Below are 111,430 nucleotides of genomic sequence, written 5' to 3' on the forward strand. Positions count from 1 at the left end.
CAGCATGGGGACGAGCGCCATGCCCATGGTCACATAGCCGATCCGCGACGCGGCCTCGGCCTGCCCCACCATGTCGCGCACGACCGCGCGGGAAAGCACGATGCCGGCGACGGCCACGCCCTGCACCATGCGCAGCACGAGAAAGGTCCAAGCCGTGGTCGTCCAGAGGATGCCGAGCGTGGCCGCCACGAACACCGCCAGCGCCCCCAGCATCACGGGCCTCCGACCGAACCGGTCCGCCGCGGCCCCGAGCAGGATCTGCAGGACGGCCGTTGTCGCCAGGTAGCCCGAGACGGCCAGCTGCATCACCGCGTAATCCGTGCCCAGATCGGCTGCCATCCGGTCGAGGGAGGGCAGGAAGATCGACACGTTGAGGGCCCCGAGCCCCGACACGGAGATCAGCGTCGCGATGTGGGGGGGCGTCGCGCGGTCCAGAAAGCGCGGCGCGGGGCCGGCGGTCATGTCACGTCCACTTGTGAAAGACGAAGAAGGCTCCCAGAGCGATGAGGCCGAAGCCGAGCAGATGGTTCCAGGCCAGCGGCTCGCGCAGGTAGAGGACCGAGAAGATCCCGAACACCGAGAGCGAGATCACCTCCTGGATGGTCTTGAGTTCGGCGGCCGAGAAATGCCCGTGCCCCCAGCGATTGGCCGGCACCTGCAGCGCGTATTCCGGCAGCGCGATCAGCCAGGAGATGCCGATGACGGCCAGGATGGGAGCGGCCTTGTAGTTGAGGTGCCCGTACCAGGCGAAGGTCATGAAGACGTTCGACAGGATCAGCAGACCGATGGTGACGGCCGGGACGGGCAGGGCAGCAAGCACGGCGGGCATGGAGTGGCTCCGGTCGGAGGATGCCCCGCTCTTGGCTTGCCGCCGCGACCGGTGCAAGCGTCCTCGGGTCGCTCTTGGCATGAGGACGCCGTTGCGCTTTCGTGCGGCGGAGGGACGGGGAGGGCACATGGACATCCTGGCCGAACTGGAACGGCGTCGCGCGGCGGCCCGCGCCGGAGGCGGGGCCGCGCGGGTCGCGGCGCAGCACGCGCGCGGCAAGCTCACGGCACGCGAACGCATCGAGCTGCTGCTCGACGAGGGCTCCTTCGAGGAGTTCGACATGTTCGTGACCCACCGGGCGACTGAGTTCGGGATGGACCGGGATCGCCCCGCCGGGGATGGGGTGGTGACGGGCTGGGGAACGGTCAACGGACGGCTCGTGTACGTGTTCAGCCAGGATTTCACGGTCTTCGGGGGATCGCTGTCCGAGACGCATGCGCAGAAGATCTGCAAGATCATGGACATGGCCATGCGGAACGGCGCGCCCGTGATCGGGATGAACGATTCGGGCGGCGCGCGCATCCAGGAAGGGGTGGCAAGCCTCGCGGGCTATGCGGAGGTCTTCCAGCGCAACGTGCTCGCCTCCGGCGTGATCCCCCAGATCAGCCTGGTGATGGGCCCCTGCGCGGGCGGTGCCGTGTACTCGCCCGCGATGACGGACTTCATCCTGATGGTGAAGGAGACGTCCTACATGTTCGTGACAGGACCCGAGGTGGTCCGCACCGTCACCAACGAGGTCGTCACCGCCGAGGAACTGGGCGGTGCGCTGACCCATACGCGGCGGTCCTCGGTTGCCGATGCCGCCTTCGAGAACGATGTGGAGGCGATCGCCGAGGCACGCCGCCTGATCGACTTCCTTCCCCTGTCCAACCGGTCGGGCGTGCCCGAGCGGCCCTTCTTCGACGATCCCGGGCGCCTGGAGCCGTCGCTCGACACGCTGATCCCCGAGAGCACGAACACGCCCTACGACATGAAGGAGCTGATCCTGAAGGTCGCGGACGAAGGCGACTTCTTCGAGATCCAGGCCGAGTTCGCGCGCAACATCGTCACGGGCTTCATCCGCATCGAGGGCCGGACGGTGGGCGTGGTCGCCAACCAGCCGATGGTCCTCGCGGGGTGCCTCGACATCGACGCCAGCCGCAAGGCCGCGCGGTTCGTCCGGTTCTGCGACGCGTTCGAGATCCCGATCCTGACACTGGTGGACGTGCCGGGTTTCCTGCCGGGGACGGCGCAGGAATATGGCGGGATCATCAAGCACGGCGCCAAGCTGCTGTTCGCCTATGGCGAGGCGACGGTTCCCAAGGTGACGGTCATCACCCGCAAGGCCTATGGCGGGGCCTACGACGTCATGGCGTCCAAGCATCTGCGAGGCGATGTCAACTATGCCTGGCCTACGGCCGAGATCGCGGTCATGGGCGCCAAGGGAGCGGTCGAGATCCTCTACCGGGCCGAGCGGGGCGACGGTGACGCGCTCGCCGCCCGGACGAGGGACTACGAGGCGCGGTTCGCCAATCCGTTCGTGGCAGCCGAACGCGGGTTCATCGACGAGGTGATCCAGCCGCGGTCCACCCGGCGCCGGGTGGCGCGCGCCCTTGCCATGCTGCGTGGCAAACGCCTCGAGAATCCATGGAAGAAGCATGACAACATCCCGCTCTAGAACCGGTCCGGTCTTGGGGCTGGCGCTGCTGGCGGCCGTTCCGGCCTTTGCGCAGGAGATCCGGCTGCCCTCGGGTCATGCCGCGCGCCTGTTTGATGTGGTCCTCGAAGCCGGCGTTCTGGGCACGAGGGCTCCGCTCGTGGGTTCGGCGGCCGAGGACGAGGCGTCCGACCCTGCCGACTGGGGAACGGGGCCGCTCGACGAGGCGGAAGGAGAGACCGTTCCACCGACCGGCGGTGTCGCGCGTTTCCGGCTGGTGGTGACGGATCTGGGACAACCCGGTGCGGAATGGGGCGACGTGGCCGGGGACTTCCTCTGGCTCTGCGAGTCGGTGGCCCTGCCGGCGCTGGCCGCCAACGGTTGGCAGGCGACGGAGGTCGTCGTGGCGCTCTCCGATCGGGAGGTGCCGTTCGGAACGATGGACCCGGAGGCGATCCAGTTCTTCGAGGGCTTCCAGATCGAGGGCGGCGTCTGCGTGCCGCAGGCGTTCTGATGCGCAAGCACCGGGGCTTTCCCGGCCGCCTGCCGGGGACGGATTTCCAGTTCACCATCCGCCACGCCAACAAGAAGGGCGCCACCCGCCTCGTGGCGCGCGAGCGCTATGCGGACCGTCGGCCGATCGATCGCGCGGCGGACCAGGCGTTCCTGGCAGCCCTGTGGGAGCATTTCGGCGACGAACCCTTCGAGCGGGGCAACCTGGATGCGGGTCGCCTGTCGTGGCTTTTCGGGCGCGAGGTCGTTCCGGCGGAAGATCCCTTCGACCCCGAAAGCTACGAGGCGCTGCTGCGGATCGACACGAACCGGGCACGAGCGAGCTTTCCGGACCTGTTCGAGGATCGGGACACTCCGTGATACAACCTGAGCGGGTATTTGCCGAAATTCTGATCGCCTTCAGGTTTTCCTTGCCGGGACCCGTCGGCGGCCTCCATGATGGTGCTGCGCCGGAGCGGTCCAGCACCCGCTCTTGCGTGTCTCGTCATCACCGTGACCCTTCCCCGAGGGGGCGGCGCGGCCGCAAGGCCGGGCCGCCCCTGGCCTGCGAGAAGGCGGGTGACCACCCCCGGGGAGCGGCCGGACTGTGGCCCGGCGTCAGGAGATCGGCGACTTTCCGGGCCCGGAGGGAAACCGCGCCTTGCGCCGGCGGGTTGGGGATGGCATGCCTGTCCCCATCTGGGGCAGACCAATCTTTCGGAGAACTCGCATGTCCAACATCCTTCGCGCCATGGGCGCTCTCGGTTTTGCGGTTACCTTGGCGGCCTGCGGCGAAACGCCTGTCGAGCGGGCCACCACCGGCGCCCTGGCCGGCGGCGCTGCCGCGGCCGTCACCGGCGAAAGCGTTCTCAACGGCGCGCTCATCGGCGGAGCCATCGGCGGCATCGCGCCGTGCGTGGCCAACCCGAACGCGGCCGGCTGCTTCTGAGTCGCGCGCCCGCGGGCGCCGTCCGGACGGGCCGCCGGAGCCGAGCGCTCCGGCGGCCCTTTTGCTGTCACCCCCGAGGCCATGTTCTCCAAGATCCTGATCGCCAACCGCGGCGAGATCGCCTGCCGCGTCATCAAGACCTGCCGCCGTCTCGGCATCCGCACGGTTGCCGTGTTCTCGGACGCCGACAGCCGCGCGCTCCACGTCCGGATGGCCGACGAGGCCGTGCCCATCGGTCCCGCTCCTGCGGCCGACAGCTACATCCATATCGGGCGCGTGATGGAGGCGGTGCGCCGCAGCGGGGCCGAGGCCGTGCATCCCGGCTACGGATTCCTGTCGGAGAATCCCCGTTTCGCCGCTGCCCTGGCCGCAGAGGGTGTCGTCTTCATCGGCCCGCCCGCCTCCGCCGTGGAGGCCATGGGAGACAAGATCGCCTCGAAGCGGATCGCCGCCGAGGCCGGCGTGAACACGGTTCCCGGCCATCCGGGCCTGATCGCCGACGCGGAGGAGGCCGTCCGCATCGCGCGGGAAATCGGCTATCCCGTGATGCTCAAGGCGAGCGCGGGCGGCGGCGGCAAGGGCATGCGGATCGCCTGGACCGACGCGGAGGCGCGGGAAGGGTTTGTCGCCTCCCGCAACGAGGCCGCGGCGTCCTTCGGCGACGACCGGATCTTTGTCGAGAAGTTCGTCGACCAGCCGCGCCACATCGAGATCCAGATCCTGGCAGACCGGCACGGCCATGTCGTGCATCTGCACGAACGCGAATGCTCGATCCAGCGACGCAACCAGAAGGTCATCGAGGAAGCCCCCTCGCCCTTTCTCGATCCCGGCACGCGGGCTGCGATGGGCGAGCAGGCCTGCGCACTGGCCCGCGCGGTCGGCTATGAAAGCGCGGGCACGGTCGAGTTCATCGTGGACGGCGCGCGCAACTTCTACTTCCTCGAGATGAATACCCGCCTGCAGGTCGAACATCCGGTGACGGAGCTGATCACAGGAATCGATCTCGTGGAGCAGATGATCCGGATCGCCGCCGGCGAGGCCCTGCCCTTCACGCAGGAGGAGATCGCGCTGAACGGCTGGGCCATGGAGGCCCGCCTCTATGCGGAGGACCCGTTCCGCCGCTTTCTGCCCTCGACCGGCCGACTGACGCGCTATCGGCCGCCGCCCGAGGGTCCGCAGGGATCGGCGATCGTCCGCAACGACACGGGCGTGTTCGAGGGGGGAGAGATCAGCCGCTTCTACGATCCCATGATCGCGAAGCTCTGCACCTGGGCGCCGACCCGGCGGGAGGCCGCCGCCGCCATGGCCGAGGCGCTCGATGCCTTCGAGGTGGAGGGGATCGGGCACAATCTTCCCTTCCTGTCGGCCGTGATGAAGCACCCCCGGTTCCTCGAGGGGCGGTTGACGACCGCCTTCATCGCCGAGGAGTGGCCGGACGGTTTCAAGGGCGTGGAGCCTGACGCGGAGGCGCTCCGCCGCATCGCGGCAGCCGCCGCGGCGATGTGGCGCGTGGCCGAGATCCGGCGGGCCCGGATCTCGGGCCGGCTCGACAACCACGAGCGGCGCGTGGGCAGCGAATGGGTCGTGGAGGTCTCGGGCTGCCGGATGACCGCCTCGCTCTCGGCCGATCGGGATGGCACCAGCGTGGTGATCGACAGCGGGCCGACCCTCCGCGTGGAGGGCGCGTGGCTGCCCGGCCAGACCCTGGCGCGGCTCAGGGTGGACGACGTGCCGCTGACCCTCAAGGTCGCCAAGGCTCCGGGCGGCTTCCGCCTGCGGACCGGGGGAGCCGATCTGCGGGTTCACGTCCGCACCCCGCGCGAGGCGGAGCTTGCGGCCCTGATGCCTGTGAAACGGCCGCCGGATCTGTCGGGCTCCCTTCTCTGCCCGATGCCGGGCCTGCTCACCCGGTTGATGGTGGGCGAAGGCGACGATGTGGAGGAGGGCCAGCCCCTCGCCACCGTGGAGGCCATGAAGATGGAGAACACGCTGCGCGCCGAACGGAGCGGACGGATCGCCCGGCTTCTGGCGCGCGAAGGCGACACGCTGGCCGTCGATCAGGTCATCCTCACCTTCGCCTGAGACCGCCTCAGGGAAGCCCGGCCCCGCGTCCGCGATACCGGATCTCTTCCTGTCGCAGCGGCGACCGGTCGATGGTGCGGGTCAGCTCGCGAATCGTCTGCGGAACCGGACGGCGCAGCAGCACCCGCCCATCCTTCTCGATCAGGACGAGAGCGAATCCCCGGGGTCGCTGCGTCCGGCGCGCCTCGCTTGCGGCGGCCGGGTCGCTGTCCACGATCACGACGACATCGCGGGCGGCAAGCGCGGCCATGTCGCTCTCGAGGATGGCGAGCTGGTCCATGAACTGCGGCTGCCTCGGCGTGTCCGCGAACACGATCAGCGGACGGGCCACGTAGATGAAATCCTGCAGGTTCACATCGGCCGCATCGAAGATCCGCGTCCGGTCGGCTTCCCACTGCGCCACAGGATCGAGGTCCTCGTCGGATCCGGCGGCGGTCCCGTCCCCGACCGGGCCGATCGCAGGCGCTCCCTCCGGCGCGCCGCGCACGGTCGCCTCCTCCTGTGCGGGTTCGGGCGAAGGCGAGGCCGTCACGGTCAGGGCCTGCGCAGCCTCCTGGGACAGTGCAGGGCCAGCGGCCAGAAGACAGGCAAGGGCGAGGATGCGGGTCATGGCCCAGATATAGGCGGCGCGCCGCGGGTTGCGAAGGTTTGTCCGGCTGGCCGCGTCGATTTCGTCCCGGGGAGGGGGCACGAGAGCCCTCGCATCGCCCGCGGCGACATGCCAAATCCTCTTCGATCACGATCGGGAGACGGCCATGGCGGACCGCAGGACATGGGAGGAGCGGGCAAGGCGCGAACTGCGGGGGCGGGAGCCGGATGACCTGGTCTGGCACACCCTTGAAGGCATTGCCGTGCGGCCGCTCTATCTGCCCGAGGATGCAGCGGCCATCGACCCCGGTCTGCCGGGCGAGCCGCCCTTTGTCCGCGGCGTGCGGGCGACGATGTATGCCGGTCGCCCCTGGACGATCCGGCAATATGCCGGCTTCTCCACGGCCGAGGACTCGAACGCCTTCTTTCGCAAGGCCCTGGCCGCCGGGCAGCAGGGCGTCTCGGTCGCCTTCGATCTCGCCACCCACCGCGGCTACGACAGCGACCATCCCCGAGTCGAGGGAGACGTGGGCAAGGCCGGAGTCGCCATCGACAGCGTCGAGGACATGAAGATCCTTTTCGACGGCATCCCGCTGGGCGAAGTGTCCGTCTCGATGACCATGAACGGGGCGGTCATCCCCGTGCTCGCCAACTTCATCGTGGCGGCCGAGGAGCAGGGGGTGACGCGCGACCGGCTGTCCGGGACCATCCAGAACGACATCCTCAAGGAGTTCATGGTCCGCAACACCTATGTCTATCCGCCCGAGCCCTCCATGCGGATCGTGGCGGACATCATCGCCTTTGCGGCGCGGGAGATGCCGCGGTTCAACTCGATCTCGATCAGCGGCTACCACATGCAGGAGGCGGGCGCCGACCTGGTGCAGGAGCTGGGCTTCACGCTGGCCGACGGCCGGGAATACGTGCGTGCGGCGCTGGCGCGGGGGCTCGACGTGGACAGCTTCGCGCCGCGTCTGTCGTTCTTCTTCGCGATCGGCATGAACCTGTTCATGGAGGTGGCCAAGCTGCGCGCCGCGCGCCTGCTGTGGCACCGGGTGATGAGCGGGTTCGGCGCAAAGAAGCCCGAGAGCCTGATGCTGCGCACCCATTGCCAGACCAGCGGGGTAAGCCTGCAGGAGCGCGACCCCTACAACAACATCGTGCGCACCGCCTATGAGGCCTTGGCCGCCGTGCTGGGCGGGACGCAGTCGCTGCACACCAATTCCTTCGACGAGGCGATGGCGCTGCCCTCGGACTTCGCCGCGCGGATCGCGCGCAACACCCAGCTGATCCTGCAGGAGGAGACGGGCGTGACGCGCGTGGTCGACCCCCTGGGCGGCAGCTACTACGTGGAGGCGCTGACGCACGAACTGGCGGAGCGGGCCTGGGCGCTGATGGAGGAAGTGGAGGCGCTGGGCGGCATGACGGCGGCCGTCGCCTCGGGGATGCCCAAGCTGCGCATCGAGGAGACGGCCGCACGGCGGCAGGCGATGATCGACCGCGGCGAGGAGGTGGTGGTCGGCGTCAACAGGTACCGCCCCGACAAGGAACCCTCCGTCGAGATCCGGTCCATCGACAACCACGCCGTGCGCGAGGCGCAGATCGCGCGCCTCCGGCGACTGCGCGAGACGCGCGACGCGGCGGCGGTGGCGAGCGCGCTCGATGCGCTGCGAGAGGCCGCGCGAGGAAGCGGCAACCTGCTGGAGGCCGCGATTCCGGCCGCCCGCGCGCGCGCCACCCTGGGCGAGATCAGCGCCACGCTCGAGGAGGTGTTCGGCCGATACCGGGCGGAGACGCGCAACCTCGCCGGGGTCTACGCCCGGGCGCGGGAGGGGGACGAGGATGTCGGACAAGCCCGTCGCGCGGTCGAAACCTTCGCGGCCGAGGAGGGGCGGCGGCCGCGGATGCTCGTGGTCAAGATGGGGCAGGACGGTCACGACCGAGGGGCCAAGGTCATTGCCACCGCCTTTGCCGATCTCGGCTTCGACGTCGATGTGGGACCTCTGTTCCAGACGCCCGAGGAGGCGGCGCAGGACGCCATCGACAGCGACGTGCACGTGTTGGGGGTGTCCTCGCAGGCGGCAGGGCATCTGACGCTGGCGCCGCGTCTCGTTGCGGCGCTGCGGGAGCGGGGGGCGGGCGATATCCTCGTGGTCTGTGGAGGCGTGATCCCGGCGCAGGATCATGCCGCCCTGCGCGAGGCCGGCATCGCCGCCATCTTCGGTCCCGGAACTCCGATCCCCGACGCCGCCATGGAGGTTCTGAGGCTCATCCAGGCCGGGCGGGACACCGCTTCGGCATGATGGAACTCGATCACCTTGCCATCGTCTGCGCCCGGCTGGAGGAGGGGGCGGCTTGGGCCTCGGACCGGCTGGGCGTGCCGCTGGAGCCGGGGGGCCGTCACGAGACCTTCGGCACGTGGAACCGGCTTCTGTCGCTCGGCCCCGGCCTCTATCTCGAGGTGATCGCCCCGGAGCCGGGTCGCGCGCCCGGCCGGCCGCGCTGGTTCGGCCTTGATGACGTGCGGGAGCCCCGGCTCGGCAACTGGATCGTCCGGGTCCCGGATCTCCGGGCCGCCCTGGAGGCCGCGCCTCCCGGCGCGGGCGAGGTCGTCTCGATGAGCCGGGGGCCGTTCCGCTGGGACATCGCCGTGCCGCCCGACGGATCGCTGCCCCTCGGCGGGGGATTCCCGACCCTGATCCGCTGGCATGGCGACCCGCCGCATGGCGTGTTGCCGGATCGCGGAGTCAGGCTGACGATGCTGCAGGTCACCCATCCTGATGCGGTCTCCCTGCGGGCCTGGACGAAGGGCATGGCCGATCGTCGCGTGACGTTCCGCCAAGGGTCGCGGGTCAAGCTGACGGCCCGTCTGGCCACACCCCGCGGCGAGGTCGTGCTGTGATCCGGCCTGCCCGCCCCGCCGACGCCGCCGCCGTCGCCGCGATCTGGAACCCCGTGATCCGCACCAGCAGCGCCATCTTCTCGTCGGAGGAGCGCAGCATCGAGGAGGTGGCCGGGCTGATCGAGCAGGATTGCTGGCTGTGGGCCGAAGGCGACGCCGTCCTGGCCTTCGTGCGGATCTTCCCCTTCCGCTCCGGCAACGGCTATGCCCACACCGTCGAGCAGACGATCATGGTCTCGCCCCCCGCCAAGGGCCGGGGCATCGGCCGCGCCCTGGTCGAGCACGCGGCCGCTGCAGCGCGCGCCGCCGGCAAGCACAGCCTCTGGGCCGCGGTCAGCGCCGAGAACGGTCCGGGCCTGGCCTTCCATCGGGCCTGCGGCTTCACCGAGCATGGCCGACTGCCCGAGGTCGGCTGGAAGTTCGGCCGCTGGCACGATGTCGTGCTGATGGGCCGGATGCTGTAAGGGTTGCACCCTCCGGCTGCCTCTATAGGGTCGCGCGCATGTCGCTCTGGTCCCGCGTCCTGTCGGCCCTGTCGCGCCTTGCGCGCGGCGAGATGCTGTCGGCCCTGTTCGACCGACTGCGAACGCCGCCCGAGCGCAGCGTGGGCTTTGCCATTGCGGTCATCGCGCTCGGGGCGAAGATCGCCAAGGCGGACGGCCGGGTGACACGCAACGAGGTGGCCGCCTTCCGCGAGGTCTTCATCATCCCGCCCGGCGAGGAACAGGCGGTCGCGCGGGTCTATGACCTGGCCCGGCAGGACGTGGCCGGTTTCGAGGAATATGCGCGCCGGGTCGGCCGGATGTTCGGACAGGAACGCGAGGCGCTCGCCGATCTCCTGGAAGGTCTGTTCCACATCGCGGTCGCAGACGGCGACTACCACCCGGAGGAGAACGCCTTCCTGCGACGGGTGGCCGAGATCTTCGGCCTGCCCGAACGCGACTTCCTGCGGATCCGGTCGGAGTTCGTTCCCGATGCCGAACGCGACCCCCACGACGTCCTGGGGATCGCGCACGACGCCTCGCTCGAGGAAGCCAGGGCGGCCTGGCGGCGCCTGGTCCGGGAATGTCACCCGGATCGGCTGATGGCCCACGGGGTTCCCGAAGAAGCGATCCGTCTGGCCGAGAAGCGACTCGTGGCCATCAACGCGGCGTGGGAGCGTCTGTCCTCCCGCGGCGCCTGATCGTGCTCCGGCTCGGAACCTGGAACATTCAGTGGTTCGATCATCTCTTCGATCGGTATGGCCGTCCGCGACGGGATGCCGGTCGTAGCGGCCGCGAAGGGGTCAGCTGTGGCGAGCAGACGGAGGCCATCATCCTCGTGCTGCGCGCGCTCGATGCGGATGGGCTGATCATCGAGGAGGCCCCCGATGCGCGCCGTCGCCGGCACGGCGTCCCGGTTCTCGAGTCCTTCGCCCGGGAGGCGGGCCTGCGGACCCGATCGGTGCTGATGGGCTTCCCCAGCCATTCGGGGCAGGAGATTGCGTTGCTCTACGATCCCGATGCGCTGGAGGCCCGCCATGATCCGCGCGAGGAGGGTGCGCCGCGGTTTGACGGAACATTCCATGCGGAACTCGATGGTGCGCGCCGCGCCGTCACCTGGGCCAAGCCGCCGCTCGAGGTCGCCCTGCGCCTCGGGGACGGAACCGCGCTGCGCGTCATCGGGGTCCATGCCAAGTCCAAGAACGCCTACAACGCCCGCAATCCCGATCACGCCGAACACCTTGCCGTCGAGAACCGGCGCAAGCAGCTGGCCCAGTGCCTCTGGCTGCGGGCCCGGATCGAGGCGCATCTGACCCGCGCCGAACCGCTGGTCGTCATGGGCGACTTCAACGACGGGCCGGGGCTCGACACGTTCGAGGCGCGGTTCGGCCGGTCGGGAGTGGAGATCGTTCTGAGCGAAGGAAAGGGCCCACGTCTCGTCGATCCGCATGCCGTCGCGGCGCGAGGGCGGCACGGCGCGGCGGCGCCCGCCACGGCGCGGTTCCGCGCACCGGACAGGCGCTGGTTCTCGGCTCTGCTCGACTTCGTCATGGTCTCTCCCGACCTGCTGGCCTGCGAGCCGCGATGGCGCATCTGGCATCCGTTCGATGACGAAGGATGCTGGCGGGATCTCGTGTTGCGACGGGCGCTGCTGGACGCCTCCGATCACTTCCCGGTGACGGTGGATCTCCGCCTCGGGCCTTGAGCCCGCGTCCGGGCAACCCATATCCCGCGCATGAAAGCGATTGCCGGTGTTGTTGCTGCCCTGTTGCTTGCCGCTCCGGTCTCGGCCCAGCAGGCGTCTCCCGAAGAGGGGGGCACGGGATCGGGCTTGTTCGAGCGGGGCGTGGACGGTCTGCGGGGCTTTGCCGACGAGTTGCGCGGCGAGGTGGAGCAATGGTCCGAAGGCCTGGCGGGCATCACCGAGGAGATGCTCCCCGTCTTCCGCATGCTGGCCCGGGAGATGGGTCCCGCTCTGGTGGAGGTGTTTCGGCAGATCGACTCCATCGAGAACTACGAGTCGCCGATCCTCACGCCGGAGGGCGACATCGTGATCCGTCGGCGCCCCGACGCGCCGCCCTTCACACCGCCTCGAACCGAGCCAGCACCCGAAGCGGACGGCGTCGATCTCTGACTATTCGGCGAACTTCACCTTCGGGGTGGCGTTCATCGTCTGGGCGAGGGCTGCCAGGCGGGATTGCGCGACCTCGCCGAAGAGCGGGCGCGCTCGTGCTTCGATGGTCAGTTCGAGCTGACGCTTGTCGGGACGCCACCGGAAGGCGCCGGGGGCGTCGTGCGCGCCGAGCCAGAGCATCGCCCCCAGTCTCATCGCACGGCCGAGGATCTCGGCCTGGAGCGCGTCCTCGGCCGAGAGAAGCTTGAAGAGGGCATCGAAGCGGGTCCCTTCGCTGCGGCTGGAATAGCGGTAGAGAAGGGCAAGGCCCATGAACACCCGCTCCTCGTGCTTGATCCCTCCGAGATTGGCGCGGGTCGCCGTGTCCACGCAGGTTTCCGCCCGGTAATCGGGATGCGCCCGCCAGTTGACGTCATGCAGCAGGCAGGCGGCCTGGATGATTCGCTTGCGCTGCCAGTCCGCGTCCGGAAAGAGCGGCTGGACGAAGTCGTAGAGGACCCGGCCAAAGCCCGGCAGGCGCGCGTCTCGTGCCTCCTGGTAACGGCAGGCCTCCAGAAGCGGGTCGCGCTCGCGGAGCGACGGCGGCATTTGCTCGAACAGCAGACCCTCGCGCAGCCCGTAGGAGGAGATGGCGATGTCCTTGGGCCGAAACACGCGGACGAGTTCGGACAGGACCTCGATGGCGACCGGCACCAGTTCCATGCGGTCGGCTGACAGGTTGAGGCGCGCGCGGAGCGGGCCGGGCTCGCTTGCTCCGATGAAGGCGCGCGTGGCTTCGACGGCCTCGGCATTCATGCGGTATTCGTGCAGGACGGTGAGCGGCCATTGCCGGCGTTCCATGTCGATCCGGGCAATGGCTCGCCACGAGCCGCCGACCAGGAACAGGCGCATGCCCGTCTCGTTGCCCATCTCGTCGTGAAGCCGGGCGACGTGGGAGGCGATGTGCGCGCGCAGGCCCTTGGGACCGCCCGGCACCTCCCGCAGCTTCAGCCCTCCGAGCGGCGAGGTGACGCGCCGGCCGACCCGTCCCTGGGCGAGATCCGCCAGTTCCATGGACGCGCCGCCGATGTCGCACACCAGCCCGAACGAGCCCGGCCAGCCCAGCAGCACGCCCTGGGCCGACAGGCGGGCCTCCTCGTCGCCCGGGATCACCTGGAGGCGCAGACCGGTCTTCGCCTCGACCTCCTCCACGAATTCGGAGCCATCCTCCGCCTCCCGCACGGCGGCCGTGGCTACCGCGAGGAGCGGCGGCAGGTCCATGCCGCGCGCCAGGGCCGCGAACCGGCACAGCGCATCGATGGCGCGCCGCCGGCCCTTGGGATTGAGGCGCCCCGTCTCCGAGAGACCGGCGCCCAGGGCGCACATCACCTTCTCGTTGTAGAAATAGGCGGGGCTGCGCGGCGCGCCGTCGAACACGACGAACCGCACGGAGTTGGAGCCCACATCCACCACACCGACATGGAGGGTTCCCGATCCGGGAAGCTGCGCCGCGGGGAAGGCAGGAAAGGGAACGCCACGCTGGGCGGCGAGAAGGCGGTCGGCGATCACGGGTTCGTCCTCGGCTTGCATGCGCAGGGAGCGGTCCTGACGTCGTCCTGCACGGGAAGTGGAGCGGGGCGGCACCGCGTCAACGTCCTTCCATCGTGAGGGTGCGGACATCGGAGGCGCCGCGGGAGCCCCGCCCCGACAGGGACGGGTTTTCCATGAAGAACCTGTGACAGGAGAAGGCGCCCTCCGCCGCAGCTTCGGGGGGACGGACGAAGCGGCCTTCGGGACCCATCACCCAGGATTGTGCGACATCGGCCAGGTTCGCGGCCATGATCTGGTCGACGATCTGCGCCTTGACCGTGGGGTTGGTCGCCTCCACCAGCGTCTCCACCCGTCGATCCATGTTGCGGCCCATCCAGTCTGCCGAACTCAGAAACACGCGGGCCCGCCGGGCCGGCAGCCCATGACCGTTCCCGAAGCAGACGATGCGTGAATGTTCCAGAAAGCGGCCGACGATGGACTTGACGCGGATGTTCTCGCTCAGGCCCTCCACCCCCGCGCGCAGGCCGCAGATCCCCCGCACCACCAGGCTGATCTTCACGCCGGCGCGCGAGGCGGCATAGAGCGCGTCGATCAGATCCTCCTCGATGAGGGAGTTCATCTTGGCCCAGATGGCCGCCGGACGACCGGCCCGGGCGTGATCGGCTTCCGCCGCGATCAGGTCGAGCAGCCGTGCCTTGAGGGTCAGCGGCGACACGGCGAGGTTCTCCATGCCCTCCGGATGGGCATAGCCGCCGACATAGTTGAACAGCTTGGTCGCGTCGCGGCCCAGACGCGGATCGACGGAAAACAGCGAAAGGTCCGTGTAGATCCGCGCCGTGATCGGATGGTAGTTGCCGGTTCCGAAATGCGTGTAGGTCACCAGCTGGCCGCCTTCCCGTCTCACCACCACGCTGACCTTGGCATGGGTCTTGAGGCCCACGAAGCCATAGACGACATGCGCGCCGGCGCGCTCCAGCCGGCGCGACTGGCGGATGTTGGCCGCCTCGTCGAAGCGCGCCTTGAGTTCGACGAGGGCGGTGACGGACTTGCCGTCCTCGGCAGCCTCGCACAGAGCGTCCACGATCGGGGAGTTGCGGGAGGTGCGATAGAGGGTCTGCTTGATCGCCACCACGTCCGGATCGCGCGCGGCCTGCTCCAGAAAGCGCACCACCGTGTCGAAGCTCTCGTAGGGGTGGTGGAGCAGCATGTCCTTCTGCCGGATGGCGGCGAAGATGTCGCCCCCGTGGTCCTGCACGCGCTCAGGCACGCGCGGGGTAAAGGCGGGCCACAGGAGGTCCGGCCGCGATTCGAGCACCAGTTCCCGCAGGGCGGCGATGCCGATCATCCGGTCCACCTCGACCACCTCGTGGGGCTCGACATGGAGATTGTCCATGATGAGGGTCCGCAGCGACGGCGGGGCTCCGGCCGTGATCTTGAGGCGGACGACCTCGCCGCGCCGCCTTCGCTTGAGGGCGGTCTCGAACTCCCGGACCAGATCCTCGGCCTCGTCCTCCACCTCGATGTCGCTGTCGCGCAGGACACGGAACGCGCAGGAGCCGGTGACGCGATAGCCCGGAAAGAGGCGGTCGAGATGGAGCAGCAGCAGATCCTCGAGCGGAAGGAAGCGCCGCACCGCGCCATGGTCCGGCAGGGGGACGAAGCGCTCCACCTGGGAGGGGACCGGCAGGAGCGCCCGCAGACCCCGCCGGTCCGCGACACGATCCAGCGCGAGGGCGAGCGCGAAGCCTTCGTTCGGGATGAACGGGAACGGATGGGCCGGGTCGATGGCGAGCGGCGACAGGACGGGAAAGACGCGCGACAGGAAATGCTCCTCGAGCGCGGCGCGATCCTCCTCCAGAACGTCCGAGCGGCCGAGGATGACGATCCCGTGCTCGGCCATCTCGGCCCTGAGGGCGACAAAGACATCCTGCTGGGCCACGATGAGCCGGCGCGCTTCCTGGTCGATGCGAACCAGCTGCTGCGCGGGCGTGAGGCCGTCCGGTGACAGGGTCGTGTTGCCGGCCCGGGCCAGCTGGCGCAGTCCCGCCACCCGGACGGAGTAGAACTCGTCGAGGTTCGTGGCCGAGATGGACAGAAAGCGCAGCCGCTCCAGAAGGGGAACACGGGGGTTCTGGGCCTCCTCCAGGACGCGCCAGTTGAAGCCCAGCCAGCTCAGCTCGCGGTTCAGGAACCGCTCCGGCCCGTCCAGATCGCCCTCGCCGGGATGGGCCGGGGGGAAATCGGCGCGAAGGAAGTCTGCTGATGACATCGATTCCAGAGCGAACGGTTCGGAGCCTCTATGGCCCGGGGGTCTCTCCGCTGTCCACGATTCGGCGCGCGAGAGCCAGCGTGACGCGACAGCCTTCCGCGAGGCTCGCCCGGTCGAGCAGGGCAACGGCGGCAGCCGCGGCGGCGTGGGACCGTTCGATGCGACGCACGAGAAAGGCCATGACGTCGGGATGGGGAAAGATGCCCCGGTCGGCAAAGTGCTTGGCCAGAAGGGCGGCAAGCAGGGCATCGTCGGGGGGGCCGATCCGGACCACATGCGCCGCCTGCATCCGGCTTGCGAGATCGGACAGGCCGATCCGCCACTGGGCGGCGGGACGATCCGCCGTCATCAGCAGGCGCCCGCCGGTCTGAAGCAGGTAGTTGTGGAGATGGAACATGGCCTGCTCGGCCGCGGCCGGCAGGGCCTCCATGTCCTCCACCGCCACGGCGGCGCCGGGCTCGGGCAGGGCGGGTGCTGCGGACAGGTCCCGGGCGGCGAGGCGGACAGCTCCGGTCTGGGTCTGCCAGATCCGGACAAGATGCGACTTGCCGGCTCCCTCCGGTCCCACGAGGAGCAGCCGACCCTCTGGCCAGCGCAGGCCCCCGGTGATCATCGCATGGGCATCCGCGTTCGACTCGGACACGAAGAAGGATTCCGGTCCCAGCGCAACCGGAAGGCTCCAGTCGAAGGTGAGCTGCTCGGCATCAAGAGCTGGGGGAGTCCCGCGCCGTGTACCGCTTCTTGGCGCAGCGGGCCAGGTGTCATCGAGCAGGGAGAGCTGCTCGCCGGTCATGGAAGGGAACTCATCGCGATCGTCTCACGGAGGGGGCGGCGGCGTCCCGAGATAGAGCGGGCTTGTCTTGTATTTCGCAAGTGCGAAGCGGACGAGAACGCCGATCACGGCCGAGACGGGCACGGCCACCAGCACGCCCACGAACCCGAACAGGGCGCCGAAGGCGGCCAGGGCAAAGATCAGCCAGACCGGATGCACGCCGACGCGATCGCCGACCAGCTTCGGCGTCAGGAAGTTGCCTTCGACGATCTGTCCGAGCTGGAAGATGACGGCGACCAGGATGATCCAGGGCCAGTCGCCCCAGAACTGGAACAGCGCAAGGCCGATGGCCAGCAGACCACCCACCAGCGCGCCGACATAGGGGATGAAGGTCAGCGCCCCGGCGATCGCGCCCACGACCAGACCGAAGCTCAGACCCACGGCGGCGAGCGCCAGGGCATAATAGCTGCCCAGGATCAGGCAGACCAGCGCCTGTCCCCGGATGAAGGCTGCCAGGGTCGCATCGCTTTCGCGCGCCAGCATCCTGATGGTGGGCGCGTGCTCGCGCGGCAGGAGGTCGTCGATGCGCTCCACCATGCGGTCCCAGTCGAGCAGCATGTAGAACGTCACCACGGGCACCACGATGATGACGAAGACCCAGTTGAGCAGCCCCATCGCGCCCGACAGGAGCGTGTTCAGGAACTCGAGTCCCCGGGCCTGCAGGGCGAGACCCAGATCGGCCAGCTGCTGCCGGATCGGACTGGTCTCCACCAGAAGGTCTGGAAAGCGCTCGGTCAGCCAGCCGGTGGCCTGGGCGATGAGGACAGGAGCGATGCGGAACAGGGCCGTGGCCTGGTTGACCAGGACCGGGATCACCAGAAGGACGACCGCCATGATCGCGAGGAGGGCCCCCAAGGTGATGAGGGCGACCGCCCAGACCCGCCGGAGGCCGAGCCGAACCAGCCGGTCCGCCAGGGGATCGAGGACATAGGCCAGCGCGCCCCCGAGGAGGAAGGGCATGATGACATCGCCCAGCAGCCACAGCAGCACGAGGAAGACCAGCGCGGCGACGCCCCAGATCCGTGCCTGCCGCTCGACCGAGACCGCCATGGCTGCCCTCTTCCGACGGTGCATCGTATCCCCTGCGGTCCCGAAGCACGCAAGCGTCACGCGAGCATCGCCGCTTGTCGGCCCGGGAGGCTTGGCCTAACAGCCGGCGGGACTGCCACGAGGAATGCCCATGCGCCTGTCCCGCTATTTTCTGCCCGTGCTCAAGGAGAACCCTGCCGAAGCCCAGATCGTCTCGCACCGGCTGATGCTGCGGGCCGGGATGATCAAGCAGCAGGCGGCGGGCATCTATTCCTGGCTGCCGCTCGGCTACAAGGTCCTCCGCCGGGTCGAGACCATCGTTCACGAGGAGCAGCAGCGTGCGGGTCACATCCCGCTGCTGATGCCCACGCTCCAGCCTGCCGACCTCTGGCGCGAGTCGGGGCGCTACGACGATTACGGGCAGGAGATGCTCCGCATCCGGGACCGGCAGGACCGGGAGATGCTCTATGGCCCCACCAACGAGGAGATGATCACCGACATCTTCCGCAGCCACGTGGCGAGCTACCGGGACCTGCCGCTGACGCTCTACCACATCCAGTGGAAGTTCCGCGACGAGCTGCGTCCGCGCTTCGGAGTCATGCGCGGCCGCGAGTTCCTGATGAAGGACGGCTACACGTTCGACGTGGACCGCGAGGCGGCCATGCACGCCTACAACCGCCACATGGTGAGCTACCTGCGCACCTACGAGCGGATGGGCCTGACCGCCATCCCCATGCGGGCCGCATCCGGACCGATCGGCGGGGACGACACGCACGAGTTCCTCGTTCTCGCTCCGACCGGCGAATCGGAGGTGTTCTACGATGAGGCCGTGACGACGCTGCGGCTCGGGAACCGGCAGATCGACTACGACGACCGGGCGGCCGTGGCCGAGATCTGCGCCGAGTTCACGCGGCTCTATGCCCGCACGGACGAGACCCACGATCCGGCCCTGTTCGCCGCGATCCCCGAGACGCAGCGTAAGGTCGGACGCGGGATCGAGGTCGGACAGATCTTCTATTTCGGCACCAAGTACTCGGCTCCGATGGGTGCGACGATCACCAACGCCGCCGGCGAACGGGTGGCCGTCCACATGGGCAGCCACGGGATCGGAGTCTCGCGCCTTCTCGGTGCCATCATCGAGGCCAGCCACGACGACAGGGGGATCATCTGGCCGGAAGGGGTCACGCCCTTCCATGCGGCGATCGTCAATCTCAAGCCGGGCGATGCGGCGGCCGACGCGGCCTGCGAGACCATCTACGGACTCCTGCGCGAGCGGGGTCTCGAACCGCTCTACGACGACCGGGACGCGCGCGCGGGCGAGAAGTTCGCCACGATGGATCTGATCGGCCTGCCTTGGCGCATCACCGTCGGTCCGCGCGGGCTGGCTGGCGGCAAGGTCGAACTCACGTCGCGTCGCACCGGGGACAGCGAGGAGATGTCCCCCGAGGCGGCGGTCGCCCGCGTGGCCGAGATCTACGCCGGTTCCTGACGTCGCGTGCGTCCCGTTCGTCCCGGATCGCGGGCGCAGACAGCCGGCGGGACGGCATCCGGGTTGCCGCCGCGGCTCCTCCGGGCGAGGATCGGGCGAGGCCCCTCGGGGCGGAGAGGGAGAGACATGCGCGCGCTCGTCACATGGGGAGGATGGGAGGGCCACGAGCCCGACCGGGTCGCGGCTCTCCTGCGTTCGATCCTCGAGGACGAGGGGATCGGTGTCGTCGTGACCGACAGCCTCGATGCCTTCGACGATGCCGAAGGGCTCCGGTCGCTCGATCTGATCGTGCCGGTCTGGACGATGGCCGAACTGTCGCGCGAGCGGGCCGAGAACGTCTCCGAGGCGGTCGCCCGCGGCACGGGACTGGCCGGCTGCCACGGCGGCATGTGCGATGCGTTCCGCGGCAATCCGCTGTGGCAGTTCATCACCGGCGGCAACTGGGTCGCGCATCCGGGCGGTGACGGCGTGCGCTTCCGCCTGCGGCTCGACCCGGATCACGACCTGACGGCCGGGATCGGCGATTTCGAGGTCGAGACCGAACAGTACTACCTGCACGTGGACCCCGCCAACCGGGTCCTGGCCTGGACGGACTTTCCCACGGTATCCTGGTATCATGCCGCCAATGGTCCCGCCGCCGTTCCGGCAGCCTGGACGCGACACTGGGGACACGGACGGGTGTACTACAACGCGCTGGGACACAAGGCACGGGTCCTCGAAGCCGGTCCGGTCCGCGAGATGCTGAGGCGGGGTCTCGTCTGGGCAGCCCAGGGCCGGGCGGCCGCGGCAGGCCTCGGGGTGGAGGTCTGGCAGTCGGCGGGCAGTCACTGGTAGGCGCGTCGGTGCCGCGGGCGTCATCGGCCGCGCGTTGACGCCCGGCCGGACCGCCGCCATGGTCCGCGCCGACCCGGAAGGAGCCCCATGGCCAGCCGAACCAGACCCTTTGCCGCCCATGAACGGATGATCGCGTGGCGCTACCTGCGCGCCAGGCGGGCCGAAGGTGGTGTGTCCGTCATGACCTGGATCAGCCTGGTCGGTGTGACGCTGGCCGTGTTCGCGCTGATCGCCACGCTGGCCGTGCGGTCGGGGTTTCGTACCGAGTTCGTGGACACGATCCTCGGCGCCAACGCCCATGTGACCATCCATGCCGTCCCACGGCTGGGACCCGGCGGGCAGGAGGTGCGCACGATCGGGGATGCGGAATCCCTCGCCGCCCGGATCGCGGCCGTTCCGGGGGTGGAGCGCGCCGCGCCGCTCGTGCGCGGTCAGGTCATGGCGACCTTCGAGGGCCGCAACGCCGGCATCGAGGTCCTGGGGATCGCACCGGACGACCTCTCCGCCATCCGCCGGATTGCCGAGCCCGTCGAAGCGGAAGGGTCCATCCAGGACTTCCCGGCCGGCATCGCCATCGGCTCGGGCATCGCGCGCGAACTCGGCCTTGGCGTCGGCGACCGGGTGCGCATCATCTCGCCCGAAGGCGCCCGCACCCCGCTCGGCGTGTCGCCGCGCGTGTCGGCCTATGACGTGACCTACATCTTCACGGCCGGCCGATACGACATCGACAGGACCCGCGCCTACCTGCCGCTGGCGGAAGCGCAGGTCTTCTTCAACCGCGACGGCGTGGCCGACGAGATCGAGGTGATCGTCGCGGACCCCGACCGGGTCGAGACGCTGGTGCCCGCCATCCTCGAAGCCGCGGGGCCCGGTTTCTTCGCCTGGACCTGGAAGGACGCGTCCGGCGCCTTCCTTCAGGCCCTCACGGTGGAGGACAACGTGATGTTCGTGATCCTCTCGGTCCTCGTGCTGATCGCCTCCATGAACATCATCTCCGGCCTCATCATGCTGGTGAAGAACAAGGGCCGCGACATCGGCATCCTGCGGACGATGGGACTGACCGAGGGGGCCGTCCTGCGCGTGTTCTTTCTGGTGGGGGCATCCATCGGAACGGCGGGAACCCTTCTGGGCGTGATCCTCGGCTGCGCCTTCGCGATCTGGATCGACCCGATCTTCTCGGCCGTGAACTGGCTCGCCGGCGGCGGCGTCTGGGACCCCTCGATCCGGGGCCTTTATCGGCTTCCGGCCCAGCTGCGTCTCCAGGACGTCCTGTCCGCCGTGGCGTTGTCGCTGTTTCTGAGCTGGGTGGTGACGCTGTTTCCGGCCAGACGGGCGGCGCGGATGAACCCGGTCGAGGCCCTGCGCTATGAGTGAGGTCCTCCGCCTGCGGGAGGTGCGCAAGACCTACAATCCCGGCCGGTCCAACGCCGTCGAGGTGCTGCGCGGGGTCGATCTGTCGCTGATCCGGGGCGAGGTCGTGGCGCTGGTCGCCCCCTCGGGGGCGGGGAAGTCCACCCTCCTGCACATCGCCGGCCTCCTCGATGCCCCGGATGAGGGGCAAGTCCTTCTGGAGGGGGAGGACATGACGCACGAGGGCGACCGCAGGAGGACGCTTGCCCGTCGCGACCGGATCGGCTTCGTCTATCAGTTCCACCACCTCCTGCCGGAGTTCAGCGCGGCAGAGAACGTCGTCCTGCCGCAGCTCGCCGCCGGCCGTCGGCGGTCGGAGGCCGATGCGCGGACGCGGGACCTGCTCGAGCGGGTTGGTGTCTTCGCGCGGGCCGACCATCGCCCCGCCGCCCTGTCGGGGGGAGAGCAGCAGCGGGTCGCCTTCTGTCGAGCCCTCGCGAACAGGCCGCGCCTGCTCCTGGCGGACGAGCCGACCGGCAATCTGGATCCGGCGACGTCCGAGCGGGTGTTCGACGCCCTCATGGATCTGGCGCGATCGGAGGGCCTCGCGGCGCTGGTGGCGACCCACAACCTCGCTCTGGCTGCCCGGATGGATCGCGTCGTCCGGCTGGAGAAGGGCCGGGTCGTGCCCGGCTGATCGCGCCCTTCCGCCGACGGCCTGTCGCCGTCTCGACGCGCGCTCCCCGCTCTGGCAGGATCGGCTCCAAGGCGTCCGCTGAAGACGTCGCCATCGGGACGAGCAGGAGCGACCATGCGCCCCCACCCCCTTCTTGCGCTGCTGGCGCTGGCCGCTTGCGTCGAGCAGGAGCCCGAGCCCTCGGGCGCAGCCCTGTTTCGGGAGCATTGCGCATCCTGCCATGGCCCCGACGGTCGCGGCGGGGGGGCGGCTGCGGCTGCTCTGGACCGCGCGCCTCCCGATCTGACGCAGATCAGCCGGCGCAACGGCGGCACCTTTCCGCGCAATCGGGTCATGAGCATCATCGACGGCTATACCCGAGGCACCCATAGCGGGCGGCTGATGCCGGAGTTCGGAGAGATGGACCTCGGCCCGACCGTCATCATCGAGGATGTGCCGGGTGTCGGTACGCCGGTCCCTGTCCGGCTTCTCGCCTTGGCGGACTATCTCGAATCGATCCAGCACTAGGCGCCGGGGGATAGCGACCGGGACACTTCCCGGAACGCCTCGAAGGAGTCGGGATCGAGGGGGACGAGATCCGGCACCGCAAGGCTGCCGATCACCTGCCAGTCCGTGCCGCTCCGCAGGATGTCCGCCGAAAGGGCCGTGGCGGCTTCGAGGGTCTTGAGCGTGTTGAGCGCGACGGCCGCATCGGCCTGGGCAACCGCCAGCCTCCGGCGCACCTCGTCGCGCCTCTCCACCAGGGTGGCCCGGTAATCGGCGATCACCTCGGCCACGCGCCGCTGGACGGCGAGGTTGCCTTCGAAGGCTGCCCGGCGGGCCGGAGCCTCCGTCTCCAGCAGGGCGCCCTCGGTTTCGGCGATCAGGCGGGCATTGCGCCCCTCGATCTCCGCCAGACGGGGCAGCCATCTGGTGTCATAATCGGCCAGATGCCTCTCGTGCAGCCTGACCAGCATGAGCCGGGTGACGGCAGCCACGGCATAGTAGCGCCGCATCGTCCGTTCGTCCCCGGCCACGCGCTCGATCTCGCGCAGACGGTCCTCGATCCGGGCGATGGCGGCGAAGAGCGTGGCGGCTTCCAGAAGCGTTCCCCCATCGGCCCGGTAGAGCAGCGCCTCGGCGGCCGGCCCGTCGAGCGCCAGTCCCCACTCGGCCTCCACATGCCGGCGAAAGTCGTCGATCAGTTCGCTCCGCTCGAGGTCCATGCGCTCGATCCGGTCCTCGAGCGAGGCGATCTCACGGTCGAGGGCGTCCTGCGAGCCCGGCGCGGCCATTCGCCCCATGGCCCGGTCCAGAAGGGTCGGCTCGCCGCTGCCGGGAGCAGCCGTCAGTCGCTCCACCCGAGCCTGAGCCGCCCGTTCGCGCAAGGCAGCCTCGGCGCGATCCAGCGAGAGGAGCCGGTCACGCGCTTCTCCGTAGCGGCTGCCGAGCACCAGGTCGAGCAGCCGGTCCAGCCGCCTGTCGAGATCGCGCTGGAGGTCGCGACGGTCGGTCAGGAAGGGAATGGGCCCTTCGGGGGCATCGTCCCACCCGGCGATGATGGCCCGGATGGCGTCCAGATCCCGTTCGATGGCACCGATCGCGTCCGCCGGATCGCGTCCGACCTGCGCCACGACCGGCGTGGCGAGGCAGACCAGCAGTGCGATCACCCGGATCATGGCAGACCCTCCCGATCCCTCTTGTCCCATCGAGACCGACCGGTCGTCCAGTCAGTCGCAGATGCCTTCGACCTCGACCCCCCGCCAAGGCAGCAGCACCCATTCGGGCCCGCTCTCCGAAAGCGGAGCCAGCGGGAAGTAGGGCGCGAGCAGGTCATGCAGGCGCTTCGTGCGGGGCGCCTCGGGCGCGAGCGTGCGGCAGCAGACATATTCCTCCATGATGGACCCCTGCTGCTCGAAGCCGTATTCGAGGAAATCGGCCGAAGTGTTCAGGTCGAACATGTAGGGATCGGCGCGCCCGACATGTTCGCGTGCCGCGCGCAGCGGATGATAGCCGGTGATGTGCCGGTTCTGCCACTGCCAGACATGGACCATCTCGTGGGCCAGCAGCATGGCGTCGGCGAGAGGGATCGCCTGTGGCCATCCCTCGAGCATGTCCTCCCGGTAGAGGTCGCTGCGCAGGTGAACATCCTCCCACATCGCCATGGCGCCCGTGTTGACGCGGATGGTCGGTCCGGCCGGGGGCGGAAAGATCTTCGACTGGCAGGTGGTGCGCGGCGGCGCGGGAACCGTTCGGGGCGCCCCCAGCGCGAGCCCATGATGCAGCCGGACATGGTCCATCCGCAGGGTCTCGCCATGAAGGGTGCCGAGGAAGGAACGTTCGTTCGGCGTCAGGGGCCGCCCGCAGGCCGCCAGAAGGACGAGGACGAGGAAGGCCGCGAATCGCATGGTTCGACAGGGGCACGCTGCCGCTTGCGGTTCAAGTCACGCCCGCGTCAGGGCCTCAGACATCCAGTTCTTCGGCAAAGCGGGCATTCTCCTGGATGAAGCGGAACCGCTGCTCCGGCTTCTTGCCCATGAGGCGTTCGACGAGGTCCTCGGTCTCGCCCGGCTCCTCGTCGGCCAGCGTGACACGGATGAGACGACGGGTCGCTGGGTCCATGGTCGTGTCCTTGAGGTCCTTGGCATCCATCTCGCCCAGGCCCTTGAACCGCTGCACCTCCACGCGGCCCTTGCCTCCGAGCCCCCGGGCCAGCCAAGCGTCCTTCTCGGCATCGCTGGCCACATAGCGCCGATGCGACCCCTGAGTGAGCCGATACAGCGGCGGGCAGGCAAGATAGAGGTGCCCGCGTTCGATCAGCGGACGCATCTGCGCGAAGAAGAACGTCATCAGCAACGAGGCGATATGGGCGCCGTCCACATCGGCATCGGTCATGATGATGACCTTCTCGTAGCGCAAATCCTCGATGTTGAACTTCGATCCGAGCCCGACCCCGAGCGCCTGGGCGAGGTCGGCGATCTCCTGATTGGAGCCGAGCTTGGATGAGGCCGCTCCGAGAACGTTGAGGATCTTGCCGCGGAGAGGCAGAAGCGCCTGAGTCCGGCGATCGCGGGCGGCCTTGGCCGATCCGCCCGCCGAATCGCCCTCGACGATGAAGATCTCGGTGCCCTCGCGCGACGAGGCCGAGCAGTCCACGAGTTTGCCGGGCAGGCGCAGTTTGCGGGTCGCCGACTTGCGGGCCGTTTCCTTCTCCTGCCGACGCCGGATACGCTCCTCCGCGCGCAGGGCGACGAAGTCCAGGATCGCCCCGGCCGCCTTGGGGTCGGCGGCAAGCCAGTGATCGAAATGGTCCCGCACGGCGCCTTCGACCAGACGGGCCGCGTCCTGGGTCGCGAGGCGATCCTTGGTCTGGCCGACGAATTCGGGCTCTCGGATGAAGCAGCTGACCAGCGCGCAGGCACCGCCGGCCAGATCCTCACGGATGATCGCGTCCGCCTTGCGCGACCGGGCCAGCTCGGCATGAGCCCGCAGACCCTTGAGAAGGGCAGCCCAGAAGCCCGCTTCATGCGTGCCCCCCTCGGGTGTGGGGATGGTGTTGCAGTAGCTCTGCAGGAAACCGTCGCGCGACGGTGTCCAGTGGATGGCCCATTCCACCTTGCCGGGAACGCCGAAGCGATCCTGAAACGAGACCGAGCCCGCAAAGGGACGCTCGGTCCAGGTGACCGCATCACCCAGCGTTTCCGTGAGATAGTCGGCGAGCCCGCCCGGAAAGCGGAACGTGGCCTCGGTGGGCGTCTCCCCGTCATCCACCTCGCTGCGCCACCGGATCTCGACCCCGGAGAACAGATAGGCCTTGGATCGCGCCATGCGGAACAGCCGGGCTGGACGGAATCGACCATGACCGAAGATGTCGGGGTCCGGGTGGAACGTCGTTTGCGTCCCCCGCCGGTTGGATGTGGGCCCGAGCTTCTCGAGAGGCCCGAGAGGGACCCCGCGCGAGAAGCGCTGCTCGAAGAGTTCGCGGTTGCGGGCCACCTGCACCACCAGGCGGTCCGAAAGAGCGTTGACGACCGAAGCTCCCACGCCGTGCAGCCCGCCGGATGTCTCGTAAGCCTTGCCTCCGAACTTGCCGCCGGCATGGAGGGTGCAGTGGATCACCTCGAGGGCCGACTTGTCCGGAAACTTCGGATGCGGATCGACCGGCATCCCCCGTCCGTTGTCGCGGATCGTCACCGACCCGTCGGCATGCAGCTCGACCTCGATGCGGGTCGCATGACCGGCCACCGCCTCGTCCATCGAGTTGTCGAGAATCTCCGCCGCCATGTGATGCAGCGCATGCTCGTCCGTGCCGCCGATATACATGCCGGGGCGTTTGCGAACGGGCTCGAGCCCCTCCAGCACCTCGATGGCCGCAGCATCGTACCCCTCGGGGCCGGCGAGAAGATCGTCGGGCATGGCTATTGTTCCTGCTCTGTTCCAACCACTATGGCAGGCGGATGCCGATGCCGCAACCGCTCCCGCTGCCGCAGATGGCGAGGGTATGCGGCGCGGGGAGCCTTTCGGACCCCGTCGGGGAGCAAGGTCTTGCCACACCTGCCGGGGCAGGGTTCACTCCCTCTGCGCGAGCCGTGAGGGGGGTCCATGCGCGTCTTCTTTACGGGCGGTTCCGGCAAGGCGGGCCGTCATGCCATTCCGGTCCTGCGCGAGGCGGGAATCGAAGTCACCAACGCCGATCTGGTTCCGCTCCGCCAGGAGGGTGTGCCGGATCTCCGGGTCGATCTGACCGACGCCGGCCAGGTGTTCAACGCCATGGCCTCGCCTGCCTCGGCTCTCGACCTCGACCGGACGCCGCGTCCCTACGACGCCGTGGTCCATTTCGCGGCCGTGCCGTCCATGTTCCTTGCAGCGGAATCCGAGATCTACCGGGTCAACGTGCTCTCCACCTTCAACGTCCTGGACGCGGCCACCAAGCTCGGGATCCGCAAGATCGTCCTCGCCTCCTCGGAGACGACCTATGGAATCTGCTTCGCCCAGGGCGAGGTGAAACCGGCCTACCTGCCCGTGGACGAGGACCATCCGACCGTTCCGCAGGACAGCTATGCGATGTCCAAGGTCGTCAACGAGGTGACGGCCCGCTCCTTCCAGGCGCGGACAGGCGCGGACATCTACGCCCTGCGCATCAACAACGTCATCGAGCCGCACGAGTATCTCGGCTTCGCGCAGCGCTGGCGCGAGCATCCGGAGACGCGGCGGCGCAATGTGTTCGCCTATATCGATGCCCGGGATCTGGGCCACATGGTGGAGCGCTGCCTGCGGACGGACGGCCTGGGTTATCAGGTCTTCAACGTCTCGAACGACGACACCTCGGTCGGCCTCGACAGCCCCGAACTGGCCCGGCGCTTCTATGATGGCGTGCCGTTCCGCAGACCCGTGGAGGGGTTCCAGACCTTCTACAGCAACGACAAGGCCACACGGCTCGTGGGCTTCACACCGCGGCATGGCTGGAGGGATCTGCCGTGAGCGGCCTGCGTCGGTGGGACCTGGGCGCGTGGGAAGCGTCGGATGGGGACGAGCGCCTCGCGCGCGCGGCCGAACTCGACGCCATCTGCCGGGATTCGGGCTTTCTGGTCCTGTCCGGGCACGGCGTTCCTCCCTCTGCCGTCCATGCCGTCCGGCAGGCTGTGCGATCCTTCTTCGACCAGCCTCCCGAAGCCAAGGCGCGCGTCGCGCCTGCGCCCGGCCAGCCCTATGGGTGGCTCGGACCGGATCGCGAGGCGCTTGCGCGATCGCGCGGAGAGCAGACGCCCCCGGACCTCAAGGAAAGCTTCAACGGCGGACCGCTCAGCATTCCCGAAGGTATCCCGGACCCTGACGCCTATGCGTTCTGCTATGCGCCGACGCCCTGGCCGGAGATCGCCGGCTTCCGCGAGGCCTGGGAGAACTATTACCGGATCATGGACGGCCTGGCCCGCCGGCTGATGCGGGCGATGGCAGCCGCCCTGAACCTGCCGGAGGACCATTTCGAGCCCTTCCTGCGGGCTCCGATCTCGGCCCTGCGCGCCTTGCACTACCCGGCGACGCCGGACACCATCCTGCCCGGCCAGCAGCGCGCGGGCGCGCATACCGATTACGGCTCGCTCACCATCCTTCTGCCCGGAGAGGGATCGCGCGGTCTGGAGATCCGCTCGCCCTCCGGACAATGGGAGGAGGTGATCGCGCCGCCGGGCTGCCTGGTCGTCAACATCGGGGACCTGATGGCGCGATGGACTGCCGGCCGCTGGGTGTCCACGCTCCACCGCGTCGTTGCCCATCCCGGCCAGCCCCCCCGGGACTCGCTGGCCTTCTTCCATCAGCCCGACTGGCAGGCCGAGATCAGGCCCCTCGACAGTGCTTCCACCGATCCGCCGGTCCGGTCAGGGCCCTACCTGATGGCGAAGTTCCGCGCGGCCGGAGCCTGAGCGGTTGCCGCCATGCCCCCGAGCCCGGTAGGGCAGGGGACATGAGAGCTTGGTCCGCCCTTCTGGTCCTGCTGCCGGTGGCAGCGACGGCTCACCCTCATGTCTTCGTGGACAGCCGGATGGAGGTCGTCCTGCGGGACGGTGCCGTGACGGCAGTACGGCTCACCTGGACCTATGACGCCTTCTTTTCCCTCATGCTGACGGAGGATCTCGGGCTCGATCCCGACGGCGACGGTGTTCTGACGGCGACGGAACTGGACATGCTTGCCGCCACGATCCTCGACTGGCCGCCCGAGTTCGGAGGGGATCTGGTGGTCAGCCGCGGCGGCGAGGAGGTCGCCCTCGGCCCCCGGCAGGATCACCGGCTGGACTTCGTCGATGGCCGGATGGTCGAGACGCATCTGCGACCTCTGGCCGCCCCGCTTCTGGCCGATCTGCCCGTGACGATCGAGAACTTCGATCCCTACTACTACGTCTCGTATACCGTTCATCCCGAGGTGATCCTGCATGGGGCAGAGGGTTGCGCGATGCGCCACGTCCCTGCCGATCCTCTCGCCGCCCAGGCGGAGATCGACCGCCTCTGGCAGGGCCTCGACATCGCCAATGCTCCGCCGGAGGTGACGCTGCCGCCTGTCGGCTATGCCTTTGCTGATCGGGTGGAAATCCTGTGCGGGGCTTGACGGTGTTCCTCGCCCTCGCGGCGCTCGCGGCGGCTGTCTGGCTGTGGGGGCTGGGCGGTGCGGACCGGCTCGCCTTCCGGGCGGCACAGGCGCAGCGCGAGGTGCAGGAGGCGATGGCATTCGCGTTGCGCGGCCTGCGGGCGGGCGAGGCGGGTGCGCTCCTGACACTCTGGGGTCTCTGCTTCGGATACGGGTTCCTTCATGCCGCGGGGCCGGGGCACGGCAAGTTCGTGATCGGCGCCATGGGACTGGGCCGCCGCATTCCTGCGGGGCGCCTTGTCGCCCTAGCTCTGGCCTCGTCGATGGCGCAGGCGGTCACGGCCGTGGCCCTGGTCGGGGCGGGTGTGCTCCTGCTCGGCTGGACGCAGGACCGGATGCAGCTCTTTGCCGATCACGGTCTGACGATCCTGAGCGCCTTCCTGATCGGCGGAGTCGGCCTGTGGCTGCTGTGGCGCGGGGGGCGCGGGCTGCACCGGCTGGCCGCACCCTCCCATCGTGCCGCACACCGCGCCTCCGGAGGGTCGCACCATCATCACGGACCTCATGTCTGCGCGAGTTGCGGGCATGCCCATGGCCCCAGTGCCGAGCAGGTCATGAGGGCGACCAACTGGAAGGAGGCGCTGGCGGTCGTCGGGGCCGTGGCGGCCCGGCCCTGCACCGGCGCCCTGTTCCTTCTGGTTCTGACCTGGCGCATGGGGATCTTCGCCGCCGGGATCGGCGGAGCCTTTGCGATGGCACTGGGGACGGCCACGGTCACCGTGGCCATTGCGGCAGGTGCGGCGGCCATTCGCGAGGGGGCCTTCCTCCACGTTGTCCGCGGCCCCGGCGCCGCACGGGTGCTGGGTGTGGCCGAGATGCTGGCAGGATTGCTCGTCCTCGCCATCGCGGTCGCTCTTCTGCGCCAGGCCGTCTGAGCCGCTCTGGACCCGGGGCTCCGCTGCGTCTATGTCGGGCGGCATGACCAGCACGCTCGCCCCCGACCGGGCCCCGGCCGTCGGCTTCGGGGGACATGCCCGCGCCCTGATGGGGCTGGCAGGGCCGCTGATCCTGTCGAACCTTGCAGGGTTTGCCATCGGGATCACCGACATCGTCCTCATGGGGTGGTACGATGTCGTGGGACTGGCCGGGATGGTCCTCGCGCATTCGCTGTTCTTCATCGTGTTTCTGACCGGCTCGGGCTTCGCGATCGCGGTGATGCCGCTGGTGGCCACCGCTGCCATCGAGGGCCGCGAGGGCGATGTCCGCCGCGTGACCCGGATGGGGCTGTGGCTGTCGCTCGGCTATTGCGCGCTGGCCATCCCTGTTCTTCTGCTGGCGGAGCCGTTCTTTCTGCTAATCGGTCAGGACCCGGCGGTTGCGGCCGAGGCCGGCCTCTACCTGCGCATCGGGGGTTGGGCCCTGCTGCCGGCTCTCGTGATCGCGGTGATGCGGTCGTTCCTGTCCGCGCTCGAGCGCACCTCCGTGCTCCTCTGGGTGACTGTCGCCATGGCGGTGCTCAACGCGATCTGGGCGTATGCCCTGATCTTCGGAGCCTGGGGTCTGCCGCGGATGGGGATCGCCGGCGCGGGCTGGGCCGCGCTCCTCACAAACCTGGCCGGGGCGGTCGCGCTCCTCGCCTACGGCGTCTGGCGGCTGCCCCATTATCGCCTGCTGCAGCGGCTCTGGCGGCCCGACTGGCCGATCCTGCTGCGGGTCGCGCGCATCGGCTGGCCCATCGGCGGGCAGCTTCTGGCCGAGGTCGGGCTCTTCGCCAGTTCGGCGGCCATGGTGGGCTGGATCGGGCCGGTCCAGCTCGCCGCGCACGGGATCGCGATGCAGCTCGCCTCGCTCGCCTTCATGGTGCATCTGGGGTTGTCTCAGGCGGCCACCGTGCGGACCGGGCAGGCCGTGGGACGCAGCGACCGGGTCGGGATGCGCCAGGGCGCCGTGGCGGCGGTGACCCTGTCGGGCGCCTTCGCCCTTCTGACGAGCGCGCTGTTCCTGCTCTGGCCCCGTGACCTCATCGGGCTGTTCGTGCGACCGGACGATCCGGCCCGGGCGGAGGTGATCGCGGTGGGCGCCATGCTTCTGGCCTTTGCCGCCCTGTTCCAGCTCTTCGATGGGGCGCAGATCGTCGCCATGGGCCTGCTGCGCGGCATCCAGGACACCGCCATCCCCCTGGCGATCGCCGCGCTCAGCTACTGGGGCATCGGGCTGACTGCGGCCTATGTTCTGGGCTTCGTCGCCGATCTGGCCGAGATCGGGGTCTGGCTCGGTCTCGTCATCGGTCTTGTCGCGGCATCGGTTCTGCTTCTGCTGCGATTTGCCGCGCTGTCCCGTCTTCCGGAAGGACGAGTCTGATGTTCGACTTCATCACGAACTGGATGGAGCAGGGCGGCCTGTTGGCGGTGGCCGGTCTCATGCTGCTCGAGAACCTGTTTCCGCCCATCCCGTCCGAACTGGTGATGCCGCTGGCCGGATACCTGGCCGCGACCGGGGCGATGGGGCTGGTGGCCGTCATTGTCGCCGGGACCTTCGGGGCGGTGCTGGGTGCGCTGTTCTGGTATGGTCTGGCGCGGAGCTGGGGCGAGCTGCGCTTCATGCGGTTCGTGGACCGTTGGGGTTTCCTTCTGACCATCACCCCCGATGAGGCCCGACGCGCCGTTCTCTGGTTCCGCCGATACGGCGCCGCAGCCGTGTTCCTGGGACGGATGGTGCCGACCGTGAGGACGCTCATCTCCATCCCTGCCGGGATCGTCGCGATGCCCCTGCTGCCGTTTCTGCTCTACACCGCAGCAGGCGCGTCGATCTGGACGGCGGGGCTGGCCGTGGCTGGATGGCTGCTCGGGTCCCAGTACGCGCTGGTCGAGGATTATGTAGACCCCTTCGCGGCTCTTGTCCTGTTCGTCGCCGCCGTCGTGTATGTCTATCGCGTCGGCCGTGCGCTGTGGCTGCGCCGCCGGGCGCGATGAGGGCCTATTCGGCGGCGTCGGCCGATCCGCGCATCAGACGCTCGGCCTTGCGCCGGACCAGCACCGTCCGCAGGTCGTGCATGGCCAGCAGCAGGGCATCCGTCACGGAGTCGAGCTGCGCGTCTGTGGCCTGCGACTGGGCCCACTGGGCCGTCAGGTTCAGCTGGTCGATCGTGCGGTGGATGTCGTCCACCTCGCGCCGCGCCAGAAGGGCCCGGCGGGAGCGCAGCCACTCGGCGATCGCCGCATGGTCCTCCTCGCTCAGCGTGCGCTCGCCGTTCGGACGGACATTGCCGTTGCGCACGTTGACGATGGCAATCAGGTCCATGTCGATCCGTCGCTGGCGGTTCTCGGTGTCGACCCGGAACACGGCCGCTCCGTTCTCCTTGATGCGGAAGTAGTAGGGTGGCAGCAGATCCGTCATCGCAAACCCTCGCAGAAGGCGCCGATCCGTTCGCAGGCGGCCACCAGCGTGTCCTCGTCGGTCGCGTAGCTCAGCCGGAAGGCCGGTGATCGCCCGAAGGCCGCCCCCGGCACGACGGCCACGCCGGTCTCCTCCAGAAGCGCCTCGCAGAACTCGACGTCGGTCCTGATGGCACGACCCTCCGCACTGGTCAGTCCGAGGCAGCCTTCGATGGACGGATAGACGTAGAACGCCCCGTCCGGTCTGGGACAGGTCAGCCCGTGCATGCGTCCGAGGCGCTCCACCACGAGGTCGCGGCGCCGCTGGAATGCCTTCCGGCTCGAGTCGATGAAGTCCTGCGGCCCGTCCAGTGCCGCGACGGCTGCCCATTGGCTGATCGAGCAGGGATTGGAGGTGCTCTGCGACTGGACCTTGGCCATGGCCCGGATCAGGGTCTCCGGGCCGCCTCCGTAGCCGATCCGCCAGCCAGTCATGGCATAGGCCTTGCTCACCCCGTTGACGGTCAGCGTCCGCTCCCGGAGGCGGGGCTCCACGGCCGCCATCGTGGCAAAGCGGCGATCGTCGAACAGCAGATGCTCGTAGATGTCGTCCGACAGGACCCAGACATGCGGGTGCCGCAGCAGCACGGTCGCCAGTCTGGCCAGATCCCCGTCGCCATACGCCGCACCGGTCGGGTTGGAGGGCGAGTTGAGGATCACCCACTTGGTCCGATCGGTGATCGCCGCGTCGAGTTCGTCGGCGCCCATCCGGAAACCCTGCTCGGGTCTCGTCTCGACCATCACGGCCGTTCCGCCAGCCAGGCGGACCATGTCGGGATAGCTCGTCCAGTAGGGGGCCGGGATCACCACCTCGTCCCCCGGATCGAGGGTGGCGACCAGCGCGTTGAACAGGACCTGCTTGCCGCCGCTGCCGACCGTGATCTCGCCCGGATCGTAGCGGAGGTTGTTGTCGCGACGGAACTTGTTTGCGATCGCCCGTTTCAGCTCCGGCATGCCGTCCACACCGGTATAGCGCGTCCGCCCCGACCGGATGGCTGCCATGCCGGCGTCGCGGATGTGATCGGGCGTGTCGAAGTCGGGCTCGCCCGCGGCCAGGCCGATCACGTCCCGACCTTCGGCCCGCAGGGCCGCCGCCCGGGCTGTCATGGCGATGGTGGCGGATGGCTTGACGCGGTCGAGGGCAGCGGAAAGGAAGGTCATGGCATCTCCGGGATCGCCGCGCAGTCTGGGCTGCGGCGCGGCGGCGGGCAAGCGGTGGAGGGACAGGAGATGGGCGAAAGCGACGCGGCGCGGCTCGGCCGCCTCAGGCACAGGTCGATGTGGCGCGGGATGCGCGAGATGGACCTGATCCTGCGCGACTTCGCCGATGCCGAACTCGACACGCTCGACGGACCGACCCTCGATGCGTTCGAGGCGCTTCTGGAGGAAAGCGACGCGGACCTCTTCGCCTGGATTTCCGGTATCGCCCTGCCGCCCGAGCGTCATGCGCCGCTGGTGGCGCGGCTGCGCGCCCGAGCGGTCGGACTGACCCGCCCGCCCTAGCCGCGGCTGAGCCCGAGTCGCGAGGATGCCACGGCGGCCAGGATGATGGCCCCCACGAGAATCTGACGGACGTAGCTGTCCACCGCCAGCTGGGTCAGCCCGTTGTTGAGCGTGGCCAGGATCAGCACGCCCACCAGCGTCCCGAAGATCCGCGGTTCGGACTCCTCGCTCATCGTCATGCCGAGAAACACGGCAGCGATCGCGTCGAGCATCAGTCCGTCGCCCTGTGTCGGGTTGGCCGAAGCAACCCGGCTGGCATACATCAGCCCGGCCATTGCCGCCCCGAGGCCTGTGATGGCGAAGGCGGACGCCCTCAAGGGCCGGACCCTGATCCCCGCCAGACGCGCGGCCTCCGCATTGCCGCCGATCGCATAAAGCCTGCGGCCGTAGCTCGTGTGCTCGAGCAGCACCCACAGCACGAGGAGAACGGCCAGGGCCACCAGCGTCAGATTGGGGATCCGCAGCCCCACGATCTCCACGCCCCCGCGGGCGAACGCGCCAAAGCCCGCCGGAATGGCCCCGCCGAAGATCGTCCGGCCCCCGCTCACCAGAAAGGACGACCCGGAAAAGATCGTCAGCGTTCCGAGCGTCGCGACAAAGGGGAGGATTCCCAGATAGGCCACCAGGACCCCGTTGACGACGCCGCCTGCCAGCCCGACCGCCAGGGCGGCGGCAATCCCTGCCGGGATGGACCAACCCGCCGCAAAGAGGCTCGCCGCGACCACTCCCGCGAGCGACGCCATTGCCCCCACCGACAGGTCGAAATCGCCCATCGCCATTACGGCGGTCATCGCAAAGGCCACCACGGCAAGCATCGAGACCTGCTGCGTGATGTTGAGGAGGTTGCGAGCGGTGGGGAAGGTCCCCGGCAGCGCCACGGAGAAGCCGACGAGGATGGCCGCGAACCCCAGAAGAGTCGCATAGCGGCGCAGCGAAGCGGTCATGCGGCGGCGGGCTCCGGGTCCTCGCCGAAGATCAGCGACAGGAGGTCGGCGCGTTGGAGACCGGTGGCGGAGACCAGCGCCGTCTGCCGGCCGCCGCGCAGCACGAGGATACGATCGGACAGGGAGAGGACCTCGGACAGGTCCGAGGAGGCGAGGAGGGCCGCAGCGCCGTTGCGGGTCAGGCTGCGGATTGCGGCGTAAATGTCCTCTCGCGCACCGACATCGACACCGCGCGTCGGCTCGTCGAGCAGCAGGAGCCGGGGTTGGGCCATGATCGCGCGTCCCAGCACCACCTTCTGCTGGTTGCCGCCCGAGAGCGCCCGGACCGGCTGAGACAGCGAGGCGCAGCGCAGCCGCAGCGCCTCCCTCATGGCAGAGGTCCGCCGCATCTCCAGGCGTGGCCGGGACAATCCGGCGAGCGACAGCCGCGCCAGATGCGGCAGCACCATGTTGGCGACGATCGACCGGCCAGGCATCAGTCCCTGCTGTCGCCGGTCCCGCGGAACATAGGCGATGCCTCTGGCCCACGCTTCGGACGGCGTCCGGGGCAGGCACCGCCCCAGCAGGATCGCCTCCCCGTGCAGGAGTCGGCCCTCGCCGAGGAGCAGATGCAGCAGGTCGGACTGCCCCGCTCCCTCCAGGCCCACCACGCCCAGCACCTCCCCCGCCTGCAACGTCAGGGTCAGATCGGACAGGCGATCCGTCGTCGCCCCTGCTAGACGGAGCACGGTCCGGGTCCCGGTGGAAGGCGGGCGGCCGACCTCGTCCTGCGGAATCTCGCGCCCCGTCATGGCCCGGATGATGTCGGCGCGCGCGACCTGCGGCATGGGGGCGGCCAGAACCGTGCGGCCGTCCCGCAGCACGGTCACGCGATCGGCCAGGGCCATCACCTCGTCGAGGCGGTGGGACACGTACAGGACGCCCGCGCCGCGGTCGCACAGATCCTTCAGGATCGCGAAGAGGCGCTCGGCCTCGCGCTGGGTCAGGGCGGCTGTCGGCTCGTCCAGCACGTAGAACCGGGGCGGTGAGTCGGCAGCCACGAGGAGAGCGGCCAGCCGGATCAGCATCCGGTCGCCAGTCGGAAGCCGGCCGGCCTGGATGCGCGGGTCGATATGTGCGGCGCCGAAGCGGCGGAGCGCCTCGGCCGCCTGCTCCTCGAGCCGCTTCCAGTCGATCAGCGCCCCGAACCGGCGGGGCGAGGAGCGGCCCAGCATGACGTTCTCGGCCACGCTGAGGGTTGGCACGATGTTGAGTTCCTGGTGGACGAACCGCAATCCCGCGCGCTGCGCGTCAGCCGGCGTGTCGAGCGGAACAGGCGTGCCGTCGAGCAGGACCTCCTGGGCATCGGCGGGCGTCACGCCCGCAAGGATCCGGATGAGCGTGCTCTTGCCGGCGCCGTTCTCCCCCATCAGCGCGTGGATCTCTCCGGAGCGCAACTCGAGCGACGCCTCCCGCAGCACGGGGGCACTGCCATAGGCCTTGCGAAGGCCGCGGATGGAGAGCAGCGACATGCGACGACTTGGAGGTCGGAGCGCCGGCGGCGCTCCGCCATGGTTATCATTCGGCCGCGTTGGCCTGGGTGACGAGCCTGGCCGGAACGAAGATCACCTTCTCGCGCAGATCCTCCCCCGCGAGCAGGCGCGCGGTCGCGTCCGCCACCGCCCGGCCGATCCCCTCGAAGTCCTGCGCGACGGAGGCCTCGAAGGGACCCCCGGCGGCGATCGCCTCGCGCGCCTGCGGATTGGCGTCGATGCCGGTGATGACGATCCCTTCGTCGGCGCGGCCGGCATCCTCGATGGCCTGGAGCGCCCCAAGCGCCGGCTGGTCCCAGGCCGCCCAGACCGCGTCGATGGACCCGGGCTCCGGGTTGGCGGCCAGAATGGCTTCCATGCGCGCGCGGCTGTCGGCGATCCCGCCGTCCTGAACGTCCGGCGTGACGCGGTCGATCACCTCGATGTCGGGATGATTGGCGAAGATGGCGTCGGCGATCACACCCCTCTGCTGGACAGGCGGGAAGGGGTCGAAGACGAACATGACCACGCGGCCCGATCCATTCAGCCGGTTGACCACATAGGCGGCCGTCTCCGCGGCCATGGCGTAGCCGTTGGAGGTCACGTTGGTGGCGAGCAGCGGGTGGGCGCCCGCATCCATGCCGATGACCGGAATGCCGGCGGCCTGCGCCTCGATCAGTCCCGCCTCGACCTGCGCGGGATCGACATTGATGACGATCGCATCGACGCCCTGGGTCGCGGCATCCTCCAGCCGCGACACGACGGCCGCGATGTCGCCGGCGGTGTCCACCACATTCACCTGCCAGCCACGTGCCTCGGCCTCGGCCCGGAAGCCGTCGAGATAGAATTGCGTGCCCGGCTGCGCCAGATAGGGTGTGATGACCGTCACGCGCTCCTGCGCCGTCGCGGCCGACGCGCCTGCTGCCAGAGCCGCCGCCAGGGTCCAGCCAGTCCACCGATGTGACGTCATCTTCTCCCCTCCCGTCCGCACGGCCCCCCCGGCCGGCGCGCGGACTGTAGCGGGGCTTTGCAAGGAAAGGCCAGACCTTCAGAGCGTGCGCCGCGACAGGACCTTGTTCAGCGGCCGCAATGCCTCCCAGGCGGGCCTGTAGAGGTCGAACAGTTCGGCGTGACGCGCCGCCCGGATGGGATCGGGCTCGAAGGTCCGGTCCCATCGCACCAGATCGCGCACGCCCTCCCGGACGCCCGGGCGCAGGCCCGCCGCGACGGCCGCCAGGACGGCCGCGCCCGTCAGTCCTGTATCCGCGACCGCCGCCCGACGCAGGGACCGACCCATCACGTCCGCGCGGACCTGTGCCCAGACATCCGACCGGAAACCTCCGCCCCCGCAGAGGAGGGTCTCCGCCCGCCGGCCGGTCGAGCGGTCGAGGGCCTCGACCAGCAGCCGGGCCGAGAGTGCGACTCCGATCATGACGCCGAGCACGAGGGCTTCGCGGCCCGTCCCAGCGTCCAGCCCCAGAAAGGCCCCGCGCGCCTCCGGATCCCAGAGCGGCGCCCGCTCGCCGGCCAGGTGCGGCAGAAACAGGGGTGCCGCAAGGTCCGGTCCTGCCGCTTCCACCGACGCGATGAGGGCGTCGGGCGAGGACTCCAGCACCCGCGAGAGCCACAGGAGCGACGCCCCCCCGGATTGCGTCGGACCAGCATGGACGCGAAGCCCCCAGAGCGGCGGAAAGACGAGGATTCCCGCCTCGCCGCTCGGCGTGTCGGCGGCGGCGGCGAGCACTTCGCTCGTGCCCGAGAGCCAGAGCGCGTCGCCGTCCTCGCTCAGGCCCGCCCCCAGAAAACCGGCCCAGGCATCCATGATCCCGACCGCCACGGGAACCGAGCGGCCGTCGAGCCGCGCTTCTCCGGCCACGGCCTCCGGGCTCCGCAGCGGCGGCAGGCGTTCGGAAGCGCCCGGCACCAGGGCGAGAAGGTCGTCCGGATAGCGCAGGTCGCTGCCGACGAGCCCGATATGGGAGAACGGATCGCTCAGCCGTTCTCCCGTCAGGGCCAGCAGAAGGACATCCTTGGGCAGCAGCACCGAGGCGGTCCGATCCCAGATCTCCGGCTGGTGCCGTCCCACCCAAGCCATGCGGGCCAAGGCATGGCTGGCATCGATTCCCATCGGCGTGCCCCACCACCGCACCCGATCCTCCCGGGCGATCCGGGCATCCAGCGAGGCCGCCTCCTCTGCGGCGCGGGTATCCTGCCACAGGATGGCCGGCGCCAGAGCCCGTCCGTGCCGATCCACGAAGACATGGGTGTTGACCTGCGAGGTGATCCCGATGGCCGCCACGTCGCCGAGCAGCCCCTGGGCGCGCAGGCCCGCAAAGGCGGTCTCCATCGCCCGGCGCCACTCGTCCGCGTCCTGCTCGACCACGCCGCCCAGGCGACGGTGCAAGGTCAGGGGAAGCGTGGCCCCCGTCACAAGCCGGCCGTCGGGTTCGAACAGCCCCCATTTCAGGGCCGATGTCCCGAGGTCAAAGGCCAGGATCCGCTCGCCCGCCATCGCATCCCCCCCGTTTCGCGGATGCGGGTCAAGCATTGCCCGGACGTGGGCGCAAGGGGCTGCGGGGCGATTGGAGCGGGCGAAGGGATTCGAACCCTCGACCCCAACCTTGGCAAGGTTGTGCTCTACCCCTGAGCTACACCCGCCCGCTCCGTGGAGGGCTATCTAGCCGGAGCTGCGGGCGGCCGCAAGGGGGGTGGCTCTCCCTCCTGCGCGGACCTTGCGCCATTCGGAACCCCACGGTCGGCAAGCCCTCCTCCGTCAGCCCTCGATCTCCACCAGCAGGTCCTTGGCGTCGATCTGTTCGCCGGGCCGGACATGGACGGCGCGCACGGTGCCGGCCCGGTCGGCATGGATGCCGGTTTCCATCTTCATCGCCTCGATGGTCAGCAGAAGGTCCCCCGGCTGCACCGGCTTGCCCGGCTGGGCGGCCACGGTGGACACGACGCCGGGCATCGGGGCGCCGACATGGGCGGGGTTGCCGGCTTCGGCCTTCGGTCTGCGCGAGGACAGCGCCGCGGCCTTGCGATCCGGCACGCGCACCGTCCGCGGCTGGCCGTTCAGTTCGAAGAACACCCGCACCTCGCCCTCGGCGTTGGTCTCGCCCACGGCCTGCAGGCGGATCTCGAGCGTCTTGCCCGGGTCGATCTCGACGCTGATCTCCTCGCCCGGCTCCATGCCGTAGAAGAAGGTGCGGGTGGGCAGCGTCCGCACGGGCCCGTAGGTCTTGTGACGCGCCCGGTAGTCGAGGAAGACCTTGGGATACATCAGGTATCCGTTGAGATCCTCGTCGTCCACCTCCTCGCCGCCCAGTTCGGCCGAGAGCTTGGCGCGCTCCGCCTCGAGATCCACCGGCGGCAGGCGCGCGCCCGGCCGTCCGTCGTCGGGCACCTCGCCCTTCAGCACCTTGCGCCGGATTCCTTCGGGCCAGCCGCCGGGGGGCTGACCCAGATTGCCGCGCATCATGTCCACGACCGAGTCGGGAAAGGCCACCTCCACTGCCGGGTCCTCGACCTGCTCGCGCGTGAGGCCCTGCGCCACCATCATCAGCGCCATGTCCCCCACGACCTTGGAGGAGGGCGTGACCTTCACGATGTCGCCGAACATCATGTTGGCGTCCGCATAGGCCTGCGCCACCTCGTGCCAGCGCTCCTCGAGGCCGAGCGAGCGCGCCTGGGCCTTGAGGTTGGTGAACTGCCCGCCCGGCATCTCGTGGAGATAGACCTCGGAGGCAGGGGCCTGGAGGCCCGCCTCGAAGGCGGCGTACTGGCCGCGCACCGCCTCCCAGTAGTTGCTGATCGTGCGGATGGCGGCGATGTCGAGGCCGGTGTCGCGCTCGGTGCGCCGGAGCGCCTCCACCAGCGAGCCGAGACAGGGTTGCGAGGTGTTGCCCGACAGCGAGTCCATCGCGGCGTCCACCGCCTCCACCCCCGCCTCGGCCGCGGCGAGAACGGTCGCGATCGCGGCCCCGGACGTGTCGTGGGTGTGGAAGTGGATGGGCAGGCCCACCTCGGCCTTCAGCGCGCGGAACAGCACGCGTGCCGCGGGCGGCTTGAGCAGGCCCGCCATGTCCTTGAGCCCGAGGACATGCGCCCCTGCCGCCTCGAGCTCGCGCGCCATGCGGATGTAGTAGTTCAGGTCGTACTTGGCCCGGTCGGGGTCGAGGATGTCGCCCGTGTAGCAGATCGCCGCCTCGCAGACCTTGTCCGCCTCGAGGACGGCATCCATGGCCACGCGCATGTTTTCGACCCAGTTGAGGCTGTCGAAGACGCGGAACACGTCCACGCCGGACCGCGCCGCCTGGTGGACGAAGGCGCGCACCACATTGTCGGGATAGTTGGTGTAGCCCACCCCGTTCGAGGCGCGCAGCAGCATCTGCGTCATGATGTTGGGTAGACGCGCGCGGATGTCGCGCAGCCTCTGCCAGGGGCATTCCTGCAGGAAGCGGTAGGCCACGTCGAAGGTGGCGCCCCCCCAGCACTCCACCGAGAACAGCCCCGGCAGCAGGGCGGCATAGGCGGGTGCGGCGCGGATCATGTCGATCGAGCGCATCCGCGTGGCCAGAAGCGACTGGTGTCCGTCGCGCATGGTCGTGTCGGTGACGAGAAGGCGCGTCTGGCCCTTCATCCACTCGGCCACCGCGCCCGGGCCCTTTTCCTCCAGAAGCTGGCGCGTGCCCGCCTGCCAGGTTCCCAGGGTCTCGACCGGCGGGCGGGGCGCCCGGGCCTCGGCCGGAGGACGGGGGCGGCCCGCCGTCTCGGGGTGGCCGTTCACCGTCACGTCGGCGATGTAGGTCAGAAGGCGGCTCGCGCGGTCGCGGCGGGCGGCGAAGCGGAACAGCTCGGGCGTCGTGTCGATGAACTTGGTGGTGTACTCGTTCGACAGGAAGGTGGGGTGCTTGAGCAGGTTCACCACGAAGTCGATGTTGGTGCTCACGCCCCGGATGCGGAACTCGCGCAGGGCGCGGTCCATGCGGGCAATGGCCATCTCGGGCGTGGGCGCGCGCGCGGTGACCTTGGTGAGCAGCGAGTCGTAGAAGCGCGTGATGACCGCCCCCGAATAGGCCGTGCCGCCGTCGAGCCGGATGCCGGGGCCGGTGGCCGAGCGGTAGGTCTGGATGCGGCCGTAATCGGGGATGAAGTTGTTGGTCGGGTCCTCGGTCGTCACGCGGCACTGGAGCGCGTGGCCGAGCAGCGGCACGTCCTGCTGCCGGGCGATGCCGGTCGCCTCGGGCAGGGTCTTGCCCTCCTCGATGAGGATCTGGGCGCGGACGATGTCGATGCCCGTGACCTCCTCGGTGACGGTATGCTCGACCTGGATGCGGGGGTTGACCTCGATGAAGTAGAAGGCGCCCGTGTCCATGTCCTGGAGGAATTCGACGGTGCCCGCGCATTCGTAGCCGACCGAGCGGCAGAGCCGCACGGCCATGGCGCAGACCTCCTCGCGCTGTTCGGGCGAGAGATAGGGGGCGGGGGCGCGCTCGACGACCTTCTGGTTGCGCCGCTGCACGGTGCAGTCGCGCTCCCACAGGTGCCAGACCTCTCCGGTCTTGTCGCCGAGGATCTGCACCTCGACGTGGCGGGCGCGGGGGATCATCTTCTCGAGATAGCCCTCGCCGTTGCCGAACGCAGCCTCGGCCTCGCGCCGGCCCTCGCGGACCTTGGCCTCGAGCTCGTCCTCCGAGAGGATCGGGCGCATCCCGCGCCCGCCGCCCCCCCAGGATGCCTTGAGCATCAGGGGGTAGCCGATAGCGGCCGCCTGGCGGCGGACCTCGGCCATGTCCTCGCCCAGCACCTCGGTCGCGGGGATCACCGGCACGTCGGCCGCGATGGCCGCGCGGCGGGCCGAGGCCTTGTCGCCCAGCGCGCGCATGGTCGCGGCGCTGGGGCCGATGAACACGATCCCCTCAGCCTCGCAGGCATCCACCAGCGCGGGGTTCTCGGACAGCAGGCCGTAGCCGGGATGGATCGCGTCCGCGCCCGACATCTTGGCCACGCGGATGATCTCGGGGATGGAGAGATAGGCGGCCACGGGGCCCAGGCCTTCGCCGATGCGATAGGCCTCGTCGGCCTTGAAGCGGTGCAGGCCGAGCTTGTCCTCCTCGGCATAGACGGCGACGGTGCGCTTGCCCATCTCGTTGGCGGCGCGCATGACGCGGATGGCGATCTCGCCGCGGTTGGCGATGAGGATCTTGCTGAATTCGGTCATGGCGCCCCCCGGGAAGTCGGGGGCAGATTAGGCTCGCCGCGCTGCGGCGCAAGGGCCGCTGCGGCAACGGGCCGGGGACCGATCCGCTCCTCGATCCGGGCAGCAGCGAAGTCGGCCGCGTCGCGGAAGGGTTCAAGGAGGAGGGTGGCGCCGCGGGCGAGGAGGGGCGCCGCCGCCTCGGCCCTGTCCACGCCGAGGACCACCTCGCCGCCGAAGGCGGCCGAGCGCAGGCCGTGCAGGAGCACCATCTGGGGATCGGCATCGGTGAGCGGGCCGACCGTGCGCGGGACGGCCGAGATGACGGCACGCGCCTGGGCCAGCGGCAGGTGGGCCGGAAACTCGGGGTCGGTGATGTCGCCGAACACCCCCTCGTGCCCCCTGTCCCGCCAGGCCTGGAGCGCCTCGGGGTCGAAATCGACACCGAGGACGCGGTAGCCGTGCGCCTCCAGACGCTCGCCGATGGCGGCGCCGTAGCGGCCCAGCCCGAACAGGATCACGTCGAAGGGCCGGTCGTGCGGCGCTTCGGGAACGTCGCGCTCCCGGAAGGGGTCGCGCCGCTCGAAGGGCCGCAGGAGGGGCTCGATGCGGTCGTAGAGCGCGTGGGAATAGGTGATCATGTAGACCGAGAGCGCGATCGTCACGAGACCGACAAGCGTGACGAGGCCCATCGCATCGGGCGAGACATGGCCGAGGGCGAGGCCCATCGCCATGAAGATGAGCGAGAATTCGGAAATCTGGGCGACCGTCAGGCCAGCGAGAAAGCCCGTACGGCGCCGATAGCCCATATAGCCCATGATCGCCACGACGATCAGCGGGTTGCCCACGAGAACGAAGACCGACAGGACCAGCGCCGGTCCGACCTGAGCCCCCAAGGCCGAGAGGTCGAGCTGCGCGCCCAGCCCGAGAAAGAAGAACAGCAGCAGGAAGTCCCGCAAGGGCGCCAGGCGCGAGCCGATGGCGTCGCGGAAGGGTGTGGAGGCGAGAGCCACGCCGGCCAGGAGCCCCCCCAGTTCCTTGCCGAAGCCGACCGCGTCCCCCAGCGCCGCGAGGCTTGCGGCCCAGCCCACGGCCGAGACCACCATCAGCTCGGGCGAGCGCGCGAGCGCCGTCAGCGCAGGCGTGGCGAGAAAGCGCGCGAACAGGAGCGTGGCCCCCAGCATCCCGAGGCCACCGAGGAGGACCCGCGCCACCTCGGCCCCGCCGCCGGTCGCAGCGCCCACGCCGAGGGCCGAGAGCGTGACCATCGCCAGAACCACGACGATGTCCTGCACGATCAGGAAGCCCAGAGCGATCTTGCCGTGCAGCGCGGCGATCTCGCGCTTGTCCGAGAGGAGCTTGACCACGATGATCGTGGAGGAAAAGGTCAGTGCCACCGCGACGTAGAGCGAGGTGAGCGGGTCGAGCCCCAGGAGCAGGCAGAGGACGAAGCCGATCGCGGCGGTAAAGCCCACCTGTCCCAGGCCGGTGGCGACCGACACGGCGCCCAGGCTGCGCACGAGACCCAGATCGAGCTTCAGCCCGACCAGGAACAGCAGCACCGCGATGCTGATCTGGCTCAGCACCTCGATGTGCTCGGTCGAGCGGGCGAGGCCCAGCGCGTCGGGCCCGGCGAGCACGCCCACCGCGATGAAGGCCACCACCAGCGGCTGGCGCAGGAGCAGGCCTGCGAAGCCCACCACGGAGGCCAGCAGCGTGAGCAGGGCCAGTTCGGAGAAGACGCTGGCAAGGGCAAGGTCCATGGCAGGTCCTTCTGCGCGGGGACATCCCTTGTTTCCGAGGGGTGGCGGGCCTGTCCAGACGCTCCGCCATGCCGCGGCGTCCCGTCCGGATCGGAACGGATCGCGAACGGGCGCTTTCCTTGCACGGCGGGGGCGGCTATCCTGCGGGGCCATGAGCATGTCACCCGACCTTCCGCTGTCGCGCCGCGCCGCGGCCGTCCCGCCCGCGCCCTCGGGTCCCTGGCTCGAGGGGCTGAACCCCGCCCAGCGTGCCGCGGTGGAGGCGCTGGAGGGGCCGGTGCTGATGCTGGCCGGCGCCGGGACGGGCAAGACGCGGGCCCTGACGGCCCGGATCGCGCATCTGCTGGCCGCGGGGCGCGCCCGGCCCAACGAGATCCTGGCCGTCACCTTCACCAACAAGGCCGCGCGCGAGATGCGCGACCGGATCGGGCGCCTGCTGGGCCGGGCGGTGGAGGGGATGCCCTGGGTGGGCACGTTCCACGCCATCGGCGTCAAGCTCCTGCGGCGGCACGCGGAACTGGCGGGGCTGAAGGCGAACTTCACCATCCTGGACACCGACGACCAGGTGCGGCTGCTGCGCCAGCTGATCCAGGCCGCGGGTATCGACGAGAAGCGCTGGCCTGCGCGGCAGCTCGCGCATGTCATCGACGGCTGGAAGAACCGCGCCTGGATGCCCGACTCGGTGCCCGCGGCCGAGCACGGGGCGTTCGACGGGCGGGCCGTGTCCCTCTATGCGGCCTATCAGGCGCGGCTGCGCGACCTCAATGCCGCGGATTTCGGCGACCTGCTGCTGCACTGCATCCGCATCTTCCGCGAGCATGACGACGTGCTGGAGCAGTACCGGCGCTGGTTCCGCTACATCCTGGTGGACGAGTACCAGGACACCAACGTGGCCCAGTACGTCTGGCTGCGCCTTCTGGCGGACGGACACCGCAACATCTGCTGCGTGGGCGACGACGACCAGTCGATCTATGGCTGGCGCGGCGCGGAGGTGGGCAACATCCTGCGCTTCGAGACGGACTTTCCGGGCGCGACCGTGATCCGGCTGGAGCAGAACTACCGCTCGACGCCGCATATCCTGGCCGCGGCCTCGGCGCTGATCTCGGCCAATCAGGGGCGGCTGGGCAAGACGCTGTGGACCGAGATCGGCGAGGGCGAGAAGGTCCGCCTGATCGGGCACTGGGACGCCGAGGAGGAGGCGCGCTGGATCGGCGAGGAGATCGAGGCCATGGCGCGGGGCACGCGCGGGATGGACCCGATCCGGCCCGACGGAGTGGCGATCCTGGTGCGCGCGTCCCACCAGATGCGCGCCTTCGAGGACCGGTTCCTGACCATCGGCCTGCCCTACCGGGTGATCGGCGGCCCGCGCTTCTACGAGCGCCAGGAGATCCGGGACGCGCTGGCCTATCTGCGGCTGGTCGTGAGCCCCGACGACGACCTGGCCTTCGAGCGGATCGTCAACGTCCCCAAGCGGGGTCTGGGCGACAAGGCGGTGCAGACGATCCAGGTGGCGGCGCGGAGCAACGGCGTCTCGCTGCTGGAGGGCGCGCGGATCGCGGCGGAGACGCGGCTGATCCCCGGCCGGGGCGGGCAGGCGCTGCGCGAGCTGGTCGAGGCGGTCGGCCGCTGGCACCGGCAGGCCGTCGAGGAGCCCGACACGCATGTGGAGCTGGCGCAGCAGATCCTGGACGAATCGGGCTACACCGCGATGTGGCAGGCCGAGAAGTCGCCGGACGCGGCCGGACGCCTCGAGAACCTCAAGGAGCTGGTCAAGGCGCTGGAGGGGTTCGACAGCCTGCAGGGATTCCTCGAACATGTTGCGCTGGTCATGGAGAACGAGGCCGAGGGCGGCGAGGAGAAGGTCACGATCATGACGCTGCACGCGGCCAAGGGCCTCGAGTTTCCGGCGGTGTTCCTGCCCGGCTGGGAGGAGGGGCTGTTCCCCAGCCAGCGCAGCCTGGACGAGGGGGGGCTGAGGGGCCTCGAGGAGGAGCGGCGGCTGGCCTATGTGGGGCTGACGCGGGCCGAGCGGGTGGCGACGATCACCTTTGCGGGCAACCGGCGCGTGCACGGGCAGTGGCAGAGCCAGATGCCCAGCCGCTTCATCGACGAGCTGCCGGCCGAGCATGTGGAGGTGCTGACGCCGCCGGGCCTCTATGGCGGAGCCTACGGGGCGGCGGGGATGGGGTTCGCCGCCTCGCCCGTGCTGCGGATGGGGGCCGAATCGGCCCTCCACGAGCGGGCGGCGCGGGCGGACGTCTACGCGAGCCCCGGCTGGCGGCGGATGCAGGAGCGACAGGTGGCGCGGATGGGGCGCGAGCCGGCGGAGGCGCGGGGGCTGGTCATCCAGGGCACGGCCGTGCCGGTCTTTGCCCCCGGCGCGCGGGTGTTCCACCAGAAGTTCGGCTATGGCCGCGTGACGGGGGCCGAGGGCGACAAGCTGGACGTGGCGTTCGAGAAGGCCGGGCCCAAGAAGGTGGTCGCGCGATTCGTCACCGCCGCCGACGGGTCGGAGGACGTGCCGTTCTGAGAGGGGCAGGGACGGGGGCATGGGCGATCCTGGCTGCTGCTGTCGGGGGCAGGATCGCCGGGAAAGGTTAACGAAACCTTGGGGCACCGCGCGTTGCGTGCGGGCGGCAAGCCGCTGATCCGGCAGGGGGAAAAGGGTTAACGCGCGTTAAGGGGCGTCAGAGGCTCGCGAGGACCGGCCAGAGCGTCGCCACGATCAGCGCGGCCATGGCGCGGTTGAACCACCGCAGCCGGCCGGGCGAGGAGAGGATCGGGCGCAAGCCGAGGCCCCCCAGCGCCCAGAGCGTGATGCAGGGCAGGTTGGTCAGAAAGAACACCCCCGCCACGAGCAGGACGGCGGCGAGCGACTCGTCGGCCGTGTAGGCGGCAAGCGCGGTCAGTGCCATCGCCCAGCCCTTGGGGTTGACCCACTGGAAGGCCGCGGCCTGCAGGAAGGTGAGGGGGCGGCCGGCGGTCCGGGGCGCGTGCTCGGCCTTGGGCGCGGCCGTGGCGAACTTCCACGCGAGCCAGAGCAGGTAGAGGACGGAAACGACGGCGAGCGCGGCCTTGAAGCCGGGGATGCGCTCGAACAGCGCGGCGAGGCCGAGGCCGAGGAGCAGCACCATGAGCGAGTGGCCGACCGAGACGCCGAGCAGGTGGGGCACCGAGCGCCGCAGGCCGAAATTGGCCCCCGAGGCGAGCAGCATGAGGTTGTTGGGCCCCGGCGTCACCGACATGGCGAAGGCGAAGCCCACGAGGGCGGGCAGGAGGTCGAGGGAGGGCATGGGCATCTTTCCGGTCCGGCCGGATGGGAGGGGCGGGGCGGGGCGGCGTCAAGGGCGGGCGCGGCGGAGCGGGCGGTCGAGGGCGTGGAGCACGAGGCCCGCGACGAGGCCCCAGAAGGCCGCGCCGATCCCCCAGGCCGCAACCCCCGAGGCGGTGACGGCGAGCGTGGCGACCGCGGGCAGGCGCGAGGCCGGGTCGGCCATGGCCCCCGCGAGCGCGCCGGAGAGCGGCCCGAGCAGCGCGATCCCCACGATGCCCGCGACGAGCGCGGGCGGCAGGCCCGCGATGGCGGCGACGGCGAGAGGGGCGAGCAGGCCGAGTGCGAGCCAGACCGCGCCGTAGGCGAGGCCCACGCGCCAGCGGCGGGCGGGGTCGGGCTCGACCTCGGGGCCGAGGCAGATGGCGGCGGTGATGGCGGCCATGCTGACGGGGTGGGCGCCGAAGAGGCCCGCGCCCGCCGACAGGAGCCCCGACCCCGCGAGCGCCGGACCCACCGGGGGCGCGTAGCCCGCGGCGCGGAGCGTGGCGAAGCCGGGCAGGTTCTGGGAGGCCATGGTCACGAGCGCGAGCGGCAGGGCGAGGCCCGCGAGCGTGCCGGGGTCGAAGACGGGCCGGACGGGGACAAGGGCGGGGGCCGGGACGGAGGCGGGCGGGCTGGCCGCGCCTGTGGCGAAGGCGAGCGCGAGGCCCAAGGCCAGCGCGGCGAGCACCGCCCAGGCGGGGCGGTTCAGCCGCACGAGGGCGAAGGCCGCGACCATGGGCAGGACGAGGAGCGGCGCGTCGGACGCGGCGGGGGCGAGGCGCAGGACGAAGGGCAGGAGCACGCCCGCGAGCATGCCGGCGGCGACCGGGTCGGGGATGCGCGCGACGAGGCGGCCCAGCGGGCGGACGATCCCGGCCGCGGCGATCAGGAGGCCCGCGACCACGAAGGCGCCGGCGGCCTGGGGCAGGGTCACGCCCTCGGTCGCGGCGACGAGGGCGGCGCCGGGGGTGGACCAGGCGAGCACGACGGGGATGCGCGACCACCACGAGAGGGCAGCGCTGCCGATCGCCTTGGCGAGCGAGACGGCGAGAAGCCAGGAGGCGGTCTGTTCGGGAGTCGCGCCCACGGCGGCGGCGGCGGCGAGCACGAGCGCCACCGTCGAGCCGAAGCCCACCAGCGCCGCGACGAGCGCGGCGGACCAGAGCGAGGGGCGCAGCATGGCGGGGCCTCCGGGATGGTGCGGGGGCACCATGAAGAGGCTTGCGCGGCGGGAAAAGGGAGTGAAAGAAAGAAACGGCGGCCGCCCCGGGAGGAGGTGGCCCCGCCGCCGCCCGCGGCCGCCCCGGGAGGAGGTGGGGCGAACCGCCGTCCGGCATGGCCGCGCCCCGGGAGGAGGTGGGGCGGGCCGTTCCGAGAGCGGGCGGCAGGGCCGGGAGGAGGTGGCCCCGCCGCCGCCCGCGGCCGCCCCGGGAGGAGGTGGGGCGAACCGCCGTCCGGCATGGCCGCGCCCCGGGAGGAGGTGGGGCGCCGCGGGAGCCTTTGCGGCGGGACCGGGAGGAGGTGGTCCCGCCGCGTGGCCAGGCCCCGGGAGGAGGTGGGGCCCGGCCGTTCCTCGGCAGGGGCCCTTGGGCGCCCTGCCGTCCTTCGGCGCAGCCCCGGGAGGGGGGCGGCGCCGCCTGCCCGGTTCCCAGGGAGGAGGGGGTCCGGGCCGGGGAATTCCGTCAGCCGCGCGAGGCCGCCTCGCGGGCCACGTCGCGGATCTGGCTGCGGTGCAGGCCGAGATCGGCGAGGTCGCGATCGCTGAGCGCCGCCAGCTCGTCCAGCGTGCGGCGATAGAGGCGGTAGCGGGCGAGGCGGGCGGACAGATCCTGGCGGATCGCGTCCAGACGGCCTGCGAGGCCGGCCGCGCCGTGTTGGGTCTGGGTCCAGTGGGCCATCGTCATGTTCCGTTCGTTCAGGGTTGCGCCGGGATGGCATCGCGCCGACCCCTCTGGTCACGCAGGACGCCGTTAGCGCTGTCAGGCCGGAAGATGGGCCGGATGCTGCGCGTGCACAATCCCGGACCGCCGCAAGTCCGCCATGCACCGGGCGCATAAGCCCGGATGCCGCCTTCCCGTGCGTCCTGCCTGCTTTGCGGGCGGACGGGGAATTGCGGCGCCGCACCCCCTTGCCCTTTGCCCACAGGGCGATGAGGTTGCACACCGAACGGGCGCCGGCGCTCCGGAGGAGGCCGATCCGGTCAAGGGATGCGGTGCTCAAAATGTGGCGAGCCTGCCGGGTTCTTGCAACAGGAGAATGACAGATGCCGCCCACCAAGGACGAGGTTCTGGCGATGCTGGCCACGGTCCGGCTGCCGGGAGGCGGCGACCTCGCCGGGTCGGGGATGATCCGCGCGCTGGCCGTGGCCGGCGGAAGCGTGCGCTTCGTCATCGAGGCCCCCTCGACCGAGGCGGCGCGCGCGCTCGAGCCGGTACGCGCGCAGGCCGAGGAACTCGTGCGGGCGATGCCGGGCGTCGCGTCGGCGACGGTCGTGCTGGCCGCGCACGGCCCCGCACCCGCCCCCCGCGCGCCGCGGCCCCAGCCGCCGGGCGGCCCCCCGCCGCTGACGATCGGGCGCCACCCGACGCCGCAGGCCGGGCCCCAGCGCGTCGCCGGCGTGGACCGGATCGTGGCGATCGGCTCGGGCAAGGGAGGGGTGGGCAAGAGCACCGTGAGCGCCAACCTGGCCGTCGCGCTGGCGCGCGAGGGGCGCCGGGTGGGGCTGCTCGACGCCGACATCCACGGCCCTTCGCAGCCGCGCATGATGGGGGTGACGCAAAGGCCGTCCTCGCCCGACGGGCAGACGATCGAGCCGCTGCGCGCCCACGGGGTCACGATGATGTCCATCGGGCTGATGGTCGATCCGGGCAAGGCGGTGGTCTGGCGCGGACCGATGCTGATGGGCGCACTTCAGCAATTGCTGACGCAGGTGAACTGGGGCGGCCTGGACATCCTGCTCGTGGACCTGCCGCCGGGAACGGGGGACGTGCAGCTCACGCTCTGCCAGCGCACCCATCTGACGGGGGCCATCGTGGTGTCCACGCCGCAGGACGTGGCGCTGATCGACGCGCGCAAGGCGATCGACATGTTCCGCACGCTGCGCACCCCGGTTCTCGGCCTGATCGAGAACATGAGCACCTTCGTCTGTCCGCATTGCGGGACGGAAAGCCACCTGTTCGGGCATGGCGGGGTGGAGGCCGAGGCCCGGCGCGAAGGCATCCCGTTCCTGGGCGCGCTGCCCATCGACCTGGCGACGCGGATCGGGGGCGACGAGGGCGTTCCCGTGGCCGCGGGCGAGGGGCCGATGGCGGAGATCTGGCGCAGCCTGGCGCGGCGGCTGGTCGAGGGCGGAATGGCCTGACGGTTCGTCCGGGAATTCACGGGACAGCGGGGGCGGAAGCGGCCCCGCCGGCTCGCCAGCCCTGTCCGGCCGCCCCCGGCCGCGCGGGGCGCCCTGCAGGGTCCGCGATTCGTTCGCCCTGAGGTTGAACCAGATACCGATGACAAGCCGCTGATGTGGAAGGGTGTTTTTCGATAACAGTGCCTGGAAAGGCGCTGACGGCGCAGATTCGCTGCTCATCGGATAGGCAAGACTCTGCCCATCGCGGCGCACAGCCGCGCGAGGGACTTTTCCACAGAGGCGGAGCAAGGGAACCCTTATTTTCCGGACCTTGGTGGCCGATCATCCACAGGCGATTTTGTCTTGCGCTGTGGCATTCGGGCCAGTCCGGCCCTCTGCTCGAACATTCCCCTTGAGTGCCATGTTTTCCCATGGCATCCCTTGGGGTGTCGGAACCGGGCAGGATCACCGAGGGGACGCTCAAGATCCCGGAGGCAAGGACATACAGGCAATCTTTCCAAACGGTTCCGGCGCATAGCGAGCAGGACGCGAAACGCAGAAGGTCGAGAATCCGGCGCGCGAGCGAGCAGCACTCCCCCCAGGGTGCGCGCGCAGTCGGACTTCCCGCGAGGGAGGGAGCGGCGGGTCAGGTGTGGCAGCCCTTGACCCGCCGTTTTCGCTTGCGGGCGGGTTGGCGCGAAGGGCACGGCGAGGGTGGTCGAGGCGAGCTTCACGGGCGAGGAACGGGCGCGGATCGACGGCAAGGGCCGGATGTCGATCCCGGCCGATTTCCGCAAGGTGCTCCAGGCCGGGGACCCCGATCGCGCCGAGGCCGGCGCCTACCGGCTCCAGCTTCACTACGGCGATCATCTGCAGGACCGGCTGGAGGTCCGGACCGTCGCCGCTCACCGCGCCATCGCACGCCGCATCGCCGAATGGGAGCCGCAGGACGAGGAGGAGGAGGCCGAGAAGGATGCCGCTGCCCATTTCCTGCTGACCCAGAGCCAGTCGCTCGAGGTGGACCGCGACGGCCGCATCGTCCTGCCGGCGCGCTTCCGCGCCCGCCTGGGCCTGACCGACGGCGAGGTCGTGTTCGCGGGCAAGGGCGACCGGTTCGAGATCTGGGCCGCCGAGACCTACGAGGTGGCCGTGCAGGCGCGCCTGCGCGAGTTCCTGGCCCGCAAGCCCAAGGGCTACAACCCGCTTACCGCCCTGAGCCGGAGGCGCTGAGCGATGGAGACACCGCACGTTCCGGTCCTTCTCGGCCCCCTTCTGGCCACCTGCGCGCCGGTGGCGGGGCGCTGGCTCGACGGGACGTTCGGGGCGGGAGGCTATGCGCGCGGCCTCGTGGAGGCGGGGGCCGAGCGCGTCCTGGGCATCGACCGCGACCCGGAGGCGCATCGGCTGGCCGCGTCCTGGCTGGACGAATGGGGCAGGCGGATCGTGCTGCGCGAAGGCACGTTCGGCGAGCTGGACCGCATCGCCGCCGAGGAGGGGATGGTGCCGCTCGACGGCGTGGTGCTGGATCTGGGCGTCTCCTCCATGCAGCTCGATCAGGCCGGGCGGGGGTTCTCGTTCGCCAAGGACGGGCCGCTCGACATGCGGATGTCGCAGGCGGGCGAGAGCGCGAGGGATCTGGTCAACGGCGCGGACGAGGAGGCGCTGGCCGACATCCTGTTCCATTACGGCGAGGAGCGGGCGGCGCGGCGCATCGCGCGGGCGATCGTGCGGGCGCGGCCCGTCGCCACGACGGCGGAACTGGCCGAGATCGTCGCGCGCTGCCTGCCGCGCCCGAAGCCCGGCGACCGGCACCCTGCCACGCGCACCTTCCAGGCGCTGCGCATCGCGGTGAACGACGAATACGGCGAACTCGTGCGGGGGCTGGAGGCGGCGGAGCGCGCGCTCCGGCCGGGCGGGCTGCTGGCAGTGGTCACCTTCCATTCGGGCGAGGATCGGGTGGTCAAGCGCTTCATGCAGACCGGGGCGGGCCGGGCGGGGGGCGACAGCCGGCACCGGCCCCGGACCGGGAGCCCGAGCCCCCTCTGGGAGATGGTGACGCGGCGCGCCGTGGAGCCCGATGCGGCGGAGGTCGCCGCCAACCCGCGGTCGCGCTCGGCGCGGCTGCGGGTGGCGCGGCGGCTGCGGGGCGAGGCACGGGCGGCCGACCGGGTCGCCCTGGGCGTGCCGATGGCGCAACCGGGCCGGCGGGCGTCCGGCCGGGAACGGGGGAGGACAGGGTGAAGGGACTGACCTATGTGCTGCTCGCGCTGGCGGTGATCGGCCTGGGCTTCTGGGCCTACCGCGAGAACTATGCCACCCAGGCGGCCCTGCGCGAGGCGCGGGCGCTGCGCACCCAGATCGCCGCGGCCGAGGCGCGGCTGGACCGCCTGCATGCCGAATGGGCCTATCTGAACCGGCCCGACCGCCTGCGCGACCTCGTGATGATGAACTTCGCGCGGCTCGAGCTTCTGCCGCTGCGGCCGGAAGCCTTTGCCGGGGTCGAGCAGGTCGCCATGCCCCCGACGAGCATCCTCGGGCCCATCTCCTCGTCCTGGATCGTGTCCTCGGACGGCGCGGCGGCGCGGCTCGGCACGGAGGAGCCGCTGTGAGGCCGCCCCCCCTGCCGGAGCTGCGCCCGCTGCTGTCGGCGCTCGGATCGGCCCTGCGCCGGGGCCTGCGCCACTCGCGCGAAGGGATGCGCCGGATCGAGGCGATGGACCGCGCGCGGCTGCGCGCCGAGGCGCGGCTGATGGTGCTGTGCGGCTGCTTCTTTCTGGCCTTCGCGCTGATCGGGGGCCGGATGGCCGTCTTTGCCGCCTCCGAGGCGCCCGAACCCGCGCGCGGCGGCTCCATCGAGGACCCGATCCTGGGCACGCGGGCCGACATCGTGGACCGGCAGGGGCGCATCCTGGCCACGAACCTCGCCACCCATTCGCTCTATGCCCAGCCCCATCAGATGATCGATCCCGCGCGGGCCGCGCGGGAGCTGGCCGCGATCTTTCCCGACCTGAACGAGGAGCGGCTGCTGCGCGACTTCACGGGCGAGCGCCGGTTCGTCTGGATCCGGCGCCAGATCAGCCCCGAGCAGCTTCAGGCCGTCCACGACATCGGCGAGCCGGGCCTTCTGTTCGGCCCGCGCGAGATGCGCCTCTACCCGAACGGCGCGATCGCGGCGCACATCCTGGGCGGCGCCTCCTACGGACGGGAGGGGGTGAACTCGGCCGAGGTGATCGGGGTGGCCGGCGTCGAGCGGTTCTTCGACGAGCGGCTGCGCGACCCGGACCTGTCGGACGAGCCGCTCGTGCTGTCGATCGACCTGAGCGTGCAGGCCGCGCTGGAGGAGGTGCTCGAGGGCGGCATGACGCTGATGAACGCCAAGGGCGCCACGGGCATCCTGATGGACGCCCATACGGGCGAGATCGTCGCCATGGCCTCGCTGCCCGACTTCGACCCCAACAGCCGGCCCCCCGTGGCCACGAGCGGCGATCCGGGCGACAGCCCGCTGTTCAACCGGGCGCTGCAAGGGGTCTACGAGCTGGGATCGGTCTTCAAGATCTTTCCCGTCGCGCAGGGGATCGAGCTGGGGCTGATCAACGCGGAGACCATGATCGACACGCGGGGACCCATGACCTGGGGGCGGTTCCGCATCCGCGACTTCCGCAATTACGGCCCGGCTCTCTCGGCGACGGACGTGATCGTGAAGTCCTCGAACATCGGCACGTCGCGGGTGGCGCTGATGATCGGGGCCGAGCGGCAGCGGCGCTTTCTCGATTCGCTGGGCCTGCTCGAGCCCCTGCCGCTCGAGATGGTGGAGGCGCGGACCGGCGCGCCGCTCCTGCCGCGGCAATGGAGCGAGATCAGCCTGATGACGATCAGCTACGGGCACGGTCTGTCGGTCTCGCCGCTGCACCTCGCGGCCGGCTACGCGGCGATGGTGAACGGGGGCACGCGGGTCGTGCCGACGCTGCTGCGGCGCGACGAGCCGCAGGCGGGGGCGCGGGTGATCTCTCCGCAGACCTCGCGGATCGCCACCTCGATGCTGCGGCAGGTGGTCACGCGGGGGACGGCGACCTTTGCCGACATCCCCGGCTACGAGGTGGGCGGCAAGACGGGCACGGCCGACAAGCCCACCCCGCGGGGCGGCTATTACGACGACAAGGTGATCTCGACCTTTGCGGGGATGTTTCCGGCCTCGGACCCGCGCTGGGTGATCGTGGTGACGCTGGACGAGCCGGTGGAGACCTCGGGCGCCGAGCCGCGGCGCACGGCGGGCTGGACGGCGGCGCCGGTGGCGGCCGAGGTGATCCGGCGCGCGGCGCCGCTCCTGGGCCTGAGACCGCAGGTTGCGGCGCCGCAGGGGGGCGGTGTAACCCTCGCCGCGAACTGAGGCGGGGGGGCGCGATGCCCGAGGAACGGACGCTCGCGGAACTGGGCCTGCGGGCGCAGGGGGGGCGGGAGGCGCGCGTTGCGGGCCTCGCGCTCGACAGCCGCAAGGTGGGGCGGGGGTTCCTGTTTGCCGCCCTGCCGGGGCATGGGGGGCACGGGGCCGCCCATGCGGGGGCGGCGGTGGCCGCCGGCGCGGCGGCGGTGCTGACGGACGCGGACGGCGCGCGGATCGCGGGCGACGCGCTGGGGGACGTGCCGGTGGTCCTGGCCGAGGATGCCCGGGCGGCCTTTGCCCGGACCTGCGCGCTGTGGTTCGGCCCCGGCCCCGAGACGGTCGTGGCCGTGACGGGCACCAACGGCAAGACCAGCGTGGCGAGCTTTGCCCGCCAGATCTGGGCCGCGCTGGGACACCGGGCGATCAACCTCGGCACCGTGGGGGTGGAGGGTGCGTGGGAGGCGCCGCTCGGCCACACGACGCCGGACTCTGTGACGCTGCACCGGGTGCTGGCCGAGGCGCGCGCGGCGGGGGTGACGCATGCGGCGATGGAAGCCTCGAGCCATGGCCTCGATCAGCGGCGGATGGACGGGGTGTGGCTGGCCGCCGCCGGCTGGACCAACCTGACGCAGGATCACCTCGACTATCACGGCGACATGGAGAGCTATTTCCGGGCCAAGGCGCGTCTGTTCGAGGCGCTGCTGCCGCCCGACGGGGTGGCGGTGATCAACCTGGACGACCCGGCCGGGGCGCGGGTGGCCGCGATCGCCGCCGCGCGCGGACAGGAGGTGATCGGAACGGGGGCCGCCGAGGGGGCGCGGCTGCGCCTGCTGGGCCAGCGCTTCGACGCGACGGGGCAGGAGATGCGGTTCGCCTGGCAGGGAGCGGCGCGGCAGGTGCGGCTGGAGCTGGTGGGCGGGTTCCAGGCGGCCAACGCGCTGGTCGCGGCGGGATTGTGCATCGGCGCGGGCGAGGAGCCCGAGGCGGTGTTCCGCGCGCTGTCCTGTCTCGAGACCGTTCGGGGGCGGATGCAGCTCGCTGCGCGGCGGGCGAACGGGGCGGCGGTGTTCGTGGATTATGCCCACACGCCGGATGCGGTGGAGACCGCCCTGCGCGCGCTGCGGCCGCACGTGATGGGGCGGATCGTCGCCATCCTGGGCGCGGGCGGGGACCGGGACCGGACCAAGCGGCCGCTGATGGGCGCGGCCGCGGCGCGGGGGGCGGATGCGGTGATCGTGACCGACGACAACCCCCGCAGCGAGGACCCCGCCGCGATCCGCGCCGCGATCCTAGAGGGGGTGCGCGCGGCGGGGGGCGAGGCGCAGGAGGTGGGCGACCGGGCCGAGGCGATCCTGCGCGGGGTGGACGCGCTGGGGCCCGGCGACGCGCTGCTGATCTGCGGCAAGGGGCACGAGACGGGGCAGGTCGTGGGCGGCGTGGTCTATCCCTTCGACGACCGCGAGCAGGCGAGCGTCTCGGTCGCGGTGCTGGAGGGGCGGGCGTGACGCTGTGGACCGCAGGGGAGGCGGCGGCCGCGACGGGCGGGCGCACGGACGGAGACTGGGCGGCCACCGGGGTCTCGATCGACACACGCACGCTGCAACCCGGCGACCTGTTCGTGGCGCTGCGGGCGGCGCGGGACGGGCACGACTTCGTGGCCGAGGCCCTGGCGCGCGGGGCGGCGGCGGCGATGGTCTCGCGCGTGCCCGAAGGGGTGGCGGAGGGGGCGCCGCTTCTCCTCGTGCCCGATGTGCAGGCGGGGCTGGAGGCGCTGGGCCGGGCGGGGCGCGCGCGGACGCGGGCGCGGGTCTGCGCGATCACCGGATCGGCGGGCAAGACCTCGACCAAGGAGATGCTGCGCGCCGCACTCGAGGGGCAGGGGCGGGTCCATGCCTCGGCCGCGAGCTACAACAACCATTGGGGCGTGCCGCTGACGCTGGCGCGGATGCCGCGCGAGACGGATTTCGCCGTGATCGAGATCGGGATGAACCGTCCCGGCGAGATCGCGCCGCTGGCGCGGCAGGCGCGGCCGCATGTGGTGCTGATCACCACGATCGGGCCGGCGCATCTGGAGGCCTTCGGCACGCTGGAGGGGATCGCGGCCGAGAAGGCTTCGATCTGCGAGGGGCTGGAGCCGGGAGGCGTCGCCGTGCTGAACGGGGACGTGCCGCAGGCGCCGATCCTGCTGGCGGCCGCGCGCGCCGCGGGGGCGCGGGTCGTGACCTTCGGCGAGCGCGCGGGGGTTCATCACCGCCTGCTCGAGGCGCGGGCCGGGCAGGGTTCGACCGTGGCGCGGGCGCGGGCCTGGCGGCAGGCAGTGCATCTCAAGGTCGCCTCGGAGGGACGGCACTTCGCGCTCAATGCGCTGGGGGCGCTGGCGGCGGCGCGCGCGATGGGGGCCGACCGGGCGCTGTCGCTGAACGGGCTGGCGCGCTGGGCACCGCCCGAGGGGCGGGGTGGGCAGGAGCGGCTGCCCTGGGGCGACGGGGCGATCGTGCTGATCGACGATGCCTTCAACGCCAATCCCCAGTCCCTCGCGGCGAGTCTGGCCACGCTGGCGGGGATGCGGCCCGAGGACGGGGCGGGTCGCGTGCGCCGCGGGCGGCGGATCGCGGTCCTGGGCGACATGCTGGAGCTGGGCCCGGAGGAGGCGCGGATGCACGCGGCGATGGCCGGGGACCCCTCGATGGCATCGGTCCATGTGGTCCATTGCGTCGGGCCCAGGATGCGCGCGCTGCACGAGGCGCTGCCCGAGGAGCGGCGCGGCTTGTGGGCGGAGCGACCGGAGGATCTGGGCCGCGCGCTGCCGCGCCTGATCGATGCCGGCGACATCGTGCTGGTGAAGGGGTCCAAGGGAAGCCGGGTGGCGCTGCTCGTTGACGTGATCCGTCGTTTGGGGCAAGGGGCCGCGTCGCCCGCAACCCGCGGCGAAGAGGGGACGTGACCCGATGCTCTACTGGCTCACCGCCCTCAGCACGGGCGGCGACGTGTTCAACCTGTTCCGCTACATCACCTTCCGGGCGGGAGGGGCGTTCCTGACGGCACTCGTGTTCGGCTTTGCCTTCGGGCCGATGCTGATCGCGGTGCTGCGCCAGCGGCAGGGCAAGGGCCAGCCGATCCGCGCCGACGGGCCCGAGGGGCATTTCGTCAAGGCAGGCACGCCGACGATGGGGGGGCTGCTGATCATCGCGGCGCTGGTCACCTCCACGCTGCTCTGGGCGCGGCTCGACAACCCGTTCGTGTGGATGGTCCTGTTCGTGACGCTGAGCTTTGCGCTGCTGGGCTTCGCCGACGACTATGCCAAGGTCACCAAGCAGACGACGGATGGGGTGTCGGGCAAGCTGCGGCTGGCCATCGGGTTCCTGGTCGCGGCCATCGCGGGATGGTGGGCCGCGGCCTATCACCCCGACGATCTGAGCTGGCAGCTCGCGCTGCCGTTCTTCAAGGACGCGCTGATCAACCTCGGGATCCTGTTCGTGCCCTTTGCCATGCTGGTGATCGTGGGGGCGGCCAATGCGGTCAACCTGACCGACGGGCTGGACGGGCTGGCGATCATGCCGGTGATGATCGCGGCGGCGACCTTCGGGGTGATCGCCTATGCGGTGGGGCGCACCGACTTCACCGAGTATCTGGGCGTCCACTACGTCCCCTTCACGGGCGAGATCCTGGTCTTCTGCGCGGCGCTGATCGGGGGGGGCCTGGGCTTCCTGTGGTACAACGCGCCGCCCGCGGCGGTGTTCATGGGCGACACGGGCAGCCTTGCGCTGGGGGGGGCGCTGGGGGCGATCGCGGTGGCGACCAAGCACGAGATCGTGCTGGCGATCGTCGGCGGGCTGTTCGTGGTCGAGGCGCTGTCGGTGATGATCCAGGTCTTCTGGTACAAGCGGACGGGCAGGCGGGTGTTCCTGATGGCGCCGATCCACCACCATTTCGAGAAGAAGGGCTGGGCCGAGCCGCAGATCGTGATCCGGTTCTGGATCGTCTCGCTGATCCTCGCGCTGATCGGGCTGGCCACGCTCAAGGTGCGGTGATGCGGGTGCGGAGGGCTGAGCCGTGACGGCGGGCTGGGGCGTGTGGGGCATCCTGGCCGTGGCGGTGGTGTGCGAGGTGATCGCCACGTCGCTCCTGCACGAGAGCCGGCAGTTCACGCGGCTCTGGCCGACGCTGGGCATGGCGAGCTTCTATCTCCTGGCCTTCTACCTGCTGTCGCTGACCTTGCGGGTGCTCCCGGTCGGGGTGGTCTATGCGGTCTGGAGCGGGCTGGGGGTGGTCCTCATCTCGCTGGTAGGGTGGCTCGTGTTCCGGCAGGCGCTGGACCCGCCGGCGATCCTGGGGATCGGGCTGATCCTGGCGGGGGTGCTGGTGCTGAACCTGTGGAGCACCGGGGGAGGGCATTGAGCGGCCCTGCGGGAGAGGCGCGCGCGATGCTGGCGGGGATGGCGCCGGCGCTGGCCCCCGAACGGTTCCGGTTCTGCGAGGGAGGGGAGGGGTTGATCCCGCTGGCCTGGGCGATGGTGCGCGAGGCGGAGGGGCCGAGCCTGATCCTGCCCGAGCCGCTGCCCGAGGGCGCGGCACCCCTGGGCCCGGCCCTGCGGCGGATCACGCTGGAGGTCTGGTCGGCGCTGGACGGGGTGGGGCTGACGGCGGCCGTCTCGGGCGCACTGGCGGCGCGGGGGATCGCCTGCAACGTCGTGGCCGGAGCCCGGCACGACCACCTGTTCGTTCCCGACGGGCGCGAGGCGGAGGCATTGGACGTCCTGCGCGCGCTGTCGGCAGAGGCGCGGGGCGGCGGGGCCGCGGGCTGACCCTTGCGGCCGCGCCGTGGCGGGCGCAGAGATCGCGCGGGCAAGCAAAGAGGGCGGCATGATCCCGGTCAGGGGCGTGGAGGGCGCGCGGGTCGCGGTGCTGGGGCTGGGCCGGTCGGGCCTCGCCACGGTGGAGGCGCTGGCGGCGGGGGGCGCGGAGGTGGTCGTCTGGGACGACGGGGCGCCCGCGCGCGAGGCGGCCGAGGCGCGGGGGCTGCGCGTGCTGGACCTGACGCGCGAGCGGTCCTGGGAGGGGGTGGCGCTGCTGGTCACCAGCCCCGGCATCCCGCACCTGTATCCCCGCCCGCACCCCGCCATCGCCGCCGCGTGGGAGGCCGGCGTGCCGGTGGACAACGATGTGGGGCTGTTCTTCCGGTCCTTCGCCACGGAGGAGTGGGAGGGGTTCGCGACGCGGCCGCGCGTGGTGGCGGTGACGGGGTCGAACGGCAAGAGCACCACGAGCGCGCTGATCCACCACATCGTCGCCGAATCGGGGCGGCCTGCGCAGCTGGGCGGCAATATCGGGCGGGGGGTCCTGTCGCTCGAGCCCGCACGCGACGGCGAGGTGGCGGTGCTGGAGCTGTCGAGCTACCAGACGGACCTGGCGCGGGCCCTGACGCCGGACATCGCGGTGTTCACCAACCTGTCGCCCGACCATCTGGACCGGCACGGCGGAATGGGGGGCTATTTTGCGGCCAAGCGGCGGCTGTTCGCCGAAGGAGGTCCCGACCGCGCCGTGATCGGCGTGGACGAGGACGAGGGGCGCCACCTGGCCGGGCAGCTGGCCGAGGGGCCCGGCGACGACCGGGTGATCCGCGTCTCGGTCGCGCGGCGGCTGGAGGGGGCGGCCTGGGCGGTCACCGCGCGGCGGGGCTTTCTCTCGGAATGGCGGCACGGCCGGCAGGTGGCGAGCGTGGACCTCCGCGGCATCGGCGGCCTGCCGGGCGAGCATAACCACCAGAACGCCTGCTGCGCCTGGGCGGTGGCGCGCTGTCTGGGCCTGGGGCCGCGCGCGATCGAGGCGGGGCTGCGATCCTATCCCGGCCTGCCGCACCGGTCCCAGCGCATCGCCGAGGCGGGCGGCGTCGTCTTCGTCAACGACAGCAAGGCCACCAACGTGGACAGCGCGGCGCGGGCCCTGCGCGCCTTCGACCGCATCCGCTGGATCTGCGGCGGGCTGGAGAAGGAGGGGGGCCTGGGCGCGCTGGTCCCCCATCTGGGGTCGGTCGCCAAGGCCTATGTGATCGGGCGGGAAGCCGCGGCCTTTGCCCGCCAGCTGCCGGGCGTGGAGACGGAGATCTGCACCACCATGGCGCGCGCCGTCGAGCGCGCGGTGGCGGAGGCGCAACCCGGCGAGACGGTGCTGCTCGCGCCTGCGGCGGCGAGCTTCGACCAGTACGACAATTTCGAGCAGCGGGGCGAGGATTTCGCCGCCGCCGTCCGACGGTGCCTGGCCGCGCGGGGAGAGGGCGGCTGAGCGCGCCTAGCCGTCCTGCCGCAGGCGGGCGTTCTCCGGGTCATGGGGGCTGTCGATCGTCACCTCGGCGTCCCACAGTTCCCGGAACATGCGCACCTTGAGGCGCGTGCCGGGCCGGGCGAGGTCCGGGCGGACATAGCCCATGCCGATGGAGCGGCCGAAGGCCACGGACCAACCGCCGGAGGTGAGGCGGCCGACGCGGGTGCCGTCCGTGTCGAACAGCGCCTCGCGCCCCCAGGGGTCGGCGTCGGGGGGGCCGTCGATCAGCAGCGTGACGCAGGCCGATCGGATGCCCGTCTCCTCCATCGCGCGCTTGCCGCGGAAATCCTTGGAGCGGTCCACGAAGCGGTCGAGCCCGGCCTCGAGCGGGGTGGCGTCGCGGCCCAGTTCGTTGCCGAAGGCGCGGTAGCTCTTTTCCTGGCGCAGCCAGTTCTGCGCCCGCGCTCCCACGAGCCGCAGGCCCAGCGGCTCGCCCGCCTCCATGAGACGGTCGAACAGGTGGTTCTGCATCTCGATCGGGTGGTGGAGTTCCCAGCCGAGCTCGCCGGTATAGGCGACGCGCAGGGCGTGGACGGGCACCATGCCGAGTTCGATCCGCCGGGCCGACAGCCAGGGGAAGCGTGCGTTGGAGAGCGCGGTGTCGGGTTCCGCGTCCCGCAGGAGGGGGCGCAGGAGGTCGCGCGCACGCGGCCCGGCGAGGGCGAAGACGCCCCATTGCGTCGTCACGTCGTGGACGTCGAGGCGGCCGAAGCGGGGCTCGGCCTCCTCGGCGGCGCGGCGCAGCCAGTCCCCGTCGTAATCGGCCCAGGCGCCGGCGGAGATGAGGGTGAAGTCGTCCTCGGCCGTGCGCACGATCGTGTATTCGGTCCGCACGGTGCCGGCATCGGTCAGCGCGTAGGTGAGGTTGATGCGCCCGACCCTGGGCAGGCGGTTGGTGGTGAACCAGTCGAGAAAGGCCGCGGCGCCGGGGCCCCTGACGCGGTGCTTGGCGAAGGCGGTGGCGTCGATCAGGCCGATGTTCTCGCGGATCGCGCGGGCCTCGGCCTCGGCATGGGGCCACCAGGCGGCGCGGCGGAAGGAGCGGGCGTCGTGGTCGAAGCCTTCTGGCGCGTCGGGAGGGCCGAAATAGTTGGGGCGCTCCCAGCCGTTGACCTGGCCGAACTGGGCGCCGCGCGCCTTCTGGCGGTCATAGGCGGGCGAGGTGCGCAGGGGGCGGCAGGCCTCGCGCTCCTCGTCGGGGTGATGGAGGATGAAGACGTGGGAATAGGCCTCCTCGTTCTTGCGGGCGGCGTATTCGGTGGTCATCCAGGACCCGAAGCGGCGCGGGTCGAGCGAGGCCATGTCGATCTCGGCCTCGCCCTCGATCATCAGCTGCGACAGGTAGTGCCCCGTGCCGCCCGCGGCGGTGATGCCGAAGGAGAAGCCCTCGGCCAGCCAGAGGTTCCTGAGACCCGGCGCGGGCCCGAGCAGCGGGTTGCCGTCGGGCGTGTAGCAGATGGGGCCGTTGAAGTCGTCCTTGAGGCCCACATGCTCGGAGGACGGGATGCGGTGGATCATCGACATGTACTCGGCCTCGATCCGCTCGAGGTCGAGCGGGAAGAGGTCGGCCCGGAAGGACGGGGGCACGCCATATTCGAAGCGGGCCGGCGCGCCGAACTCGTAGGGGCCGAGGATCCAGCCGCCGCGCTCCTCGCGGACATACCACTTGGCGTCGGCGTCGCGCAGGACGGGATGCTGGGGGTTCGTCTTGCGCCACTCGACCAGGGCGGGGTCGGGTTCGGTGACGATGTACTGGTGCTCGACGGGGATGGCGGGGATGCGCAGGCCCAGAAGGCGCGCGGTGCGCTGGGCATGGTTGCCGGTGGCGGTGACGACGTGCTCGGCCCGGATCGTGGCGCGATCGTCGGTGGGGACGAGGTTGCCGCCCCGGTCCTCCATCCGGGTGACGGTGACGGCCCAGTGATCGCCCTTCCAGTCGAAGGCATCCACCTGCCACTTGCGCTCGATGGTGGCGCCGTGCGCGCGGGCGCCCTTGGCCATGGCCATGGTCACGTCGGCGGGGTTGATGTAGCCGTCCTGCGGGTGGAACAGCGCCCCCTTGAGGTCGTCGGTCCGCACGAGCGGCCAGCGCTCGGCGATCTGGCGGGGGGTCAGGAATTCGTGCTCGACCCCGGCGGTCTCGGCGGTGGTGGAGTAGAGCATGTATTCGTCCATGCGCTCCTGCGTCTGGGCCATGCGCAGGTTGCCGACGACGAAGAAGCCCGGATCGAGCCCGGTCTCGTCCTTGAGCCCCTTGTAGAAGTCCACGGAATACTTGTGGATGTGGGTCGTCGCGTAGCTCATGTTGAAGAGCGGCAGGAGCCCCGCGGCGTGCCAGGTGGAGCCGGCCGTCAGCTCGTCGCGCTCGAGCAGCATCGTGTCCCAGCCCGCGCGTGCGAGGTGGTAGGCGATGGCCGTGCCCACCGCGCCGCCCCCCACCACGAGTGCGCGCACCTCCGTCCTGAGCGTCGTCATTCCCGCGATCCCCCGCCTGAGCCCGCGTCACAATCTCCCCCCGCCATCCTGCGGCGCGGCTGGAGGCGACGCAACGCGGGCGGGATGCGACCGGTCGGCGCGGGATCAGCCGCCGGCGCGGCAGCGGCGCGCCCCGGCCTCGAGACCGCAGGAGAAGCCGGCTCCGCCCTCGCCCGCCCGCCGGATCGCGGGCGGAGACGGTGCCGCGGCGGCCGGGGCGAGCGGCGTCGTCTCCACGGCTGGCGGCAGCGCGGCCCCGGCGGGGCTGCTCGCCCACGGACGGCGCAGGAGCGGCTCGCCGGACGGGGCGCCCATGCCTGTCTGCGCGGCGGCCGGGGCAAGGTGGCGCAGGCCCAGCGCCCCTCCCGATCCGAGAACGAGAAGGGTTCCGAGACCGAGGATGACGAGGGGTCGGCGCATGGGGGGCTCCGGTCGGCTGACGGGACGGGTCTGACAGGACCGTGGGGCAGCGGCATGGCATCCCGATGGCATCCGTGCGCCGGGTTGCCGCGGCGCGGCGCGGGACCTAGAACCGGCGGCGGGAGGGGCGTCATGGAGATCTGCGGGACGGTCGAGCGGATGCGGGCGGTGCGCGCCGGCTGGAAGGGGGCCAGCGTGGCGCTGGTGCCGACAATGGGCGCCCTCCATCGCGGGCATCTGGCCCTGGTGGAGGCGGCGCACGAGCGGGCCGAGCGGATCGTTGCCTCCATCTTCGTCAATCCCACGCAGTTCGGCGATCCGGCAGACCTTGCCGCCTATCCGCGGGAGGAGGCGGCCGACAGGGCGCTGCTCGAGCAGGCGGGAGTGGACGCGCTGTTCCTGCCCTCCGTGGCGGAGATGTATCCGCCCGGTGCGGAGACGGTGGTGGAAACCGAGCGCCTGGCGGGGCTGTATCACGGGGCCGTGCGCCCCGGCCATTTCCGGGGCGTGGCCACGGTCGTCTGCAAGCTCTTGAACATCGTGCGCCCCGACATCGCGCTGTTCGGGGAGAAAGACTACCAGCAGCTGGCCGTCATCCGGCGGATGGTGCGCGACCTGTTCATCCCCGTGGAGATTGTCGGCGTGCCCACCCTGCGCGAGGCGGACGGCCTGGCGATGTCGTCGCGAAACCGGCGGCTGGGACCGGAGGACCGGCGCGCGGCCGCGGTGCTGTCGCGGGCGCTGGACCGCGCCGAGGCGCTGGCTGCGGAAGGCGCACCGGCCGAACGGCTGGCCGAGGCGATCCGCGAGGTCGTGGGCGCCGAGCCGCGGGCGCGGCTCTGCGGCCTCGACATCGTGGATGCCGAGACGTTCGAGCCCGTCGTGCGCACGATCACGCGGCGGGCAGGGATCATGCTGTCGGCCGAGGTCGGGGGCGTCCTGCTTCTCGACCAGCGCGAGGTCGGCCCGAGGGAGAGCGCGCCATGAGCACCGAGACCGCCAGACCCGTCCGCCGCGTCACCGTCCCGGAGATCCGCGCCCGCAAGGGGGGCGAGCCCATCGTGGCGCTGACCTCCTACCATGCGCATACCGCCGCCATCGTGGACCGCCATGCCGAGGTGATCCTGGTGGGCGACTCGCTCGGCATGGTGATGCACGGGATGGAGACCACGGTCGGCGTGCCGCTGGACCTGATGGTGATGCACGGCAAGGCCGTGGTGCGGGGCACGCGCCGTGCGCTGGTCGTGGTGGACATGCCCTTCGGCTCCTACGAGGAGAGCCCGTCGGTGGCGTTCCGCAACGCCGCGCGGGTGATGAAGGAGACGGGCTGCGGGGCCGTCAAGCTCGAGGGCGGCGCGCGCATGGGCGAGACGATCCGCTTCCTGACCGAGCGGGGCGTTCCCGTCATGGCCCATATCGGCCTGACCCCGCAATCGAGCCATGTCCTGGGCGGCTTCAGGACGCAGGGACGCGACGAGGCGACCTGGCCCGCCCATCTGGAGGATGCGCGCGTCGTGGCCGAGGCGGGCGCCTTTGCCGTGGTGGTCGAGGGCGTGGTCGAGCCGCTGGCCGCCCGGATCACCGCCGCCTGCCCGATCCCGACGATCGGCATCGGCGCCTCGGCCGCCTGCGACGGGCAGATCCTGGTGCTCGAGGACATGCTGGGCCTGAATCCGCGCCCGCCGCGTTTCGTCCGGGTCTATGGGCGTCTGGGCGACATGATCGAGGAGGCCGTCGCCGCCTATGCCGGAGAGGTGCGCGCGCGCGCCTTTCCGGGCGAGGATCAGGTCTATCGCTGAGGGGGGGGCGCATGGCGCGGACGGCAAGGACGGCGGTGCTGCGCCGGCAGGGGGGCGAGGACGCGATCGAGTGGGAGGACCGCGTGCTCTCCGATCCCGGCCCGGGCGAGGTGCTGATCCGGCACGAGGCGGTGGGCCTCAACTTCATCGACATCTATCACCGCAGCGGCCTGTATCCGGTTTCGCTGCCCTCGGGGCTGGGGACGGAAGCGGCGGGGGTGGTCGAAGCGGTGGGCGAGGGGGTGGAACATCTGCGCCCCGGCGACCGCGCGGCCTATGCCGGCGGGCCGCTGGGCGCCTATGCCGAGGCGCGCGTGATGCCGGCCGCGCCCGTCGTGCCGCTGCCCGAGGGGATCCCGGCCGAGGTCGCGGCGGCGGCGATGCTCAAGGGCCTGACCGTCCATTACCTGTTCCGCCGGACATGGCCCCTGAGGCGCGGCGACACGGTGCTGATGCTGCCCGCGGCCGGCGGCGTGGGGCTGCTGGCCTGCCAATGGGCAAAGGCCGAGGGAATCCGGCTGATCGCGGGGGCGGGCAGCCCCGAGAAGCGCCGCCTGGCCGAGGCCGAGGGCGCCTGGGCCAGCGTCGATTCGCGCGATCCTCCCGCCATGGCGGCCGAGGTGCGTCGCCTGACGGAGGGGCGCGGCGTGGACGCCGTGATGGACGGGGTGGGGCGGGAGACGTTTCTGGCCTCGCTCGACTGCCTGAGGCCGCTGGGCTGCATGATCTCGTTCGGCAATGCGAGCGGAAAGGTGGATCCCTTCGACATCGGCATCCTGGCGGCCAAGGGGTCGCTGATGCTGACCCGGCCCACGCTGTTCACGCACACGGCCGATCCGGCGGTGTTGCGGGCGATGGCCTCGGACCTGTGGGAGCGGATCCTGCGCGGCGATCTGCGGCCCCGGATCGAGCGCCGCCGCCCCCTCGCCGAGGCGGCGGAGGCGCAGCGGGAGCTGGCAGGGCGTGGAACCGTCGGCGCAACCGTGCTGATCCCCTGAAGCGAGCGGTTGGCACGACAAATCCCCTTTCGGCAGAGGTGTTTGGGTTGTAAGCTGAAGGATGTGGCGGCACTGGGCCCGCCCATCTGGTCGGTTTCAGGGGGCGCGATGATCCGGTCCGAACTCATTCACAAGATCGCGGACGAGAACCCGCACCTGACGCACCGCGACGTGGAGCGGATCGTTTCGGTGGTCTTCGACCGCATCATCGAGGCGATGGCCCACGGCCAGCGGGTCGAGCTTCGCGGCTTCGGCGCCTTCTCGGTCAAGCGGCGCGACGGCCGCATCGGTCGCAATCCCCGCACGGGCGAGGCCGTGGAGGTCGAGGAAAAGCACGTTCCCTTCTTCAAGACCGGCAAGGCCCTGCGCGAGCGTCTGAACGGCGGCACCGATCCGGGACCGGACCCCGACTGAGGGGCGTTGCGACCCGCACGGAGGACCGTATAAACCGAGCCGTCCGTGGGGAGGGCCGTCATGCACTATCTTCGCGTCGCGTTCTGGGGGCTCGTGGCCCTGGCGCTCGTCACGGTCGGGCTGGCCAACCGCGAGATCGTGACCCTGCGGCTCCTGCCCGAGGGTCTGGCGCAGGCGGTCGGACTGGCCGGGCTCGGCACGTCGCTGCCGCTGTTCCTGGTCATCCTGTTCGGCTTCACGCTCGGGCTTCTGGTCGGATTCGTGTGGGAGTGGATCCGGGAAATCCCGGAACGCGCCGCCGCGCGCGAGCGGGGCGAGGAGATCCTTCGGCTGCGGCGCGAGATCGCGCTGCTGCGGGGCGAGGCGGGACCGACCGCCGATCCGGTCGAGGCGGCTCTGGCCGCGACGGCGCCGGTCGCGGCGGCGCGGCGCTAGGGCGATGGCCTTCCGGGTGGTGCCGGGCGGGCCGGGACGGGTGCGGTTCAAGCTGTGCGGCCTGACCGACGAGTCTGCCGTCGAGGCGGCGGCAGCGGCGGGGGCGGCCTATCTGGGCTTCGTGTTCTTTCCGCCGTCGCCACGGAACCTGTCAGCCGCGCGGGCGCGGGACCTGGCGCTCGCGGCCCCCGTGGGGGTGGCCAAGGTGGGCCTGTTCGTCGACCCGGACGACGCTTCGCTGGACGCGGTGCTGGAGGCGGTGCCCCTCGACATGATCCAGCTTCACGGTCACGAGAGCCCCGAGCGGGCCGCTGCGATCCGGGCGCGCGTCGGGCTGCCCGTGATGAAGGCAATCGGGGTGGCCGGCGCGGCCGACCTCGGTCAGGTGGCATCCTTTGCGGGCGCGGTGGACCAGATCCTGCTTGATGCACGACCGCCCCGGGGCGCCGCCCTGCCCGGCGGCAACGGGACAGCCTTCGACTGGGCGCTGCTGCGCGGCTTTGCCTGCCCCCTGCCGTGGATGCTGGCCGGCGGCCTGAACCCTGCCAACGTGGCCGAAGCGATCCGGATCAGCGGGGCGCGGCAGGTGGACGTGTCCTCGGGCGTCGAGAGCGCGCCGGGGGTCAAGGACCCGGCCCTGATCCGGGCCTTTGCGGCGGCCCTGTCGGCGACGGCAGCCTAGCGGCTCAGCACCAGCAGGTCGAACTCGCTCTCGAGCAGGGGAGCAGGCATGAGCAGGCGCGCGCGGTCGGGCGAGGGCTGCTCCCAAAGACCGACCTGGGCGATGGTCTGGCCCGGCTCCTGCGGGGTCTGGTCGGCGGGAGGCAGCTTGGCATAGGGCATGGCAGGGCCGCCTGCCACGAAGCCCACGCCGAGATAGGCGGCCGAGAGACCCCCGTCGCCCGCCAGCAGATGACCGACGAGGCGCTGCGAGCCCGTGAGCTTCTCGATCCGCCAGCGGTCCGGGCCGTCGGCCGTCACCCGGCAGCGGAAGGCGCCATAGACGGTCAGCGGCACGAGGCCGCCCATCTTGATCGTGCGGCAGGACCATTCGCCCTCGGGGCGGATCAGGTCGGGCGTGCCGGCCAGGGCGTCGGTCAGAACGGCGATGTCGGCCGGATCGCCTGCGGCGAGCGCCTGGCGCAGCGCGCGGCCCAGATGGGCGTCGAACGCCTCCCAGCGTTCCGTGTCGGCCGGGCGCAGACCCGGGGGATGGGGCTGCGCGGCCAGCGGGAGGGCGAGCGCCCAGAGGGCAAGGCAGAGGACGGCGGCGTGGCGCATGGAAACCTCCGGTCTGGCGGGCGTCGAGGCGCGGCGCTGGACGGGCCGCTCCCGAAGCCCTAGATCGGGCCGAGCCGCGAGGGAAGGGGGGCAGCGCCATGCCGGAGGACCGGGTCAACAGCTACCGCACGGGGCCCGACGAGCGCGGCCGGTTCGGCCAGTTCGGCGGGCGTTTCGTCAGCGAGACGCTGATGCCCCTGATCCTCGATCTCGAGGCGGAATGGGAACGCGCCAAGGAGGACCCCGCCTTCTGGGCGGAGATGGACGACCTGTGGACGCATTATGTGGGCCGCCCCTCGCCGCTCTACTTCGCGCCGCGCCTGACCGAACGGCTGGGGGGGGCGAAGATCTACCTCAAGCGCGACGAGCTGAACCACACCGGCGCGCACAAGATCAACAACGTCCTGGGTCAGATCCTGCTGGCGCGCCGGATGGGCAAGACGCGCATCATTGCCGAGACGGGTGCGGGCCAGCACGGGGTGGCGACGGCGACGGTCTGCGCCAAGTTCGGGCTGCAATGCGTGGTCTACATGGGCGCGCACGACGTGGAGCGGCAGGCGCCGAACGTGTTCCGGATGCGGCTTCTCGGCGCGACGGTGATCCCCGTCACCTCGGGGCGCGGCACGCTCAAGGACGCGATGAACGATGCGCTGCGCGACTGGGTGACGAACGTGCGCGACACGTTCTACTGCATCGGCACGGTGGCGGGCCCGCATCCCTATCCGGCGATGGTGCGCGACTTTCAGAGCATCATCGGCAGGGAGGTCCGCTGGCAGATGGAGCAGGCCGAGGGACGCCTGCCCGACACGATCGTGGCCGCGATCGGGGGCGGGTCGAACGCGATGGGGCTGTTCCACCCGTTCCTCGACGACCCTTCGGTCCGGATCATCGGGGTAGAGGCGGGCGGCAAGGGCGTGGACGACCGGATGGAGCATTGCGCCTCGTTGACGGGGGGGCGGCCGGGCGTGCTGCACGGCAACAAGACCTATCTGCTCCAGGACGCGGACGGGCAGATCCTCGAGGGCTACTCGATCTCGGCGGGGCTCGACTATCCGGGAATCGGGCCGGAGCATGCCTGGCTGCGCGACATCGGCCGGGCGGAATACGTGGCCATCACCGACGCGGAGGCGCTGGAGGCATTTCAGGTCCTGTGCGCGACGGAGGGAATCATCCCCGCGCTCGAGCCGTCTCACGCGCTTGCGCATGTGATGAAGATCGCGCCGGGGCTGCCGGCGGACCACCTCATCGTGATGAACCTCTGCGGTCGCGGCGACAAGGACATCTTCACCGTGGCCAAGGCGCTCGGGGTGGAGGTGCGGACCTGACCGCGTAAACCCCGGTTTAGGCGCATCGGCCTCGAAGCCAGCGCGGGGCCGGTCGGCCGTGCGGTCAATGGCGCCCGCGACGGCGGCGTGGCGCCTTGATCCTGCGGGTTGGACCGCGACGCGTGATCGGACGGGAGACGGGACGATGCGATCGAAGTTGTTTGCGGCAGGATGCGCAGCCGTGGCGCTCTGGGCCGGTGCGGCGACGGCACAGGTGCCGGTCGAGCGCCTTCTGCGGGAAGTGCGCGATCTGGGCTTCACGCCCGTCGCGGTGGAGGCCGAGGATCGGACGGTGCGGGTGGACGCGATCCGGGAGGCGCTGTTCGTGACGCTCCTCTACGACCGGGCGACGGGCGAACTTCTGTCCCATGCGGTCGGCCGGGGAGCCGACCGGGTCCTGGTGCACGCGCCCGTGCCGCCGCTCCATGCCCCTGCACACGGTCTGCGCCGGCGGGGCGACGAGCCTGGGCGACATGGGCGCGGCCGCGGCTGGGACGATCATCCCCGCGACGATCGCGGGCGCAGCTGGCACGACGACCATCCTCACGACCGCGGACCCGGCCGCGGCCGCGGCTGGGACGACGATCCGGGCGAGCACGGCGGACGCGGACGCGGGCGAGGCCGAGGACGCGATTGAGATCGGGACGAACGCCTGACACAAGGGAACGGACGGCAGAGCCGGGGGGGACCATGGACACCCGCAGGCGGTTCGTGCTGGCGCTGGGCCTGTGGCTTGTCGGAGCGGCGTCGGCGGCTGGGCAATCCCCCGCCGATGCCGTGGTCGCGCAGTTGCGTGAACAGGGCTATGTGCAGTTCGAGGTGACGCGAACGCTTCTGGGCCGTATCAGGGTTGTCGCAAGCGGGCCGCCGGGCTGGCGGGAGATCGTCTTCAGTCCCGCAACCGGGGAGATCCTGCGCGACTACTGGAGCGCATCGGGAGGCAGGGCCGCGATGCCGAGGGTGTTCGACAGGACGGACGACAACCGTCCGTCGGAGGGAGGGCAGGGTCGCGGGCGGGGCCGGGGCCGGGGTGGAGACGATGGCGACGATGATGACGACGACTGAAGTCTGAGACTGGCGGCGCCGAACAGGGAGAGGGGCCTCCCCGTGCCATCACGCCTGACCATCGCCACGATCCTCGGGGTCCAAGCGGCTTCGGCCGCCCTCTTCATCACGCAGATCGTCTGCTCGATCCTCGGCATCGCGCCCTTTGCCTGGGTCGTGCACGAACTCACGGAGATCGCCGCCGTCGTCGGGCTGATCCTCGGCGCCGGCATGGGGGCGCTGCTGCTGCGGCGGAGCCACCTGCGCACGCAGGCGGCCGAGGCGCGTCTGCGGGCGGCCTCGGGGGCCTTCATGGAGCTTCTGGACGAGCGGTTCGCCGAATGGCGCCTGACCCCGGCCGAGCGCGACGTGGCGCTGTTCGCCATCAAGGGCATGAGCACGAGCGAGATCGCCGGACTGCGCGGCGTCAGCGAGGGAACCGTCAAGGCGCAGACCGCCGCCATCTATCGCAAGGCGGGCGTCAGCGGGCGGCCGCAGCTCCTGTCGCTCTTCATCGAGGATCTGATGGCCGGTCCGGTCCTGCCCGGGGAGGCACCGGCCGGGCAGGCGCTGGCTCAGTCGTCGGGCCGGTGATCGACCGCGTGCTCCTGCAGCACGGCCAGAGGCACCACCTCGAGCGCCCGCCGGTGCGTCGCCCTCAGCCGCACGGGCGGCGCGCAGCCCTCCTCGTGCGCCTGCAGGAAGCGTGCCGCACAGATACACCAGCTGTCCCCCGGTTTCAGGCCCGGAAAGCGGAACTCGGGCCGCGGCGTGCTCAGGTCGTTGCCGACATAGCGGGAGAAGGCAAGGAATTCCGCGGTCATCGTGGCGCAGACGGTATGCGAGCCGCGATCCTCCGGGCAGGTGTCGCAGGTGCCGTTGCGGAAGAAGCCCGTGACCGGATCGACGGAACAGGCTTCCAGGGCGCCGCCGAGAACGTTGATGCTGTCGTCCATCCGCAGGGTCATGGCGCTGGCTTTCGCTGGAATCGGAACAAGACAGGATGGTGTTCCGCGACGACCGGACAAGGCGTCAGCGGAAGCGGTCCGCAAGCCGCTGGAGCATCGTCCGCCCGTCCGGCGCCGTGTCGTCCGCGTCCGCTGCCGCGGAGGGGGCCGGGGGACGCGGCTCCGGTCGGGGTTTCGACGACCGGGGCGGATGGAGCCGCAGCGCCACGCGGTTGAGAAAGGCGGTGCCGTCCCCCCGGGCAAGATCCGGCGCCCCGTCCGCGATCCCCCGCAGGAGATCGTCGAGCCAGCCGGCCTCGGCCTTGGCGAAGTCGTGCAGCACATAGCCTGCCACGGCATCCTTGTGTCCCGGATGCCCGACGCCGAGCCGGACGCGGCGGAAGTCCGGTCCCAGATGGGCCTGGATGGAGCGCAGGCCGTTGTGCCCGGCATGGCCGCCACCATCCTTGACCTTCAGGCGGCCGGGCGGCAGGTCGATCTCGTCGTGGAACACGACGATCTCGGCGGGCGCGATCCGGTGGAAACGCGCAGCCTCGGCCACCGACTGGCCCGAGAGGTTCATGAAGGTCTGCGGCTTGAGCAGAAGGACGCGCTCGCCCCCGATGACGCCGTCCGCAACCAGTCCCTGGAAGCGGCTCCGCCAAGGCCCGATGCCGTGAGCTTCGGCGATCCGGTCGAGCGCCATGAAGCCGATATTGTGCCGGTTGCCCGCGTGGCGCGGTCCGGGATTGCCAAGGCCGACCCAGAGTTTCATGGCAGGCGTTCTAGCGTCCCGGCCCCTCAGCGCCAACTCCCCGGAAGGGAACGGGGCCCCGCAGGACCCCGTCCACTGCACGGGATCGACGGAGCCCTATTCGGCGGCAGGCTCGTCCACGGCGTCGGCGGCCCGCAGGCCCGAGGGAGCCGAGATGTTCGCGATCACGAAGTTGCGGTCGATGGTCGGTCGCACGCCGGCCGGCAGGGCAACGTCGTTGATGTGGATGACATCGCCCACCTCGCGGCCCGTGAGGTCCACGGTGATGTGGTCGGGAATGTCGCCTGCCGTCACTTCCAGCTCGACCTGGGGACGCACCACGACCAGCGTCCCGCCCCGCTTGAGACCGGGCGAGGCGGAGTGATTCTCGAACTGCACGTCGATGCGCAGGTTGATGCGCGTGGACGGCGAGATCCGCAGGAAGTCCACATGCGTCGGCAGGTCCTTGACGACGTGGCGCTGCACGCCGCGGCAGACGACGCGCTGGTCCTCGTGCCCCTCGATCTTGAGGTTGAACAGCGTGGACAGGAAATGCCCGGCCTTCAGCCGTTTCATCAGGACGTTGAACGGAATGCGGATCGGCAGGGGCTCCTGCCCTCCGCCATAGACGATGCCAGGCACGTCGCCGTCGCGGCGAGTCTGACGGGCGGCCCCCTTGCCCGTCCCCGTCCGCACCGTGGCGACGAGATCGGGGATCTCACCAGCCATTGGGTTGCTCCATCATTGGAGGGGCGGCCCTCCAAGGGTGTGCCGCCCCGGTTGAGGGCGCCCCCATACCGCGAGGCTCGCCCGAAGGAAACCCCTCGCCTGCCGGAGCCTTGCCCCTGCGTCCGGCCGCTGGCACAAGCGGGCACGCATCAGGGAGGCGCCGCCCATGTCCGTGCTGAACGCCGTCCGCCTGGCCGCGGCGCCCTCCCGCGCCTTTGCGGCGCTGGGCGGCTTCTGGGGCTGCTTTGCAGGCTATGTGCCCGAGATCAAGGCGGGGCTCGATGTGGGCGACGGCACGTTCGGGCTGCTGCTCCTCGGATCGGCCACGGGACTCGTCTCGGCGATGTGGCTGGCTCCGGCCGTGGACCGGGCGCTGGGTGCCCGGGCCATGCAGGTGCTGGCCGTCCTGTTCGCGGCGGTTTGGCTTCTGCCGGGTTCCGTGGGAAGTCCCGCGCTGTTCTTCGCCGTTCTCCTTCTGGTCGGGCTCACCTCGGGGCTTCTGGACGTCGTGATGAATGCGCGCACCTCCGAACTCGAGGCCGTGCACGGCCGGTCGCTGATGAACGCGGCCCATGCGATGTTCTCGGTGGGCTACACGCTCGGAGCGGTCTGGGCTGGTCTGGCGCGGGAGATGGGTCTGCCGGCGGTGGCGGCCCTCCTGACGGTGGGGGTGCTCGTGACGGCGGTCCTCGTGCCCCGGATGCACCTTGTGCCCGTTCGGGCGCCGGTTCCCGCCTCCGGGCGCGGAGCCTGGCCTGTCCTGCCCGTCCTGCTCTGCGGAGGCGTGGTCCTGTCGGCCTTCATGACCGAGGCGGCAACCGAAGCGTGGTCGGCACTGCACATCGAGCGAACGCTGGGCGGCCGCGCCGCCGAGGGTGCGCTGGGGCCGGCGATGCTGGGGCTCACCATGGCGATCGGACGGTTCGGCGGACAGGCCGTGGCCGAGCGCCTGAAGGAGGTGCAGGTGGTGGTGGCGGCCTCCGCTCTGGCCGCGTCGGGGGCGCTGGTCGCCGCGTGGGCCGTCGCGCCCTGGATGGCGCAGGCGGGTTTCGGCCTGTTCGGGCTCGGCGTGTCCGTCATCGGACCCATGGGCCTCGCGCTGGTCGGCAAGCTGGTCGCGCCGCACTGGCGGACCGAGGCGATCAGCAAGGCCGCCGTCATGGGCTTCTCGGGCTTCTTCTTCGCACCGGTGGTCATGGGCCTCGTGAGCGAGGCGGCGGGTCTGCGGGTGGCCTTCACGCTGGTGGCGGTCCTGGTCGCGGCGGCTGCGCCGCTGGCCGTCGTCCTGTCGCTGCGTCAGCCTGCGGGCGCCAGCCAGCGGGCGGCATAGGGCGGCAGGTCGAGCCGCCCCTCCGGCGCCTCGACGGTGCCGCCCCAGAGACGGTCGTGCCACGGTCCCGTGCCAATGGGCAGGCGGCCTGCGGGCACCAATGCGGGATGCTCGGTGAAGTTGAAGAGCCCGAGGACGGGAACCGCCTCGTGGGGGCGCAACACCGAAAAGAGCGCCCGGTCGCCCAGATCGACCACGCGCGTGGGAACGTGTCCGGCGAGGGACGGGCAGGCCGCCCGCGCCGCCAGGATGGTCCTGAGCCCGGCGGCAATGCGCGCGGCCGGGCTGTCGGGCTGGGACAGCCCCTCCTCGAGGGCGACCCAGTCCATGCGCGGCCGGTGCAGCCAGCGGCCGTCCGCCGCCAGATGCGGATCGCTGCGGAAGGACGGATCGTTGAGCAGGCCGATTTCGTCCCCCATGAACACGAGCGGAATCCCGCCATGGACGGCGATCAGCGCGTGGAGCATCAGGATGCGTGCCACGGCGTCGTCGATCCGGCCGGTCTCGCCCGACTCGAGGGCGACCTCCAGTCCGGCCAGCGACGCCAGCGTGCCGTTTGTGCGTCGGTCTCCTGTCACGGGATCGGGCTGAAAATCCTCGCCGCGCGCGAAGGAGCCGGGAAACGAGCCGTTGTAGAAATCTGCCAGAAAGGCCCTGTGGGCCGGGGCCGACAGGTCCGGGATGCCGGCGGCATCTTCGTCCGTGATGGCCCAGCCGATGTCGTCATGGCAGCGCAGATAGGTGACCCAGGTGGCGCGGCGGAAGCCCTCGGGAAAGTGCCGCCCCAGCACATGTGTCATCAGGCGCGTGTCCCGCGCAGCCAGCGAGGACCAGGCCTGCACCATCAGGCTGTTGTGATAGGCCAGCTGGCAGACGCGTCCCTCGTGCCGTCCCTGGCCCAGATAGGCGACGAGGTCACGGGGGCCGACGATCGCCTCGGCCTTGTGGATCACCGCCGGGGCCGCGGCGCGTGTGGCCTGGACGAGGATCTGGAGCAGGTCGTGGACTTCGGGGAGGTTCTGACAGGTCGTTCCCAGCCGCTTCCACAGAAAGGCGACCGCATCGAGCCGGAACACCTCCACCCCCCGGTTGGCGAGGGTCATGATGATGTCGAGAAACGCGAGAAGGACCTCCGGGTTCTCCCAGTTGAGATCCCACTGGAAGGTGTTGAAGGTCGTCCAGACCCAGCGGCCCATCGTCGGCTCCCATGTGAAGGAGCCGGGTGCCTGCGCGGGAAAGATGTCGGGCAGGGTCTCCGCATAGCGCCGCGGAAGGGTGTCGTCCTCGAACAGCCGGTAGAAGGCCCGGTAATGCGGATCGTCCGCCCGCGCGGCCTCGGCCCAGCGATGCTCGCGCGCCGTGTGGTTGAGCACCAAGTCGATGCAGAGCGAGATGCCGTTCGCCCGGAGGGTTCGCGCGGCCGCCTCGAGATCGTCGATGCTGCCCAGGCGCGGATCGGTCTCGGTGTAGTCCATGACGGCATAGCCGCCGTCGCTGTCGCCGGGGCGTGGCAGGAGACAGGGCATCAGGTGCAGGTAGGTGATCCCCAGCGTCCTGAGATAGGGGATCCGGTCGGGCAGGTCCCGAAAGGTTCCGGCAAAGCGGTCGACATAGCAGACATAGCCCGCCATCCGCTCGGAGAGGAACCATTCGGGGTCCACGTCCCGCTCGAGATCGAGCGCGCGCAGGTCCTGCGGCCGCGCGCGCCAGTGCGCGTACAGCAGATCGCGCATCCTGCCCAGAAGGGCGTCCACGTCGTGCGCCGGCGCGTAGAGGCGATGAAGCGGTCCCTCGATCTCGCGCAGCGCCCGCCGCCAGCGCAGCTCGAAGAGGGGGTGGGCTGCCCGCGGGCGGGGTCGCGGGCGGGGGAGCGATGGATCGGCCGGACCGGCCCCTTCGCGGGCGGCCCTGACGAACTTCTGCGCCGGCGGCGAGGGGTCGCGGTCGCTCATGGCTGCCGCGGTTCCGCGCTCGCGCCGGATGCCCCGATCACGGGAGGAAGTCGGTCGGGTCGGTGCTCTGCATGCCGCGGCGCACCTCGAAATGGAGGAAGGACGGATCGCCTTCGCGCACCCGGCCGATGGTCTGGCCGCGGCTGACCTGCTGATCCTTCTGAACCGTCAGACGGTCGAGATGGGTATAGACCGTGAGAAGATCGCCGGCGTGCCGGATCACCACGATCTGGATCCCGTCCGTGTTTGTCGTGATGGCGGCGACGGTTCCGGCATCCGCGGCCTTGACCTCGGTCCCGGCGGGCGCGCCGATGTCGATGCCTTCGTTGCGACCGGGCGCATAGGCGCGGATGATCGGCCCCTGAACCGGCATGACCAGCCGCGAGGCGGGCGCCGCCGTCTGCTCCCGTCCGAGGTCCTGGGGAACGGGCGCGGGCGGCGGAGGCGCTGCCGTCGAGGCGGGAGCAGGGCTCTCCTGCGGCAGCGGAGCGGCTGCGCTCGGGGGAACGGGCGTGGGACTGCCTTCGCCGGGCTGGGGGGTCGCGGCGGCCGGGCTGGCCTCGGGCGTGGGCGGCACGAGAAGGAACTGGCCTTCTCGCACGGCCAGATCGGACCCCAGTCCGTTCCATTCGGCGACGGTGCGCACGGGCACGCCATAGAGCCGCGCGACGGAATAGGCGGTCTCTCCGCGCTGAACCTGGTGGCGGATCGGCTCGACGCCGGCGGGCGGGCCGCTCTGAGTGCCGAAGGGGGGCGGGGCCGCGGCCGGCGTGGCGGCGGGAGAGGCGGAGAGCGGGGTCGTGGTCACCGCCGCTGCCGGAGCGGGCGCGGCGGCCGGAAGCGTCGCCGGAAGGGGTGCGGCCGGTGCCGCGGCGGGACTGGCGGCCACGGGGCGGGGCAGGGCCACCAGCTCGTCGCGCCGCAGCGGAGTGTCGGTCGTCAGTCCGTTGAACGCGGCGAGTTCCTGCGCATCGTAGCCCAGCCGCGCGGCGATGGTGGAGACGGTGTCGTTCGGCTGCGCCACGGCAACCTGGTAGTTGGGATAGCTGATGACTCCGCGCGCATCGGGGGCAGGCCGCTCGGGCGCAGCCAGCGCCGCCTCGGTGGTGGAGAAACCCCCCGCCAGGTCGCGCATGTCCATGTCGAGGGGGCGATCGCAACCCGCTGCTGCCGCCAGCGCCACACCTGCCCACCATGCGCGCAAGACCACGACCCGTTCAGCCATGCCGCTCGCCCCCATTCCGTCCCGCCCGGGAGCCGCTGTCCGGCCCCACCTTGTCGCGCCTCAATCCTGCCCCAGCCCCTCCACCAGAGGGACAAAGCGGACCGGGCGCAATTCGTCGTACTCGAATCCCCGTTCCCCCGTGCGTGTGACGCGCAGGAGGGTCTGGACCGCGTCGCTCTGCCCGACCGGCAGGACCATGATGCCACCGATGCGCAACTGGGCCAAGAGGGGGCCGGGCGGGTCCTCGGCCGCCGCGGTCACGAGGATGCGGTCGAAGGGCGCCTGATCGGGCAGGCCGTGGCTGCCATCGGCCGTCAGCGCGGTGATGTTGTGCAGGTTGAGCGCCTCGAACACCTCGCGCGCAGCGGCGACAAGGCTGCGGTAGCGATCCACCGTGTAGACCCGGCGGGCGAGCAGCGACAGGATCGCCGCCTGATAGCCCGACCCGGTCCCCACCTCCAGGACCTTGTCGCGCGGAGAGACCGACAGGGCCTGGGTCATCAGCCCGACGACCGAGGGCTGGGAGATGGTCTGCCCGCAGGCGATCGGCAGGGGCACGTCCTCGTAGGCCCGCGATGCGAAGAGGCCGCGCACGAACAGGGCCCGGTCGATCCGCTCCATGGCGTCGAGCACGCGCGGATCGGTCACGCCGGCGCTGCGGAGCGCCAGAAGAAGCCGCGCGGCCGCCTGGGGATCGCCGGTCACGGCTCAGGGCTCCGCCAGCGCCCGCGACAGGGCGTCCAGCGCATCGTGCGCCGTCAGGTCGGCCCGGCAGGGGGTGATCGCGATCAGCCCGTCCAGATTGGCCTCCACATCGGTGCCCGGTCCGGTCCGTTCGTCCTGTGCACCGCCCTTGACCCACAGGAACCGTCGCCCCGAGGGCGAGACATGAGGCTCCACGCTGTGGGCGGAGCGGGTGCGGAAGCCCTGCCGCACGACGGCCGATCCCCGCACGCCCGCCGCGGAGCAGGGCGGGAAGTTGACGTTGTAGAAGAGCCTGTAGGGCCCTTCATCCCAGATCCCGCGCTCGAGCAGGCGGCGGACGATGGCGACGCCGTGCCGTGCCGCGGCTTCGAAGGGATCGTCGAGGCGAACGGTGCCCGGTCCCATGAACTGCGACAGGGCGATCGCCGGCAGTCCCTGCAGCGCGGCCTCCATCGCTCCGCCCACGGTGCCGGAATAGACGGCATTCTCGCCCGCGTTGTTTCCCCTGTTCACGCCCGAGAGCACCAGATCGGGGCGCCGCCCCTCGAGCACGTCATAAAGGCCGGCCAGCACGCAATCGGCCGGCGAACCCTCGGCCGCGAAGCGGCGCTCGTCGAGCCGCGAGATCATGGTCGGATGGGTATAGCTGATCGCATGGGCCACGCCCGACTGCTCGAAGGCCGGAGCGACCGTCCAGACCTCGCCCTCGGGTCCCGCGACCTCGGTGGCGATCGCCTCGAGCACACGCAGGCCGGGCGCGTTGATGCCGTCGTCGTTGGTGATGAGGATACGCATGGGGGCTCCCGGTCCGCCCCCCTCCTAAGGGAGCGGGACCAGACCGGCAAGCGTCCCGCTCATCCGCAGGACAGGCCGTCCAGGATGACCGGCAGAAGGCGGGCGGCCTCGGCCTCCGGCCGGGCCAGCGGTGCCCGATCCTCTCCGGGGAAGAAGCGGGCGCGGAGGGCCGTCGCCATCGGCCGGGGCGAGAGCACGAGGACCCGCGGCCCGATCCGCTCGCCCTCGGCCGCCCAGGAGCGGGCCAGCGCGATCTGGGCGGCCTTGGTGGAGCCGTAATGGCCGAAGAACTTCTCGCCCCCCCTCGGGTCGTCGAAGAACACCGCCCGGCCTTCGGCCCCGATGAGGGGCGAGAACACGGCGATCAGGTCCGCCGTGGCGCGCAGGTTGACGGCGATGCAGCGGTCGAGATCCTTGGGCGCAAGGTGACCCGCAGGGGCGAGAGGGCCGGCATGAACGGCCGTGTGGACCCACAGGCCGATCCGGCCCCAGCGGTCGAAGATCGCCCGCGCAAGCTGCCGCATCGCATCGCCCTGGGTGATGTCCATGGGCGCAAGCGTGGCTTCGAACCCGTCCGACCGGATCGCGTCGTCCAGCTCCTCGAGCGCCCCCTGCGTCCGGCCGACCGCCACCACGTGATGCGTCCGCGACAGCGCACGGGCCAGGGCGAAGCCCAGCCCCCGGCTTGCCCCGGTCACGAGGGCGACGGGCCGCGCGCTCATCGTTCCGGCTCCGTCGGGTTGTGACGGACCCTGATCTCGGCCCGTGCGCTCTCGAGGTCACCTTCCGCCCCGATCCAGCCCGCGAAGGTCTCGAAATCCTCCTCGAGCGTTTCGAGCCTCATGGAGAGGACATGCGTCTTGTCCCGCAGGAAGTGATCGATGTTGGCCTCGATCGTCTCGATCATGTCGCGGCAGGCGTCGATCAGGGGCGGCACGGGCGGACGCCGGAGATGTCGGGCCAGGATCCCCTCGCGCCAGGCCTTGGCCAGCCCCTGATGGGCCCGCGCGGCATAGCTCGCGGCAACCTCCGCAGGATCACGCGACAAGTGGACATAGGCCGCCCGGTCGCCCCAGGCGCGGTCGAGCCGGCCCAGCATCCAGGCCAGCCGGTTGTCCACCTCGATATGCCGCGGCGGGACGGCGAACCGCGCCTCGCCCAGAAGGTGGGTGCGCGATTCGTGCGCGACGGTCCAGTTGCTCAGATGCGCGCAGGCCCGCGCGAGCGTGGTGGAGCCGCACCGGCCGGTGCAGAGAACGAACACCGTGTCGGGAAAGGGGATCGACATGAGCGCCTCTTGCCCGCTCCGGCTGGAGGGCGCAAGCGGCGCGCTCAGCCCGGCAGGGTCAGCACGACCTCCACGCCGTTGCGCTGGAGCCGCAGCGATCCGTTGCCGATCGCCGAGACGCGCGAGCCGCGGACCTCCGCCCCGCGCTCCACCCGCACCACTTCGCCGTCGATCAGCCGCAGCAGGGCGGAGGGGCCGTCCGGTCCGTCGAAGAGGCCGAGCAGCACGGTGCGACCCAGATCGACCGCCCCGCTCTGGGTCGCGTTCTCGCCGACCTCGGCGGGAAGGGCAGGCGGCCCGTCGGATCGGGCCTGGGGACGACGGGCAGGGGCCTGGGCGAGCCGCTCGTCCCCGGCCTGCGGGCGCGCGACGGGGCGCAGGGGCAGAACCCCGTCGGAAAGGGAATCGTCGGACATGGTCTCGTATCGCCGGTCTTCTGATATGTCGGGCGGAGCCGTTCCACCGGGACCGGCCCTCTTGCATGGCAGTCCGCAGAGGGAAACAGCACCCCGCCGATCCGCCGGCTGTCGGCATCCTCCCGCGCGGACGTGCCGACCGGCTCGGCACGAACCGGCCGATCAGGCCGCTATTCCGCGGCCTGGCTGGCCTTGAGCGTCTTGGCGATCCGGTCGGACGGAGCGATGGGATAGTCGCCCGAGAAGCACGCGTCGCAATAGCGCGGATTGTCCGGATCGCGCCCCTGGGCCTCGCCCACCGCGCGGTAGAGGCCGTCCAGCGAGATGAACCGCAGCGAGTCCACCCCCAGATGGGCGCGCATCTCCTCCTCGGTCATGGAGGCGGCGAGCAGCTTGTCGCGGCTGGGCGTGTCCACCCCGTAGAAGCAAGGCCAGGCCGTGGGGGGAGAGGCGATGCGGAAATGGACCTCGGCCGCACCCGCATCGAGGATCATGTCCTTGATCTTGCGCGAGGTCGTGCCGCGCACCACGGAATCGTCCACCAGCACCACGCGCCGGCCGCGCACCAGCGCCCGGTTGACGTTGAGCTTGAGGCGCACGCCCATGTTGCGGATCTGTTCGGTCGGCTCGATGAAGGTGCGCCCGACATACTGGTTGCGCACGATCCCCAGGCCGAAGGGAATCCCCGACTGGGCCGCGTAGCCGATGGCTGCGGGCGTTCCCGAATCGGGCACGGGACAGACCAGATCCGCCTCCACCGGCGCCTCGCGCGCCAGTTCGCGGCCGATGGCTTCTCGTGTCTCGTACACGCTCCGGCCTCCGATCAGCGAATCGGGCCGCGAGAAGTACACGTGCTCGAAGATGCAGAACCGCGGCTTCTGCGGCCGGAACGGGAAATGTCCCTGCGGTCCCGCCTCGGCGGTGATGACGACCATCTCGCCCGGCTCCACCTCGCGCAGGAACTCGGCGCCCACGATGTCGAGCGCGCAGGTCTCGGAGGCGAGCACCCAGCCCTGCCCGAGCCGGCCCAGCACGAGCGGCCGGATGCCCAGCGGATCGCGGCAGCCGACCAGCTTGGTCCGCGTCATGGCGACGACAGAAAAGGCGCCTTCCACGCGGCGCAGCGCGTCCTCCATCCGGTCCACGAGCGAGCGGCCCATCGAGCGCGCCATCAGGTGGATGATCACCTCCGTGTCGGACGAGGACTGGAAGATCGCCCCCCGCTCGATCAGTTCGCGCCGCAGCGACTCGGCGTTGGTCAGGTTGCCGTTATGCGCGATCGCCGCGCCGCCCAGGGCGAATTCCCCGAAGAAGGGCTGGACGTTGCGGATGACGGCCGGACCCTTGTCGCCCGAGGTGGAATACCGGACATGGCCGATCCCCAGACTGCCGGGCAGCGTCTCCATGACCTCGCGCGAGGTGAAGCTGTCACGCACATAGCCCATGCGGCGCGCCTGGTGGAATCCGCCGTCGGGTTCGTAGGTGACGATTCCCCCGGCCTCCTGCCCGCGATGCTGGAGCGCGTGGAGGCCGAGTGCGACGAAGCTCGCGGCGTCTGCCACGCCGATCACGCCGAAGACCCCGCACTCCTCGCGCAGGTGGTCCTCGCCGAGGGGATCGAACGGGGTGCCGGGAAGGGGCATGGTCGCGGCTCCGGTGCGGGAGTGGCGGCAGGGCCTCTCTAGGCCCTTGCGGCCGTCCTGTCACGTCCGGCGGACGCGCTCCAACGGTCCTGTGACCGTCATGTGCCGGCGGGCGCCGCGCAGGAGGCGACCAGATCCTCGTATTGCCGCGTCAGCCAGGCGATGGCCGCATCCGGGTTCTGCTGGGCCAGCCGGTCGGTCAGGCGCGAGAACACCGCCGCGGCGCGACTGTCCTCCACGACAGCCAGACCCTGGGCCGCCAGAACGGTCTCGTACACGAAGAAGGCGATGGCCACGAGCAGCACGCCGCGCGCGACGCCGAACAGGAAGCCCAGACCCTGATCGATCGGTCCGAGCGCCGAGCGCTGAACAGCGCCCGAGAACAGCGGCGTGAAGATGGCGAAGACCACCAGCGCCACCGCGAAGACCGCGGCAAAACCGCCGAGGATCGCCAGCTCGCAGGAATCGCCGATGAAATCGCCCAGAACGGGAAGCTGCCGGACCAGCGGCACAGCTTGCGGCGCGAAGACGAAGGCGAGGATCGCCGCGCCGATCCAGCCGGCGATCGCCAGAGCCTCGCGCACGAAGCCGCGCGAATAGGCGAGCAGCGCCGAGATCACGATGACCAGCGCCACCGCGCCGTCGATGTAGGTGAAGCCTTGCATGCCCCTCGCTCGCCTTGTCACGTCTGCCCGAGATGGAGCCGTATGGCGGAGACCAGGTCCGGAATCTCGCGCAGGCGAAGGCCGGAGCCGGCCGCGCGCTTGGGCAGCACCGGCAGGATGGCGGAGGTGAAACCAAGTTTCGCCGCCTCCTTCAACCGGTTTTCCGTCTGGGCCACGGGCCGCACGGCGCCCGACAGGCTGATCTCGCCGAACACGACTTCGTGCGGCTCGAGTGCGCGCTGCGCCTGTGCGGACACCAGCGCCATCGCCACGGCCAGATCGGCAGCCGGCTCCGTGATCCGCAGCCCGCCCGCGACATTCAGATAGACGTCGAGCCCTCCGAACGACAGCCCCGCCCGCGCGTCGAGAACGGCCAGCAGCATGGCAAGCCGACCGCCATCCCATCCGACGACCGACCGTCGGGCCGAGCCCGGCGCCGCCGGGGCCACCAGCGCCTGGATCTCGCACAGGATGGGCCGCGTGCCCTCGATGCCGGCAAAGACGACCGAGCCGGGAGCGGGCGTGCCGCGTTCGGCCAGAAACAGCGCCGAGGGGTTGCGCACCTCCACGAGGCCGCGCCCTGTCATTTCGAACACGCCGATCTCGTCGGCAGGGCCGAAGCGGTTCTTGACCGCGCGCAGGATGCGGAACTGGTGCCCGCGATCGCCCTCGAAATAGAGCACCGTATCGGCCATGTGCTCCACGACGCGCGGGCCGGCCAGTGCCCCCTCCTTGGTCACATGGCCGACCATGACCACGCTGACACCCCGCGACTTGGCGAGCATCGTCAGCTCGTGCGCACAGGCCCTGACCTGCGACACCGATCCCGGTGCGCTGTCCACGCTGTCCAGCCACATCGTCTGGATCGAGTCGATGATCGCCAGATGGGGCCGTTCCTCCTCCAGCGTGGCGAGCACGTCGCGCAGGCCGGCATGCGCAAGCAGGCGGACGGGGCTCTCCGTCAGCCCGAGCCGGGCGGCCCGGATCTGGACCTGCGCGGCCGATTCCTCGCCGCTGACATAGAGCACGCGCAGGCCGTTGCGGGCGAAGCGGGCGGCGGCCTGAAGCAGCAGCGTGGACTTGCCGATGCCGGGATCGCCGCCGAGCAGCAGGGCGGAGGCAGGAACCAGGCCACCCCCCAGCACGCGATCGAGTTCCGCCACGCCCGCTTCGGTCCGCGGCGGAGGCGGCTCTGCCGTGGCCAGGTCGGTGGGCTGGAGGAGGCGCCCGCGTGCCGGCTGTCGCGGTCGGGCGGCGGCCGCATCCTCCACGAGCGTGTTCCAGGCGCCGCAGGCATCGCAGCGGCCGGACCACTTGGGATGGCCCGCGCCGCATTCGGAACAGACAAAGCCACGGTCGCGCGCCATGCGCCCGATCTGGGCGATGACGCGCCGTCTTGCAAGCGGTGGCCTACTCGGCCGCGGGCTTCACCGCCATCGGCAGGACATTGTCGGGGCGACGCACCGACGGACCGTGCCGGAAGGCAGGCTCCTCCGCGGCTGCCGACGGCTCGACGGCCGGCGTGGCTGCGGCAGGCTCGCGCGTCGGACCGTCGCCCTCGAAGCTGTAGCCGAGCGCCGGCAGGATCTCGTGAAGCTGTTCGTCGAGCTGCTGGAGTTGCGAGGCCACCGTTGCTTCCTCCAGTTCCACCTGGCTGTTCCAGCGCATGATCTCGCGCATCGTCGCCAGGGCCTCCTGGATGCGCTTCTGCTGCTCCTCGGCTTCCTTCTGCCGCTGGGCGAGGAAGTCGCGCGCCCGCTGCACGCGCTCTTCGGAATAGATCTGCGCGAGGCGATGCGATTGCTGCGACATCTGCGCGGCCACCGTCAGCACATCCGCTTCCAGCAGCTTGAGGTCAGGATGGTCGCGCAGCCATTCGAGGCGCTCGCGCACGGCATCGAACTCGCCCGAGAGGGTGAAGACCCCCTGACGGTCGGCCATGTGGGCAGCGTGATAGGCCTCGGCCACGTCCCTCATCCCGATGCGGAAGTCGCGATGGCTCTTCTCGAGGGTCAGCACACGCAGGCTGGACGGGAAGAAGGCCGTGATGAGCACGAGAAACAGCGTCAGCCCGATCTGCGCCCACATGCCGAAGGCGGCCAGTTCGATCGCGCCCCAGCGCGCGTCGAGCTCGAGCCACGGCCAGAGTCCCAGCAGCGAGCCGAGCGTGATGCCGACCATGCCGACCGCCGCGAGACCCAGCGCATAGAGAGAGACAGCGTGCAACACGCGGCCGAAGGTTTGCAGCGTCGTCCCCATACGCATCCCGGTATCCTTTCGCCCTACCGCAAGCACTCCCGAGGCCCGGCCGGAAAGGCGGGCGCTCACCGGAACAAGGACCCGGGAGGCTCGGCGGTTCCCCGCCGAAGCGCGGGGAGGAGGAAAGTGATCGTTTCTGGGTCTGCCGTTTAGGCGCTGTTATCCGATAGCAGCCGCCTAGCGCAGGGTGGAGATGGGGCCGCGGTCGCTGCCCGCGACGAACTGCTCCACATGGGCGTCGCCGCTGTGGTCGATGGCGGCGGCGGGGCCCATCCACCGGATGCGCCCGCCGTCCAGAAGCGCCACCCTGTCGGCCACCGTCCGCACCGTCGTGAGATCGTGCGTGATCGTGATCGCCGTGGCGCCGAGCCGATCGACGCTATCGCGGATCAAGCGGTTGATGACGCCCGCCAGGATCGGGTCGAGACCCGCTGTCGGCTCGTCGCAGAACAGGAAGGCCGGTTCGGCGGCGATGGCACGGGCCAGTGCCGCGCGCTTCTGCATGCCGCCCGACAGTTCGGCCGGGTAGAGGTCTGCCGTGCGCGGCGGCAGTCCGACCCGGCCGAGCGTCTCGATCGCGCGCTCGCGCGCTTCCACCCTCGCCATGCCGTCGCGCAGGTGCCGGAAGGCGACGTTCTGCCAGACGGGCAGCGAATCGAACAGCGCCCCCCCCTGGAACAGCATGCCGACGCGGTCGAGGAAATCGCGGGGGGCCAGGGCGGCGCGGCTGCGCCCCTCGATCCGGACCGTTCCGCCATCGGGCTGCAGCAGGCCCAGGATGCATTTCAGCAGCACGGACTTGCCGGTGCCCGAGCCGCCGATCACCACGAGGCTCTCGCCGGGCGCCACGGCCAGGTCGATGCCGTCGAGAACCCGCAGATCCCCGAAGGTCTTGCGCAGCGCCCGGGTCTCGATGGCCGGCGCGCTCATGCGGAGAAGAACGCTTCGGTGAGGATCAGGTTGGCCGCAAGGATGGCCACCGCCGCCGCCACGACGGCCCCCTTGGTCGCGCGCCCCACCCCCATGGCACCGCGTCCCGATGTCATGCCGAACCAGCAGCCCATCAGCGCGGCGAGAAAGCCGAACACCGCCCCCTTTGCAAAGGACGAAGCCCAGTCGAGCGGCTCGAGGAAGTCGAGCGTGTTGCGCAGATAGGCGGCCGAGACGAAGCCCAGCCGGCCCGTGCCCACGATCCAGCCTCCGAGGATGCCGATCAGGTCGCCCACGCCCACGAGCAGCGGCACCGCCAGCGTCGCGGCGAGCAGACGCGGCAGGACGAGATACTTCATCGGGTCGGTCGAGAGCGTCACCAGCGCGTCGATCTGCTCGGTCACGCGCATCGTCGCCAGTTCGGCCGCAATGGAGGATGTCACGCGCGCCGCGACCATGAGCCCGACGAGGACCGGGCCCAGTTCGCGCACCATCCCGATGGCCACGATCTGCGGCACCACCGCCTCGGCACCGAAGCGGTTGCCGCCCGCATAGATCTGGAGCGCCAGCGCCCCGCCGGTGAAGAGGGCGGTCAGGCCCACGACCGGCAGCGACAGCCAGCCGATCTGGAGAAGAGCGACAGCCAGTTCGCGCCCGTAGAAGGGGGGGCGCACCAGATGGGTGACGGCCGCGCCCGCGAAGGCCGCAAAGCGCCCCAGCCCGGCCAGGCCCCCGAGGGTCCAGGCCCCGATCCGCGCGAGCAGCGCGATCATGCTCCCCGCCGCTCCCGCTCCGGCTCTGCCCTCATGCGGACGCACCCACATGGCTGCGGGCCAGACGGGCTCCCAGCGCGGTCAGCACCTCGTAGCCGATCGTTCCGGCTCCGGCCGCCAGCTGGTCGATCGTCTGGCGCGGCCCGATCAGGGTGAGGCTGTCCGGCTCCTCCGGCAGGTCCGTGACATCCGCGATGACCAGATCCATCGAGATGCGCCCCACCGCGGGGCAGGGCGTGTCGCCATGCCAGAGCACGAGGTTGTGCGACAAGGCGCGGAAGATCCCGTCCGCGTAGCCCGCCGACAGAGTCGCGAGCCGCGAGGGCCGCTCGGCCTGCCAGGCGTTGCCGTAGCCTGCCACCTCGCCGGGCGCGAGATCGCGCACCTGGATCACGGGCAGGTCGAGCGTGACCACGGGATGGGCATGCTCGAAGGGCAGGCCCCCGTAAAGTCCGATGCCGGGGCGGCAGAGGTCGAACACGTAGTCGGGGCCGAGCAGGATGCCTCCCGTCGCGGCCAGCGAGCGCCGCACCCCGATGCCGTCCGTCATCTGGCGGAAGAGGTCGAGCTGATAGGGGTTCATGGGATGGTCGGGTTCGTCCGCGCAGGCCAGGTGGCTCATCAGGAGCACCGGGTTCTGTTCGAGCGCGATCTCGGCCACGGCCGCCCATTCGGACAGTTCCATGCCCAGCCGGTTCATCCCGGTGTCGATCTGGATGCCGAAGGGATGTCCCGGCAGCGCCTCGATCTGGCGCATCAGCTGGTCGAGCGAGTTGACGAGCGGGACGAGCCCGGCCCCCTCCAGGAGCGGGGCATCCCCGGCCATGTGACCCGAGAACACGAGGATTTCGGGACCTTCGCCCAGCACCCTGCGCAGGGCCGCTCCCTCCTCGGCGACGGCGACAAAGAACGTCCGGCAGCCCGCCGTCGCGAGCGCCCGCGCCACGGGACCGGCCCCAAGGCCGTAGGCATCGGCCTTGACCACCGCCCCGCACTCCACCCGCGCCAGCGCCGAGAGGGCGCGCCAGTTGGCGACGACGGCATCAAGATCGACGCGAAGGCGACCGGTTCCCATGCGGGCCGTCATGGCAGGAGCGGCGCCGGCCGGCAAGCCCGTGACGGCCCGTCTCCTCCTAGCGTTCGCTTCCCTGCCAGGGCCTGGCCAGATTGCCGAAGCGCGTGAAGCGACCCTCGAAGCTCAGTTCGACCGTGCCGATCGGGCCATGGCGCTGCTTGCCGATGATGACCTCGGCGCGCCCGTGCAGTCGCTCCATCTCCTCCTGCCACTTGGCCATCTTCTCCACGTCGTGTTCCGAGGGCTTCTCGCGCTCCTTGTAGTATTCCTCGCGGAACACGAACATCACCACGTCCGCATCCTGCTCGATCGAGCCCGACTCCCGCAGGTCCGACAGCTGGGGTCGCTTGTCCTCGCGGTTCTCGACCTGGCGCGACAGCTGCGACAGCGCCACCACGGGAATGTCCAGTTCCTTGGCGATCGCCTTGAGGCCCTGGGTGATCTCCGACACCTCGTTGACGCGGCTGTCCTTGGCCGAGGCGGGGCGCAGAAGCTGGAGGTAGTCCACGAACAGCACGTCGAGGCCGTGGGTCCGCTTGAGCCGCCGCGCTCGGGCGGCAAGCTGGCTGATGGGCAGCGCAGGCGTGTCGTCGATGAAGAGCGGGCAGGCCTCCAGATCCTTGGCGGCCTCGACGAAGCGGCGGAACTCGGCCTCGGTCATGTCGCCGCGGCGGATCTGCTCGGACGGGACCTCGGATGCCTCCGACAGGACCCGAGCGGCCAGCTGCTCGGCCGACATCTCGAGCGAGAAGAAGCCCACCACGCCCCCGTTGACCGCCCCCTCTGTCCCGTCGGGCAGGCGGCCCTTGCGGTAGGCGCGGGCGATGTTGAAGGCGATGTTGGTCGCCAGCGACGTCTTGCCCATCGAGGGCCGCCCGGCGAGGATCAGCAGGTCCGACTTGTGGAGTCCCCCCAGCTTCTTGTCGAGGTCGATCAGTCCCGTGGCCAGCCCGGCCAGGCCCCCGTCGCGCTGGTAGGCGGCGTTGGCGGACTGCACCGCGTCCGTGACCGCGCGCAGGAAGGACTGGAACCCCGTCTCGGACCGCCCCTGATCGGCCAGACGGTAGAGCGCCTGCTCGGCTTCCACGATCTGGTCCTCTGGGGCGCTGCCCAGCTCGACCCGCGCAGCCCGGTCCGAGATGTCGCGGCCCAGCCGGATCAGCTCGCGCCGGGTGGCGAGGTCGCGCAGCAGCTGGGCATAGTCGCGCGCGGCATAGGAGGAGATGGCCGCCGCGGCGAGGCGTGCGAGATAGGCAGGCCCCCCCAGCGCCGCGAGCCCCTCGTGCGTCTCGAGATAGGGCTTGAGCGTGACGGGAGAGGCGAGCAGGTTCTTCTGGATGCGCGCGGCCGCCACCTCCCAGATGGCGGCGTGGACGGGATCGAAGAAGTGGGCGGCGCCGATGATGGCACTGACGCGGTCGAACACGTCGTTGTTGGTCAGGATCGCGCCCAGGACCTGCTGCTCGGCCTCGATGTTGTGGGGCAGGGGGTCCGACACGGCGTCGGCCGGGGCCTCGGCGGGCACGGGGCGGGGGCGCAGCGGCGTGATCTCGGTCATGGGGCCCCCTTCTCCAACGCGCCGCCCGACTCGGAGCGGCAGGGGATCAGTATGGCGCGCGGGCGGGGCCGCGAACAGGGTGGGCGCAACGACCGGCTGGGGATGGGCCTGTGGACAACATCCCTCGGCGGCGGCTCTCCGCACGGCCCTTGCGCGGGCGGGGGCAGCGCCCTAGATCGGGGTTCGGCGGGCTACTGCTCTTCTCGTGACAGGGTCCGATTTCCAGTGGCCTATACCGACTCCGAGGGAGCCGGCTCTGGTCGGGTCCTGGCCCGATCACCTGGTGCCCACCTGTTCACACAGGTCCTCGGGAAACGACAACCCGCACGGCCGCTGCGGTTGCCCGCCACCCCGTCGCCCTCAGCCGTCGAACGCCTCGGGCCGGGCCTCGCGCGCCATGTGGTCGAGCACGCCGTTGACGAAGGCCTTCTCGCGCCCCTCGGGGTAGAAGGCATCCGCGATGTCCACATATTCGGCGATCACCACCCGCGGCGGCGTGTCGGTGGCGACCAGTTCGGCGCCGGCGGCGCGGAACAGGGCGCGCAGCGTGGGATCGAGGCGGTCGATGGGCCATTTGGCCACCAGCGCGCGGTCGGTCATCTGGTCGATGCGCGCCTGGTGGTTGACGGCCTCGCGCGCGATGCGGCGGAACAGGTCCACATGGCCCTCGGGCATCGGCTCGCCCTCGATGGGCTCGCCCAGACGGTGGGACTCGAACTCGCGCACGACGCGGTCCACCGCGGCGCCGGCGCTCTCCATCTGGAACAGGGCCTGGACGGCGTAGAGACGCGCGGCCGACCTGCGCCGCCGCCCCTCGTCGCCGCGCCCGCGCGGTGCCCCGCTCATGCGCCGTCCCCCAGCCGGCCGAGGAAGCCCACACCCTTTTCCTCGCGCCGGAGCCTGCGGGCCAGCGCGAGCAGGTGCAGCGCCGCGGCGGCTGCCCCCGCGCCCTTGTTGCCGCGCGACACGTCCGCGCGGGCAAGGGCCTGTTCCTCCGTCTCGACGGTCAGGATGCCGTTGCCGATCGCGTGCCCCTGAAGGCCCAGAAGCATCAGGCCGCGGGCGCTTTCGCCGGCGACGATGTCGTAGTGGCTCGTCTCGCCGCGGATCACGCAACCCAGCGCCACGAAGGCGTCGAAGTCGGACAGGCGGGCCGCGGCGGCGATCGCCGGCGGGATCTCCAGCGCGCCGGGTACCCGGGCCGTCTCGTGGGTGGCGCCCCATCCCTCGATCTCGGCGCGCGCGCCGGCCAGGAGATGATCGGCCACGGCCTGGTAGTAGGGCGCACAGACGATGAGGACGCGGGCCGGCTTCTCGCCGAGATCGGCGCGGGGGAGGTCTTGGCGGGAGGGTCCGGCCATCGCTCAGCCCTCCTGCCCGGCGGGGACGGGGCGGGTGCCAACGATCTCGAGTCCGTAGGCCTCGAGCCCAACGACGCGCGGCATCGGGTTGTTGGTCAGCAGCACGATCCGCGACAGCCCCAGAGAGGACAGGATCTGCGCGCCGAGCCCGTATTGCCGCAGCGTCTGGGGCGAGGCCGCCCCCCCTCCGGGGTCGAGCTTCATGTGCAGGTCGCGCAGCAGCACCAGCACACCGCGCCCCTCGGCGGCGATCAGGCGCATGGCGTCGCGGAACTCGGCCGACCGGCCCCTGGGCCCGAGCCCCACCACGTCCAAGAGCGGGTCGAGCGCGTGCATCCGCACCAGCACCGGGTCGGGTCCCGACACGTCCCCCTTGAGCAGCGCGATGTGCTCGGCGCCCTGGGTCTGGTCGGTGTAGATGCGCAGGCGCCACTCGCCCCCGACCTCGGCCGTTACGAGACGCTCGTCGCGCAGGCGCACCAGGTTGTCGTGGCGGCGGCGATAGGCGATCAGGTCGGAGATGGTCCCGATCTTGAGCCCGTGGCGCTGGGCGAAGGCCACGAGTTCGGGCAGGCGCGCCATGGTCCCGTCGTCGTTCATCACCTCGCAGATCACGCCCGAGGGGTTGAGCCCCGCGAGCCGCGCGATGTCCACGGCCGCCTCCGTGTGGCCGGCCCGGACCAGCACGCCGCCCTCGCGCGCGCGCAGGGGGAAGATGTGGCCGGGGGTGGCGATGTCGGCCGGCCCCTTGGAGGGGTCGATCGCCACCGCCACGGTGCGCGCGCGGTCATGCGCGGAGATGCCGGTGGCGATGCCCTCGCGCGCCTCGATGGAGACGGTGAAGGCCGTCTCGTGGCGCGAGGAGTTCTGCGAGGCCATCAGCGGCAGGCCGAGCTGGTCCACCCGTTCGCCGGTCAGCGCGAGGCAGATGAGGCCGCGGCAATGGGTGGCCATGAAGTTGATCTTTTCCGGCGTGCACATCTGGGCCGGAATGACCACGTCGCCCTCGTTCTCGCGGTCCTCGTGGTCCACGAGCACGACCATGCGGCCGTTGCGCGCCTCCTCGATGATCTCCTCGACGGGAGAGATGGCGTCGGACCAGTCCCGCTCCACGGGGCCGGGCGTCTCGAAGGGCATGGTCATGGGCGAACCTCCGGTGGCGTCGGGGCCATAGCGGAGGGGCGCGGCGATGGAAAGGGCGCAGAGCCCGCACAGGGCCGGTGCGCCGGCGGAGGTGATCCCTGCCCACGGGGGGCAGGACCGGGGCCGCGCCGGACCGGCGCGGCCGCAGGTGGGGGCAGATCCGCGAAGGCGGTCGCCGGAGGTGATCCCGCGCCGGTCGGCGCGAACGGAGGTGATCCCGCGCGGGCATCGGCCGGGGGCGCGGTCGGGGCGGTCGCAGGCCCGGGGGCGGGTGCGATTCGCCTCGTGCCGACCAGCCTGCCACGGAAAGGTTGAAAAACGGTTAATGCCGTCCGGCCGGCACGCTCCGGCCCGGCGGCTCAGGCGCCGCCCCCTGCCGCCTCCCATTCGCGCAGCCGCGCGACGTAGCGCGCCATCGTGTCCACCTCGAGGTTGACGCGGCGGCCGGGGCGCACCTCGCCCCAGGTGGTGACGGCGCGGGTATGGGGGATCAGGTTGATGCCGAACGCCTCGCCCTCGACCTCGTTGACGGTGAGCGATGTGCCGTCGAGCGCGACCGAGCCCTTGGGCGCGATGAAGCGCGCGAGGGCGGAGGGCGCGCGCAGCACGACGCGCAGCGAGTCCCCCTCGGGGCGCGTCTCCGTCACCTCGGCCACCCCGTCCACATGGCCCGAGACGATGTGGCCGCCGAGCTCGTCGCCCACGCGCAGGCTGCGCTCGAGGTTGACGCGGCGGCCGGGGACCCATTCGCCCAGGGTGGTGCGGGCCAGCGTCTCGGCCGAGACCTGGACCTCGAACCACGGCCGGGGATCGGCGCCGCGGTCCACCACGGTCAGGCAGACCCCGTCGCAGGCCACCGAGGCCCCGAGCGCCAGCGTGCCGGGATCGTAGGCGGTGGCCAGACGCACGCGCCGGTCCCCGCCGGGCCGGACGGCGATCACCTCGCCCAGGTCGGTGACGATGCCGGTGAACATGCCGCGCGGCTTAGACCGTTGCCGATCGCGGCGCAATGCCGCCCGATCGTTCGCGCGCAGCCCCGATCGGGCAGCTTCTGCCGGAGCAGCAAAGCGCCTATGATCGGCGCCGGAGACGAGGGGTGACGCGGGGTTCGCGGTGGCAACGGGTCGGACGTTCCTGTTCCTGCAGGGGCCGCACGGGCCCTTCTTCTGGCGGCTCGGCGCCATGCTGCGGGCGGCGGGGGCCGAGGTCTGGCGCGTGGGCTTCAACGCGGGCGACCGCGCCTTCTGGTTCGGCGCCCCGGGTTTCCTGCCCTATCGCGGCCGGCCCGAGGACTGGCCCGCCGCGCTGGCCGAGATCATCGACGCGAAGGGGGTCACGGACATCGTGCTCTACGGCGATGCCCGGCCCGTCCATGCCGCCGCCGTCCTCGAGGCGCGCCGGCGCGGCATCACGCTGCACGCCTTCGAGGAGGGCTATCTGCGGCCCTACTGGATCACCTACGAGCGAGGCGGCACCAACGGCCATTCGCGCCTGATGGATCTGGGCGTGGCGGCCATGCGCGAGGCGCTGGCGCAATCGGACATGGACGTGCCCGAGCCGCCCGCGCGCTGGGGCGAGCTGCGCCAGCACGTCTTCTGGGCGGCGCTCTACCACTGGTTCGTGCTGTTCCGGAACGGGGCCTTTGCGAATTTCCGCAGCCATCGCGACCTGCCGGTGGCGCGGGAAGCCTGGATCTACACCCGCCGGCTGCTCGCGCTGCCGCTGGTCGCGCTGGACAGGGCGGTGGCGACGCGGCGGGTGCGGCTGGGCGGGTTTCCCTATCACCTCGTGCTGCTCCAGCTCGAGCACGATTCGAGCTTCCGCGCGCATGGGCCGTTCGAGCGGCAGGAGGAGTTCCTGCGCGTGGTTCTGGACGGCTTTGCCCGCGGTGCGCCCCGGCATCACCACCTGGTCTTCAAGGCCCACCCGCTGGAGAACGGGCGCTCGCCCCTGCGGCGCCTGATCCGGCGCATGGCGCAGGAGCGCGGCGTGGCGGGACGGGTCCACTATGTCGCCGGCGGCAAGCTGGCCCGGCTTCTGGACCATGCGCGCAGCGCGGTGACGGTGAACTCGACCGCCGCGCAGCAGGTGCTGTGGCGCGGCATCCCGCTCAAGGTCTTCGGCCGGGCGGTCTACGGCAAGCCGGAATTCGCCTCGTCCCTGCCGCTCGACCGCTTCTTTGCCGAGGCGCCGCGGCCGGACGGCCGGGCCTATCGCGACTATCGCCGCTTCCTGCTCGAGACGAGCCAGATCCCCGGCGGGTTCTATTCCGCGCCGGGCCGGCGCGCGCTGCTGCGGCAGGTGGTGGACATGATGCTGTCCGACGTGGACCCCTATGATGCGCTGCGCCTGGGCCGCGCTGCCCCGCGCGAGACCCTGCGGCTGGTGCGCTGACGGCGCGGCCTGCTGTCGCGGCAGCGAAGCCACAGCGGAAAGGGGGGCGCGGGCGGTCCGCTGGATTCGCGGCCGGGCCCACGATAGCGTGAGCGCAAAAGGGCTCCGCCCGGCCGAAGGCGGACCCGCGAGGCAGAACCATCGGGTCGAGGAGACCGCGACAGTGACACCCACGTGGCGCCGTTTGACCGGCGTGGCCGCCCTGGCTGCGCTCACCATCCTCGCAGCCTGCGGCCTGCCCAGGGCCGGCCCGAACAAGAGCGAGATCTTTGCCGGCAGCGTCCTGCGCGAGGGGGACGCCTTCGTGCTGGTCGTGGACGACCGGGTGAACGCGATCGCCTCCGTCACCCCGGCGCTGGGCTTCTCGGCGGCCTTTCAGGGGGCCGGCGTGCTGGGCGCGGACACGATCCAGCCGGGCGACACGCTGGTGCTGACGGTGTTCGAGAACGTGGATGACGGGCTGATCGTGCCCGCCGGCGCCAATGCCACGGTCCTGTCCGAGATCCAGGTGGATGGCGAGGGGTTCATCTTCGTCCCCTATGCCGGGCGCATCCGGGCGGCCGGCAACTCGCCCGAGGCGGTGCGGCGCGCGATCACCGAGCGCCTCCAGGAGCAGACGCCCGAGCCGCAGATCCAGGTGGCGCGCATCGCCGGCGACGGGGCGGCCGTGTCGGTGGCGGGGGATGTCGGCGCGCCGGGCGTCTATCCGATCGAGCGGCCGACGCGGACGCTGGCCGCGATGATCGCGCGCGCGGGCGGCCCCACGGGCCGGCCGGCCTCGACGCAGGTGACCCTGGTGCGCGGCGGCCAGCGGGGTTCGATCTGGTTCGAGGATCTCTATGCCCAGCCGCTCGCGGACGTGGCGCTGCGCAACGGCGACCGCATCCTGGTGGAGACGGGGCGCTCGACCTTCACCGTCCTGGGCGCGACGGGCACCCAGACGCGGCTGCCCTTCGACACGCGTTCGATCTCGGCCATCGAGGCGATCGCGCAGGTCGGCGGCCTGTCGCCGACCACGGCCGACCCCACGGGCGTGTTCGTGTTCCGCAACGAGCCCGAGGCGATCGCGCAGCGCCTGCTGGGCCGGACGGACCTCACCGGGACGCAGCGCGTCATCTACGTGCTGGACCTCACACGGCCCAACGGGATGTTCTTTGCGCGCGACTTCGCCATCCGCGACGGGGACACGGTCTATGTGACAGAGGCTCCGTTCGTGCAGTTCAGCCGCATCATCTCGGCCCTGACCGGCACGCTCGACTCGATCGACACGGCGGCGGGGACGGTGGCGCCGTGAGCGCGGCGGAGGGGGCGCCGCGCCCCCTTCACGTCTTCAGCGCGGGCTTCGTCACCCAGAGGCGGGTCCGGCGCATCCTCGAACTGGCCGGCTACCGGGTCCGCCTCGGCTGGCCGCCGCGGGGCGGCCTTGTCGGGATCTGGGGTGCCTCGCCCACGGCCTGGCGGGGCGAGCGCGTGGCCGAGCGCCGCGGCGCGGAACTTCTGCGGGTGGAGGACGCCTTCCTGCGCTCGGTCCTGCCGGGCCGGGCCGGCGGCGGGCCCCCCATCGGCCTGCTGCTCGACCGGCGGGGCGTCCATTTCGACGGACGCGCGCCCTCGGACCTCGAGACGCTGCTGGCCACGCACCCGCTCGACGACAGCCGCCTTCTGGCGCGGGCGCGCGACGGCATGGCACGGCTGCGGCGGTCCGACCTGTCCAAGTACAGCGCCCACGACCCCGCGCTGAAGGCGCCGCCGCCGGGCTACGTCCTGGTCGTGGACCAGACGGCCGGGGATGCCTCCGTGCGGGCGTCGGGCGGAAGCCGCGCGCGCTTTCGCGAGATGCTCGCGCAGGCGCGGGCGGAGCATCCCCGCGCGCGCATCCTCGTCAGGACCCATCCCGAGACCCGGCTCGGCGCGCGAGCGGGTCATCTGGGCTTCGACGACCTGGGCGAGGGGATGGCGCTCCATGCCGCGCCCGTCTCGCCCTGGCGGCTGCTCGAGGGGGCGATCGCCGTCTGGACGCTGTCGTCGCAGCTCGGCTTCGAGGCGATCCTGGCGGGTCACCGGCCGGTCGTGCTGGGCCAGCCCTTCTATGCCGGATGGGGCCTGAGCGACGACCGCGACCCGCCCGCGCGGCGCGGCCGCACGCTCACGCGCGCGCAGCTCTTTGCCGGGGCCATGCTGCTCGCGCCGGTCTGGTACGACCCCTTCGCCGACCGCCTCTGCCCGTGGGAGGATGCGGTGGCCGCGCTCGAGGCCGAGGCGCGGGCCTGGCGCGACGATCGCCACGGCTGGGTCGCCGGCAACATGCGCCTGTGGAAGCGCCGCCCCGTCAGCCGCGTGTTCGGGCGCTGGCGGCCCGTGCTCTTTGCCGAGGGCGCGCGCGCCGAGGCCCGGGCCGCGCGGACGGGGCGGCGGCTGATGGTCTGGGGCACGGCGCCCGCGCCGCCGGGCGCGGTGCGGGTGGAGGACGGATTCCTGCGCTCGCGCGGGCTGGGGGCGGAGCTGGTCCCGCCCCTGTCGCTCGTCCTCGACGACCTCGGCCTCTACTTCGATCCGGGGCGCGAGAGCCGCCTCGAGCGGCTGGTCTCCGAGGCCGCGGCGGGCCTCGCCCCCGACGAGCGCGAGCGGGCCGAGCGCCTGATCCGCCGCATCCGCGAGGGGGGGCTGTCCAAGTACAACCTGCCCGGCGCGCTGCCCCCCCTGCCCGGAGGGCGGCGACGCATCCTCGTGCCGGGGCAGGTGGAGGACGACGCCTCGGTGCGCCTGGGCGCGGTGGACCCGGTGCGCACCAACCGCGCGCTCCTGCGCGCCGCGCGCGAGGCCAACCCCGACGCGCTGATCCTGTGGAAGCCCCACCCCGACGTGGAAGCGGGCCTGCGCCCCGGCGCCGTGGCCCCCGAGGAGGTCGCGCTCTGGGCCGACGCGACGCTGTCGCGCGTGGGGGCCGCGGCCGCGATCGAGGCCGCCGAGGAGGTGTGGACGATCACCTCGACCCTGGGCTTCGAGGCGCTGCTGCGGGGCCGTCGCGTGGTCTGCCTCGGCCGGCCCTTCTATGCGGGCTGGGGCCTGACCGAGGACCGGGGCGGCGCGCCCGCGCGGCGCATGGCGCGGCCCGACCTCGTCGCGCTGGTCCATGCCGCGCTGATCGCCTATCCGCGCTATCACGATCCCGTCACCGACCGGCCCTGTCCGCCCGAGGCGGCGGTGCTGCGGCTCGAGACCGGGCGCATCCCGCGGCCCGGCCCGGCGACCCGCTCCCTCGCCAAGGCGCAGGGGGCCTTCGCCTCGTGGGCCTGGCTGTGGCGGGGCGGGGTGCTTGACCGGCGATTCGCGGGGCGCGACAAGCGGAGGGATGCCCCTCGCCCTCGCCCATGATGCCCCCGGCCCCGCCCCGCGTCCCGGCGCGCTGCTCGCGCGCGGGGTGTGCCGGCACCTGCTCGCCCATGATGTCGTCACCGTCGAGGAGATGGTCCCGGCCACGGGGCTGCGCGTGGACGTGATGGGCCTCGGGCCTTCGGGCGAGATCTGGGTGGTGGAGTGCAAGTCCTCGCGCGCGGACTTTGCTGCGGACCGCAAGTGGCGGGCCTATCTCGATTTCTGCGACCGCTTCTTCTGGGCGGTGGATGCGGATTTCCCGGTCGAGATCCTGCCCGAGGACACGGGCCTGATCGTCGCGGACGCCTATGACGCCGAGATCGTCCGCTGGGGCCCGGACCTCAAGCTGCACCCGTCGCGGCGGCGCGGCCTCGTGCAGCGCTTTGCCCGCCATGCGGCGCGGCGCTGGCACGGGGCGCGCGACCCCGGCCTGGGGCTGGGCCTGTGAGCGCGGACAGCGCCGCGCTGCTCGAGCGGCTGGTCGCCGCCGAGACGGTAAGCCGCAACCCCTGCCGCCCCCTGCAAGAGGAAATCGCGGCGCTGCTGCGCGGCGCCGGCTGGGAGGCCGAGGTGATCCCCGATGCCTCGGGGGAGAAGGCCAACCTGCTGGCGCGGCTGGGCCCCGCGGGGCCGGGGGGCGTGCTGCTGTCGGGGCATGTGGACGTGGTGCCGGTGGACGGGCAGGACTGGACCGTGCCGCCCTTCCGGCTGACGCGGGGCGCGGGGCGGTTCTGGGGGCGCGGCACGGCGGACATGAAGGGCTTTGTGGCCTGTGCGCTGGCGATGGCGCTGCGCGCGCCCGCCCGGCTCCTCCGCGCGCCGCTGCGCCTCGCGCTGTCGTTCGACGAGGAGCTGGGCTGCCTCGGCGTGCCGTCGCTGATCGCGCGGCTGCGCGAGGAGGGGGTGCGCCCCGACCTCTGCCTCGTCGGGGAGCCCACGGGCATGGTCCCCGCGCTCGGCCACAAGGGCAAGGTGGCGCTGCGCGCGCTGTGCACGGGGCGCGAGATGCATTCGGCGCTGGCGCCCCTGGGCGTCAACGCGATCCACCTGGCCGCCGACCTGCTCGGGGCGCTGCGGGCCCTGCAGGCGCGGCTCGAGCGGGAGGGGGCGCGGGACGGGGCCTATGACGTGCCCTTCACCACCGTCCATGCGGGCCGGATCGAGGGGGGGACCGCGCTCAACATCGTGCCGCGGCATTGCCGCCTCGACTTCGAGTTCCGCAACGTGCCGGACGACGACCCCGCCGCCCTGCGCGCCGCGATCGAGGCGGAGGCCGCGCGGCTGTCGGCCGGGGCGCGGGCGCGCGCGCCCGAGGCGGGGATCGCGCTGTCGGAGCTGTTCGCCTATCCCGGCCTCGACACGCCGGAGGGCTCGCCCGCCGTGGCGTGGCTGCGCGGCCTTCCCGGCGTGGCGGGCGATCCCGTCAAGGTCGCCTTCGGGACCGAGGGGGGCCTGTTCGCGGAAGGACTGGGCGCGCCCGTGGTGATCTGCGGGCCCGGCCACATGGCACAGGGCCACCGCCCCGACGAATGGGTGGCCGAGGAGCAGATCGCCCGCTGCGACGCGATGCTGGCGGGCGTGCTGGACCGGCTCGCGGGGGCGGCCTAGGCTGGCCAGCCCAGATCGTCGAGAAAGCCCCCGATCGCCGCACGCCAATCGTCCGCCGACCAGTAGGTCCAGACCATGTGACGCGAATGGGGGGCGCCGAAGAGGCGTGCGCGGGGCAGGTCGGCCAGTCGCACCGCCTGCCGCCGGTCGAGCGGCGCCTGCTCGGGGTAGTGGGCGTGAACCACGAAATCGGGATGGTCCCGCAGCAGGGGCAGCAGGTCGAACGGCTCCGGCGGCCCGATGCGCAGGACCCGCCGCACGGTGCCCTGGCCGCGTGGCTCCTCGCGGTCGTCGGGCCTCGGCAGGTGCGACAGGCCCGAGAGCATCATCGCCCCCCCGGCTCCGAGCGCGAGGCCGTAGCGCAGGGCGGCATAACCCCCCGCCGAGAAGCCGATCGTCGCCGTCTGCGCGATGTCGCAGCGCGAGAGGGCGGCAGCCAGGGCAGCCTCGGCGTCGCGCCGGTTCGGGAAGAACGGGCCGAAGCCGTGGATGAAGAGCTGCCTCTGGCGGTCGCGGACCAGGACCAGGCCCACGCCGCGCTCCCGCAGGGCAAGGTCGAGCGGAGCGACCTCCACCCGGTGGTCGAGCACGAGGTTGTCGAAGGCCACGACAGCCCGCCCGCCGCTCACGCCGTTCCAGCACAGGCTGCCGTCCGGGACGAGCGAGGTCCAGCCGGGCTCCTCGGGCAGGGGGTGCCGGGCAGGGGCGGCGAGGGCAACCGGAACGGGCCGGCCGATCCGGAGCGCCGTCTCGCGCAGGGCCGCGGAATCGGCGGCGTCCGCTGTCGCGGCGGCTTCGGCCAGCGCGGCGGCGGCGCGGTCCGGCCGGTCCAGCGCGAACCAGGTCCGCGCCAAGGCCAGCCAGGCCTCGGCCGGCGGGCGAGGCATGGCGCGCAGCGCCGCCTCCAGACGGGGCAGGGCGGCGAGCACCGCGGACGCCTCGCGGCGGCCCGTCCGCAGGACGATCTGGCGGGCGACGCGGCAGAGCACGAGCGGCGGAACCCCCGCGGAGAGCGCGGGTTCGAGCAGGGCGGCGGCGGTGGCGCTGTCGGCCGTCGCGGCACAGATCGACAGGCGGCGCAGGATCAGCGTCCGGCATTCCGCACCCGATGCGCGGGGGATTGCGCGGTCGAGAAGGCCGGGGATGCGCGGGTCCGTCTCCAGCCGGTTTTCCCAGTGCAGGCGGTTGGCCAGATGCCGCACGGCGGCCACTGGCGGGTCGGGCCGCTCGCAGAGCCGGTCGAGCACGGCGCCGGCCTCTGCCGAACGGCCGAGCGCCTCCAGGCAGCGGACGCGCTGGATCTGGGCCGGAGCGGGAAGCGGGGAGGGCAGGGCGTCGAGCCGCGCCAGCGCCTCGGCATGGCGTCCCTCGGCACCGAGCCGGGCCGCCGCGACGGTGCCCAGCGCGACGAGGGCCCGCTGCTCGATCGCCTGTTCGGGCTCCGACAGGGCTGCACCTTCCTGCCGGAGGACGGCAGCCACAGCCGCGACGATCCCGTGCCGCCGCTCTCTCAGGCGGGCGCGCAGCCAGCGGGTCCGGCCGACGGCAAAGGAGGGGGCCGCAATGCTCCGGGCGAGGGGCAGCATCCCCCCGGGGTCGTCGCGTTCGAGACGATCGCAGAGCTGGTCGAGGACCGGCCCGGCATCGCCGGGGCAAAGGGCCGGGCGGGTCGCAGGACCGTCCATGGCTCACCCTGCTGCCGGACCCGATCAACTCTCACGCGGCCGACCATAGGAGACGATCAGGAAGTTGAGCAACATTCTCCTTGTTCGCCTTGAGGTTGCAGGCCTCCGCCGGCGCGGATGGCGGCGAAGAAGTCGGGCCGGCCCATCTGGCCGCCCTTGAGCGCGACTTCGACCGTCCCCCCGTCGCGGCGGTGACCGCGGCAGAGCGCGGCACCGGGCACAGTAGGGGCGAGCGCCGTCAGAGCCACGAGTCCCAGCGCCCGTGCCGCCCGCCCCGCCGTGTCTCCGCCGGAGACCACGACCCGCCGCAGCCCGGCCCGAGCCACCAGCGCCGCGAGCAGTGCACCCATCTGCCGCCCCAGCAGGGCCTGGGCCGCGGCCGCGGAGCGGGTGCCGAGGGCGGCGCGAAAGCGGGCCACGGCCGGATCGTCCGGTCCGCGTGCGCTGTGCACGAGGACGCTCTGCCCGCGGCTCAGTGCCGCGAGGGCCGCAGCCTCGGCCCGGGCGAGTTCCGCCGCACCGCCATCGGGTCCGAGAAGGGCGGCCGCCTCGAACGGGACCAGGGCAAAGCCTGCGGCTTCGGCCGCGGCGATCTGGGCGGCCGTGGTGGGCGAGACCGAGCCGGAGACGGCCGCGACGGGGCCTCTTTCTCCGGCGCCGTGCAGGGTCGGGGGCGGTCCCAGCCAGCCCTGCGCCCGCCAATGGGCGAGAAGCGCGTAGGCCACCCCCTGCGAGCCGATCGCAAGCGGCGCCTCGTGCCGCATCTCCCACAGCAGGCGACCCGCCGGCGCGTGGTCGTCCGCGCCCGCGCAGTCGAGCGCCACGAGCCCGCCGCGCGCCGCCAGCGCCGCCAGCGCCGCCCGGCCCCCGTCGGGCGCGGCATAGGCCGTCCGGTGGAGCGCCGCGAGGGGCAGGGCGGTCTGGCGGGCGAGATGGCGGCACACCTCCGCCTCGTCCATCGGGGTGACGGGGTGGCGCGCCATGACCGGGTGGCGGTCCAGGCGGTGCACGGCCCCCGTCCCGTCCGCCGCAAAGAGCGTCCCGAAGGCCTGCCAGCGGCCCAGATCGGGCGAGGCGGGCATCAGCGGCGCCCAGTCCGCCCCGAACAGGCGCAGGCCGATCTCGGCCGCGCGGCCGATCGATCCCGTCCGGGGCGAGGAATCGAGCGTCGAGCAGATCTTGTAGAGCGACAGGGCCGCCCCGAGGTCGCGCAGCGCCGTCAGCAGGGACGGCAGCTCGCGGTCCATCCATTCCGGCGGCTCGGCCCGGGCGGTGCCGGCGATCCCGATGCCGCGCGCCTGCGGAAAGGCCGCCAGCGCCGTCTCGTCCGGGGGGTCGAGAAACAGCACCGCGGGGACGCCGCCGAATTCGAGCGCCTCCATCACCGCCGCGGCGCCCGTCCAGTCGTCGCCATACCAGGCCAGGAGCCGGCCCGGCGGCAGCTCCGGTGCCGGACTCATGCCCCGAAGGCGCCGAGCGCCGCCGCCAGGGCGGGGTCGCGCGCGGCCCGGACCTCCTGCGGCTCGCCGGCGGCGGCGGCCTCCCAGGCGGCGCGCAGCGCGGCCACGCCGGCTTCGGGGCCGTGGGGATGGCCCATGATCCCGCCCCCCGTGAGATACATCAGGTCGTCCGAGCCGAGCCGCCGGAGCGTGTCGGGCACCTGCCGCACCGTCTGGCCGGAGGAAAAGACGGGCATGGCCAGGCAGGGCCGGTCGGCGGACATCGGGCGCAGGCATTCGCGCGCCGACTCCATCACGCTGTCGTCGTCCTCGCAGAACTTGTTGCGCAGGCCGTTGACATGCATGTGGTCCGCCCCGGCCAGGCGCCAGATCTTCTGCCAGGCGACATAGGACCAGCCCAGCAGCGGATGACGCGACAGCGCGCCCCAGCCCGCGCGATGGGCGTGCACCGCCAGCGGCGTGTGCCGCGCCAGGTCGATGAAGCCCGACAGGCCGGCCGCGTTGAGCACGACCATGACGCAGGTGCCGCCCGCGCGCTCCACCGCATCCGCCCGCCGGCGCATCTCGTCGATCTCGCCCGTCAGGTTGAAGGCATACATCAGCCGTCGCCCCCGCCGGTCCTCGAGGTCGCGCACGGCGCGCATGACGGCCGCCACGCGATCCTCGAAGGGGCAGATCGGCCCGTCGGCCTGAAGCTCGTCGTCCTTGACGAAGTCGAGCCCAGCCTCGCCCAGACGGCGCACGAGGTCGGCCACCTCGGCAGGGCCGAGGCCCACGCTCGGCTTGACGATCGTGCCGAGGATGGGGCCGTGCCGCACCCCCGTCAGCGCCCGCGTCCCGTCAGGGCCGTGGCGCGGTCCGGGATAGCGGGCGAAGAAGGCGGGCGGCAGCTCGATGTCGAGGATGCGCAGACCCGAAAACTGGCCCAGCTCGAACAGGTTGCCTCCGACCGTCGTCACCAGGTTGGGCAGGGACGGACCCAGATTGCCGAGCGGCCAGGACAGTTCGACCTCCGCCCGGCGGATGGGGCGGCCGGCCTCGCGCCGCGCGCCGGGCAGGGAGGGGGCGGGGACCTCGCCCCGCTCCTCGATCCGCTCGACCTGCGCGCCGGCCCGCGCCTTGAGCTCGGGCGTCTCGCCCTCCACGGCGACAAAGGTGCCCGAGGATTGCTCGCCCGCCATCACCGCGGCCGCCTCGGCCACGTCCACGCCCGTCTCGATCAGGTAGCGCGCCCGGATGCGCTGCCGTGCCGGATCCCTGTCCATCGCTCCTCCGCTCAGGTCTCGCCCCAGGCCGCAGCGAAGGGGCCCAGCCGGACCCGGTCGGTCCGCTCCATGGCCCCGTCGCCGGGCGGCCCCGCCCGCAGGGGCGCGGGCAGCGCGATGCGGCGCTCCCGCGCGGTCAGGTTCGCCAGCAGGACCCGGAATCCTTCCGGCCCCTCCGTCGCCACGGCGGCGATCCCGTCGGGGACCTCGGTCCGGCGCCGGGCCCGGCCGGCCAGAGTCCCCAGCCGGCGCACGACCGCCGCCAGCGGCGAGGGCCGTCCGTCCGGGCCCAGAAGGCCCAGCGGCCCGCGCGGCGCGGCCAGCGCGAGGCGCTCCACGGGGTGGCCCTCGGTCGCGGCGAGCACGCCCACGGCGAAGGCCGCACCGAAGGGGGCGGCATGGCGCGGGTCCTCTCCGGCCATGGCGACCCGGCCGCGCGCCGGGTTGGGCACGAGGCGGCTGCCGTAGGGGTTGGTGCGCATGGGAATCGCGCAAAGACCGAGCCGCAGGGGCCGTCCCCCGGCCAGTCGCGCGGCCGAGGCGTGGATCATCGGCAGCGCCTCCAGCGTCTGCATCACGGAGGCATCGTCGGCGGCATGGACGATGGCGGTGGTCGCGTAGGTGACAAAGGCCGCCTCGGGGTCGAGGCGGGGCAGCCGGTTGAGTTCGGTGAAGTTGGTGAGCACCCCCGCCCCGACCGGCACGCCGGGCAACGCCGCCCGCAGGAGCGCCGCCGCCTCGGCCGGACCGAGGCCCGGCGGGAACGGACCGCCGGGCTGATGGCTGGCAAGCCAGGCCGCCGGCAGGGCGGTGGCCGAGGCGGGCCGCGCCCCGCCAAGCGCAGGGCCCAGGGCGGCCAGGACGCGCGCCGCAGCGGGCGCCTCGTCCGGCAGGATCAGTTCGAGTTCGGGCGCCGGGTGCGCCGCCATCGCCTCGGCCAGAGGGCCGGTCCAGTCCCCGACCCGCAGATCGAGGCGCAGAAGGCGCGGCAGGTCGGGCAGAACGCTCCGGTCCTCCCAGCCCGGCTCGGTGGCGAGCGCGACGGTCGGCATCCGCCCCGCCGCCTCGCCCAGGACCAGCCGGTCGTCCGGCCCGCGCCCGGCCCGCCCGCTGCCCCGGTCCTCGACGACCAGCAGGACGGACTGCTCCCAGGTTGCGTCGGCGGCGATGTCGAAGGGGCGGGGGAGCGCGAGCGGCCGGCCATAGGTCTTGAAGGACGCATCCGACCAGTTGCGCTGGTCCTCCATCTCGAACACCTCGCCCCGGAAGGCCAGATCCAGCGTCAGCCCGTCCAGCGTCCAGCGCAGACCGGCGATGTCCCGTGCGGGCTGGTCCGGCCGGATCAGCCGGGGAAAGGTCGTCTCCTCGCTCGTGCCGTCGGGGTGACGCACGGCGAGCGGCCGGCCGGCCTCGGCCGCGACGGGATGGAGGACGACCAGGCTCGCGCGATTGGTCCGCAGGGGCGCCAGCGCACGGAACGCCACGCGCGCCTCGAGCCGGCCTTCCGCCCGCAGGTGGAGATCGAAGCGCCCCTCCACCGCTCCGCCAGCGGTGCGGAAGCTGCGGACATAGCGCGAGGCGGGGCCGTCCTCCTCCACCGTCTCGGACAGCGTCTCCTCGGGCCAGGTGCCCCAGTCGGGATCGCGCACGGGATGGGCCAGGCCGCGCAGCACCTCGCGCCCGTTCCAGCGCACGGCCCCGACCGCGCCGCCCGCGATTTCAACCGACAGATGTCCGGCGCGCAGCAGCCGGGGGTGCGGGGCGGGCTCGTCCGTCCCGAACAGCTCCGCCTCGCCCATCCCGTCACCCCCTGTCAGCCCCCTCATCACCTCATCATACCAGCAGGTCGTGCGCAACGGGGTGACGCACGAGGCGTCAACGGTTTCTTAACGTTTCCCTGTCATGAAGAAGGCGGGACGGGGCCGGTCCGATTCGGGGCCGCCGGGCCGGGGCGGGGGCCGGGCGCGCCGCTCAGGTGCCGCAGAACGTGCGCAGCACGCGCTCCTCCTCGCGCGGGGGGGCGCGCAGCGGATCGTGGGCCGGGTCGGGGTCGAAGGGGCGGGACAGCGCCGCGCGCAGCGTCTCGAGCGGGGCCAGGTCCCCCGCCTCGGCCGCGGCGATCATCGCCTCGATACGGTGGTTGCGGGGGATGATCGCGGGGTTCGCGGCGCGCATGCGGGCGCGGTCGGGGTCCTGTGCCGTCCAGGCCGCGTGCCAGTCGCCCCATTCGGGCAGGGCGGCAAGCGCCTCGGGCACGGGCGCCTCCTCGCTCAGGGCGCGGAAGGTGAGGGTGAAGTCCGCCCCCGCGGCGGCCATCAGGTCCAGAAGCCGCACCGCCAGCGGGCGTGCCTGCGGCGAGTCCTCCGGCAGGCCGATCTTGGCGGCGAAGCGGCGGTTCCATTCGGCCTCGAACAGCGGCGCGAATCCCTGAACTGCTTCGGTCGCCTCGGGGATGGCCGCCTCGCCTCCCATCAGCGGCAGGAGCGCCGAGGCGAACTGGGCGAGGTTCCAGGCCGCGATGCCCGGCTGCCGGCCATAGGCATAGCGCCCCCAGGCGTCGATGGAGGAGAACACGGCATCGGGGTGATAGGCGTCGAGAAAGGCGCAGGGCCCGTAATCGATCGTCTCGCCCGAGATTGCGGTGTTGTCGGTGTTCATGACCCCGTGGACGAAACCGACCGCCATCCAGTCGGCCACCAGCCGCGCCTGCGCCGCGACGGTCGCGCGCAGCAGGCCCATGGGACCCTCGGCCTGCGGGTGGTGGCGGGCGATGGCGTGCTCGCACAGGAGGCGCAGCGCCTCCTCGTCGCCGCGGGCGGCGAAGAACTGGAAGGTGCCCACGCGGATGTGGCTGGCCGCGACCCGCACGAGGATGGCGCCGGGCAGCGCCCGCTCGCGCCGGACGGTCTCGCCCGTGGCGAGCGCGGCCAGGGCGCGGGTGGTCGGAATGCCGAGCGCGGCCATCGCCTCGGAGACGACGAACTCGCGCAGGACCGGACCCAGCCAGGCGCGCCCGTCCCCCATGCGCGAGAAGGGGGTGCGCCCCGCGCCCTTGAGCTGGATGTCGCGCCGCCGGCCGTGGCGGTCCACGACTTCGCCCAGAAGGATCGCGCGCCCGTCGCCCAGACGGGGGACCCAGCCGCCGAACTGGTGGCCCGCATAAGCTTGCGCCAGCGGCTCGGCCCCGTCGGGGACCGCGTTGCCGGCGAGGGCGGCGACCCCCTCCTCGGAGGCGAGCGCGTCCGCGTCGAGGCCCAGCTCCTCGGCCAGGGGGCGGTTGAGCGCGAGAAGGCGCGGCGCCGCCACGGGAACCGGCGGTTGGCGCACGAAGAACCGCTCGGGCAGGCGGGCATAGCTGTTGTCGAAGGGCAGGCGCAGCGTCATGGCCCCGATGTAGGCGCCCCCTGCGCCGGGTCCAACGGGCCGGGATCGCTGACCTCCAGCCGTCGCAGGAAGACGGGGACGAGCGCGAGAGGGCCCAGCCCCATCAGCGCATAGAGCGCGACCTCGGCCGGATCGACGGGGAGGCCAGTCCAGCGCGGCGCGACCAGGGTGCCGATCAGCACGGACAGCCCGAGCACCCCCGTCTTCATCAGCGCCGGGACGGCGAACAGGTCGCCCAGGGGGTGGCGCCGCCACAGCAGGCCCGCGCCGACCGCGATCAGCGGCAGCGCGAAGGCGAGGTCGAGAACGAAGATCGCGTGCCCGTCGCGCGCGATGCCGGTGGCGAGAGCAGGGGCGAGCATCGCGCTCCAGAGCGTGCCGAAGAGGAGCACGAGCGCCGCCAGGAGGGCCGCGAGACGCCGCGGCGGCGGGCGCGGGCCGGCCGGGCGGACCGCCTCCGGGCGCACATGGCGCACGAACAGCACCGCCGCCCCGGTCGAGAGGGCGAGAATGGCGACATAGAGGGGAAAGAGCGGCGTCACCACCCGGTCGAACGCATAAAGGCCATAGGCGTAGATCAGGTATCCCACGAAGCCCATCCAGGGCAGCCACGCGATGGGCCGGCCTCGCCGGATCAGCCGGTCGCAGACGAGGAGCCCCGGCGCGGCGAGCAGCGTCACGAGATCCTGGCTCCAGGCGCCCGAGCGCAACGCAGGCGGCACGGCGGGCACATAGATCGCAGACCACAGCAGCCCCGCCGCCCCCGCGACGAAGGCGAGCAGGGCGGCCCAAGCCCCAAGGGCGAGAGGCAGGCGGGCGGCATCATGCGGCATGGCGGGGCTCCGGCGGGTGTCGTGCCGTCCATGCCTCCGGGCCGCCGTGCCCCGCCTTGATCCAGCGCAAGGATCAGAGACGGCCGATCCGGTCCACCAGCAGGTTGAACAGGCCGTCGGCATCCACCTCGCGCAGCCAGTTGGCGTTGGGCGTCCGACCCGAGACACGCCACCAGTCGGCCACGGTCATCCCGCGCGTCAGGTCGCTTGCCGTCTCCACCTCGACATTGATGTGGCGGCCCTTGAACAGGTCGGGCCGGATCAGCCAGGCGATGACGCAGGGATCGTGCAGCGGCCCGCCCTCGCTGCCGTACTTCTCCACGTCGAAGCGCTCGAAGAAGTCGAGCCATCCCGCCACGGCCTGCCCGACCGGGGTGCCGAGATGGCGGAAGCGGTCGATCCGGTGCGGCGTCGTCAGGGCCTTGTGGGTGACGTCGAGGGGCACGATCGTGACCGGCAGGCCCGAGCGCAGCACCGTCTGGGCCGCCTCGGGGTCCACGAAGATGTTGAACTCGGCCGCCGGCGTGATGTTGCCCCCTTCGAAGAAGCCGCCGCCCATCAGCACGATCTGCTGGACGCGGCCGACCACGTCCGGTGCCCGGCGGAAGGCGGTGGCGAGATTGGTGAGCGGCCCCAGCGCGCAGAGGGTGACGGTGCCGGCAGGCTCCGTGCGCAGGGTCTCGATCAGCACGTCCACGGCGTGGCGCTCCCCGAGCGGGAGGGAAGGGTCCGGCAGGTCGGCGCCGTCGAGGCCGGTGCGGCCGTGGACATGCTCGGCCGTGACCAGCGCGCGCTCGAGCGGCCGGTCGCAGCCGGCGAAGACGGGGACCGTGCGCCCGGCCAGCTCCACCGCGACGCGGGCGTTGCGCGCGGTCAGGGGCAGGGGCACGTTGCCCGCGACCGCCGTGATGGCGAGCACCTCGAGCTCGGGCGAGGCCAGCGCGAGCAGGATCGCCACGGCATCGTCCTGCCCCGGATCGGTGTCGATGATGATCTTGCGCGGCCCCATCCGGCGTCCTCCCTGCTGAGTGCCCACTCAAGCACCGCGCCGGGCCGAGGGAAAGGGGCGCCCCTTGCGGCAGGGGCAGGCCGGCTCCATCTGGCCGTTGCAGAGAGCGCGGCAGGGAGGCGGCGATGCGGGTGGCGGTGTTCGGCGCACGCGGGCGGACCGGGCGGCATGTCGTGGCCGAACTGCAGCGGCGCGGTCACGAGGTGATCGCCGTCACCCGCACCGGAGAGGCGGTCGGCGGCGCAACCGGCCTGCGGGCCGATCCGGTCTCGGGCGAGGGGGTCGCCGATGCGACCGACGCGGCGGATGCCGTCGTCTGCGCCATGACGAGCGGCCGGGGCAACCCGGCCTGTTCGCGGCTCGCCGAGGCGCTCTCGGGGCGCGTGGGGCTGCGTTATGTGACGGTGGGCGGCGCGGCCGTGAACAGGCCCGGCGACCGCAAGGGGCTGGTCGACCGGCTGTTCGCCGGCCTCATGCACGTGGTGGCGCGGCCGGTCCTGGAAGACCGGGAACGCGAACTGGCGCTCCTCGAAGGGTCTGCCCTGCGCTGGACCATGCTCCGCCCTCCGCGTCTGCTGGATCGCGAGGCCAGGGGAACGGTCCGGCTGTCCGACGAGCGGCCCCCCGGCCTGAGCCTCGAGCGTGCCGACCTGGCGCGGGCGGTCGCGGACGCGCTCGAGGACGATGCGCTGGTCGGTCGCGCCCCGTTCGTGAGCAACTAGATGGCCGAGATCCTCTACGGCTTCGATCCGCTCTGCGGCTGGTGCTACGGGATCGTGCCCGCCATCCGC

Annotated in this window: 106 protein-coding genes, 1 tRNA gene and 1 other RNA gene (2 of these 108 running past the window's edge); 54 read left to right on the plus strand and 54 right to left on the minus strand. The window is 71.5% G+C overall.

Translation table 11 applies throughout. The features are described from left to right. Together GT358_RS03560 and GT358_RS03565 are read right to left on the minus strand one after the other, a co-directional pair. Window positions 1–462: the beginning of an MFS transporter gene (locus GT358_RS03560; protein ID WP_166581217.1), read on the minus strand. It extends 732 nt beyond the left edge of the window; the window shows 462 of its 1,194 coding nt (coding positions 1–462); it begins with the start codon at window positions 460–462; its stop codon lies beyond the left edge, outside the window. Window position 463: 1 nt separating this feature from the next. Next, window positions 464–829 (minus strand): DMT family protein, encoded by a 366-nt coding sequence (locus GT358_RS03565; RefSeq protein WP_208103316.1) that lies wholly within the window; start codon window positions 827–829, stop codon window positions 464–466. A gap of 127 nt (window positions 830–956) precedes the next feature. On the opposite strand from GT358_RS03565, the gene GT358_RS03570 reads away from it, so the two are divergent. From GT358_RS03570 to GT358_RS03590, 5 genes are all read left to right on the plus strand, one after another. Continuing rightward, window positions 957–2,486, plus strand: coding sequence for an acyl-CoA carboxylase subunit beta (locus GT358_RS03570; protein ID WP_166581218.1), 1,530 nt, complete (start codon window positions 957–959; stop codon window positions 2,484–2,486). After that, window positions 2,467–2,979 (plus strand): DUF6497 family protein, encoded by a 513-nt coding sequence (locus GT358_RS03575; RefSeq protein ID WP_166581219.1) that lies wholly within the window; start codon window positions 2,467–2,469, stop codon window positions 2,977–2,979. Before GT358_RS03570 ends, GT358_RS03575 begins: the two co-directional genes overlap by 20 nt. Continuing rightward, on the plus strand, window positions 2,979–3,338 hold the full coding sequence (locus GT358_RS03580; RefSeq protein ID WP_166581220.1) for a hypothetical protein: 360 nt from the start codon (window positions 2,979–2,981) through the stop codon (window positions 3,336–3,338). The genes GT358_RS03575 and GT358_RS03580 overlap by 1 nt, the downstream gene beginning before the upstream one ends. A gap of 349 nt (window positions 3,339–3,687) precedes the next feature. After that, entirely contained in the window at window positions 3,688–3,906 is a 219-nt protein-coding gene (locus GT358_RS03585) for a hypothetical protein (RefSeq protein ID WP_166581221.1), read from the plus strand. A gap of 81 nt (window positions 3,907–3,987) precedes the next feature. Then, window positions 3,988–5,988 (plus strand): acetyl/propionyl/methylcrotonyl-CoA carboxylase subunit alpha, encoded by a 2,001-nt coding sequence (locus tag GT358_RS03590; RefSeq protein WP_166581222.1) that lies wholly within the window; start codon window positions 3,988–3,990, stop codon window positions 5,986–5,988. Window positions 5,989–5,995: 7 nt separating this feature from the next. On the opposite strand, the gene GT358_RS03595 is transcribed toward GT358_RS03590, so the two are convergent. Next, a complete protein-coding gene (locus GT358_RS03595) occupies window positions 5,996–6,679 on the minus strand; it encodes a DUF4174 domain-containing protein (protein WP_166581223.1) in 684 nt (227 codons plus the stop codon). Window positions 6,680–6,743: 64 nt separating this feature from the next. On the opposite strand from GT358_RS03595, the gene scpA reads away from it, so the two are divergent. The 6 genes from scpA (at window position 6,744) to GT358_RS03625 (ending at window position 12,091) form a co-directional block, all read left to right on the plus strand. Further along, window positions 6,744–8,876, plus strand: a complete 2,133-nt coding sequence (gene scpA, locus GT358_RS03600; RefSeq protein WP_166581224.1) for a methylmalonyl-CoA mutase — start codon at window positions 6,744–6,746, stop codon at window positions 8,874–8,876. After that, complete coding sequence (locus GT358_RS03605) at window positions 8,873–9,475, plus strand: VOC family protein (RefSeq protein WP_243730699.1); 603 nt, start codon at window positions 8,873–8,875, stop codon at window positions 9,473–9,475. Before scpA ends, GT358_RS03605 begins: the two co-directional genes overlap by 4 nt. Beyond that, a complete protein-coding gene (locus GT358_RS03610) occupies window positions 9,472–9,939 on the plus strand; it encodes a GNAT family N-acetyltransferase (protein ID WP_166581225.1) in 468 nt (155 codons plus the stop codon). The genes GT358_RS03605 and GT358_RS03610 overlap by 4 nt, the downstream gene beginning before the upstream one ends. Window positions 9,940–9,977: 38 nt before the next feature. After that, window positions 9,978–10,658 carry a molecular chaperone DjiA gene (locus GT358_RS03615; protein WP_166581226.1) on the plus strand — a complete coding sequence of 227 codons (681 nt, stop codon included), beginning with the start codon at window positions 9,978–9,980 and terminating at the stop codon, window positions 10,656–10,658. 2 nt (window positions 10,659–10,660) lie between these two features. Then, entirely contained in the window at window positions 10,661–11,662 is a 1,002-nt protein-coding gene (locus GT358_RS03620) for an endonuclease/exonuclease/phosphatase family protein (protein WP_166581227.1), read from the plus strand. Window positions 11,663–11,788: 126 nt separating this feature from the next. After that, window positions 11,789–12,091, plus strand: a complete 303-nt coding sequence (locus tag GT358_RS03625; RefSeq protein WP_166581228.1) for a hypothetical protein — start codon at window positions 11,789–11,791, stop codon at window positions 12,089–12,091. On the opposite strand, the gene GT358_RS03630 is transcribed toward GT358_RS03625, so the two are convergent. Genes GT358_RS03630 through GT358_RS03645 form a run of 4 tightly spaced genes read right to left on the minus strand, consistent with a single transcriptional unit; the run spans window position 12,092 to window position 17,772 of the window. Continuing rightward, window positions 12,092–13,660, minus strand: a complete 1,569-nt coding sequence (locus GT358_RS03630) for a Ppx/GppA family phosphatase (protein WP_166581229.1) — start codon at window positions 13,658–13,660, stop codon at window positions 12,092–12,094. A 58-nt stretch (window positions 13,661–13,718) separates the two neighbouring features. Next, window positions 13,719–15,890 (minus strand): RNA degradosome polyphosphate kinase, encoded by a 2,172-nt coding sequence (locus GT358_RS03635; protein WP_166581230.1) that lies wholly within the window; start codon window positions 15,888–15,890, stop codon window positions 13,719–13,721. Between the two features lie 28 nt (window positions 15,891–15,918). Beyond that, the gene (locus GT358_RS03640) at window positions 15,919–16,683 is read right to left on the minus strand and encodes a DnaA ATPase domain-containing protein (protein WP_166581231.1); all 765 of its coding nucleotides are present in this window, start codon (window positions 16,681–16,683) and stop codon (window positions 15,919–15,921) included. Between the two features lie 24 nt (window positions 16,684–16,707). Continuing rightward, window positions 16,708–17,772: an AI-2E family transporter gene (locus tag GT358_RS03645; RefSeq protein WP_166581232.1), complete on the minus strand. Its 1,065-nt coding sequence runs from the start codon at window positions 17,770–17,772 to the stop codon at window positions 16,708–16,710. A 130-nt stretch (window positions 17,773–17,902) separates the two neighbouring features. Between GT358_RS03645 and proS the strand changes: the two genes are divergently transcribed. The 5 genes from proS (at window position 17,903) to GT358_RS03670 (ending at window position 22,628) form a co-directional block, all read left to right on the plus strand. Continuing rightward, complete coding sequence (gene proS / locus GT358_RS03650) at window positions 17,903–19,240, plus strand: proline--tRNA ligase (protein ID WP_166581233.1); 1,338 nt, start codon at window positions 17,903–17,905, stop codon at window positions 19,238–19,240. A gap of 126 nt (window positions 19,241–19,366) precedes the next feature. Next, window positions 19,367–20,074 (plus strand): ThuA domain-containing protein, encoded by a 708-nt coding sequence (locus GT358_RS03655; RefSeq protein WP_166581234.1) that lies wholly within the window; start codon window positions 19,367–19,369, stop codon window positions 20,072–20,074. Window positions 20,075–20,161: 87 nt separating this feature from the next. Next, window positions 20,162–21,448: a lipoprotein-releasing ABC transporter permease subunit gene (locus GT358_RS03660; RefSeq protein WP_166581235.1), complete on the plus strand. Its 1,287-nt coding sequence runs from the start codon at window positions 20,162–20,164 to the stop codon at window positions 21,446–21,448. Next, window positions 21,441–22,121, plus strand: a complete 681-nt coding sequence (locus GT358_RS03665; RefSeq protein ID WP_166581236.1) for an ABC transporter ATP-binding protein — start codon at window positions 21,441–21,443, stop codon at window positions 22,119–22,121. The genes GT358_RS03660 and GT358_RS03665 overlap by 8 nt, the downstream gene beginning before the upstream one ends. Window positions 22,122–22,235: 114 nt before the next feature. Continuing rightward, window positions 22,236–22,628 carry a c-type cytochrome gene (locus tag GT358_RS03670; RefSeq protein WP_166581237.1) on the plus strand — a complete coding sequence of 131 codons (393 nt, stop codon included), beginning with the start codon at window positions 22,236–22,238 and terminating at the stop codon, window positions 22,626–22,628. On the opposite strand, the gene GT358_RS03675 is transcribed toward GT358_RS03670, so the two are convergent. Genes GT358_RS03675 through parE form a run of 3 tightly spaced genes read right to left on the minus strand, consistent with a single transcriptional unit; the run spans window position 22,625 to window position 26,516 of the window. Then, window positions 22,625–23,779, minus strand: coding sequence for a hypothetical protein (locus GT358_RS03675; RefSeq protein ID WP_166581238.1), 1,155 nt, complete (start codon window positions 23,777–23,779; stop codon window positions 22,625–22,627). The two genes, GT358_RS03670 and GT358_RS03675, sit on opposite strands and share 4 nt — an antisense overlap. 51 nt (window positions 23,780–23,830) lie before the next feature. Next, on the minus strand, window positions 23,831–24,508 hold the full coding sequence (locus GT358_RS03680; RefSeq protein ID WP_166581239.1) for a hypothetical protein: 678 nt from the start codon (window positions 24,506–24,508) through the stop codon (window positions 23,831–23,833). 55 nt (window positions 24,509–24,563) lie between these two features. Further along, window positions 24,564–26,516, minus strand: a complete 1,953-nt coding sequence (gene parE / locus GT358_RS03685) for a DNA topoisomerase IV subunit B (RefSeq protein ID WP_166581240.1) — start codon at window positions 26,514–26,516, stop codon at window positions 24,564–24,566. 186 nt (window positions 26,517–26,702) lie between these two features. On the opposite strand from parE, the gene GT358_RS03690 reads away from it, so the two are divergent. The 6 genes from GT358_RS03690 to GT358_RS03715 are packed head-to-tail and all read left to right on the plus strand — an operon-like array spanning window position 26,703 to window position 32,150. After that, window positions 26,703–27,581, plus strand: coding sequence for an NAD(P)-dependent oxidoreductase (locus GT358_RS03690; RefSeq protein WP_166581241.1), 879 nt, complete (start codon window positions 26,703–26,705; stop codon window positions 27,579–27,581). Continuing rightward, window positions 27,578–28,519 carry an isopenicillin N synthase family oxygenase gene (locus GT358_RS03695; RefSeq protein WP_166581242.1) on the plus strand — a complete coding sequence of 314 codons (942 nt, stop codon included), beginning with the start codon at window positions 27,578–27,580 and terminating at the stop codon, window positions 28,517–28,519. Before GT358_RS03690 ends, GT358_RS03695 begins: the two co-directional genes overlap by 4 nt. Window positions 28,520–28,560: 41 nt before the next feature. Beyond that, entirely contained in the window at window positions 28,561–29,199 is a 639-nt protein-coding gene (locus GT358_RS03700) for a DUF1007 family protein (protein WP_166581243.1), read from the plus strand. A 2-nt stretch (window positions 29,200–29,201) separates the two neighbouring features. Next, window positions 29,202–30,113, plus strand: a complete 912-nt coding sequence (locus GT358_RS03705; RefSeq protein WP_371416211.1) for a nickel/cobalt transporter — start codon at window positions 29,202–29,204, stop codon at window positions 30,111–30,113. A 43-nt stretch (window positions 30,114–30,156) separates the two neighbouring features. Then, window positions 30,157–31,539, plus strand: a complete 1,383-nt coding sequence (locus tag GT358_RS03710; RefSeq protein WP_166581244.1) for an MATE family efflux transporter — start codon at window positions 30,157–30,159, stop codon at window positions 31,537–31,539. After that, complete coding sequence (locus GT358_RS03715) at window positions 31,539–32,150, plus strand: DedA family protein (RefSeq protein WP_166581245.1); 612 nt, start codon at window positions 31,539–31,541, stop codon at window positions 32,148–32,150. Before GT358_RS03710 ends, GT358_RS03715 begins: the two co-directional genes overlap by 1 nt. A gap of 4 nt (window positions 32,151–32,154) precedes the next feature. Here GT358_RS03715 and GT358_RS03720 read toward each other — a convergent pair whose 3' ends face one another. Continuing rightward, complete coding sequence (locus GT358_RS03720; RefSeq protein ID WP_166581246.1) at window positions 32,155–32,574, minus strand: hypothetical protein; 420 nt, start codon at window positions 32,572–32,574, stop codon at window positions 32,155–32,157. Further along, window positions 32,571–33,773, minus strand: coding sequence for a pyridoxal phosphate-dependent aminotransferase (locus GT358_RS03725; RefSeq protein WP_166581247.1), 1,203 nt, complete (start codon window positions 33,771–33,773; stop codon window positions 32,571–32,573). The genes GT358_RS03720 and GT358_RS03725 overlap by 4 nt, the downstream gene beginning before the upstream one ends. A gap of 69 nt (window positions 33,774–33,842) precedes the next feature. On the opposite strand from GT358_RS03725, the gene GT358_RS03730 reads away from it, so the two are divergent. After that, complete coding sequence (locus GT358_RS03730; protein WP_166581248.1) at window positions 33,843–34,115, plus strand: succinate dehydrogenase assembly factor 2; 273 nt, start codon at window positions 33,843–33,845, stop codon at window positions 34,113–34,115. Here GT358_RS03730 and GT358_RS03735 read toward each other — a convergent pair. The 7 genes from GT358_RS03735 to GT358_RS03765 form a co-directional block, all read right to left on the minus strand. Beyond that, window positions 34,112–35,059, minus strand: coding sequence for an ABC transporter permease (locus GT358_RS03735; protein ID WP_166581249.1), 948 nt, complete (start codon window positions 35,057–35,059; stop codon window positions 34,112–34,114). The two genes, GT358_RS03730 and GT358_RS03735, sit on opposite strands and share 4 nt — an antisense overlap. Next, window positions 35,056–36,570, minus strand: coding sequence for a sugar ABC transporter ATP-binding protein (locus GT358_RS03740; RefSeq protein WP_166581250.1), 1,515 nt, complete (start codon window positions 36,568–36,570; stop codon window positions 35,056–35,058). The genes GT358_RS03735 and GT358_RS03740 overlap by 4 nt, the downstream gene beginning before the upstream one ends. A gap of 46 nt (window positions 36,571–36,616) precedes the next feature. Then, window positions 36,617–37,540, minus strand: coding sequence for a substrate-binding domain-containing protein (locus tag GT358_RS03745; protein WP_166581251.1), 924 nt, complete (start codon window positions 37,538–37,540; stop codon window positions 36,617–36,619). A 78-nt stretch (window positions 37,541–37,618) separates the two neighbouring features. Next, complete coding sequence (locus GT358_RS03750; RefSeq protein WP_166581252.1) at window positions 37,619–39,082, minus strand: FGGY-family carbohydrate kinase; 1,464 nt, start codon at window positions 39,080–39,082, stop codon at window positions 37,619–37,621. Window positions 39,083–39,153: 71 nt separating this feature from the next. Then, window positions 39,154–39,228: transfer RNA gene (locus GT358_RS03755), tRNA-Gly, on the minus strand. A 115-nt stretch (window positions 39,229–39,343) separates the two neighbouring features. Then, on the minus strand, window positions 39,344–42,790 hold the full coding sequence (gene pyc / locus GT358_RS03760; protein ID WP_166581253.1) for a pyruvate carboxylase: 3,447 nt from the start codon (window positions 42,788–42,790) through the stop codon (window positions 39,344–39,346). Continuing rightward, complete coding sequence (locus tag GT358_RS03765; RefSeq protein WP_166581254.1) at window positions 42,787–44,529, minus strand: cation:proton antiporter; 1,743 nt, start codon at window positions 44,527–44,529, stop codon at window positions 42,787–42,789. Before GT358_RS03765 ends, pyc begins: the two co-directional genes overlap by 4 nt. 157 nt (window positions 44,530–44,686) lie before the next feature. Here GT358_RS03765 and GT358_RS03770 point away from each other — a divergent pair, with 157 nt between their 5' ends. Beyond that, window positions 44,687–47,059: an ATP-dependent helicase gene (locus tag GT358_RS03770; RefSeq protein ID WP_243730700.1), complete on the plus strand. Its 2,373-nt coding sequence runs from the start codon at window positions 44,687–44,689 to the stop codon at window positions 47,057–47,059. A gap of 157 nt (window positions 47,060–47,216) precedes the next feature. Here the strand turns inward: GT358_RS03770 and GT358_RS03775 are convergent, their stop codons facing one another. The 3 genes from GT358_RS03775 to GT358_RS03785 form a co-directional block, all read right to left on the minus strand. Beyond that, window positions 47,217–47,828 carry a LysE family translocator gene (locus GT358_RS03775; protein ID WP_371416212.1) on the minus strand — a complete coding sequence of 204 codons (612 nt, stop codon included), beginning with the start codon at window positions 47,826–47,828 and terminating at the stop codon, window positions 47,217–47,219. Window positions 47,829–47,870: 42 nt separating this feature from the next. After that, window positions 47,871–49,022, minus strand: coding sequence for a benzoate/H(+) symporter BenE family transporter (locus tag GT358_RS03780; protein WP_166581607.1), 1,152 nt, complete (start codon window positions 49,020–49,022; stop codon window positions 47,871–47,873). A 505-nt stretch (window positions 49,023–49,527) separates the two neighbouring features. Further along, entirely contained in the window at window positions 49,528–49,743 is a 216-nt protein-coding gene (locus GT358_RS03785; protein WP_166581256.1) for a DUF1127 domain-containing protein, read from the minus strand. A 365-nt stretch (window positions 49,744–50,108) separates the two neighbouring features. Between GT358_RS03785 and GT358_RS03790 the strand changes: the two genes are divergently transcribed. The 11 genes from GT358_RS03790 to murD all read left to right on the plus strand — a co-directional run bounded on the left by GT358_RS03790 (window position 50,109) and on the right by murD (window position 61,848). Continuing rightward, entirely contained in the window at window positions 50,109–51,206 is a 1,098-nt protein-coding gene (locus GT358_RS03790) for an Mrp/NBP35 family ATP-binding protein (protein WP_166581257.1), read from the plus strand. 693 nt (window positions 51,207–51,899) lie between these two features. Next, a complete protein-coding gene (locus GT358_RS03795) occupies window positions 51,900–52,415 on the plus strand; it encodes a cell division/cell wall cluster transcriptional repressor MraZ (protein WP_166581258.1) in 516 nt (171 codons plus the stop codon). Window positions 52,416–52,418: 3 nt separating this feature from the next. Then, window positions 52,419–53,426, plus strand: a complete 1,008-nt coding sequence (gene rsmH, locus GT358_RS03800) for a 16S rRNA (cytosine(1402)-N(4))-methyltransferase RsmH (protein WP_166581259.1) — start codon at window positions 52,419–52,421, stop codon at window positions 53,424–53,426. Further along, the gene (locus GT358_RS03805) at window positions 53,423–53,794 is read left to right on the plus strand and encodes a cell division protein FtsL (RefSeq protein WP_166581260.1); all 372 of its coding nucleotides are present in this window, start codon (window positions 53,423–53,425) and stop codon (window positions 53,792–53,794) included. Before rsmH ends, GT358_RS03805 begins: the two co-directional genes overlap by 4 nt. Next, window positions 53,791–55,572 carry a peptidoglycan D,D-transpeptidase FtsI family protein gene (locus tag GT358_RS03810; RefSeq protein WP_371416213.1) on the plus strand — a complete coding sequence of 594 codons (1,782 nt, stop codon included), beginning with the start codon at window positions 53,791–53,793 and terminating at the stop codon, window positions 55,570–55,572. Before GT358_RS03805 ends, GT358_RS03810 begins: the two co-directional genes overlap by 4 nt. 14 nt (window positions 55,573–55,586) lie before the next feature. After that, window positions 55,587–57,071: a UDP-N-acetylmuramoyl-L-alanyl-D-glutamate--2,6-diaminopimelate ligase gene (locus GT358_RS03815; protein WP_166581261.1), complete on the plus strand. Its 1,485-nt coding sequence runs from the start codon at window positions 55,587–55,589 to the stop codon at window positions 57,069–57,071. Beyond that, window positions 57,068–58,510 (plus strand): UDP-N-acetylmuramoyl-tripeptide--D-alanyl-D-alanine ligase, encoded by a 1,443-nt coding sequence (gene murF, locus GT358_RS03820; RefSeq protein ID WP_166581262.1) that lies wholly within the window; start codon window positions 57,068–57,070, stop codon window positions 58,508–58,510. Before GT358_RS03815 ends, murF begins: the two co-directional genes overlap by 4 nt. Before the next feature lie 4 nt (window positions 58,511–58,514). Beyond that, window positions 58,515–59,597: a phospho-N-acetylmuramoyl-pentapeptide-transferase gene (gene mraY, locus GT358_RS03825; protein ID WP_166581263.1), complete on the plus strand. Its 1,083-nt coding sequence runs from the start codon at window positions 58,515–58,517 to the stop codon at window positions 59,595–59,597. 40 nt (window positions 59,598–59,637) lie between these two features. Continuing rightward, window positions 59,638–59,964: an SMR family transporter gene (locus tag GT358_RS03830; protein WP_166581609.1), complete on the plus strand. Its 327-nt coding sequence runs from the start codon at window positions 59,638–59,640 to the stop codon at window positions 59,962–59,964. Further along, window positions 59,961–60,371, plus strand: coding sequence for an ACT domain-containing protein (locus GT358_RS03835; RefSeq protein WP_166581264.1), 411 nt, complete (start codon window positions 59,961–59,963; stop codon window positions 60,369–60,371). The genes GT358_RS03830 and GT358_RS03835 overlap by 4 nt, the downstream gene beginning before the upstream one ends. A 58-nt stretch (window positions 60,372–60,429) precedes the next feature. Next, window positions 60,430–61,848, plus strand: coding sequence for a UDP-N-acetylmuramoyl-L-alanine--D-glutamate ligase (murD, locus tag GT358_RS03840; RefSeq protein ID WP_166581265.1), 1,419 nt, complete (start codon window positions 60,430–60,432; stop codon window positions 61,846–61,848). Between the two features lie 6 nt (window positions 61,849–61,854). On the opposite strand, the gene GT358_RS03845 is transcribed toward murD, so the two are convergent. After that, entirely contained in the window at window positions 61,855–64,362 is a 2,508-nt protein-coding gene (locus GT358_RS03845) for an FAD-dependent oxidoreductase (protein ID WP_166581266.1), read from the minus strand. Window positions 64,363–64,467: 105 nt separating this feature from the next. Continuing rightward, a complete protein-coding gene (locus GT358_RS03850) occupies window positions 64,468–64,782 on the minus strand; it encodes a hypothetical protein (RefSeq protein ID WP_166581267.1) in 315 nt (104 codons plus the stop codon). Window positions 64,783–64,914: 132 nt separating this feature from the next. Between GT358_RS03850 and panC the strand changes: the two genes are divergently transcribed. The 6 genes from panC to GT358_RS03880 all read left to right on the plus strand — a co-directional run bounded on the left by panC (window position 64,915) and on the right by GT358_RS03880 (window position 69,110). Further along, window positions 64,915–65,769, plus strand: coding sequence for a pantoate--beta-alanine ligase (panC, locus tag GT358_RS03855; protein ID WP_166581268.1), 855 nt, complete (start codon window positions 64,915–64,917; stop codon window positions 65,767–65,769). Then, on the plus strand, window positions 65,766–66,581 hold the full coding sequence (gene panB / locus GT358_RS03860; RefSeq protein WP_166581269.1) for a 3-methyl-2-oxobutanoate hydroxymethyltransferase: 816 nt from the start codon (window positions 65,766–65,768) through the stop codon (window positions 66,579–66,581). Before panC ends, panB begins: the two co-directional genes overlap by 4 nt. A gap of 11 nt (window positions 66,582–66,592) precedes the next feature. Further along, window positions 66,593–67,579 carry a quinone oxidoreductase gene (locus GT358_RS03865; protein ID WP_166581270.1) on the plus strand — a complete coding sequence of 329 codons (987 nt, stop codon included), beginning with the start codon at window positions 66,593–66,595 and terminating at the stop codon, window positions 67,577–67,579. 108 nt (window positions 67,580–67,687) lie between these two features. Next, window positions 67,688–67,993: an integration host factor subunit beta gene (gene ihfB, locus GT358_RS03870; RefSeq protein WP_166581271.1), complete on the plus strand. Its 306-nt coding sequence runs from the start codon at window positions 67,688–67,690 to the stop codon at window positions 67,991–67,993. Window positions 67,994–68,053: 60 nt separating this feature from the next. Further along, window positions 68,054–68,428: a LapA family protein gene (locus tag GT358_RS03875; protein ID WP_166581272.1), complete on the plus strand. Its 375-nt coding sequence runs from the start codon at window positions 68,054–68,056 to the stop codon at window positions 68,426–68,428. 4 nt (window positions 68,429–68,432) lie between these two features. Continuing rightward, window positions 68,433–69,110, plus strand: a complete 678-nt coding sequence (locus tag GT358_RS03880; protein WP_166581273.1) for a phosphoribosylanthranilate isomerase — start codon at window positions 68,433–68,435, stop codon at window positions 69,108–69,110. On the opposite strand, the gene GT358_RS03885 is transcribed toward GT358_RS03880, so the two are convergent. Beyond that, window positions 69,107–69,709 carry a DUF4893 domain-containing protein gene (locus GT358_RS03885; protein ID WP_166581274.1) on the minus strand — a complete coding sequence of 201 codons (603 nt, stop codon included), beginning with the start codon at window positions 69,707–69,709 and terminating at the stop codon, window positions 69,107–69,109. The genes GT358_RS03880 and GT358_RS03885 overlap by 4 nt on opposite strands. A 98-nt stretch (window positions 69,710–69,807) precedes the next feature. On the opposite strand from GT358_RS03885, the gene trpB reads away from it, so the two are divergent. The 4 genes from trpB to GT358_RS03905 all read left to right on the plus strand — a co-directional run bounded on the left by trpB (window position 69,808) and on the right by GT358_RS03905 (window position 72,672). Continuing rightward, the gene (gene trpB, locus GT358_RS03890) at window positions 69,808–71,034 is read left to right on the plus strand and encodes a tryptophan synthase subunit beta (RefSeq protein ID WP_166581275.1); all 1,227 of its coding nucleotides are present in this window, start codon (window positions 69,808–69,810) and stop codon (window positions 71,032–71,034) included. A 145-nt stretch (window positions 71,035–71,179) separates the two neighbouring features. Continuing rightward, entirely contained in the window at window positions 71,180–71,671 is a 492-nt protein-coding gene (locus GT358_RS03895) for a hypothetical protein (protein ID WP_166581158.1), read from the plus strand. A gap of 53 nt (window positions 71,672–71,724) precedes the next feature. Continuing rightward, complete coding sequence (locus tag GT358_RS03900; RefSeq protein WP_166581276.1) at window positions 71,725–72,099, plus strand: hypothetical protein; 375 nt, start codon at window positions 71,725–71,727, stop codon at window positions 72,097–72,099. A gap of 42 nt (window positions 72,100–72,141) precedes the next feature. Beyond that, entirely contained in the window at window positions 72,142–72,672 is a 531-nt protein-coding gene (locus tag GT358_RS03905) for a helix-turn-helix transcriptional regulator (RefSeq protein WP_166581277.1), read from the plus strand. Here GT358_RS03905 and GT358_RS03910 read toward each other — a convergent pair. The 3 genes from GT358_RS03910 to GT358_RS03920 all read right to left on the minus strand — a co-directional run bounded on the left by GT358_RS03910 (window position 72,654) and on the right by GT358_RS03920 (window position 74,508). Beyond that, entirely contained in the window at window positions 72,654–73,046 is a 393-nt protein-coding gene (locus GT358_RS03910) for a DUF2237 family protein (RefSeq protein ID WP_166581278.1), read from the minus strand. The two genes, GT358_RS03905 and GT358_RS03910, sit on opposite strands and share 19 nt — an antisense overlap. A 64-nt stretch (window positions 73,047–73,110) precedes the next feature. After that, entirely contained in the window at window positions 73,111–73,800 is a 690-nt protein-coding gene (gene pth / locus GT358_RS03915) for an aminoacyl-tRNA hydrolase (RefSeq protein ID WP_166581279.1), read from the minus strand. A gap of 96 nt (window positions 73,801–73,896) precedes the next feature. After that, the gene (locus GT358_RS03920) at window positions 73,897–74,508 is read right to left on the minus strand and encodes a 50S ribosomal protein L25/general stress protein Ctc (protein ID WP_166581280.1); all 612 of its coding nucleotides are present in this window, start codon (window positions 74,506–74,508) and stop codon (window positions 73,897–73,899) included. 166 nt (window positions 74,509–74,674) lie between these two features. Here GT358_RS03920 and GT358_RS03925 point away from each other — a divergent pair, with 166 nt between their 5' ends. Continuing rightward, on the plus strand, window positions 74,675–75,838 hold the full coding sequence (locus GT358_RS03925; RefSeq protein WP_166581281.1) for an MFS transporter: 1,164 nt from the start codon (window positions 74,675–74,677) through the stop codon (window positions 75,836–75,838). On the opposite strand, the gene GT358_RS03930 is transcribed toward GT358_RS03925, so the two are convergent. The 15 genes from GT358_RS03930 to GT358_RS04000 all read right to left on the minus strand — a co-directional run bounded on the left by GT358_RS03930 (window position 75,805) and on the right by GT358_RS04000 (window position 91,122). Then, the gene (locus tag GT358_RS03930; RefSeq protein ID WP_166581282.1) at window positions 75,805–77,790 is read right to left on the minus strand and encodes an alpha-amylase family protein; all 1,986 of its coding nucleotides are present in this window, start codon (window positions 77,788–77,790) and stop codon (window positions 75,805–75,807) included. The genes GT358_RS03925 and GT358_RS03930 overlap by 34 nt on opposite strands. 37 nt (window positions 77,791–77,827) lie before the next feature. Then, the gene (locus tag GT358_RS03935) at window positions 77,828–79,015 is read right to left on the minus strand and encodes a peptidoglycan DD-metalloendopeptidase family protein (RefSeq protein ID WP_166581283.1); all 1,188 of its coding nucleotides are present in this window, start codon (window positions 79,013–79,015) and stop codon (window positions 77,828–77,830) included. A gap of 60 nt (window positions 79,016–79,075) precedes the next feature. Next, the gene (locus GT358_RS03940) at window positions 79,076–79,720 is read right to left on the minus strand and encodes a protein-L-isoaspartate(D-aspartate) O-methyltransferase (protein ID WP_166581284.1); all 645 of its coding nucleotides are present in this window, start codon (window positions 79,718–79,720) and stop codon (window positions 79,076–79,078) included. A 3-nt stretch (window positions 79,721–79,723) separates the two neighbouring features. Next, window positions 79,724–80,515, minus strand: a complete 792-nt coding sequence (surE, locus tag GT358_RS03945; protein WP_166581285.1) for a 5'/3'-nucleotidase SurE — start codon at window positions 80,513–80,515, stop codon at window positions 79,724–79,726. A 59-nt stretch (window positions 80,516–80,574) separates the two neighbouring features. Next, entirely contained in the window at window positions 80,575–81,237 is a 663-nt protein-coding gene (locus GT358_RS03950; protein WP_166581286.1) for an SDR family oxidoreductase, read from the minus strand. Then, entirely contained in the window at window positions 81,234–81,803 is a 570-nt protein-coding gene (locus GT358_RS03955; protein ID WP_166581287.1) for a hypothetical protein, read from the minus strand. Before GT358_RS03955 ends, GT358_RS03950 begins: the two co-directional genes overlap by 4 nt. A 44-nt stretch (window positions 81,804–81,847) precedes the next feature. Then, complete coding sequence (locus GT358_RS03960) at window positions 81,848–82,219, minus strand: hypothetical protein (protein ID WP_166581288.1); 372 nt, start codon at window positions 82,217–82,219, stop codon at window positions 81,848–81,850. Between the two features lie 170 nt (window positions 82,220–82,389). Beyond that, a complete protein-coding gene (gene purF, locus GT358_RS03965) occupies window positions 82,390–83,862 on the minus strand; it encodes an amidophosphoribosyltransferase (protein WP_166581289.1) in 1,473 nt (490 codons plus the stop codon). A 98-nt stretch (window positions 83,863–83,960) separates the two neighbouring features. Continuing rightward, entirely contained in the window at window positions 83,961–84,527 is a 567-nt protein-coding gene (locus tag GT358_RS03970; RefSeq protein ID WP_166581290.1) for a CvpA family protein, read from the minus strand. Window positions 84,528–84,544: 17 nt separating this feature from the next. Next, window positions 84,545–85,894 carry a DNA repair protein RadA gene (radA, locus tag GT358_RS03975; protein ID WP_166581291.1) on the minus strand — a complete coding sequence of 450 codons (1,350 nt, stop codon included), beginning with the start codon at window positions 85,892–85,894 and terminating at the stop codon, window positions 84,545–84,547. A gap of 43 nt (window positions 85,895–85,937) precedes the next feature. Continuing rightward, window positions 85,938–86,792 (minus strand): DNA repair protein, encoded by an 855-nt coding sequence (locus tag GT358_RS03980; RefSeq protein WP_208103319.1) that lies wholly within the window; start codon window positions 86,790–86,792, stop codon window positions 85,938–85,940. Between the two features lie 171 nt (window positions 86,793–86,963). Continuing rightward, the gene (locus GT358_RS03985; RefSeq protein ID WP_166581292.1) at window positions 86,964–87,716 is read right to left on the minus strand and encodes an ABC transporter ATP-binding protein; all 753 of its coding nucleotides are present in this window, start codon (window positions 87,714–87,716) and stop codon (window positions 86,964–86,966) included. Continuing rightward, window positions 87,713–88,489, minus strand: coding sequence for an ABC transporter permease (locus tag GT358_RS03990; protein ID WP_166581293.1), 777 nt, complete (start codon window positions 88,487–88,489; stop codon window positions 87,713–87,715). The genes GT358_RS03985 and GT358_RS03990 overlap by 4 nt, the downstream gene beginning before the upstream one ends. A gap of 31 nt (window positions 88,490–88,520) precedes the next feature. Beyond that, window positions 88,521–89,564, minus strand: a complete 1,044-nt coding sequence (alr, locus tag GT358_RS03995) for an alanine racemase (RefSeq protein ID WP_166581294.1) — start codon at window positions 89,562–89,564, stop codon at window positions 88,521–88,523. 58 nt (window positions 89,565–89,622) lie between these two features. Then, complete coding sequence (locus GT358_RS04000) at window positions 89,623–91,122, minus strand: replicative DNA helicase (RefSeq protein ID WP_166581295.1); 1,500 nt, start codon at window positions 91,120–91,122, stop codon at window positions 89,623–89,625. A 188-nt stretch (window positions 91,123–91,310) separates the two neighbouring features. Here GT358_RS04000 and ssrS point away from each other — a divergent pair. Then, window positions 91,311–91,468, plus strand: a non-coding RNA gene (gene ssrS, locus GT358_RS04005) — 6S RNA. A gap of 14 nt (window positions 91,469–91,482) precedes the next feature. Here ssrS and nusB read toward each other — a convergent pair. The 4 genes from nusB to GT358_RS04025 form a co-directional block, all read right to left on the minus strand. Further along, window positions 91,483–91,968 carry a transcription antitermination factor NusB gene (gene nusB / locus GT358_RS04010; protein WP_166581296.1) on the minus strand — a complete coding sequence of 162 codons (486 nt, stop codon included), beginning with the start codon at window positions 91,966–91,968 and terminating at the stop codon, window positions 91,483–91,485. Continuing rightward, entirely contained in the window at window positions 91,965–92,483 is a 519-nt protein-coding gene (locus GT358_RS04015) for a 6,7-dimethyl-8-ribityllumazine synthase (RefSeq protein WP_166581297.1), read from the minus strand. Before GT358_RS04015 ends, nusB begins: the two co-directional genes overlap by 4 nt. A gap of 3 nt (window positions 92,484–92,486) precedes the next feature. After that, a complete protein-coding gene (gene ribB / locus GT358_RS04020) occupies window positions 92,487–93,626 on the minus strand; it encodes a 3,4-dihydroxy-2-butanone-4-phosphate synthase (RefSeq protein WP_166581298.1) in 1,140 nt (379 codons plus the stop codon). 359 nt (window positions 93,627–93,985) lie between these two features. Then, complete coding sequence (locus GT358_RS04025) at window positions 93,986–94,600, minus strand: riboflavin synthase (RefSeq protein ID WP_166581299.1); 615 nt, start codon at window positions 94,598–94,600, stop codon at window positions 93,986–93,988. Between the two features lie 139 nt (window positions 94,601–94,739). Here GT358_RS04025 and GT358_RS04030 point away from each other — a divergent pair, with 139 nt between their 5' ends. The 5 genes from GT358_RS04030 to argE all read left to right on the plus strand — a co-directional run bounded on the left by GT358_RS04030 (window position 94,740) and on the right by argE (window position 101,003). After that, window positions 94,740–96,020, plus strand: a complete 1,281-nt coding sequence (locus GT358_RS04030; RefSeq protein ID WP_371416214.1) for a capsule biosynthesis protein — start codon at window positions 94,740–94,742, stop codon at window positions 96,018–96,020. Between the two features lie 163 nt (window positions 96,021–96,183). Continuing rightward, window positions 96,184–97,314, plus strand: coding sequence for a polysaccharide biosynthesis/export family protein (locus GT358_RS04035; protein WP_371416215.1), 1,131 nt, complete (start codon window positions 96,184–96,186; stop codon window positions 97,312–97,314). Continuing rightward, complete coding sequence (locus tag GT358_RS04040; RefSeq protein WP_166581300.1) at window positions 97,311–99,395, plus strand: capsular polysaccharide biosynthesis protein; 2,085 nt, start codon at window positions 97,311–97,313, stop codon at window positions 99,393–99,395. The genes GT358_RS04035 and GT358_RS04040 overlap by 4 nt, the downstream gene beginning before the upstream one ends. Next, a complete protein-coding gene (locus GT358_RS04045; RefSeq protein WP_166581301.1) occupies window positions 99,373–99,843 on the plus strand; it encodes an MmcB family DNA repair protein in 471 nt (156 codons plus the stop codon). Before GT358_RS04040 ends, GT358_RS04045 begins: the two co-directional genes overlap by 23 nt. Beyond that, complete coding sequence (gene argE / locus GT358_RS04050) at window positions 99,840–101,003, plus strand: acetylornithine deacetylase (RefSeq protein ID WP_166581302.1); 1,164 nt, start codon at window positions 99,840–99,842, stop codon at window positions 101,001–101,003. The genes GT358_RS04045 and argE overlap by 4 nt, the downstream gene beginning before the upstream one ends. On the opposite strand, the gene GT358_RS04055 is transcribed toward argE, so the two are convergent. The 7 genes from GT358_RS04055 to GT358_RS04085 form a co-directional block, all read right to left on the minus strand. After that, on the minus strand, window positions 101,000–102,688 hold the full coding sequence (locus GT358_RS04055; protein WP_166581303.1) for a hypothetical protein: 1,689 nt from the start codon (window positions 102,686–102,688) through the stop codon (window positions 101,000–101,002). The genes argE and GT358_RS04055 overlap by 4 nt on opposite strands. Window positions 102,689–102,744: 56 nt before the next feature. Beyond that, window positions 102,745–104,148, minus strand: coding sequence for a four-carbon acid sugar kinase family protein (locus tag GT358_RS04060; RefSeq protein WP_166581304.1), 1,404 nt, complete (start codon window positions 104,146–104,148; stop codon window positions 102,745–102,747). After that, the gene (locus GT358_RS04065) at window positions 104,145–105,413 is read right to left on the minus strand and encodes a RuBisCO large subunit C-terminal-like domain-containing protein (protein WP_166581305.1); all 1,269 of its coding nucleotides are present in this window, start codon (window positions 105,411–105,413) and stop codon (window positions 104,145–104,147) included. The genes GT358_RS04060 and GT358_RS04065 overlap by 4 nt, the downstream gene beginning before the upstream one ends. A gap of 11 nt (window positions 105,414–105,424) precedes the next feature. After that, the gene (locus GT358_RS04070; protein ID WP_166581306.1) at window positions 105,425–107,239 is read right to left on the minus strand and encodes a hypothetical protein; all 1,815 of its coding nucleotides are present in this window, start codon (window positions 107,237–107,239) and stop codon (window positions 105,425–105,427) included. A gap of 145 nt (window positions 107,240–107,384) precedes the next feature. Then, window positions 107,385–108,797, minus strand: a complete 1,413-nt coding sequence (locus GT358_RS04075) for a YdiU family protein (RefSeq protein WP_166581307.1) — start codon at window positions 108,795–108,797, stop codon at window positions 107,385–107,387. Continuing rightward, window positions 108,794–109,630 carry a hypothetical protein gene (locus tag GT358_RS04080; RefSeq protein WP_166581308.1) on the minus strand — a complete coding sequence of 279 codons (837 nt, stop codon included), beginning with the start codon at window positions 109,628–109,630 and terminating at the stop codon, window positions 108,794–108,796. The genes GT358_RS04075 and GT358_RS04080 overlap by 4 nt, the downstream gene beginning before the upstream one ends. A gap of 73 nt (window positions 109,631–109,703) precedes the next feature. Next, the gene (locus tag GT358_RS04085; RefSeq protein ID WP_166581309.1) at window positions 109,704–110,639 is read right to left on the minus strand and encodes a nucleoside hydrolase; all 936 of its coding nucleotides are present in this window, start codon (window positions 110,637–110,639) and stop codon (window positions 109,704–109,706) included. 125 nt (window positions 110,640–110,764) lie between these two features. On the opposite strand from GT358_RS04085, the gene GT358_RS04090 reads away from it, so the two are divergent. After that, window positions 110,765–111,361, plus strand: coding sequence for an NAD(P)-dependent oxidoreductase (locus GT358_RS04090; protein ID WP_166581310.1), 597 nt, complete (start codon window positions 110,765–110,767; stop codon window positions 111,359–111,361). Continuing rightward, a protein-coding gene (locus tag GT358_RS04095) for a DsbA family protein (protein WP_166581311.1) crosses the window boundary here: on the plus strand, window positions 111,362–111,430 show its start. Its footprint extends 534 nt past the window's final position; 69 of the gene's 603 nt are visible here — the first part of the coding sequence; its start codon is at window positions 111,362–111,364; its stop codon lies off the right edge, out of view.

Origin of the sequence: Rubellimicrobium sp. CFH 75288 (assembly GCF_009904055.1) — a bacterium.
Taxonomy (GTDB): domain Bacteria; phylum Pseudomonadota; class Alphaproteobacteria; order Rhodobacterales; family Rhodobacteraceae; genus Rubellimicrobium.

Coding starts and splice junctions, on each gene's coding strand:
- GT358_RS03565 (WP_208103316.1), bottom strand. CDS start 829: ATGCCCGCCGTGCTTGCTGCCCTGCCCGTCCCGGCCGTCACCATCGGT.
- GT358_RS03570 (WP_166581218.1), top strand. CDS start 957: ATGGACATCCTGGCCGAACTGGAACGGCGTCGCGCGGCGGCCCGCGCC.
- GT358_RS03575 (WP_166581219.1), top strand. CDS start 2,467: ATGACAACATCCCGCTCTAGAACCGGTCCGGTCTTGGGGCTGGCGCTG.
- GT358_RS03580 (WP_166581220.1), top strand. CDS start 2,979: ATGCGCAAGCACCGGGGCTTTCCCGGCCGCCTGCCGGGGACGGATTTC.
- GT358_RS03585 (WP_166581221.1), top strand. CDS start 3,688: ATGTCCAACATCCTTCGCGCCATGGGCGCTCTCGGTTTTGCGGTTACC.
- GT358_RS03590 (WP_166581222.1), top strand. CDS start 3,988: ATGTTCTCCAAGATCCTGATCGCCAACCGCGGCGAGATCGCCTGCCGC.
- scpA (WP_166581224.1), top strand. CDS start 6,744: ATGGCGGACCGCAGGACATGGGAGGAGCGGGCAAGGCGCGAACTGCGG.
- GT358_RS03605 (WP_243730699.1), top strand. CDS start 8,873: ATGATGGAACTCGATCACCTTGCCATCGTCTGCGCCCGGCTGGAGGAG.
- GT358_RS03615 (WP_166581226.1), top strand. CDS start 9,978: ATGTCGCTCTGGTCCCGCGTCCTGTCGGCCCTGTCGCGCCTTGCGCGC.
- GT358_RS03630 (WP_166581229.1), bottom strand. CDS start 13,660: ATGCAAGCCGAGGACGAACCCGTGATCGCCGACCGCCTTCTCGCCGCC.
- GT358_RS03635 (WP_166581230.1), bottom strand. CDS start 15,890: ATGTCATCAGCAGACTTCCTTCGCGCCGATTTCCCCCCGGCCCATCCC.
- GT358_RS03640 (WP_166581231.1), bottom strand. CDS start 16,683: ATGACCGGCGAGCAGCTCTCCCTGCTCGATGACACCTGGCCCGCTGCG.
- GT358_RS03645 (WP_166581232.1), bottom strand. CDS start 17,772: ATGGCGGTCTCGGTCGAGCGGCAGGCACGGATCTGGGGCGTCGCCGCG.
- proS (WP_166581233.1), top strand. CDS start 17,903: ATGCGCCTGTCCCGCTATTTTCTGCCCGTGCTCAAGGAGAACCCTGCC.
- GT358_RS03655 (WP_166581234.1), top strand. CDS start 19,367: ATGCGCGCGCTCGTCACATGGGGAGGATGGGAGGGCCACGAGCCCGAC.
- GT358_RS03660 (WP_166581235.1), top strand. CDS start 20,162: ATGGCCAGCCGAACCAGACCCTTTGCCGCCCATGAACGGATGATCGCG.
- GT358_RS03665 (WP_166581236.1), top strand. CDS start 21,441: ATGAGTGAGGTCCTCCGCCTGCGGGAGGTGCGCAAGACCTACAATCCC.
- GT358_RS03670 (WP_166581237.1), top strand. CDS start 22,236: ATGCGCCCCCACCCCCTTCTTGCGCTGCTGGCGCTGGCCGCTTGCGTC.
- GT358_RS03675 (WP_166581238.1), bottom strand. CDS start 23,779: ATGATCCGGGTGATCGCACTGCTGGTCTGCCTCGCCACGCCGGTCGTG.
- GT358_RS03680 (WP_166581239.1), bottom strand. CDS start 24,508: ATGCGATTCGCGGCCTTCCTCGTCCTCGTCCTTCTGGCGGCCTGCGGG.
- parE (WP_166581240.1), bottom strand. CDS start 26,516: ATGCCCGACGATCTTCTCGCCGGCCCCGAGGGGTACGATGCTGCGGCC.
- GT358_RS03690 (WP_166581241.1), top strand. CDS start 26,703: ATGCGCGTCTTCTTTACGGGCGGTTCCGGCAAGGCGGGCCGTCATGCC.
- GT358_RS03700 (WP_166581243.1), top strand. CDS start 28,561: ATGAGAGCTTGGTCCGCCCTTCTGGTCCTGCTGCCGGTGGCAGCGACG.
- GT358_RS03710 (WP_166581244.1), top strand. CDS start 30,157: ATGACCAGCACGCTCGCCCCCGACCGGGCCCCGGCCGTCGGCTTCGGG.
- GT358_RS03715 (WP_166581245.1), top strand. CDS start 31,539: ATGTTCGACTTCATCACGAACTGGATGGAGCAGGGCGGCCTGTTGGCG.
- GT358_RS03720 (WP_166581246.1), bottom strand. CDS start 32,574: ATGACGGATCTGCTGCCACCCTACTACTTCCGCATCAAGGAGAACGGA.
- GT358_RS03725 (WP_166581247.1), bottom strand. CDS start 33,773: ATGACCTTCCTTTCCGCTGCCCTCGACCGCGTCAAGCCATCCGCCACC.
- GT358_RS03730 (WP_166581248.1), top strand. CDS start 33,843: ATGGGCGAAAGCGACGCGGCGCGGCTCGGCCGCCTCAGGCACAGGTCG.
- GT358_RS03735 (WP_166581249.1), bottom strand. CDS start 35,059: ATGACCGCTTCGCTGCGCCGCTATGCGACTCTTCTGGGGTTCGCGGCC.
- GT358_RS03740 (WP_166581250.1), bottom strand. CDS start 36,570: ATGTCGCTGCTCTCCATCCGCGGCCTTCGCAAGGCCTATGGCAGTGCC.
- GT358_RS03745 (WP_166581251.1), bottom strand. CDS start 37,540: ATGACGTCACATCGGTGGACTGGCTGGACCCTGGCGGCGGCTCTGGCA.
- GT358_RS03750 (WP_166581252.1), bottom strand. CDS start 39,082: ATGGCGGGCGAGCGGATCCTGGCCTTTGACCTCGGGACATCGGCCCTG.
- pyc (WP_166581253.1), bottom strand. CDS start 42,790: ATGACCGAATTCAGCAAGATCCTCATCGCCAACCGCGGCGAGATCGCC.
- GT358_RS03765 (WP_166581254.1), bottom strand. CDS start 44,529: ATGGACCTTGCCCTTGCCAGCGTCTTCTCCGAACTGGCCCTGCTCACG.
- GT358_RS03770 (WP_243730700.1), top strand. CDS start 44,687: ATGTCACCCGACCTTCCGCTGTCGCGCCGCGCCGCGGCCGTCCCGCCC.
- GT358_RS03775 (WP_371416212.1), bottom strand. CDS start 47,828: ATGCCCATGCCCTCCCTCGACCTCCTGCCCGCCCTCGTGGGCTTCGCC.
- GT358_RS03785 (WP_166581256.1), bottom strand. CDS start 49,743: ATGGCCCACTGGACCCAGACCCAACACGGCGCGGCCGGCCTCGCAGGC.
- GT358_RS03790 (WP_166581257.1), top strand. CDS start 50,109: ATGCCGCCCACCAAGGACGAGGTTCTGGCGATGCTGGCCACGGTCCGG.
- rsmH (WP_166581259.1), top strand. CDS start 52,419: ATGGAGACACCGCACGTTCCGGTCCTTCTCGGCCCCCTTCTGGCCACC.
- GT358_RS03815 (WP_166581261.1), top strand. CDS start 55,587: ATGCCCGAGGAACGGACGCTCGCGGAACTGGGCCTGCGGGCGCAGGGG.
- mraY (WP_166581263.1), top strand. CDS start 58,515: ATGCTCTACTGGCTCACCGCCCTCAGCACGGGCGGCGACGTGTTCAAC.
- murD (WP_166581265.1), top strand. CDS start 60,430: ATGATCCCGGTCAGGGGCGTGGAGGGCGCGCGGGTCGCGGTGCTGGGG.
- GT358_RS03845 (WP_166581266.1), bottom strand. CDS start 64,362: ATGACGACGCTCAGGACGGAGGTGCGCGCACTCGTGGTGGGGGGCGGC.
- GT358_RS03850 (WP_166581267.1), bottom strand. CDS start 64,782: ATGCGCCGACCCCTCGTCATCCTCGGTCTCGGAACCCTTCTCGTTCTC.
- panC (WP_166581268.1), top strand. CDS start 64,915: ATGGAGATCTGCGGGACGGTCGAGCGGATGCGGGCGGTGCGCGCCGGC.
- panB (WP_166581269.1), top strand. CDS start 65,766: ATGAGCACCGAGACCGCCAGACCCGTCCGCCGCGTCACCGTCCCGGAG.
- GT358_RS03865 (WP_166581270.1), top strand. CDS start 66,593: ATGGCGCGGACGGCAAGGACGGCGGTGCTGCGCCGGCAGGGGGGCGAG.
- ihfB (WP_166581271.1), top strand. CDS start 67,688: ATGATCCGGTCCGAACTCATTCACAAGATCGCGGACGAGAACCCGCAC.
- GT358_RS03875 (WP_166581272.1), top strand. CDS start 68,054: ATGCACTATCTTCGCGTCGCGTTCTGGGGGCTCGTGGCCCTGGCGCTC.
- GT358_RS03880 (WP_166581273.1), top strand. CDS start 68,433: ATGGCCTTCCGGGTGGTGCCGGGCGGGCCGGGACGGGTGCGGTTCAAG.
- GT358_RS03885 (WP_166581274.1), bottom strand. CDS start 69,709: ATGCGCCACGCCGCCGTCCTCTGCCTTGCCCTCTGGGCGCTCGCCCTC.
- trpB (WP_166581275.1), top strand. CDS start 69,808: ATGCCGGAGGACCGGGTCAACAGCTACCGCACGGGGCCCGACGAGCGC.
- GT358_RS03895 (WP_166581158.1), top strand. CDS start 71,180: ATGCGATCGAAGTTGTTTGCGGCAGGATGCGCAGCCGTGGCGCTCTGG.
- GT358_RS03900 (WP_166581276.1), top strand. CDS start 71,725: ATGGACACCCGCAGGCGGTTCGTGCTGGCGCTGGGCCTGTGGCTTGTC.
- GT358_RS03910 (WP_166581278.1), bottom strand. CDS start 73,046: ATGACCCTGCGGATGGACGACAGCATCAACGTTCTCGGCGGCGCCCTG.
- pth (WP_166581279.1), bottom strand. CDS start 73,800: ATGAAACTCTGGGTCGGCCTTGGCAATCCCGGACCGCGCCACGCGGGC.
- GT358_RS03920 (WP_166581280.1), bottom strand. CDS start 74,508: ATGGCTGGTGAGATCCCCGATCTCGTCGCCACGGTGCGGACGGGGACG.
- GT358_RS03925 (WP_166581281.1), top strand. CDS start 74,675: ATGTCCGTGCTGAACGCCGTCCGCCTGGCCGCGGCGCCCTCCCGCGCC.
- GT358_RS03930 (WP_166581282.1), bottom strand. CDS start 77,790: ATGAGCGACCGCGACCCCTCGCCGCCGGCGCAGAAGTTCGTCAGGGCC.
- GT358_RS03935 (WP_166581283.1), bottom strand. CDS start 79,015: ATGGCTGAACGGGTCGTGGTCTTGCGCGCATGGTGGGCAGGTGTGGCG.
- surE (WP_166581285.1), bottom strand. CDS start 80,515: ATGCGTATCCTCATCACCAACGACGACGGCATCAACGCGCCCGGCCTG.
- GT358_RS03950 (WP_166581286.1), bottom strand. CDS start 81,237: ATGAGCGCGCGGCCCGTCGCCCTCGTGACCGGGGCAAGCCGGGGGCTG.
- GT358_RS03955 (WP_166581287.1), bottom strand. CDS start 81,803: ATGTCGATCCCCTTTCCCGACACGGTGTTCGTTCTCTGCACCGGCCGG.
- GT358_RS03960 (WP_166581288.1), bottom strand. CDS start 82,219: ATGTCCGACGATTCCCTTTCCGACGGGGTTCTGCCCCTGCGCCCCGTC.
- purF (WP_166581289.1), bottom strand. CDS start 83,862: ATGCCCCTTCCCGGCACCCCGTTCGATCCCCTCGGCGAGGACCACCTG.
- GT358_RS03970 (WP_166581290.1), bottom strand. CDS start 84,527: ATGCAAGGCTTCACCTACATCGACGGCGCGGTGGCGCTGGTCATCGTG.
- radA (WP_166581291.1), bottom strand. CDS start 85,894: ATGGCGCGCGACCGTGGCTTTGTCTGTTCCGAATGCGGCGCGGGCCAT.
- GT358_RS03980 (WP_208103319.1), bottom strand. CDS start 86,792: ATGCGTATGGGGACGACGCTGCAAACCTTCGGCCGCGTGTTGCACGCT.
- GT358_RS03985 (WP_166581292.1), bottom strand. CDS start 87,716: ATGAGCGCGCCGGCCATCGAGACCCGGGCGCTGCGCAAGACCTTCGGG.
- GT358_RS03990 (WP_166581293.1), bottom strand. CDS start 88,489: ATGATCGCGCTGCTCGCGCGGATCGGGGCCTGGACCCTCGGGGGCCTG.
- alr (WP_166581294.1), bottom strand. CDS start 89,564: ATGGGAACCGGTCGCCTTCGCGTCGATCTTGATGCCGTCGTCGCCAAC.
- GT358_RS04000 (WP_166581295.1), bottom strand. CDS start 91,122: ATGACCGAGATCACGCCGCTGCGCCCCCGCCCCGTGCCCGCCGAGGCC.
- nusB (WP_166581296.1), bottom strand. CDS start 91,968: ATGAGCGGGGCACCGCGCGGGCGCGGCGACGAGGGGCGGCGGCGCAGG.
- GT358_RS04015 (WP_166581297.1), bottom strand. CDS start 92,483: ATGGCCGGACCCTCCCGCCAAGACCTCCCCCGCGCCGATCTCGGCGAG.
- ribB (WP_166581298.1), bottom strand. CDS start 93,626: ATGACCATGCCCTTCGAGACGCCCGGCCCCGTGGAGCGGGACTGGTCC.
- GT358_RS04025 (WP_166581299.1), bottom strand. CDS start 94,600: ATGTTCACCGGCATCGTCACCGACCTGGGCGAGGTGATCGCCGTCCGG.
- GT358_RS04045 (WP_166581301.1), top strand. CDS start 99,373: ATGCCCCTCGCCCTCGCCCATGATGCCCCCGGCCCCGCCCCGCGTCCC.
- GT358_RS04055 (WP_166581303.1), bottom strand. CDS start 102,688: ATGGACGGTCCTGCGACCCGCCCGGCCCTTTGCCCCGGCGATGCCGGG.
- GT358_RS04060 (WP_166581304.1), bottom strand. CDS start 104,148: ATGAGTCCGGCACCGGAGCTGCCGCCGGGCCGGCTCCTGGCCTGGTAT.
- GT358_RS04065 (WP_166581305.1), bottom strand. CDS start 105,413: ATGGACAGGGATCCGGCACGGCAGCGCATCCGGGCGCGCTACCTGATC.
- GT358_RS04070 (WP_166581306.1), bottom strand. CDS start 107,239: ATGAGGGGGCTGACAGGGGGTGACGGGATGGGCGAGGCGGAGCTGTTC.
- GT358_RS04075 (WP_166581307.1), bottom strand. CDS start 108,797: ATGACGCTGCGCCTGCCCTTCGACAACAGCTATGCCCGCCTGCCCGAG.
- GT358_RS04080 (WP_166581308.1), bottom strand. CDS start 109,630: ATGCCGCATGATGCCGCCCGCCTGCCTCTCGCCCTTGGGGCTTGGGCC.
- GT358_RS04085 (WP_166581309.1), bottom strand. CDS start 110,639: ATGGGGCCGCGCAAGATCATCATCGACACCGATCCGGGGCAGGACGAT.
- GT358_RS04090 (WP_166581310.1), top strand. CDS start 110,765: ATGCGGGTGGCGGTGTTCGGCGCACGCGGGCGGACCGGGCGGCATGTC.